Source organism: Avibacterium sp. 21-595, assembly GCF_023611905.1.
GTDB lineage: Bacteria > Pseudomonadota > Gammaproteobacteria > Enterobacterales > Pasteurellaceae > Avibacterium.
Map to the genome: position 1 here is coordinate 1,398,358 of NZ_CP091455.1, position 115,343 is coordinate 1,513,700.

General features: G+C 40.3%; 99 protein-coding genes, 2 tRNA genes, 5 pseudogenes and 2 riboswitches (2 of these 108 only partly in view). Of the genes and pseudogenes, 50 read left to right on the forward strand and 56 right to left on the reverse strand.

The annotated features are described in order from the left end of the window. The 9 genes and pseudogenes from L4F92_RS06490 to L4F92_RS06530 form a co-directional block, all read left to right on the forward strand. Positions 1–2,116, forward strand: partial view of a PqiB family protein gene (locus L4F92_RS06490; protein WP_250363113.1) — the 3' portion only. 527 nt of this gene lie to the left of the window's left edge; 2,116 of the gene's 2,643 nt are visible here — the last part of the coding sequence; its start codon lies off the left edge, out of view; the stop codon is at positions 2,114–2,116. 90 nt (positions 2,117–2,206) lie between these two features. Further along, entirely contained in the window at positions 2,207–4,108 is a 1,902-nt protein-coding gene (parE, locus tag L4F92_RS06495; RefSeq protein ID WP_250363114.1) for a DNA topoisomerase IV subunit B, read from the forward strand. A 333-nt stretch (positions 4,109–4,441) separates the two neighbouring features. Further along, the gene (gene nirK, locus L4F92_RS06500) at positions 4,442–5,470 is read left to right on the forward strand and encodes a copper-containing nitrite reductase (protein ID WP_250364568.1); all 1,029 of its coding nucleotides are present in this window, start codon (positions 4,442–4,444) and stop codon (positions 5,468–5,470) included. Positions 5,471–5,530: 60 nt separating this feature from the next. After that, complete coding sequence (gene parC / locus L4F92_RS06505) at positions 5,531–7,780, forward strand: DNA topoisomerase IV subunit A (RefSeq protein WP_250363115.1); 2,250 nt, start codon at positions 5,531–5,533, stop codon at positions 7,778–7,780. A gap of 342 nt (positions 7,781–8,122) precedes the next feature. Then, positions 8,123–9,667, forward strand: a complete 1,545-nt coding sequence (locus L4F92_RS06510) for a YjjI family glycine radical enzyme (protein ID WP_250363116.1) — start codon at positions 8,123–8,125, stop codon at positions 9,665–9,667. Beyond that, positions 9,667–10,464 carry a 4Fe-4S cluster-binding domain-containing protein gene (locus L4F92_RS06515; protein WP_250363117.1) on the forward strand — a complete coding sequence of 266 codons (798 nt, stop codon included), beginning with the start codon at positions 9,667–9,669 and terminating at the stop codon, positions 10,462–10,464. The genes L4F92_RS06510 and L4F92_RS06515 overlap by 1 nt, the downstream gene beginning before the upstream one ends. Positions 10,465–10,488: 24 nt before the next feature. After that, positions 10,489–11,739: a NupC/NupG family nucleoside CNT transporter gene (locus tag L4F92_RS06520; RefSeq protein WP_250363118.1), complete on the forward strand. Its 1,251-nt coding sequence runs from the start codon at positions 10,489–10,491 to the stop codon at positions 11,737–11,739. A 123-nt stretch (positions 11,740–11,862) separates the two neighbouring features. Continuing rightward, positions 11,863–12,435: an IS1595 family transposase gene (locus L4F92_RS06525; RefSeq protein ID WP_250363119.1), complete on the forward strand. Its 573-nt coding sequence runs from the start codon at positions 11,863–11,865 to the stop codon at positions 12,433–12,435. 12 nt (positions 12,436–12,447) lie between these two features. Next, positions 12,448–12,690: pseudogene (locus L4F92_RS06530) on the forward strand (transposase); the annotation flags it as partial. 59 nt (positions 12,691–12,749) lie between these two features. Here L4F92_RS06530 and L4F92_RS06535 read toward each other — a convergent pair. Beyond that, a complete protein-coding gene (locus L4F92_RS06535) occupies positions 12,750–14,078 on the reverse strand; it encodes a cation:proton antiporter (protein ID WP_250363120.1) in 1,329 nt (442 codons plus the stop codon). 160 nt (positions 14,079–14,238) lie between these two features. On the opposite strand from L4F92_RS06535, the gene L4F92_RS06540 reads away from it, so the two are divergent. Beyond that, positions 14,239–15,117, forward strand: a complete 879-nt coding sequence (locus L4F92_RS06540; protein ID WP_250363121.1) for an endonuclease/exonuclease/phosphatase family protein — start codon at positions 14,239–14,241, stop codon at positions 15,115–15,117. Here L4F92_RS06540 and L4F92_RS06545 read toward each other — a convergent pair. Further along, positions 15,101–15,451 (reverse strand): RidA family protein, encoded by a 351-nt coding sequence (locus L4F92_RS06545; RefSeq protein WP_250363122.1) that lies wholly within the window; start codon positions 15,449–15,451, stop codon positions 15,101–15,103. The two genes, L4F92_RS06540 and L4F92_RS06545, sit on opposite strands and share 17 nt — an antisense overlap. Positions 15,452–15,559: 108 nt before the next feature. Here L4F92_RS06545 and L4F92_RS06550 point away from each other — a divergent pair, with 108 nt between their 5' ends. Then, on the forward strand, positions 15,560–16,273 hold the full coding sequence (locus L4F92_RS06550; RefSeq protein WP_250363123.1) for a YwiC-like family protein: 714 nt from the start codon (positions 15,560–15,562) through the stop codon (positions 16,271–16,273). 42 nt (positions 16,274–16,315) lie between these two features. Here the strand turns inward: L4F92_RS06550 and L4F92_RS06555 are convergent, their stop codons facing one another. Beyond that, entirely contained in the window at positions 16,316–16,867 is a 552-nt protein-coding gene (locus tag L4F92_RS06555) for a DUF799 domain-containing protein (protein WP_250363124.1), read from the reverse strand. 117 nt (positions 16,868–16,984) lie between these two features. Next, positions 16,985–17,281, reverse strand: a pseudogene (locus L4F92_RS06560) (CsgG/HfaB family protein); the annotation flags it as partial. Between the two features lies 1 nt (position 17,282). Here L4F92_RS06560 and L4F92_RS06565 point away from each other — a divergent pair. Further along, a pseudogene (locus L4F92_RS06565) lies at positions 17,283–17,672 on the forward strand (IS1595 family transposase); the annotation flags it as partial. 2 nt (positions 17,673–17,674) lie between these two features. On the opposite strand, the pseudogene L4F92_RS06570 reads toward L4F92_RS06565, so the two are convergent. The 5 genes and pseudogenes from L4F92_RS06570 to lptF form a co-directional block, all read right to left on the reverse strand. Beyond that, positions 17,675–18,354, reverse strand: a pseudogene (locus L4F92_RS06570) (helix-turn-helix domain-containing protein); the annotation flags it as partial. Positions 18,355–18,552: 198 nt separating this feature from the next. Next, positions 18,553–18,639 (reverse strand) — tRNA-Leu (locus L4F92_RS06575). Positions 18,640–18,881: 242 nt separating this feature from the next. Then, positions 18,882–19,799: a mechanosensitive ion channel family protein gene (locus L4F92_RS06580; protein ID WP_250363125.1), complete on the reverse strand. Its 918-nt coding sequence runs from the start codon at positions 19,797–19,799 to the stop codon at positions 18,882–18,884. A 69-nt stretch (positions 19,800–19,868) separates the two neighbouring features. Next, positions 19,869–20,936, reverse strand: a complete 1,068-nt coding sequence (gene lptG / locus L4F92_RS06585) for an LPS export ABC transporter permease LptG (RefSeq protein ID WP_250363126.1) — start codon at positions 20,934–20,936, stop codon at positions 19,869–19,871. Positions 20,937–20,948: 12 nt separating this feature from the next. Then, positions 20,949–22,046, reverse strand: coding sequence for an LPS export ABC transporter permease LptF (gene lptF / locus L4F92_RS06590; RefSeq protein WP_250350061.1), 1,098 nt, complete (start codon positions 22,044–22,046; stop codon positions 20,949–20,951). A gap of 108 nt (positions 22,047–22,154) precedes the next feature. Here lptF and L4F92_RS06595 point away from each other — a divergent pair, with 108 nt between their 5' ends. Next, positions 22,155–23,639: a leucyl aminopeptidase gene (locus tag L4F92_RS06595; RefSeq protein ID WP_250363127.1), complete on the forward strand. Its 1,485-nt coding sequence runs from the start codon at positions 22,155–22,157 to the stop codon at positions 23,637–23,639. A 46-nt stretch (positions 23,640–23,685) separates the two neighbouring features. On the opposite strand, the gene selD is transcribed toward L4F92_RS06595, so the two are convergent. After that, the gene (gene selD / locus L4F92_RS06600; RefSeq protein WP_250364569.1) at positions 23,686–24,723 is read right to left on the reverse strand and encodes a selenide, water dikinase SelD; all 1,038 of its coding nucleotides are present in this window, start codon (positions 24,721–24,723) and stop codon (positions 23,686–23,688) included. A 204-nt stretch (positions 24,724–24,927) separates the two neighbouring features. Between selD and gntR the strand changes: the two genes are divergently transcribed. Beyond that, positions 24,928–25,929 carry a gluconate operon transcriptional repressor GntR gene (gntR, locus tag L4F92_RS06605; RefSeq protein ID WP_250363128.1) on the forward strand — a complete coding sequence of 334 codons (1,002 nt, stop codon included), beginning with the start codon at positions 24,928–24,930 and terminating at the stop codon, positions 25,927–25,929. Positions 25,930–25,994: 65 nt separating this feature from the next. Here the strand turns inward: gntR and mdh are convergent, their stop codons facing one another. Beyond that, on the reverse strand, positions 25,995–26,930 hold the full coding sequence (gene mdh, locus L4F92_RS06610; protein WP_250363129.1) for a malate dehydrogenase: 936 nt from the start codon (positions 26,928–26,930) through the stop codon (positions 25,995–25,997). Positions 26,931–27,163: 233 nt separating this feature from the next. On the opposite strand from mdh, the gene argR reads away from it, so the two are divergent. After that, positions 27,164–27,631 (forward strand): transcriptional regulator ArgR, encoded by a 468-nt coding sequence (argR, locus tag L4F92_RS06615; protein ID WP_250351677.1) that lies wholly within the window; start codon positions 27,164–27,166, stop codon positions 27,629–27,631. Continuing rightward, entirely contained in the window at positions 27,631–28,515 is an 885-nt protein-coding gene (locus tag L4F92_RS06620; RefSeq protein WP_250363130.1) for a TIGR01777 family oxidoreductase, read from the forward strand. The genes argR and L4F92_RS06620 overlap by 1 nt, the downstream gene beginning before the upstream one ends. On the opposite strand, the gene L4F92_RS06625 is transcribed toward L4F92_RS06620, so the two are convergent. Genes L4F92_RS06625 through L4F92_RS06635 form a run of 3 tightly spaced genes read right to left on the reverse strand, consistent with a single transcriptional unit; the run spans position 28,504 to position 28,979 of the window. Further along, on the reverse strand, positions 28,504–28,617 hold the full coding sequence (locus L4F92_RS06625; RefSeq protein ID WP_250363131.1) for a hypothetical protein: 114 nt from the start codon (positions 28,615–28,617) through the stop codon (positions 28,504–28,506). The two genes, L4F92_RS06620 and L4F92_RS06625, sit on opposite strands and share 12 nt — an antisense overlap. Before the next feature lie 4 nt (positions 28,618–28,621). Then, entirely contained in the window at positions 28,622–28,798 is a 177-nt protein-coding gene (locus L4F92_RS06630) for a hypothetical protein (protein ID WP_250363132.1), read from the reverse strand. Further along, a complete protein-coding gene (locus L4F92_RS06635; protein WP_250363133.1) occupies positions 28,788–28,979 on the reverse strand; it encodes a hypothetical protein in 192 nt (63 codons plus the stop codon). The genes L4F92_RS06630 and L4F92_RS06635 overlap by 11 nt, the downstream gene beginning before the upstream one ends. Before the next feature lie 197 nt (positions 28,980–29,176). Between L4F92_RS06635 and rsxA the strand changes: the two genes are divergently transcribed. From rsxA to L4F92_RS06675, 8 genes are all read left to right on the forward strand, one after another. Then, positions 29,177–29,758, forward strand: a complete 582-nt coding sequence (rsxA, locus tag L4F92_RS06640) for an electron transport complex subunit RsxA (protein WP_250363134.1) — start codon at positions 29,177–29,179, stop codon at positions 29,756–29,758. 1 nt (position 29,759) lies between these two features. Next, positions 29,760–30,359, forward strand: a complete 600-nt coding sequence (rsxB, locus tag L4F92_RS06645; RefSeq protein ID WP_250363135.1) for an electron transport complex subunit RsxB — start codon at positions 29,760–29,762, stop codon at positions 30,357–30,359. Beyond that, positions 30,359–33,442: an electron transport complex subunit RsxC gene (rsxC, locus tag L4F92_RS06650; RefSeq protein ID WP_326938212.1), complete on the forward strand. Its 3,084-nt coding sequence runs from the start codon at positions 30,359–30,361 to the stop codon at positions 33,440–33,442. The genes rsxB and rsxC overlap by 1 nt, the downstream gene beginning before the upstream one ends. Positions 33,443–33,508: 66 nt before the next feature. Continuing rightward, positions 33,509–34,525, forward strand: a complete 1,017-nt coding sequence (gene rsxD / locus L4F92_RS06655; protein WP_442778855.1) for an electron transport complex subunit RsxD — start codon at positions 33,509–33,511, stop codon at positions 34,523–34,525. A gap of 3 nt (positions 34,526–34,528) precedes the next feature. Continuing rightward, a complete protein-coding gene (gene rsxG / locus L4F92_RS06660) occupies positions 34,529–35,155 on the forward strand; it encodes an electron transport complex subunit RsxG (protein ID WP_250363137.1) in 627 nt (208 codons plus the stop codon). Positions 35,156–35,199: 44 nt separating this feature from the next. Next, positions 35,200–35,886 (forward strand): electron transport complex subunit E, encoded by a 687-nt coding sequence (locus L4F92_RS06665; protein ID WP_268738966.1) that lies wholly within the window; start codon positions 35,200–35,202, stop codon positions 35,884–35,886. 5 nt (positions 35,887–35,891) lie between these two features. After that, positions 35,892–36,527 (forward strand): endonuclease III, encoded by a 636-nt coding sequence (gene nth, locus L4F92_RS06670; RefSeq protein WP_250350049.1) that lies wholly within the window; start codon positions 35,892–35,894, stop codon positions 36,525–36,527. An 8-nt stretch (positions 36,528–36,535) separates the two neighbouring features. Then, complete coding sequence (locus L4F92_RS06675; protein ID WP_250350048.1) at positions 36,536–37,903, forward strand: sodium-dependent transporter; 1,368 nt, start codon at positions 36,536–36,538, stop codon at positions 37,901–37,903. A gap of 65 nt (positions 37,904–37,968) precedes the next feature. Here the strand turns inward: L4F92_RS06675 and metX are convergent, their stop codons facing one another. Next, positions 37,969–39,048, reverse strand: a complete 1,080-nt coding sequence (metX, locus tag L4F92_RS06680) for a homoserine O-acetyltransferase MetX (RefSeq protein ID WP_250363138.1) — start codon at positions 39,046–39,048, stop codon at positions 37,969–37,971. Positions 39,049–39,234: 186 nt separating this feature from the next. Here metX and L4F92_RS06685 point away from each other — a divergent pair, with 186 nt between their 5' ends. Beyond that, complete coding sequence (locus L4F92_RS06685) at positions 39,235–39,933, forward strand: SanA/YdcF family protein (RefSeq protein WP_250363139.1); 699 nt, start codon at positions 39,235–39,237, stop codon at positions 39,931–39,933. Here the strand turns inward: L4F92_RS06685 and cra are convergent. The 10 genes and pseudogenes from cra to rsmI all read right to left on the reverse strand — a co-directional run bounded on the left by cra (position 39,930) and on the right by rsmI (position 50,250). Then, positions 39,930–40,922: a catabolite repressor/activator gene (gene cra, locus L4F92_RS06690; protein ID WP_250363140.1), complete on the reverse strand. Its 993-nt coding sequence runs from the start codon at positions 40,920–40,922 to the stop codon at positions 39,930–39,932. The genes L4F92_RS06685 and cra overlap by 4 nt on opposite strands. A 182-nt stretch (positions 40,923–41,104) precedes the next feature. Then, positions 41,105–42,190 (reverse strand): 3-deoxy-7-phosphoheptulonate synthase AroG, encoded by a 1,086-nt coding sequence (aroG, locus tag L4F92_RS06695; RefSeq protein WP_268739388.1) that lies wholly within the window; start codon positions 42,188–42,190, stop codon positions 41,105–41,107. A 133-nt stretch (positions 42,191–42,323) separates the two neighbouring features. Then, positions 42,324–43,577 (reverse strand): lipoprotein-releasing ABC transporter permease subunit LolE, encoded by a 1,254-nt coding sequence (lolE, locus tag L4F92_RS06700; RefSeq protein WP_250363141.1) that lies wholly within the window; start codon positions 43,575–43,577, stop codon positions 42,324–42,326. After that, positions 43,578–44,267 carry a lipoprotein-releasing ABC transporter ATP-binding protein LolD gene (gene lolD, locus L4F92_RS06705; RefSeq protein WP_250363142.1) on the reverse strand — a complete coding sequence of 230 codons (690 nt, stop codon included), beginning with the start codon at positions 44,265–44,267 and terminating at the stop codon, positions 43,578–43,580. Between the two features lie 66 nt (positions 44,268–44,333). Next, positions 44,334–45,524, reverse strand: a complete 1,191-nt coding sequence (locus L4F92_RS06710; RefSeq protein WP_250364572.1) for a lipoprotein-releasing ABC transporter permease subunit — start codon at positions 45,522–45,524, stop codon at positions 44,334–44,336. Between the two features lie 59 nt (positions 45,525–45,583). Further along, a complete protein-coding gene (locus L4F92_RS06715) occupies positions 45,584–46,525 on the reverse strand; it encodes a 2-hydroxyacid dehydrogenase (RefSeq protein WP_250363143.1) in 942 nt (313 codons plus the stop codon). A gap of 84 nt (positions 46,526–46,609) precedes the next feature. Continuing rightward, the gene (gene cysB / locus L4F92_RS06720; RefSeq protein WP_250351673.1) at positions 46,610–47,581 is read right to left on the reverse strand and encodes an HTH-type transcriptional regulator CysB; all 972 of its coding nucleotides are present in this window, start codon (positions 47,579–47,581) and stop codon (positions 46,610–46,612) included. 42 nt (positions 47,582–47,623) lie between these two features. Next, a pseudogene (gene rluB / locus L4F92_RS06725) lies at positions 47,624–48,532 on the reverse strand (23S rRNA pseudouridine(2605) synthase RluB); the annotation flags it as partial. 158 nt (positions 48,533–48,690) lie between these two features. Further along, on the reverse strand, positions 48,691–49,314 hold the full coding sequence (locus L4F92_RS06730) for an L-threonylcarbamoyladenylate synthase (RefSeq protein WP_250350041.1): 624 nt from the start codon (positions 49,312–49,314) through the stop codon (positions 48,691–48,693). 93 nt (positions 49,315–49,407) lie between these two features. Continuing rightward, positions 49,408–50,250 carry a 16S rRNA (cytidine(1402)-2'-O)-methyltransferase gene (gene rsmI, locus L4F92_RS06735; RefSeq protein ID WP_250350040.1) on the reverse strand — a complete coding sequence of 281 codons (843 nt, stop codon included), beginning with the start codon at positions 50,248–50,250 and terminating at the stop codon, positions 49,408–49,410. 75 nt (positions 50,251–50,325) lie between these two features. On the opposite strand from rsmI, the gene L4F92_RS06740 reads away from it, so the two are divergent. Genes L4F92_RS06740 through dolP form a run of 4 tightly spaced genes read left to right on the forward strand, consistent with a single transcriptional unit; the run spans position 50,326 to position 53,644 of the window. After that, positions 50,326–52,050 carry a penicillin-binding protein activator gene (locus L4F92_RS06740; protein WP_250363145.1) on the forward strand — a complete coding sequence of 575 codons (1,725 nt, stop codon included), beginning with the start codon at positions 50,326–50,328 and terminating at the stop codon, positions 52,048–52,050. 2 nt (positions 52,051–52,052) lie between these two features. Then, positions 52,053–52,415 carry a YraN family protein gene (locus L4F92_RS06745; protein ID WP_250350038.1) on the forward strand — a complete coding sequence of 121 codons (363 nt, stop codon included), beginning with the start codon at positions 52,053–52,055 and terminating at the stop codon, positions 52,413–52,415. A gap of 15 nt (positions 52,416–52,430) precedes the next feature. Beyond that, positions 52,431–53,015 carry a D-sedoheptulose-7-phosphate isomerase gene (locus L4F92_RS06750; RefSeq protein ID WP_250350037.1) on the forward strand — a complete coding sequence of 195 codons (585 nt, stop codon included), beginning with the start codon at positions 52,431–52,433 and terminating at the stop codon, positions 53,013–53,015. A gap of 35 nt (positions 53,016–53,050) precedes the next feature. Continuing rightward, on the forward strand, positions 53,051–53,644 hold the full coding sequence (dolP, locus tag L4F92_RS06755; RefSeq protein ID WP_250363146.1) for a division/outer membrane stress-associated lipid-binding lipoprotein: 594 nt from the start codon (positions 53,051–53,053) through the stop codon (positions 53,642–53,644). Positions 53,645–53,733: 89 nt separating this feature from the next. Here dolP and oppF read toward each other — a convergent pair whose 3' ends face one another. From oppF to L4F92_RS06800, 9 genes are all read right to left on the reverse strand, one after another. Continuing rightward, positions 53,734–54,711, reverse strand: a complete 978-nt coding sequence (oppF, locus tag L4F92_RS06760; RefSeq protein ID WP_250363147.1) for a murein tripeptide/oligopeptide ABC transporter ATP binding protein OppF — start codon at positions 54,709–54,711, stop codon at positions 53,734–53,736. 1 nt (position 54,712) lies between these two features. After that, complete coding sequence (locus L4F92_RS06765; protein ID WP_250363148.1) at positions 54,713–55,702, reverse strand: ABC transporter ATP-binding protein; 990 nt, start codon at positions 55,700–55,702, stop codon at positions 54,713–54,715. Positions 55,703–55,711: 9 nt separating this feature from the next. Beyond that, positions 55,712–56,623 (reverse strand): oligopeptide ABC transporter permease OppC, encoded by a 912-nt coding sequence (gene oppC, locus L4F92_RS06770; RefSeq protein ID WP_250363149.1) that lies wholly within the window; start codon positions 56,621–56,623, stop codon positions 55,712–55,714. A 15-nt stretch (positions 56,624–56,638) separates the two neighbouring features. Next, entirely contained in the window at positions 56,639–57,559 is a 921-nt protein-coding gene (gene oppB / locus L4F92_RS06775; protein ID WP_250350032.1) for an oligopeptide ABC transporter permease OppB, read from the reverse strand. A gap of 79 nt (positions 57,560–57,638) precedes the next feature. Continuing rightward, on the reverse strand, positions 57,639–59,279 hold the full coding sequence (locus L4F92_RS06780; protein ID WP_250363150.1) for an ABC transporter substrate-binding protein: 1,641 nt from the start codon (positions 59,277–59,279) through the stop codon (positions 57,639–57,641). A 274-nt stretch (positions 59,280–59,553) separates the two neighbouring features. Beyond that, the gene (locus L4F92_RS06785; protein WP_442778839.1) at positions 59,554–61,191 is read right to left on the reverse strand and encodes an ABC transporter substrate-binding protein; all 1,638 of its coding nucleotides are present in this window, start codon (positions 61,189–61,191) and stop codon (positions 59,554–59,556) included. A gap of 472 nt (positions 61,192–61,663) precedes the next feature. After that, a complete protein-coding gene (gene uvrD / locus L4F92_RS06790) occupies positions 61,664–63,850 on the reverse strand; it encodes a DNA helicase II (protein ID WP_250363152.1) in 2,187 nt (728 codons plus the stop codon). A 102-nt stretch (positions 63,851–63,952) separates the two neighbouring features. Then, the gene (gene rlmM / locus L4F92_RS06795; RefSeq protein WP_250363153.1) at positions 63,953–65,044 is read right to left on the reverse strand and encodes a 23S rRNA (cytidine(2498)-2'-O)-methyltransferase RlmM; all 1,092 of its coding nucleotides are present in this window, start codon (positions 65,042–65,044) and stop codon (positions 63,953–63,955) included. Next, positions 65,037–65,927, reverse strand: a complete 891-nt coding sequence (locus L4F92_RS06800) for a transcriptional regulator GcvA (protein ID WP_250350475.1) — start codon at positions 65,925–65,927, stop codon at positions 65,037–65,039. Before L4F92_RS06800 ends, rlmM begins: the two co-directional genes overlap by 8 nt. Positions 65,928–66,414: 487 nt before the next feature. Here L4F92_RS06800 and L4F92_RS06805 point away from each other — a divergent pair, with 487 nt between their 5' ends. Next, positions 66,415–67,437 (forward strand): branched-chain amino acid aminotransferase, encoded by a 1,023-nt coding sequence (locus L4F92_RS06805; protein WP_250363154.1) that lies wholly within the window; start codon positions 66,415–66,417, stop codon positions 67,435–67,437. 53 nt (positions 67,438–67,490) lie between these two features. Here L4F92_RS06805 and truB read toward each other — a convergent pair whose 3' ends face one another. The 8 genes from truB to L4F92_RS06845 all read right to left on the reverse strand — a co-directional run bounded on the left by truB (position 67,491) and on the right by L4F92_RS06845 (position 75,958). Beyond that, on the reverse strand, positions 67,491–68,417 hold the full coding sequence (truB, locus tag L4F92_RS06810) for a tRNA pseudouridine(55) synthase TruB (protein ID WP_250363155.1): 927 nt from the start codon (positions 68,415–68,417) through the stop codon (positions 67,491–67,493). Continuing rightward, positions 68,410–68,826, reverse strand: coding sequence for a 30S ribosome-binding factor RbfA (gene rbfA, locus L4F92_RS06815; protein WP_250363156.1), 417 nt, complete (start codon positions 68,824–68,826; stop codon positions 68,410–68,412). Before rbfA ends, truB begins: the two co-directional genes overlap by 8 nt. A 128-nt stretch (positions 68,827–68,954) precedes the next feature. After that, a complete protein-coding gene (gene infB / locus L4F92_RS06820; protein ID WP_250363157.1) occupies positions 68,955–71,498 on the reverse strand; it encodes a translation initiation factor IF-2 in 2,544 nt (847 codons plus the stop codon). A gap of 17 nt (positions 71,499–71,515) precedes the next feature. Then, positions 71,516–73,003: a transcription termination factor NusA gene (nusA, locus tag L4F92_RS06825; RefSeq protein ID WP_250350480.1), complete on the reverse strand. Its 1,488-nt coding sequence runs from the start codon at positions 73,001–73,003 to the stop codon at positions 71,516–71,518. Between the two features lie 24 nt (positions 73,004–73,027). Beyond that, on the reverse strand, positions 73,028–73,483 hold the full coding sequence (gene rimP, locus L4F92_RS06830; protein WP_250350481.1) for a ribosome maturation factor RimP: 456 nt from the start codon (positions 73,481–73,483) through the stop codon (positions 73,028–73,030). A gap of 121 nt (positions 73,484–73,604) precedes the next feature. Continuing rightward, positions 73,605–73,681, reverse strand: a tRNA-Met gene (locus tag L4F92_RS06835). Positions 73,682–73,762: 81 nt separating this feature from the next. Beyond that, positions 73,763–74,488 carry a protein kinase family protein gene (locus L4F92_RS06840; protein WP_250363158.1) on the reverse strand — a complete coding sequence of 242 codons (726 nt, stop codon included), beginning with the start codon at positions 74,486–74,488 and terminating at the stop codon, positions 73,763–73,765. Positions 74,489–74,515: 27 nt separating this feature from the next. Further along, a complete protein-coding gene (locus L4F92_RS06845; RefSeq protein WP_250363159.1) occupies positions 74,516–75,958 on the reverse strand; it encodes an alanine/glycine:cation symporter family protein in 1,443 nt (480 codons plus the stop codon). Positions 75,959–76,372: 414 nt separating this feature from the next. Between L4F92_RS06845 and L4F92_RS06850 the strand changes: the two genes are divergently transcribed. The 3 genes from L4F92_RS06850 to L4F92_RS06860 all read left to right on the forward strand — a co-directional run bounded on the left by L4F92_RS06850 (position 76,373) and on the right by L4F92_RS06860 (position 80,523). Beyond that, a complete protein-coding gene (locus L4F92_RS06850; protein ID WP_250363160.1) occupies positions 76,373–77,176 on the forward strand; it encodes a gluconate 5-dehydrogenase in 804 nt (267 codons plus the stop codon). A gap of 288 nt (positions 77,177–77,464) precedes the next feature. Next, on the forward strand, positions 77,465–78,676 hold the full coding sequence (locus tag L4F92_RS06855) for an aromatic amino acid transport family protein (protein WP_250350485.1): 1,212 nt from the start codon (positions 77,465–77,467) through the stop codon (positions 78,674–78,676). Positions 78,677–78,864: 188 nt separating this feature from the next. After that, positions 78,865–80,523 carry a bifunctional metallophosphatase/5'-nucleotidase gene (locus L4F92_RS06860; protein ID WP_250363161.1) on the forward strand — a complete coding sequence of 553 codons (1,659 nt, stop codon included), beginning with the start codon at positions 78,865–78,867 and terminating at the stop codon, positions 80,521–80,523. Positions 80,524–80,609: 86 nt separating this feature from the next. Here L4F92_RS06860 and aqpZ read toward each other — a convergent pair whose 3' ends face one another. Next, entirely contained in the window at positions 80,610–81,299 is a 690-nt protein-coding gene (gene aqpZ / locus L4F92_RS06865; RefSeq protein WP_250363162.1) for an aquaporin Z, read from the reverse strand. Positions 81,300–81,624: 325 nt separating this feature from the next. Next, positions 81,625–81,846 (reverse strand): hypothetical protein, encoded by a 222-nt coding sequence (locus tag L4F92_RS06870; protein WP_250363163.1) that lies wholly within the window; start codon positions 81,844–81,846, stop codon positions 81,625–81,627. A 363-nt stretch (positions 81,847–82,209) separates the two neighbouring features. On the opposite strand from L4F92_RS06870, the gene L4F92_RS06875 reads away from it, so the two are divergent. Then, the gene (locus L4F92_RS06875; protein ID WP_250364573.1) at positions 82,210–84,444 is read left to right on the forward strand and encodes a nitric-oxide reductase large subunit; all 2,235 of its coding nucleotides are present in this window, start codon (positions 82,210–82,212) and stop codon (positions 84,442–84,444) included. 197 nt (positions 84,445–84,641) lie between these two features. Here L4F92_RS06875 and L4F92_RS06880 read toward each other — a convergent pair whose 3' ends face one another. Continuing rightward, positions 84,642–85,268, reverse strand: coding sequence for an NAD(P)-dependent oxidoreductase (locus L4F92_RS06880; protein WP_250363164.1), 627 nt, complete (start codon positions 85,266–85,268; stop codon positions 84,642–84,644). Between the two features lie 150 nt (positions 85,269–85,418). Between L4F92_RS06880 and L4F92_RS06885 the strand changes: the two genes are divergently transcribed. After that, entirely contained in the window at positions 85,419–85,757 is a 339-nt protein-coding gene (locus L4F92_RS06885; RefSeq protein WP_250350490.1) for a winged helix-turn-helix transcriptional regulator, read from the forward strand. 79 nt (positions 85,758–85,836) lie between these two features. On the opposite strand, the gene thrS is transcribed toward L4F92_RS06885, so the two are convergent. Both thrS and grxB read right to left on the reverse strand, forming a co-directional pair. Further along, the gene (thrS, locus tag L4F92_RS06890; RefSeq protein WP_250363165.1) at positions 85,837–87,771 is read right to left on the reverse strand and encodes a threonine--tRNA ligase; all 1,935 of its coding nucleotides are present in this window, start codon (positions 87,769–87,771) and stop codon (positions 85,837–85,839) included. A gap of 228 nt (positions 87,772–87,999) precedes the next feature. Then, positions 88,000–88,650, reverse strand: coding sequence for a glutaredoxin 2 (gene grxB, locus L4F92_RS06895; protein WP_250363166.1), 651 nt, complete (start codon positions 88,648–88,650; stop codon positions 88,000–88,002). Positions 88,651–88,801: 151 nt separating this feature from the next. On the opposite strand from grxB, the gene L4F92_RS06900 reads away from it, so the two are divergent. Continuing rightward, positions 88,802–89,671, forward strand: coding sequence for a fructosamine kinase family protein (locus L4F92_RS06900; RefSeq protein WP_250363167.1), 870 nt, complete (start codon positions 88,802–88,804; stop codon positions 89,669–89,671). Continuing rightward, the gene (gene hxpB / locus L4F92_RS06905; RefSeq protein WP_250363168.1) at positions 89,668–90,315 is read left to right on the forward strand and encodes a hexitol phosphatase HxpB; all 648 of its coding nucleotides are present in this window, start codon (positions 89,668–89,670) and stop codon (positions 90,313–90,315) included. The genes L4F92_RS06900 and hxpB overlap by 4 nt, the downstream gene beginning before the upstream one ends. Positions 90,316–90,352: 37 nt before the next feature. Here hxpB and L4F92_RS06910 read toward each other — a convergent pair whose 3' ends face one another. Genes L4F92_RS06910 through L4F92_RS06920 form a run of 3 tightly spaced genes read right to left on the reverse strand, consistent with a single transcriptional unit; the run spans position 90,353 to position 92,774 of the window. Next, entirely contained in the window at positions 90,353–91,297 is a 945-nt protein-coding gene (locus L4F92_RS06910; RefSeq protein WP_250363169.1) for an ABC transporter substrate-binding protein, read from the reverse strand. Between the two features lie 8 nt (positions 91,298–91,305). Further along, a complete protein-coding gene (locus tag L4F92_RS06915) occupies positions 91,306–92,061 on the reverse strand; it encodes an ABC transporter permease (RefSeq protein ID WP_442778840.1) in 756 nt (251 codons plus the stop codon). After that, positions 92,061–92,774 (reverse strand): ABC transporter ATP-binding protein, encoded by a 714-nt coding sequence (locus tag L4F92_RS06920; protein ID WP_250363170.1) that lies wholly within the window; start codon positions 92,772–92,774, stop codon positions 92,061–92,063. Before L4F92_RS06920 ends, L4F92_RS06915 begins: the two co-directional genes overlap by 1 nt. Positions 92,775–92,846: 72 nt before the next feature. Further along, positions 92,847–92,937, reverse strand: a riboswitch (TPP riboswitch). A gap of 167 nt (positions 92,938–93,104) precedes the next feature. On the opposite strand from L4F92_RS06920, the gene L4F92_RS06925 reads away from it, so the two are divergent. From L4F92_RS06925 to L4F92_RS06960, 8 genes are all read left to right on the forward strand, one after another. Then, positions 93,105–95,015, forward strand: a complete 1,911-nt coding sequence (locus tag L4F92_RS06925) for an FTR1 family iron permease (RefSeq protein ID WP_250363171.1) — start codon at positions 93,105–93,107, stop codon at positions 95,013–95,015. A gap of 35 nt (positions 95,016–95,050) precedes the next feature. Beyond that, the gene (locus L4F92_RS06930; protein WP_017805905.1) at positions 95,051–95,572 is read left to right on the forward strand and encodes an iron transporter; all 522 of its coding nucleotides are present in this window, start codon (positions 95,051–95,053) and stop codon (positions 95,570–95,572) included. 378 nt (positions 95,573–95,950) lie between these two features. Beyond that, entirely contained in the window at positions 95,951–96,448 is a 498-nt protein-coding gene (locus L4F92_RS06935; RefSeq protein WP_250363172.1) for an REP-associated tyrosine transposase, read from the forward strand. A 481-nt stretch (positions 96,449–96,929) separates the two neighbouring features. Beyond that, positions 96,930–98,327, forward strand: a complete 1,398-nt coding sequence (locus L4F92_RS06940) for a Fe-S-containing protein (protein ID WP_250363173.1) — start codon at positions 96,930–96,932, stop codon at positions 98,325–98,327. Beyond that, positions 98,327–99,649 carry an ABC transporter permease gene (locus L4F92_RS06945; protein WP_250363174.1) on the forward strand — a complete coding sequence of 441 codons (1,323 nt, stop codon included), beginning with the start codon at positions 98,327–98,329 and terminating at the stop codon, positions 99,647–99,649. The genes L4F92_RS06940 and L4F92_RS06945 overlap by 1 nt, the downstream gene beginning before the upstream one ends. Beyond that, entirely contained in the window at positions 99,636–100,787 is a 1,152-nt protein-coding gene (locus L4F92_RS06950) for an ABC transporter permease (protein WP_442778841.1), read from the forward strand. The genes L4F92_RS06945 and L4F92_RS06950 overlap by 14 nt, the downstream gene beginning before the upstream one ends. Before the next feature lies 1 nt (position 100,788). Next, complete coding sequence (locus L4F92_RS06955) at positions 100,789–101,457, forward strand: ABC transporter ATP-binding protein (RefSeq protein ID WP_250363175.1); 669 nt, start codon at positions 100,789–100,791, stop codon at positions 101,455–101,457. A gap of 23 nt (positions 101,458–101,480) precedes the next feature. Continuing rightward, a complete protein-coding gene (locus L4F92_RS06960; RefSeq protein WP_250363176.1) occupies positions 101,481–102,299 on the forward strand; it encodes a D-hexose-6-phosphate mutarotase in 819 nt (272 codons plus the stop codon). A gap of 82 nt (positions 102,300–102,381) precedes the next feature. On the opposite strand, the gene L4F92_RS06965 is transcribed toward L4F92_RS06960, so the two are convergent. Together L4F92_RS06965 and L4F92_RS06970 are read right to left on the reverse strand one after the other, a co-directional pair. Beyond that, positions 102,382–103,341 (reverse strand): AEC family transporter, encoded by a 960-nt coding sequence (locus L4F92_RS06965; RefSeq protein ID WP_250363177.1) that lies wholly within the window; start codon positions 103,339–103,341, stop codon positions 102,382–102,384. 114 nt (positions 103,342–103,455) lie between these two features. Then, positions 103,456–104,070, reverse strand: coding sequence for a riboflavin synthase subunit alpha (locus L4F92_RS06970; protein WP_250363178.1), 615 nt, complete (start codon positions 104,068–104,070; stop codon positions 103,456–103,458). A gap of 80 nt (positions 104,071–104,150) precedes the next feature. Between L4F92_RS06970 and L4F92_RS06975 the strand changes: the two genes are divergently transcribed. The 3 genes from L4F92_RS06975 to L4F92_RS06985 all read left to right on the forward strand — a co-directional run bounded on the left by L4F92_RS06975 (position 104,151) and on the right by L4F92_RS06985 (position 108,907). Then, positions 104,151–105,545 (forward strand): MATE family efflux transporter, encoded by a 1,395-nt coding sequence (locus tag L4F92_RS06975; RefSeq protein WP_250350505.1) that lies wholly within the window; start codon positions 104,151–104,153, stop codon positions 105,543–105,545. A gap of 9 nt (positions 105,546–105,554) precedes the next feature. Then, the gene (locus L4F92_RS06980) at positions 105,555–106,601 is read left to right on the forward strand and encodes a Gfo/Idh/MocA family oxidoreductase (RefSeq protein ID WP_250363179.1); all 1,047 of its coding nucleotides are present in this window, start codon (positions 105,555–105,557) and stop codon (positions 106,599–106,601) included. A gap of 128 nt (positions 106,602–106,729) precedes the next feature. Beyond that, positions 106,730–108,907 (forward strand): TonB-dependent receptor, encoded by a 2,178-nt coding sequence (locus tag L4F92_RS06985; RefSeq protein WP_250350507.1) that lies wholly within the window; start codon positions 106,730–106,732, stop codon positions 108,905–108,907. Between the two features lie 55 nt (positions 108,908–108,962). Here L4F92_RS06985 and rplY read toward each other — a convergent pair whose 3' ends face one another. Further along, positions 108,963–109,250, reverse strand: coding sequence for a 50S ribosomal protein L25 (gene rplY, locus L4F92_RS06990; RefSeq protein ID WP_250363180.1), 288 nt, complete (start codon positions 109,248–109,250; stop codon positions 108,963–108,965). 232 nt (positions 109,251–109,482) lie between these two features. Between rplY and L4F92_RS06995 the strand changes: the two genes are divergently transcribed. Both L4F92_RS06995 and L4F92_RS07000 read left to right on the forward strand, forming a co-directional pair. Then, complete coding sequence (locus L4F92_RS06995; protein ID WP_250350509.1) at positions 109,483–110,094, forward strand: DedA family protein; 612 nt, start codon at positions 109,483–109,485, stop codon at positions 110,092–110,094. A gap of 9 nt (positions 110,095–110,103) precedes the next feature. Then, positions 110,104–110,379 (forward strand): YcgL domain-containing protein, encoded by a 276-nt coding sequence (locus tag L4F92_RS07000; protein WP_250350510.1) that lies wholly within the window; start codon positions 110,104–110,106, stop codon positions 110,377–110,379. 302 nt (positions 110,380–110,681) lie between these two features. On the opposite strand, the gene torA is transcribed toward L4F92_RS07000, so the two are convergent. From torA to L4F92_RS07015, 3 genes are all read right to left on the reverse strand, one after another. Continuing rightward, positions 110,682–113,156, reverse strand: a complete 2,475-nt coding sequence (gene torA, locus L4F92_RS07005) for a trimethylamine-N-oxide reductase TorA (protein ID WP_250363181.1) — start codon at positions 113,154–113,156, stop codon at positions 110,682–110,684. 85 nt (positions 113,157–113,241) lie between these two features. Next, a riboswitch (molybdenum cofactor riboswitch) is annotated at positions 113,242–113,374 on the reverse strand. 105 nt (positions 113,375–113,479) lie between these two features. Then, the gene (locus tag L4F92_RS07010) at positions 113,480–114,604 is read right to left on the reverse strand and encodes a NapC/NirT family cytochrome c (protein ID WP_250363182.1); all 1,125 of its coding nucleotides are present in this window, start codon (positions 114,602–114,604) and stop codon (positions 113,480–113,482) included. A gap of 144 nt (positions 114,605–114,748) precedes the next feature. Further along, positions 114,749–115,343, reverse strand: partial view of a LuxR C-terminal-related transcriptional regulator gene (locus L4F92_RS07015; RefSeq protein WP_250363183.1) — the 3' end only. Its footprint extends 1,106 nt past the window's final position; 595 of the gene's 1,701 nt are visible here — the last part of the coding sequence; its start codon lies beyond the right edge, outside the window; its stop codon occupies positions 114,749–114,751.

Consider the following 115,343-nt stretch of genomic DNA (forward strand, 5'->3'; position numbering starts at 1 on the left):
AGGCTCGATCTCTATTGGCGCCTCTGTCTATTTCAAAAAAATGCCCGTAGGGAAAATTTATGATTACCGTTTCACAAAAGATCAAAAGAAAATTGAAATTGATGTTGTGATCGATAAGCCTTATACGCAATTTGTAAAAAAAGACAGCCATTTCTGGAACATCAGTGGGATTAACGCCAATATTGGTATGTCTGGCATTAATGTCAAGGTAGATAGTTTGAACGCGGTTGTTCAAGGTGCGGTGGCATTTGATTCCCCACAAAATAGTCCTCAAGCGGAAAATAATACCAGTTACCGATTATATGCCAACTTACAAGCAGCCAAACGTGGCATTGAAATTAATATCACTATGCCAAATATAGCGGGATTAAAAGCAGGTAAAACCGCTGTATATTCACAAGATGCACAAATCGGTTTACTTTCTGAGTTAAGTGCGGTGGAAAATAATGAGAAAATTTTACAGGGCAAATTACTTATTGATCCTAGTGCTGAAAATTTATTCAAAACTAACACCGAAATAGTATTACGCAACACAAAATTTAGCTTAAATGAACTCTCAGATCCGCAAAAATTATTACGGGGCGAATATTTTGATGTCGTCAGTGGTAGCGGTGAAAAACAGACGCAATTTAATGTCATCAAAGAGAATGAGCTTTTACTTAAACAACCTGATACGCTGGTGCTAACCTTAACCGCACCAGAAACCTATAATATTAGTGAAGGGCAACAAATTTATTATAATAATTTTGCCATCGGTGAAATTGTGAGCCAATCTATCGAACAAGATAATGTGCATTTTAACATTGCTATTGCAAGTAAATACCGCCATTTAATCCACCCAGATACGCTGTTTATTGCTGCCTCGAATTTTGAAGTGAGCCTTGGTGCTGATGGGATAAAAATGCAAGCAGCTACGCCAGAAAAATGGCTTCAAGGTGGCATTCGTATTGTTGCGGGTCATCAATCTGGAAAATTGCCTGAAAGTTTCCCTTTATACCGTGATCTCAGCAATGCAGAAGCGGGGATTGTGAGCAATGATCTCACCCCAACGATTACCTTAACCACCTCACAACTACCGAGTATTGATAAAGGCTCTCTTGTGCTTTATCGCCAATATGAAGTGGGTAAAATTCTGGCCATTCATCCGAAAAAAGATCATTTTGATGTCGATGTCTTCATTTATCCTAAAAATCGTGATCTACTGACCAATAAAAGCCTATTCTGGGTGGAAAGTGCTGCGCAGGTGGACATTACGCCAAAAGGAATCAGTATCCAAGCAACGCCTATTGCACGCACTCTAAAAGGAGCAATTAGCTTTGATAACAGCGGTTCAGGGAATAAAATTCTTTACCCAAATGAAATGCGTGCCAAATCTGCTGGACAAATCATTAAGCTCACTGCAAGTGATGCCACAAATCTAAGCAAAGGAATGCCATTACGTTATATGGGCTTAACCATTGGTGAAGTGGATCACATCGAGCTTTCCGCAGATCGCAAAATCATTGCCACCGCATTGATTAATCCCCAATATATGGCAATGATTGCGAAAGAAAACAGTAAATTCCGTCTCATTTCACCACAAATTTCCGCCGGTGGCATTGAAAATTTAGACAGTTTATTACAACCTTATATTGATGTCGAAGCGGGTAGCGGAAAAATACGCAATCAATTTCGTTTAACACAATCCGTGCCAACAACCAATAAATATGGTGATGGTTTCCCATTAATTTTAGAAACCAAAGATGCAATGAATATCACCGTGGGTTCACCTGTTATGTATCGAGGGGTTGAAGTGGGTACAATTCGCAATTTGGAATTGAATTCCATTGGTGATCGAGTATTAGTGCATATTGTCATTGCCAATAAGCATAAATCTCTCGTGCGTCAAAATTCTGAGTTTTGGATCGCCTCAGGCTATGGTATGGAATTAGGTTTCACTGGGCTATCTATTAATACAGGATCAATGCAACAATTGTTAAAAGGTGGCATTGCATTCTCTACCCCATCAGGCACGGTGGTGCAACCCCAAGCAAAAGCTAACCAACATTTCTTATTACAAGAAAAACGCCCTAAAGAGGCAATAAACTGGAATTTAGGCGTTTTAGGTAACGAATAAAAAAAGCAAAAAAACCAACCGCACTTTTGTATCAGTTGGTTTTTTTGCTAAACTTTTAGCAATTTTTATTATTAAATTACGGAAAACCCAATGACAACGAATTATTCCGCCAATGAAATTACCGTTTTAAAAGATCTCGAGCCCGTTCAACTGCGTCCCGGAATGTACACGGATACCACTCGCCCAAACCACTTAGGGCAAGAAGTCATTGATAATAGTGTTGATGAAGCACTTGCTGGCTATGCCACAAAAATCGAAGTGATTTTACATAAAGACCAATCCCTTGAAGTGATTGATAATGGACGTGGAATGCCGGTGGATATTCACCCTAGCGAAGGGGTTTCTGGTGTTGAAGTAATCCTTACTAAATTGCACGCGGGAGGAAAGTTCTCTAATAAAAACTATACCTTCTCTGGCGGTTTGCACGGCGTGGGAATTTCTGTGGTGAATGCACTTTCTGACCGTGTGGATATTCAAATTAAACGTAACGGACAGGTCTATAAAATCGCCTTTGAAAATGGTGTAAAAGTCCAAGAATTAGAGGTAATTGGCACTTGTGGACGCCGTACAACTGGCACGACTGTGCATTTCAAGCCTAACCCAAAATATTTTGATAGCAGTAACTTCTCTGTTAGCCGTTTACGCCATTTATTACGTGCCAAAGCGGTTCTCTGTTCGGGATTAGAAATTCGCTTTATTGATAAAATAAACGGCACAGAAGATGTTTGGCTGTATCAAGACGGTTTATCCGATTACTTAACAGAAAACGTAGAAGGCTATACCACACTCCCCGCCTCGCCTTTTGTTGGAAATTTTGAAACAGAAAAAGAAACCGCAAGTTGGGCATTAATCTGGTTACCTGAAGGCGGTGATTTATTAGGTGAAAGTTATGTAAACTTAATTCCCACCATTCAAGGCGGAACGCACGTTAATGGCTTACGCCAAGGGTTGCTCGATGCAATGCGTGAATTTTGCGAATTTCGCAATTTATTACCAAGAGGGCTTAAACTTACCGCCGATGATATTTGGGATCGCTGTGCTTATGTGCTTTCTATCAAAATGCAAGATCCGCAATTTGCAGGACAAACGAAAGAACGTCTATCTTCCCGTCAAAGTGCCGTTTTCGTCAGCGGTGTGGTAAAAGATGCGTTTAGTTTATGGCTCAACCAAAATGTACAAGAAGCGGAAGAACTGGCCAAAATGGCGATTAGCTCTGCTGAACGGCGGTTACGAGCAGCAAAAAAAGTGGTGCGCAAAAAACAAGTGAGCGGTCCAGCCCTTCCGGGGAAATTAGCAGATTGTAGCTCACAAGATTTAGCCTTAACTGAATTATTCTTAGTTGAAGGAGACTCTGCTGGCGGTTCAGCAAAACAAGCGCGAGATCGTGAATATCAAGCCATTCTACCGCTTAGAGGGAAAATTCTAAATACTTGGGAAGTCTCCGCCGATCAAGTTCTTGGTTCGCAAGAAGTCCACGATATTGCTGTGGCATTGGGAATTGATCCAGACAATAGCGATCTTTCTCAGTTACGTTATGGCAAGGTTTGTATTCTAGCCGATGCGGATTCTGACGGCTTGCATATTGCTACCCTACTCTGCGCCCTGTTCTTACGCCATTTCCCGAAACTGGTGGCAGAAGGCCACGTTTATGTGGCAATGCCACCGCTTTATCGCATTGACATCGGTAATGAAGTTTATTACGCCCTTGATGAAGGGGAAAAAGAAGGGATTTTAGATCGCCTCAAAAATAAGAAAGGGAAAATCAATGTACAACGTTTTAAAGGGTTAGGGGAAATGAACCCAAGCCAGTTGCGGGAAACCACAATGGATCCCAATACACGTCGCTTAGTACAGCTCACCTTTGATCAAGAGAATGAGCAAAACCAAACAGAAACCTTTGAATTAATGGATATGTTGTTAGCTAAAAAACGCGCAGAAGATCGCAAAAGCTGGCTACAATCCAAAGGTGATCAAGTTGATCTTAGCGTATAAGGAATCGCGATGAAAAAAACCATTTCTGCATTATTATGCACCGCACTTTTTACCAATATTCCCTTTGCATTTGCCGCCAATGAAATCAATACGGCAAGCACATCTTCATCAATCAAGCAAGCACAACAGGCAGAAAAAAATGCAGATGATGCCACAAGCACAGCACAAAACGCACAATTACAGCATTCCCTTACGCAGTTGCAACAGGCAATGCAAGAAGTGGCAAAAAATATGCAAAGTGCGGTAGAAAATTCAGCTGAAAATTTAACCACCACAGTACAAAATGTGGTACAAGAATCTTTGCTTGATTTTACTCAAACTTTAAAGAACAGTATTAAGCAAAATGCCCCTTTATCCGCAGAGCAAAAGCAAAATTCCACCTCATTACCTGTAATTGAAGCAGAACTCACTACCGCACCGAATGTCCCCGCCCCAATTACACGCGATTACCCAGCACGGGTGGTGGTAAAACTAGAAGCGTTAGAAAAAATTATGGAAATTATGCCTAAGGTTCAATTCAAATATTGGACCTATAATGGCTCAACCCCCGCCCCTTTTATCCGTGTGCGTGAGGGCGATACGGTGGAAGTGCATTTATCCAACCCAATCAATGCCAAACTACCACATAGCATTGATTTTCATTCTTCGGCTGCTCCTGAAGGCACCGCATTAGCAAGCAACACGGCACCGGGACATACCAGCATTTATCAGTTCAAAGTGCTATCGCCCGGGCTTTATCTTTATCACTGCGCAGCAATGCCGGGCGCGCCAACACACATTGGTAAAGGAATGTTTGGTTTAATGCTCGTTGAGCCTAAAGCTGGTTTACCCCCTGTCGATAAAGAATTTTATATTGTCCAAAACGAATTTTATACGCAAGGGGAATTTGGCGAAGCGGGCTTACAGGTTTTTAGTATGCAAAAAGCAAGCTATGAACTCCCTGATTATGTGGTCTTTAACGGACATTACGGTTCGATGCTTGGGGATAACGCCTTAAAAGCAAAAGTGGGCGAAAAACTACGTTTTTATGTAGGTAACGCCGGCCCTAATAAGGTTTCTTCCTTTCATTTGATTGGTAAACCTTTTGATACCGTGTATGTGGAAGGCGGTTCATTACAAAATCACAATGTGCAAACCACCTTGATTCCTGCTGGTGGCGCAATGATGGCGGAAACGACGATTCCCGTACCCGGCCTCTATCCTTTCGTGGATCATTCCATTTTCCGTACAGAAAAAGGGGCAAAAGGGGTATTAATAGTCAGTGGAGAGGAAAATCCACAAATTTTCAGTGGAAAATTAAAAGACGAACCTTATCACGAGCGTAACCCCGATGCGGATGTTTCCACTGGATTTAAACATTAAAAAATAACCCAAAATTACACCGCACTTTAATTTTAACGAATATAAGAGAAAAACAACGTTATGGCAGAAATTAATTACGAAGGCATTGAGCAAATGCCACTGCAAAACTTCACCGAAAGTGCCTATTTAAATTATTCAATGTATGTGATTATGGATCGTGCATTGCCCTTTATTGGTGATGGATTAAAACCTGTGCAACGCCGTATTGTGTATGCGATGTCGGAATTGGGACTCAATGCCAGCGCGAAATATAAAAAATCTGCACGTACTGTCGGGGACGTATTAGGTAAATTCCATCCGCACGGCGATACCGCTTGTTATGAAGCAATGGTGCTGATGGCACAACCTTTTTCTTATCGTTACCCGCTCGTCGATGGGCAAGGAAACTGGGGCGCGCCCGATGATCCGAAATCGTTCGCAGCGATGCGTTATACCGAATCACGTCTGTCTAAAATTTCTGAAATCCTGTTAGGTGAACTTGGACAAGGGACAGTGGAATTTCAACCCAATTTTGATGGAACATTAGAAGAACCACAGTATTTACCCGCACGTTTACCGCATATTTTGCTCAATGGCACAACAGGCATTGCGGTGGGAATGGCAACCGATATTCCACCACATAATCTGAATGAAGTTGCCGAAGCCGCAATAATGCTACTTGATAATCCCAACGCGGATTTAGATGAAATAATGACCGTATTACAAGGTCCTGATTATCCAACGGAAGCGGAAATTATTTCCAGCAAAGCAGATATCCGAAAAATTTATGAGCAAGGGCGTGGCTCAATTAAAATGCGTGCCGTGTGGAAAAAAGAAGACGGTGAGATTGTCATCACAGCGTTACCACATCAAGCCTCTCCATCGAAAATCATTAGCCAAATTGCCGAGCAAATGACCGCTAAAAAATTGCCTATGGTTGAAGATATTCGTGATGAAGCCGATCATAATAACCCAATTCGAATCGTGCTTGTTCCGCGTTCTAATCGAGTAGATTGTGATGTCTTAATGGATCACCTTTTTGCCACAACCGATTTGGAAAAAAGCTATCGTGTTAATATGAATATGATTGGCTTGGACAACAAACCTGCTGTCAAAAATCTGTTACAAATTCTTACTGAATGGCTCAGTTTCCGTCGTAGCACCGTCACAAAACGCTTACAACATCGTTTAGATAAAGTGCTAAATCGCTTACATATTTTACAAGGTTTGATGATTGCCTTTTTAAATATTGATGAGGTGATTGCCATTATCCGTAATGAAGATAAGCCGAAACAAGAACTGATGGCTCGTTTTGATTTAACTGATGAACAAGCCGAAGCCATTTTAAATTTACGCTTACGCCAATTAGCCAAATTGGAAGAACACGAACTACAAGCTGAACAGGATAAATTAGCGCAAGAGCGGTTGAATTTAGAACAGATTTTAGCTTCAGAACGTCGCTTAAATACATTAATTAAAAAAGAAATTCAACAAGATGCCAAAACCTTTGCCAGCCCTCGCCTTTCACCCATTATAGAGCGTGCTGAAGCCAAAGCCATTGCAGAAAATGAAATGATCCCAGCCGAACCTGTTACGGTAATTTTATCGCAAATGGGTTGGGTGCGTTGTGCAAAAGGACACGATATTGACGCCCAGAACCTCAGCTATAAAGCAGGTGATAGCTACCTTGCTCACGCTTATGGGAAAAGTAATCAGCCTGTTGTATTTCTTGATAGCACAGGACGTAGCTATGCGCTTGATCCGCTGTCTTTACCTTCTGCACGCTCACAAGGCGAACCGCTAACAGGTAAACTGACCTTACCCGCAGGTGCAAGCGTTTGCCAAGTATTAATGGAAAATGAGGATCAAAAACTCTTAATGGCTTCTGATGCGGGTTATGGATTTATTTGTCAATTTAGTGATTTAGTGGCTCGAAATAAAGCAGGGAAGGCATTAATTTCACTTCCTGAAAACGCGCAAGTACTACCACCTTTAACCTTACAGGCACATCAACAACTACTCGTTGCATTAACTTCAGCAGGACGAATGTTGATTTTCCCTGTGCAAGATTTACCTGAATTATCCAAAGGAAAAGGCAACAAAATTATTTCTATTCCTGCGACAAATGCGAAAGATCGTTCTGAATTATTGGTGCGATTATTACTCATTTCTGAGCAAGCTAACTTGGTCTTCCACTCAGGCAAACGTAAAATCACCCTTAAAGCGGAAGATTTACAACGTTTCCGTGCTGAACGTGGACGCAAAGGAAGCCAACTTCCAAGAGGATTGCACAGCAATGCAGAAATTGAAGTGCTTGAGCCAAATCAATAAGCTATCATTATTTATATTTGAGTAACTAACGCACAGCCTACGGCAAATCAAGCCAATGCAATGTTATTTCAACATCACGCGATCCGCTATTCAGAGCTGAACCTATTTTTTGTTCAGCTCTTTTCTAGTCGTTTAAAATGAAAATAAGACAAGGCAACAGCGACCACGCTGTACAAATGGTACATAAGGGGCTGTCCACACCGCCTTATTTTTATTTGAAATAACGCTATTTTTAACTATCTACATTATTCCTCAAGTCTGTGATCTAAATCACGGTAATGCGTCCTTTCCTTAGGTAGAATGATTGCCAACTGAGCATAAATTTTATACAAGGAGCAACCCATGCAAGCCTCACTACAAGATATTCTCGATGTGGTTAAAGCGAAAAACCTCACTTATCATCAAAAATTAATGAGCTTAGGCAATATTGCTGAGCGATTATTTAACCCCATTGATTTATTAGGTTACACCGAAGAAGAATGGGAATACATTCAAAATCATATGATTTGTGATTTATGTGAGGGTTATGCTATTTATCGTCCGCGTTATATTTTGCCTGATTATAATGTGTATATTCAAAAAGGCTGTAAATTCCTTGACTTACCTCCACCCAAAGATCTTGATGAAGTGCTAGATGGATTGCTTATTCTCTATTCCCACGTTCCTTCTATTACCACTTACCCTGTTTATATTGGCCGTTTAGATACGTTGCTCGAGCCATTCATTACTGATGAAAAACAAGATTATATTAAAATTAAACGTTTCTTAAACCATATTGATAAAACTATTGCGGATTCATTCTGCCACGCCAATATTGGTCCTTATGATACTAAAGCGGGGCGTTTAATTTTACAGGCTGTCATTGAGTTAGAAAACACCACGCCGAATATGACGATTCGCTATGACAAACAAAAAACCTCTCGTGAATTTGCAGAACTTGCAGCGAAAGCCTGTTTATTAGTCTCAAAACCGTCTTTTGCCAATGACGCTTACTACATTGAAGATCTAGGTGAACAATATGGTATCGCAAGTTGTTATAATGCACTGCCTGAATGTGGTGGTGCTTATACACTCACTCGCTTGAGATTAGGCACGATTGGGCGTGCTTGTTCAAGTGTAGATGAAATGGTGAACGAATTGTTACCTAAAGTAGCAAAACTCGCCCTTTCCACAATGGATAAACGGCATAAATTCTTGATCGAAGAAAGCAATTTCTTTGAAAGTAGCTTCTTGGCACAAGAAGAATTTATCAAACGTGAAAACTTCACGAGTATGATTGCGATTGTTGGACTAGCCGATGCAGTGAACCATCTTTTACAACAAGAAGGTATCAATGAAACCTTTGGGCAAAGCCAACGTGGTGATGAAATTGCCACATTAATTATGGATAAATTACAAGCAGTGAATAATGCTCATAAAGGGCTTTATGTGGAACGTACTCATCAGCATTATTTACTACACGCACAAGTCGGGGCAAGCAATCACGAAGAAGACAAAATGAATACCCCAGCACACCGTATTCGCGTGGGTGAAGAGCCTACTTTGCTTGCGCATTTAAAACAATCTGCCCCATTCCATAAATATTTCCCATCGGGAACAGGTGATCTTTTTGCATTCGATCAAACCTATACCGATCATTTAGATGCGGTTGTCGATATCATCGAAGGAGCATTTGCACTAGGCTATCGTTATATTACAACTTATCTGAAAAATACCGATCTCATTCGCGTAACGGGCTACTTAGTGAAGAAAAGTGAGGTTGAACGCTATCGCAAAGGCGAAGCAGTATTACGCGACACCACTTGGTATGGTGCAGGAACAGACGATTGTGCGAATGTCTTTGATCGCCAATTACGTGATGAAGAAAACGTAACATCGAATTCATAATGGTTACACATGCTACCCTATCAACTATCTATGTGCCTCTACATCGGATCATTCCCTTTTCCAATGTAGAGGGGCAAGGTAATCGCACCAGTATTTTTTTACAAGGGTGTAAATTAAATTGCCTTTATTGCCACAACCCTGAAACAATTCCAAGAAAGAACACTGAAGTGAAATTAGTTAGCTTGCAATATTTGTATGATCAAGTAATGGATGCAGTGCCTTTTATTCGTGGGGTTACCGTTTCTGGCGGGGAACCCACCATTCATCATAAAAAATTGATTCCCTTATTTCAGGCTTTACGCCAACAAGGTCTAACCTGTTATCTTGATAGTAGTGGCTTCTTTGATTATGACAGCACCCAAGCCTTAATTGCCGTAACGGATAAATTTCTCTTTGACCTAAAAGGTGATGGCTTAGGATTGCAAACACTCTGCTTTGAACGGCGAAATCAGCAAGGCAAGGTGCCAAATCAAATTATCCCCACAACGCAACATATCAAAACAGAAAATCTCACCCGAAATTGGCAAAATCTTGCCAAATTATTACCGCACTCAAAAATTGAAGAAGTGCGGTTGGTTTTTATCAAAGATTTTTTTGATGCCTATCGCTTAGTGGAAAAAGCAGCACAGCTATTGCGAGATTATCCCGATGTATTATTCAAAATCATTCGCGTGCATAGCAAAGGCGCAAGAGACGAGGCTGGTTTAACCCCTTTTATTCCTACGATAGAAGAAACCGAGGCACTGGCAGAATTTGCCAAACAATGCGGCATACAAAAAATGACTACGATTATCTAAATTCATTCATCAAGGAGCGTAACTATGGATCTCATTATCAGTATTGTCGGGATTTTCGTCCTGCTTGGCATTGGATTGCTGTTTTCCAACAATCGCAAAGCCATTAATTTTCGCACTATTTTCGGTGCATTAGCCATACAAATCGGCTTTGCTGCACTCATTTTATATGTTCCCGCTGGAAGAAATGCTCTACTTAGCACCGCTGAAGGCGTGAGCAAAGTCATTAATTACGGTAATGAAGGGATTGCATTCCTTTTTGGTAACCTTGCTGATCCAAGCAATATCGGCTTTATTTTTGCCTTCAAAGTGCTACCGATTATTGTTTTCTTCTCTGCATTAATTTCTGTATTGTACTACATCGGTGTGATGCAATGGGTGATCAAAATTATTGGCGGCGGCTTGCAAAAAGCACTCGGCACCTCCAAAGCAGAATCAATGTCTGCGGCAGCCAATATTTTTGTTGGACAAACGGAAGCCCCACTGGTTGTGAAACCATTTATTAGTCGAATGACTGAATCCGAACTCTTTACTGTGATGGTAGGCGGAACGGCTTCCATCGCTGGATCGGTATTAGCCGGCTATGCAGGAATGGGCGTACCACTTACCTACTTAATCGCCGCCTCATTTATGGCAGCCCCTGCTGGATTATTGTTTGCTAAATTGATGTATCCACAAACAGAAAAATTCAGCGATAGATTAGAAGAAAACGTCAAAACAGACAAACCCAATAATATTGTGGAAGCCCTTGCAAATGGTGCTGCATCAGGGGTAACGCTCGCTATTAATGTAGGGGGAATGTTGATTGCTTTTATTGCCTCCATTGCATTATTAAATGGCTTAATCGGCGGTATCGGTGGCTGGTTTGGCTATGGCGATCTGACCTTACAAAGCCTACTCGGTTATTTATTCCAACCTATTGCTTTTATTATTGGCGTACCTTGGCAAGATGCTGAAATCGCAGGGCAAATGATCGGAATGAAATTAGCTGTCAATGAATTTGTTGGTTATCTAGAATTTGCCCAATATCTACAACCTGATGCTGTCGTTCAGCTTAGTGATAAAACCAAAGCCATTATCACCTTTGCCTTATGTGGTTTTGCTAACTTCAGCGCAATTGCCGTGCTAATTGGTGGCATTGGCAGTATGGCACCAACCCGCCGCTCAGATATTGCACGCCTCGGCTTAAAAGCAGTAATTGCAGGCACACTAGCCAATTTAATGAGCGCAACAATTGCAGGAATATTTATTGATTTAAGTGGTGCGGTGTTGGGATAACGTTGGTACATTAACTAATAATTTAAGAGGCTGTATTAGATTAGCATATGTTAGTCTATAAAAATGAAGATAACTCATTGTAAACTCAAGAAATCTATATAGAAAAAACAGCTAGAATTTTTTGTGCTTGAAGTGACGGCTCGTTCAGCAGCAAATTTACTGGAAATTAACCCTAATTCAGCCGCCCTCTTTTATCGCAAAATCAGGGAGGTGATTAGCAACCATTTAGCCCAAGATGCCAATGAAATTTTTGCTGGTGAAATCGAGCTTGATGAAAGCGATTTTATCGGGAAAAAAAGAAAAAAGGGGCGAGGTGCTAAGGATAAAACAGCTGTTTTTGGAATGCTGAAGCGAGAAGGAAAAGTCTATACGGTTATTGTTGAAAACACTAAGGCTAACACCTTACTCCCTGTAATTAAAAGGAAAATTATGCCTGATAGCGTTGTTTATACCGATTACTATCACAGCTACGATGTGCTAGATATAAGCGAATTTAAGCACGTCAGAATTAATCATTCAACGCATTTCGCAGAAGCAAAAAATCACATTAATGGGATTGAAAATTTCTGGAATCAGGCTAAACGAGTACTAAGAAAATATAACAAAATTGACAAGAAATCTTTTCCGTTATTCTTGAAAGAATGTGAATTTCGGTTTAACTTTGGGACACCAAAAAAACAGCTAAAAACACTATGACTTTGGTGTGGAATATTGAAAAAACACGGGATTAAGCAAAGTATGTCGAGAAAAGGCAATTGTCTTGATAATGGCGCGATGGAAAGCTTTTTCGGGCGATTGAAGACGGAATGTTACTTTGGCAAACGGTTTGAGACCTTTGAACAGCTTGAAAAAGTGATTTACGAGTACATTCATTACTACAAGAATGAGCGTATTCAAGTGAAGCTAAAAGGACTAAGCCCCGTGAAATACAGAACTCAGCCCTTGAATTAAAATAGAGTCTAACTTTTTGGGGGCAGATCACTTGAGTTAGCCTTTCTTTTTTATCTTTTTTATGCCTCTTTTTCTTCTTTATGCTCAGGCTTTAACCCTACATAGCCTCTGGCTTGTAAGGTGGCTTCTTTAGATTTACGAACCATTGTTTCAATGGTTGTGCCTTGGACGAGAATGGAGAACATTACCACGGCATAGGTCATCACTAAGAGCAAATCGCGCACGTTCATACCAATTTTAGGGATATATAGGCTACCCACGGGAAGAGAAAGTGCCATTGCCAGTGAAAGCCCACCGCGTAAACCGCCCCAAGTGAGAATGCGTAAGGTATATGGATTGTATGTGGTTTTCATACTGAGAAATTTAAAGGGCGTCCATACACTGATATAACGACACAGTAAACACAATGGAATAGCAATCAAGCTAAGGATAATGCCTTGATAGGTGAAATTTACTAATAACATTGCCGCACCAATTAACAGGAATAAAAGGGAGTTGAGGAAATGATCGATCATTTCCCAAAAATGATCTAAATAGTGCTGACTTTGTTTGGAAAATCCTGTGTGTCTTGTCCAGTTACCGATAATGATGCCCGACACCACCATTGCTAATGCGCCGGAAACTTCAAGTAAATCGGCAATCATAAAGCCCGCCGTAGGAATGGTGAGCGTAAGGAGAATTTCTAAACTACCATCATCAGTAGCAGAAATAAGAAAGTGTGCGATTAATCCAAGAACTAAGCCAAATAATAATCCGCCGCCTGCTTCCATAAAAAAGAGTTCGCTGACATCGGCGATTGTTGGCTGTTTGCCCCCAAATGCGACGGCAAAAATAGTGGTAAAAATCACCAAACCCACACCGTCATTAAATAAGGATTCTCCCTCTACTTTCATCGAAAGTTTTTTTGGTGCTTTGAGATTTTTGATAATCGCCAATACGGCAATAGGGTCAGTAGGCGAAATTAATGCGCCAAACAACATACAATAGATAAAATCCACTTCCCAGCCAAGGATGTAAGTTAAAAGATAAAAACTTGAACCGATAAGGAATGTGGAGGCGAAAGTAGAAAATAAGGCGAGAATGGTGATTTCACATTTTTGGCTTTTCATTACGGGGAGTTTTATGCCTAGCGCCCCGGCAAAGAGAAGAAAACCTAAAATCCCGTTGAGCAGAAAGCTTTTAAAATCAATTTGTTCCATCACGCCCTTGGCAAGTGAATCAATGTGCAATAAATTGAAATGCCCCATTATTAACAAAATCAGAGAAGCAACCATTGAGGTGGCGGTGATGGCAATGGTATATTGAATTTTGTCATTAATTTTCTGCGTAATAAAACCAATCAAAATAGAAATGGCAGAGAGAAAGCAAATGTAGGTATAAACGTTCATTGAAGAGCCTTAATCAAAATAATAAAGAATTTTGCTAAGAAAAGTGGCTCATTTTGCTCCACTTGATAAAGGAAAGGGATGGAGAATAAGCCAAATTAATTGGCGTAGTATAAGTAAACTGCTATTATTTAGAAAGCACAAATTTTCAAAATACATCAAAATGAGTAAACTAAAATCCTTTTTTATTGCCCTATTAGGGATGATTTTGCTTGGTTTGGGCTATTTGTGGCATAGCCTAGAAATTTATCCTGTTCCGCAAATTCAATTTCATACAAAAAGCCCATTGGCTTATCAGCGTAAAGCACTGGATAGCGCAGTGACCTGTTTTTATACCGAGCAATCTGTTAAACCTATTGAGCAGCAGAATTTTCGTCTGTTAGTGTGGAATATGCACAAAGGGCAAGATAAAGGTTGGCAAAACGCACTTTCGCGCTTTGCGAAAGCATCCGATTTTCTTTTTTTGCAAGAGGTATCTAGCGAGCAACATTTAGCACAGCAATTTTCTCAGCAATTTCCTACCGCACTTTATGCCAGTAGCTTTGCTTATTTGGGGAAGCAATCTGGGGTAATGCTGATGAGCCATTTTCAGCCACAATCTTTCTGTGCGGGTTCCTCTGTCGAGCCTTGGATTCGTATTCCTAAAGTGGGGAATGCGATGAGGTTTCCGTTGGCGAATGGGCAATCTTTATTAACGATTAATTTACATTTGGTCAATTTTGAGCTTAACCCAGTTCGCTATCAACAGCAGTTAGAAGCAATGTTTAAACTGATTAAATCGCATCAAGGGCCAATTATTCTGGCAGGGGATTTCAATGCGTGGAATAGTGGGCGGATAAATTTAATTAAAAAACTCACCGCACTTTATGGTTTAGTTCCTGTCTCATTTCAGCCAGATGACAGGCTACGTTTTTTAGCGAATCCGCTAGATTGGGTATTTGTACGCGGTTTTAATGTGAAGTCTGCACGCACGATGCAAACCACCAGCTCCGATCATAATCCGTTACTGGTGGAATTAACCTTGCTTAAACCGCAGCCGTAATGACGATTTCCACTTTCCACTCAGGCAGTGCGAGTTTTGCTTCTACGGTTGCACGGCTTGGTGGATTATGACGATCCACCCACTCATCCCAAGCTCGGTTCATTTCCGTATAATCTTGCATATCAGCCAAGAAAATCTGTGCATTTAAGATGTTACTTTTATTTGAACCCGCTTCCGCCAGCAATTTATCAATCAAACCTAGCACTTCTTTGGTTTGCTCATAGGCATTGCCTTGAGTATTTTCTGGCACTTGCCCCGCCAAATAAGCTACGCCATTGTAAATGCACATTTCAGCAAGGCGTTCATTGGTGTGAAAACGTTGGATAGTTGTCATCGTTTTTTCCTTTCTATGAAATAAAAATAATTCGCAAAGATTATAGCGATTGTACGTAAAAATAGCTAAAATTCTTGGTAATTTTTCACCGCACTTAGAAAATTTATTATGAAATTGCTTATTTCCAATCAACACGGTGCTATCGTGATGGCATTAATGCCGTTTTTATACGGAATGTTGCTCTCCACGCCGATGACACGCCATTTATTTCTTTTGCTAGCGTGGTTCTCTCTTTATTTGATGACCTATCCTTTTTTAAATTTATTTAAAGGCAGAAATCTTGAATTTTATCGTAAATGGACGCTAATTTACGCGACAGCTAGCTTACTTTTTGCCTTACCTGCCTTGTTGCATAACTGGCATATATTCTATTTTTTACTCGCAATGTTACCTTTTGTGGCAGTGAATATTTATTATGTAAAACAAAAAAATGAGCGAGCATTACTTAATGATTTTGCAGGGATTATTATTTTTGCGATCGCTGGAATGGCCGCGTATTATTTCGCTAACTCGCAATTCGATCATAAAATCTACTGGGTGGCGCTATATCCAAGCCTATTTTTTGTAGGTGTAACCCTTTATGTTAAATCTGTAATGCGTGAACGCAAAAATCCTCGATATTTACAAATTTCCATTCTTTTTCATTTGCTTTGTATATTAGGTTTTGCCTTATGCCAGCAATATGGGTTAGCACTCGCCTTTTTTCCACCATTTCTCCGCGCCTTAATTCTTCCTAAATATAAACTTTCAGTAAAGCAAGTGGGAATGGTTGAAATGGGCGTATCATTATTGTTTTTTGTGATGTTGGTATGGCAGGTTTAAAATAAAGAGCAGAATAATAATTCTGCCCTTTAATATCATAAGCTATTTATTGATTTCTGTTTTATATTTGGGGGAGCGAGGGCCATATAAAATCCCATTTGGTTTTGTTGGCGATAATAACTGAGCCCCTGCTAACTGAGCGATATCATAGCCTTTATCTAGTAATGTCCCAGCAACTTGATCAACAATAGCCCCAACAAGCGCGCCGATTAATCCACCGTTATTATTTTTCTGACCCGCATCAGATGCGATAGCTGTTCCATACCATAATTCTTTACCATTTTTAGCATCAACTAACTTCGCAGTTGCTTCAACGGTTGTTACACTCTGAATTAATTGATAACGTGTTCCATAGTCTTTTACTGTTATGTATAGTACTGCATCATTATTAAAAATAGAATGTAGCTTATCTAACTTAATATTATGGATATCTGCTGCATTGGTTAGCCCATTTTGCTTAAATGTTTCATTAACGACGGCAACAGGAAAAACATAATAACCAGCCTCTGATAATGGATAGGTTGTTGCTGTTAACATTCCCCAAGTGGCGTTAGAGAGAAGTATTATTATTTTTAAGATAGTTATATACAGCATTATTATAATCTTTCCAGTAATACATCGACTTTTGATGTATTCCACAAGTGACTAAGAGCATAGCCATACTAAATAGTAAAGATGATTTAGACAATTTACGCACCATTTGCTACCTCTTTATGGATTGGGTTTCCAAGCACCATTGTCGATAGATTCGGCTAAATTATTTACTGCTTCACGAATAGCAAGATCGAGTACTTTACCATTAAGTGTTGAATCATAGCCCTAAGTACCACCAAAACCAATGATTTCTCTGTTAGATAAGCTATATTCTCCCGCACCTTGTGTCGAATAAACAATTTCGGAAGTATTCACATCAACAATATTTAACGCCACTTTGGCATAAGCAATTTGTGATTTGCCACATCCTAATATACCGAATAATTGATGATCACCGACATCTTTACGTCCGAATATATTTGGGCTTTTAAAGCGCAATGGTAAGGTTTACACCGTCGCGGTGCCAAATACCCAATCTGCGACATTGTTGCCAATCATTCGCGAGCAAGTAAAGCCTGATAGCCTTGTTTACACTGATTTCTACCGAAGTTATGATGTACTTGACGTGAGTGAATTTAACCATTTTCGCATCAATCACAGTACACACTTTGCAGAAAAACAAAATCACATTAGCGGAATTGAGAACTTTTGGAATCAGGCGAAACGCCATTTACGCAAGTTTAACGGTATTCCTAAAGCGCATTTTGAGCTTTATTTGAAGGAATGCGAATGGCGTTTTAATAACAGTAACTTAAAATCTCAAATTTCTATTTTAAAACAATTAGTTAAAGGGAGTTTAGCCTAGTTATCTAGGACAGCCATAAATATTCTTAATTCTAAGGTAATTCGACGCTCCCCATAATTTTCGTCATTTTTGCGATAAATAACCTCTATTTGCTGTGAAATCACTACATTTTTATCAACCTTTGACTTGAGATAATAAAAGAAGGCACTAACGCAAAACGCGAGCGCAAGGTATTTACAATGACAGCTTTTTCTGCATTTTTGTTGGTTGAATTCCTGCCACTTTTTTAGTATTGCATTCTCCGCTTCTCATTCCAAAATTGGGTAACGCAAGCTCTCCTCTTCTATTTTGGGCTTCGGTGGCATTTTAGTCGATGTTAGTTTCATACTTGAACAACCTTTAGGTTTGGGAAATACTCCCTCTATACCTTATTTTTTGAAGGTTTGCAGCCATTGGCTAATTATCCCGGAATTGGGGATATCAAAGTGAAAGCACGCGGCTTCAGCGCAACATTGTCCTTTTTTGATCGCTTGAATGACCTTTAATTTAAATTCAACAGAATAACAGCGTTTTTACCTAACGCAGCTAATCCATTGATTCCATTATGATTAAATGTTGCAATCCAGCATGCTAATGTGCTTTTGGTAAGCTGAAAATAGCGGCGAGTAAGCGAACGATTTTTTCCATTTTGAAGATAAAAGTCGAGTACTTGTTGTTTGAAACCTTGAGTATATTTCGTCATAAAAAATCTGCACCTTGATCAGTTGGTTGTTTAGTCCAACTCTTGAGGGGCAGATCATTTTTTGTCTACGATACCGCCTTTTAAACACGACAAAATTTGATGCTAAAAATGATATTTTGGATAATTCATCAGAAAAGAAAAAAGCCGTAAGTTATTAATTTTAAAGGCTTAACTTACGACTTAATATGAAATTCTTAATGGTGCCAGTGGTCGGACTCGAACCGACACGCTTTTAAGGGCGGCGGATTTTGAATCCGCTACGTCTACCAATTTCGTCACACTGGCTAAAGAGATATTTAGGTAAAAGCATTTGTTATGCTTTAGATGTGATGAATTATACGGAGTTGATTTTTGCTTGCAAGTAAAATTTGTCAATTTAATGATGAGTGAAGTAATTTTAGTCAATTTTAAAGAGCGGTGTAAATTTCACGCATTTTCACCGCACTTTGTAGAAAGAAATACAGTAAAATTTTTACTTGGGATAAAAAAGCCTATCGTTGAAAGATAGGCTCACATTTGGTTTTTCGTTATTGTGCTTTTGTGGTTGCGCGATTGTCATTGAGTTGAAGAGTTTTATCGAACAAGTTCACACCGCCTTTTACGCCAAAATCAAGCGTAGTTACGTTGTAGGCAATGCTGATATTTTCTTGCTCAAAGCGTTTTTTCAACGCCATAATTGCTTGGCTTTTGGATTCTAAATAATCTTCATAGGTTACAAAATTTACCCAGAAACGAATAACGAAATCAAAGGTTGAACTACCAATATCAGTAAAGTAGAAATTGATGTCATTTTTATCGATTACAAAATCCCACTCTTGCATTAATGCTAAGGTAACTTGGCGAACTTTATCCAGATCATCACCATAAGACACGCCCGTAGATAAAATCACGCGGCGTTTTTTCAATTTAGAATAATTAAAAAACTCGCCACTATAAATCATCTGATTTGGAATTAAGGCGGTTTCCCCTTCAATGGTCATTAATTCTACGGTAACTAAACCAATGTTCATTACTTTACCAATTGAATTGTTGATATTTACCCAATCTCCAATATCAAAAGGTTGTTCTGATTTAATTAATAAGCCTGAAAACGCATTAGATGCAATATCTTTAAAGGCAAATCCGGCGATAATGCCCACAATTCCTGCACCAGCCAGTAAGTGAGTTAGAAATGAGGCAAGGTGTAATACTTCTAACGCCAGAATAATGCCTAAAAACCAAATCAGTATTTTCACACCAATGGCAATGCCTTTCGCCGCACGCAAGTTTTTTGCGAATAAACGGCTATAGATGCGCAGTGCGACTTTGCTCAGAATGTTGGCTAAAAAATAGAAAAGTGTAAGTAAAATAATGGCTGAAACAATATTAGGAATAAAACCAATCAGCCAATCTTTCCATTGAGAAAGCGTATGTGTTACCAAGGTGAGTGAATTGTTTTCTGTCATAAAATTTCCTGTTATAAATAATCAAAAAGCCATTATAAAAATGGCTCTTTTTTATACCGCACTTTAGTATTAACGTTTATGCGCTAATAACCACCAAGTAATAAGAATAAATAGCCCGCTAGGCATTAATGCCCCGGCAATTGGCGGCACATTATAAACTAAACTGAGTGGGCCGAAAATCTCATTAACGACATAAAATAAAAAGCCAAAGCAAATTCCGGTGATCATTCTTGCACCCATTGTAACACTACGCAATGGACCAAAAATGAAAGAAAGGGCAAGTAACATCATTACCCCAACGGAAATTGGTTGGAAGAGTTTACGCCAATAAGTGAGTTCAAAACGTTTTGCGTCTTGTCCGGTTTCTTTCATAAACGCAATATAATCTGCCAGCCCTGAAATAGAAAGTGAGGTTGGACGTAAGGAGACAATGCCCAATTTATCAGGCGTTAAGGTGGTTTGCCACGCTTCGTTAAGATAATTCGTTGTTGTAATTTTGTCTGTAGCAATTTGTGATTTATTCACTTGCATTAATTGCCAGTTGCCCTCTTTAAATTCTGCTTGATTCGCGTGGCTGACTTGTTCTAACTGGCGTTTATCATTGAAATGATAAATATAAATATCATTGAGTTTTACGTTGTCGGTAATTCGTCTCACATAGATAAAATCATTGCCATCTTTTGCCCATACACCATTTTTAACGGAAAGCATTTCTCCGCCAGAAATCGCTTTAGCACGCATATCTCGTGCAAATTGTTCCGTTTGAGGAATCCCCCATTCACCAATGATCATTGTAATGATCACCAAGGGAATGGCGGTTTTCATTACGGCAAAACCAATTTTTAAGCGTGAAAATCCTGACGCTTGCATGACCACTAATTCACTACGACTAGCTAGATTTCCCAAGGCAATTAATGCACCAAGTAGTGCTGCCATTGGAAAGAAGGTTTCAATATCTTTTGGAATTGTTAATACCGTGAAAAGTCCCGCGTGTAATACATCGTAAGTTCCTCGCCCTACGCTACGAAATTGCTCGACAAATTTGATAATTGCTGAGAGTCCAACTAAGGTAAGCAAGGTGGCAAAAATCGCCCCTAAAATGGATTTTCCAATATAACGGTCTAATGTATTCATCATTATTTTTATTCCTTAGGCACGTTTTTTGAATAATTGATAGCGAATTTTGTACATAAAGGCACTGTTCCAGCCATTCAATAATATACCTAACGCCAAAAAGCTAAAATTTACCACTGGCATAAGTACACTTGCATCGACTTTCCCAGCTGCCCCCGCTGATTTAAAAGAACTCTGCAATAAAAAATAAATGAGATAAAGTAAAAGTGCGGGTAAAATTTTGGCAAATCGTCCTTGGCGAGGATTAACACGACTCAGTGGTACCGCGATTAATGCCATAATAGGAACTGCTAAAATAAGTGTAATGCGCCAATGAAGCTCTGTTTTACCCGCTGGCGTCGTGCTATTTAATAGTTGGCTTAAGGGCAAAGTTTCGGCATCATCAGTCTCATTTTCTGTGGCTTTATAACCTAAGTAGGCTTGATACTGCTCAAAATCGGTAATACGGAAATCAGGTAACACGGCACTCCCTTCAATGCGTTGGCTATGGGTGAGGTTTAACACCTGATCACCATTTGGTAACGCGGTGAGTTCACCACGATCAGCCATAATGACAGAGGGTTTTTCATTTTTTTTATTTTGCATTTGAAAAACATAAACCCCTTCAATGGTATTATTTTGAACTTTATCAATAAATAAAACCAAATCACTACTATTCGCTGAAATAAACTGCCCTGCTGCTAACGCCCCCATTGTTGGGTTTGCTTTTGCATCTTTGACGATTTGGCTTTGCTTTTGTAATGCCCAAGGCGAAAGAACCAACGCATTGTAAGCTGCTAATCCCGCAGTGGCTAAAGATAAAATTAATGCGACTTTTACCAATAAACGTTGCCCTACGCCGCAAGCACGCATTACCGTAATTTCACTTTCTGCATAAAGGCGACCAAAGGTAAGTAATAAAGCAATGAATAAACACAAAGGCAACATTAATTGTGCCATTGTCGGCATCCCCAATCCTAATAAGGAAAATACCAAATCTGCCGGCACTTTTCCGTTTGCAGCCGAACCAAGTACACGCACAAGTTGTTGGCAGAAAAAAATGAGAAGTAAAATGAACAGGATCGCCATTTGGCTTTTTAATACTTCTTTCGTTAAATATCTTGTTAAAATCACCGTATTGCCTATGTTATTTTGCTTGCAATTTTTATAGAAGTCGTTTCAAATTGAATGGCGTATAATAACGTATTTTTCAACAGAAGGCAGTAAATTAGTGAGGAACAAATGAAATATACTGTAAAAAAAACCGCACTTTCTGCGGTAACAGGTAATGTTATCGTTGCTGTGTTTGAAGAAGGAAAACTTTCTCCCACAGCACAAACACTTGATCAATTAAGCCAAGGCGCTATTAGCCAACTTATTCGTGTAGGTGATATGAAAGGCAAACTCGGTGAAGTGGTTACCTTGCGTTTATCTAACGCAAATCTCGAACGCATTTTTGTAGTGGGTTGTGGTAAACAAGAAGAACTTAGCGTTCGCCAATATAAACAAGTCATCAAAAGTGCTATTCAAGCAGTAAAGGCTACCAATGCGGAACAAGTGCATAACTTTTTAACGGAAGTGCAAATCAGCGAACGTGATCTTTATTGGAATGTGAGATTTGCAGTGGAAGGCATTGCTGAAAGTTTTTATCAATTTGATCAATTTAAAAGCCAGAAATCTGATAAACATTCCGTCTTGCAGGAAGTGGTGTTTGCGGTTGAATCGGTACAGCTTACAGAGGCTGAAAAAGCCATTCAGCAAGGCCAAGCCATTGCATTAGGTGTTGCCTTAGCAAAAGATGTGGCAAATTGCCCACCTAATGTGTGTAATCCAGCCTATTTAGCCGAGCAAGCCAAAAAACTCAGCGAAAAATCACCGCACATTCGCACCACCGTACTGGGTGAAAAAGAAATGGCAGAGCTTGGAATGAATGCCTATCTTGCGGTATCTCAAGGCAGTAAGAATGAAGCTCAACTTTCCATTATTGAATACCGCAATCACCCTAATCCACAAGCCAAACCAATTGTTTTAGTGGGTAAAGGTTTAACCTTTGATGCAGGTGGTATTTCCTTAAAACCTGCGGATAGTATGGACGAAATGAAATACGATATGGGAGGCGCTGCGTCTGTTTATGGCGTGATGAACGCATTAGCAGAATTAGCATTGCCATTAAATGTGATTGGTATCTTAGCTGGCTGTGAAAATTTACCCGACGGCAATGCTTATCGCCCCGGCGATATTTTAACCACAATGAGTGGTTTAACCGTTGAAGTGCTGAATACCGATGCAGAAGGACGTTTAGTGCTGTGCGATACGCTCACTTATGTAGAACGTTTTGAGCCTGAGTTAGTGATTGATGTCGCCACCCTCACAGGGGCTTGTGTGGTGGCACTTGGTCAGCACAACAGCGGTTTAATGTCGCCAAATGATCATCTCGCAGAACAGCTATTAAATGCCGCACAACAAAGTGCCGATAAAGCTTGGCGTTTACCCTTAAGCGAAGAATATCAAGAACAACTTAAATCTCCATTTGCTGATCTTGCCAACATTGGTGGGCGTTGGGGCGGTGCGATTACCGCAGGTGAATTTTTATCTAATTTCACAAAAAAATATACGTGGGCGCACTTAGATATTGCAGGCACAGCGTGGCTACAAGGCGCAAACAAAGGGGCGACAGGTCGTCCTGTAAACTTGCTGACCCAATTTTTACTGGATCAAGTAAAATAAACATAAAAAAATCCCTCAATTATTTGAGGGATTTTTCTTTTAGGCACTACACAACTTCAATCAAAAACTGCTGTTCTTGATCAGTGAGTTCTCCCACTTCAAACAATTCAATCCCCTCTTGCTGCGCCAATGCCATTACTTGCGCCACTGCATCTGGCTTCACAGCAATCAACAACCCACCTGAAGTTTGCGGATCACACAACACCGCTTTTTGTCGCTCATTCATAGGTGAAATTTTATGTCCGTAACTCTCAAAATTTCGCCCTGTTCCACCCGGCACACAACCTTTTTCAATATAACGAATCACGCCGTCTAAGGTATGAATTTTATCAAAATACACTTTAGCCTTGAGCTGTGAACCTTCACAAATCTCACTTAAATGGCCAAGCAAACCAAAACCGGTTACATCCGTCATCGCGGTGATTGCCTCCAATTCAGCAAATTGACTACCGATTTTATTCATTTGACACATCGTTGCACTGGCAAGCCCTTTATGTTCTGGCTTAAGCTTACCTTTTTTCTCTGCTGTGGTTAAAACACCAATGCCTAATGGTTTAGTCAAATAAAGTTTACAGCCTGCTTGTGCAGAAGCATTCTTTTTCACTTTGTCCGTAGAAATCACTCCCGTTACGGCTAAGCCGAAAATGGGTTCTGGTGAATCAATAGAATGCCCACCAGCCAGGGCGATACCGGCTTGTTGGCAAGCAAAGCGTCCACCTTCAACAATCCGTTTTGCCACACTCGGTGGTAACAATTTAATTGGGAAACCTAAAATAGCAATTGCCATTATCGGTTTGCCTCCCATCGCATAAATATCACTAATGGCATTAGTCGCCGCAATACGCCCAAAATCAAAAGGATCATCGACTATCGGCATAAAGAAGTCCGTTGTACTAATAATGCCTAATCCATTACCAATATCATAAACAGCAGCATCATCTTTGGTTTCATTGCCAACCAATAAATTTGGATCAACAAACTTTTCCATTTCTGAATGTAAAATGGTTTCTAAGACTTTTGGTGAAATTTTACAACCGCACCCTGCGCCGTGACTGTATTGTGTTAAACGAATGGTTTCTGCCACCGTTTGATCTAGCGCATTTTGTACATCGGTAAGATCTGTTTCTTTTTGCTTAGTTTCTTTTTGCATAGCATCCTCGCGTTACCATCAACTGATGAGTGAATGAGGTTATTATACGCTGATTTATTAAGTGCAGTGATTTTTTGTGAAATTTTTGTCTTAAATCAGTTAAAATGTGCCTTATTATTTTGCTGATAAATATCACTAATGAATAGACGAAAACGCCCTACATTACAAATGATTGCCGAGCATCTTGGTTTAACGAAAATGACGATTAGCCGTTATTTACGTCAGCCCGATTCTGTTGCACCAGAAACCCAGCAAAAAATTGCCAAGGCGATTGAGCAATTTGGCTATATCCCTAATCGTGCGCCAGATATTTTATCTAATGCGAAAAGCCTTGCCATTGGTGTATTACTCCCCTCACTAACAAACCAAGTATTTGCTGAAGTGCTAAAAGGCATTGAGCTAATTACAGACAAAGCGGGCTATCAAACAATGGTTGCACACTACGGATATAGCGAAAAAAAAGAGGAACAACGTATTGAAAGCCTACTTTCTTATAATGTGGACGGCTTGATTTTATCGGAAAATCATCATAGCCCTCGAACCCTAAAAATGTTGGAAGTCGCCAATATTCCTGTGATTGAAATTATGGATAGTAGCGAAATGGGTATTCAACAAGTGGTAGGCTTTGATAATGTGGCGGCGGCACAATCTATGGTAGAAACGATGATCCATTATGGTCATAACAAGATCGTATATTTTACTGCTCGAATGGATAAACGCACCCAATTAAAAATGCAAGGCTATGAAAATGCAATGAAAAAGCACGGTCTCACGCCACATAGTTTAATTACCTCTGAACCCTCTTCTTTCACCTTAGGCGCACATTTACTTCGCCAAGCCTTGAGTGAATATCCTGACACTAATGGAATTTTTTGTACCAATGATGATTTAGCCATAGGGGCTATCTTCGAATGCCAACGATTAGGGATTAAAATCCCACAGGAAATGGCGATTGCTGGCTTTCACGGCCACGATGTCGGACAATCAATGACCCCCCAGCTCGCAACCGTGATTACGCCAAGGTTAGAAATTGGCAAGATCGCCGCACAAGAATTACTAAACCGTTTAAAAGGCCTCCCTGTGCAAAGCCATATTATTAATTTGGGTTATGAAATTCATTTGGGGCAAAGTGTGAAATAATGCCCATCACCGCCATTAAAAAAGGGCATCACAAAAAATGCCCTTTTTTACTTTCTAGCTAAAAATTAGCCATTAACAAATTTCTCGCCTAATTCAATATCAGCACGTAATGTTGGTAGCATATCTTCTAATGCTTTTTGTTCAAAAGCACTTAATTCACCAATTGGCAGAATTTCTTCAACCCCTTCTTTACCTAAACGAACTGGCTGAGCGAAGAAACGTGCGTATTTACCATCGCCCTCTACATAACTACATTCCACCACAGTTTGACCGCTCAGACCTTTTACTAAAGAACGGGCAAAACGTGCCGCGGCTTGTGCCATAGAAAGGGTTGCAGAACCGCCGCCCGCTTTTGCTTCCACCACTTCTGTTCCGGCATTTTGGATACGTTTTGTCAGTGGCGCAATTTCTTCCTCTTTCCATTGTGCATACGGCACTTGAGATAATAGCGGTAAAATGGTTACCCCTGAATGTCCACCAATCACTGGCACAGCTGTACGAGATACATCAAGTCCTTTTAACGCTGCCACAAAAGTTTCAGAACGAAGAACATCAAGTGTCGTAACACCAAATAATTTACGTTTGTCATAAACACCTGCTTTTTTCAACACTTCTGCCGCAATAGCTACTGTTGTATTGACTGGATTTGTGATGATCCCAATACAGGCTTTCGGGCAAGCTTGCGCAACTTTTTCAACCAGATTACGCACAATTCCCGCATTAATATTAAATAAATCTGAACGATCCATACCCGGCTTGCGTGCAACCCCCGCAGAAATTAACACCACATCTGCGCCTTGTAACGCGGGTGTAGGATCTTCACCTGAGAACCCCTGCACTTTTACCGCGGTTGGGATATGGCTAACGTCCACGGCGACACCGGGCGTAACAGGGGCAATATCATAAAGCGATAATTCTGAACCAGCTGGTAGCTGTAACTTTAACAATAATGCTAAGGCTTGACCAATTCCGCCTGCGGCACCTAAAACTGCAACTTTCATCTAATACTCCTCTTTTTGGTTATAAATCAAATTAGTTGAATTTTAGACTTATCCCCTAGCAAATTCAAACAGAGAAATTCAATAGTGAGATCTAATTCAAAGTTTTAAAAAATTTATTTCAACCTTGTTGAATTTCCTTTCTATTATGGTGTTTTCAACTTGCTAAAAATTGAATTTTTATGCAAAATTCCTGCCCATATTTGCAATACAACCTTATTATGAAGCCTAAAACGATGACAACAGACAAAAATGATAATTTAATCGCTACATTTAAAACCTTGCTCGAACAAGAACGTTTCGGTTCACAAGGGGAAATTGTAAACGCCCTACAACAGCTCGGTTTTAATAATATTAATCAATCTAAAGTTTCTCGAATGCTCACCAAATTTGGTGCAGTGCGCACGCGCAACAGCCGAATGGAAATGGTGTACTGTTTACCCGCTGAATTAAGCGTGCCAACGTCAAGCAGCCCATTAAAAAACTTGGTATTAGACATCGATCATAACGATTTTTTGATCGTGGTGAAAACCAGCCCCGGCGCAGCACAGCTTATCGCTCGCTTATTAGATTCAGTGGGCAAAGCCGATGGCATTCTTGGCACGATTGCTGGAGATGATACTATTTTTATCACACCGACCTCAGGCACGGCGATTTTAGCGTTAATGCAACGAGTGCAAGAATTATTTGAAACGAGCCTATAATGAACATTCTACTCACGGGCGGCACAGGGCTGATTGGTTCAGCCTTGATCCCGCAACTTCTCGCCAAACGACATAAAATTTGCCTTTTAACACGCAACATTCAGCCCGAACGGTTTCCAAATGAAGTGCAACAAATTGCTCATCTTGCGTTATTAAAAAATCTCAATGAATTTGATGCCGTCATTAATTTAGCCGGTGAACCTATTTTCAATCACCGCTGGACAACCAAACAAAAAGCCAAACTTTTTGCAAGCCGAGTAAATTTAACACAAAATTTAACCGCACTTATCAATCAAAGCGATTGTCCGCCTCACACCTTGATTTCAGGATCGGCGACGGGGTTCTATGGTGATCACCAAGATCATTGGATTGATGAAAAAACACCTGCTGGCACACAATTTCCCGCCCTGCTATGCCAACAATGGGAAGTCGCGGCAAGGCAAGCCAACACTCGCGTTTGTTTATTACGCACGGCAATGGTATTAAGTCCAAACGGCGGTGCATTAAGCAAAATATTACCGTTATATCGCCTAGGTTTAGGCGGAAAACTGGGTAGCGGCAAACAATATTGGGCTTGGATCAGCTTACAAGATATGATCGCGGGAATTTTATTTTTATTAGAAAATAGACAATATGAAGGCGTCTTCAACTTCGCTTCCCCACAACCGATCACCAATCAGGATTTCAACCAACAGCTCGGAAATTTCCTTAACCGCCCTCATTGCGCTAACATGCCAGCATTTATATTACGTTGGCTTTTAGGTGATCGCTCACAATTATTATTAGACAGCCAACGCATTCGCCCCACTCACCTGATAGACGCGGGGTTTGAATTTAAAGTGGAGAATTTTGCGGCGTTTTTGGCAAAAAATTTAAGAAGATAAAAGGGGATATTTTCGGCGAGAATGAATAACTGTAATAATTTCGACACGATCTTCATATTCACGATAGACAATGGGGTAATGGTAGCAAAATAACTCCCTCATTTCATCACCTCTTTTCTTGCCAATTTTGGGAAAAAAATGCAATACGTTGGAAAACTTTTTGTAGCTCAGAATTTAATTTTTCTGCGCTTTTTACAGAGCCAGTATAGTCTGATACATTGGTTAGAATTCCATCAACCTGTCTGATGGCAGGTAAAGTAATCTCTAGCTTTTTAGCTGACATATCCTAACTCTAGCTCTTCTTCTCGAGTTAAAGCGTCTAATTCTAGGGCTTTTCGTTTTAATAATTCATCGGTGTGTTTTTTCCATTCTTCCAAAGACATTACTTCCCTCCGCTCCGCGGCGGCAATTCCCTCTGCAATCCTTTCCGCCAAAAACGCATCATACCCTTCTTCTTTTAGCATTTTCTTTCCTTTATTGAATAGATAAAATACAACGTAAGCCTACGTCATAATCGCTATAAATTCAACATCTACCTAAAATTTTCTATTGTTATCCCAGCAAGAAACTAGGATAATAGCGAGCGAGATTTTTTCTGACAACTTGGCTTTCAACTATATAAAAATCATAACAATGCAATGAAAGCAAGGATAATGAACCGATGACTGACTATATTTTATTAATTATTAGCACCGCACTTATTAATAACTTTGTCCTAGTGAAATTCCTAGGGCTTTGTCCTTTTATGGGGGTATCGAAAAAAATCGAAACTGCCATTGGAATGGGGCTTGCTACAATGTTTGTACTCACCGTTGCCTCCCTTTGCTCTTATTTAATTGATCGCTACTTACTGACGCCATTTAATGGCAATTTTTTACGCACCTTAGTGTTTATTTTAGTGATTGCTGTGGTGGTGCAATTTACTGAAATGGTCATTCACAAAACAAGCCCAACCCTTTATCGCCTACTCGGTGTATTTTTGCCCCTTATCACCACCAACTGTGCGGTGTTAGGCGTGGCATTACTCAATGTCAATTTAGCCCATAATTTAACCCAATCCGTGGTTTACGGTTTTGGCGCTTCACTCGGTTTTTCCCTTGTGTTGGTGCTATTTGCCGCCTTGCGTGAACGCCTTGCCGCTGCAGATGTGCCAATACCATTTCGCGGTGCATCTATCGCCTTGATTACAGCAGGGCTAATGTCCCTTGCCTTTATGGGCTTTGCTGGCATAGTGAGAATGTAAAATGACAACATTATATTATGTCCTTCTCGCTATCAGCGTGCTTGCTTTAATTTTTGGTGCTATTTTAGGTTTAGCCTCAATCAAACTGAAAGTGCAAGTGGATCCTATCGTAGAAAAAATTGATGCACTGCTCCCACAAAGCCAATGCGGGCAATGTGGCTATCCCGGCTGTAAACCTTATGCTGAAGCAATTGCACAAGGTGATGTGATTACCAAATGTATTCCAGGTGGGCAGCCATTAGTGGTTAAAATTGCCGATTTATTAGGCGTGGACGTACCTGCAACAGAATTTGATGAAGAAGATAACGCCGCAAAAGTCGCACTGATTCACGAAGCGATGTGTATTGGCTGCACCAAATGTATTCAGGCCTGCCCCGTTGATGCCATTATTGGCACCAATAAAGCGATGCACACCGTCATTCCAGATCTTTGTACAGGTTGTGAACTCTGTGTTGCGCCTTGCCCGACAGATTGCATTTCAATGATAAAAATAGAACAAGATATTGATCATTGGGATTGGAAATTCGATCCCAGCTTAACCATTCCGGTGTTAGATATTACCGCAAACCGCAACTCAAAGAATCAGGGAGCGGAAAAATAATGGCTGATGTATTAACCCATTTTAATTCTGGAAAATTATGGGATTTCGCAGGAGGAATTCATCCGCCTGAAATGAAATCACAATCTAATCACGTCCCAATTCGCCCAGCGGCGTTGGTAGAAACCTACTATGTACCAGTTAAACAGCACGCAGGCAATGCGGGAAATCTGTTGGTAAAAGAAGGGGATAAGGTACTAAAGGGTCAGCCATTAACCTTAGGTGAAGGCTTGCGTAATCTGCCCGTACACGCCCCAACTTCAGGCATTGTTACGGCCATTACCCCTTATATTGCCGCTCACCCTTCTGGCTTACCTGAGCTAACCATTCAAATTCAGGCAGACGGTAAAGACCAATGGCGTACACAACACCCGATTGAGGATTTTCTCACCCAAACGCCAGAACAGCTTATCGAAAAAATTTATCACGCCGGCATTGCGGGGTTAGGCGGTGCCGTGTTCCCTACTGCGGCTAAAATTCAATCGGCAGAAAATAAAGTAAAACTGCTGATTATCAATGGTGCAGAATGTGAACCTTATATCACCTGTGATGATCGGCTAATGCAAGATTATCCTAACGAGATCATCGAAGGAATACGGATCTTACGCTATATTTTAAGCCCCGAAAAAGTGGTCATCGCCATTGAGGACAATAAACCCAACGCCGTTAAAGCCCTTAAACACGCCTTAAAAGGGGCAAATGATATTGAAATTCGTGTTATTCCCACAAAATATCCTTCTGGTGCGGCAAAACAGCTTATTCAAGTGCTAACCGGCATTGAAGTACCAAGAGGACAGCGTTCTTCCAGCATTGGCGTACTAATGCACAATGTTGGCACCGCTTTTGCGATCAAAAGAGCGGTGATAAATGACGAACCTTTAATTGAACGGGTGGTAACGCTAACAGGTGATAAAATCCCCCACAAAGGCAATTTATGGGTACGCTTGGGAACACCTATTTCTGCACTATTGCAACAAGTCGGCTACCAATATGATGGGCGTTTTCCCGTGTTTATGGGCGGACCTATGATGGGCTTTATTTTGCCAAATCTCAGCGCGCCAGTTACAAAAATCACCAACTGCTTACTTGCGCCTGATCATTTTGAGTATGCCGAACCCGAACCTGAACAAGCTTGTATTCGCTGTTCTGCCTGCTCTGATGCTTGTCCTGTGCATTTAATGCCACAGCAACTCTATTGGTTTGCACGCAGTGAAGATCATCAAAAATCAGAACAATATGCCCTGCAAGATTGTATCGAATGTGGCTTGTGTGCCTATGTTTGCCCAAGCCACATTCCGCTTATCCAATATTTCCGTCAAGAAAAAGCAAAAATTTGGGAAATCAAAGAACAAGCACAAAAATCCCACGAAGCCAAACTACGCTTTGAAGCGCGCCAAGCACGTTTAGAGAAAGAAGAACAAGCCCGCAAAGCGCGTACCCAACGTGCTGCCGAAGCGCGTCGTGAAGAAATCGCAAAACAAAACGGCATAGATCCTGTTCAAGCGGCATTAGCGCGCCTAAAAGCCAAAAAACAAACGGACAACGAAAGTCCAAATGTAAAAACCTTTGTGGATGAAAAAGGTCAGCTTCAACCAGATAATTCCGGTATTATGGCGCAACGCAAAGCTCGTCGCTTAGCTCGCCAACAAGCAGAACAAGAACGTGCTGCATCAGAAAATCAAATGCAAGAAAATCCACAGAACACAAATTCTGCGGAAAATCTCACAGTTGATCCAAAAAAAGCCGCTATTGCTGCCGCACTCGCACGAGCCAAAGCAAGAAAACAAGCCTCAAGCCATAATGCACAACCTGAAAACGCAAAAACCAACACCACAGAAAATTCAACTCAAACAAATAGTGGAAGTGCGATAGAAAACCGCAAAAGTGCAGCGTCAGCACAAGGTGTGATTGAAAACCGCGAAAACTCAACGGCAATACAAAGTGCGGTTGAAAAAGCGCAAGAAAATCCCACCGCACTTGATCCTAAAAAAGCCGCTATTGCGGCGGCAATTGCACGAGCAAAAGCGAAGAAACAAGCACAGAATGGCACGCCACAATCTGCCCACGCAACGTCGCAACTTGTTGAAGAACAAGAGGCTGTGAAAAGTGAACACCGCGAAAGTGCGATAGAAAACCGCGAAAACGCAACGCCAGCACAAGGTGTGATTGAAAACCACGAAAACTCAACGGCAATACAAAGTGCGGTTGAAAAAACGCAAGAAAATCCTACCGCACTTGATCCGAAAAAAGCCGCTATTGCGGCGGCTATTGCACGAGCAAAAGCGAAGAAACAGGCACAGAATGGCACGGCACAATCTGCCCACGCGACGCAGCCACTTATTGAAGAACAAGGGGCTGTGGAAAGTGAACACCGCGAAAGTGCGATAGAAAACTGCGAAAGTGCAACGGCAGCACAAGGTGTGATTGAAAATCGCGAAAACGCAACGACAACACAAAGTGTAGTTGAAAAAACGCAAGAAAATCCCACCGCACTTGCTCCGAAAAAAGCCGCTATTGCGCGGGCAAAAGCGAAGAAACAGGCACAGAATGGCACGGCACAATCTGCCCACGCAACGTCGCAACTTGTTGAAGAGCAAGAGGCTGTGAAAAGTGAACACCGTGAAAGTGCGATAGAAAACAGCGAAAGCGCAACGTCAGCACAAGGTGTGATTGAAAACCGCGAAAACGCAACGGCAATACAAAGTGCGGTTGAAAAAACGCAAGAAAATCCCACCGCACTTGATCCGAAAAAAGCCGCTATTGCGGCGGCAATTGCACGGGCAAAAGCGAAGAAACAAGCACAGAATGGCACGGCACAATCTTCCCACGCGACGCAGCCACTTGTTGAAAAACAAGGGACTATGGAAAGCGAACACCGCGAAAGTGCGATAGAAAACCGCGAAGCCTCAACGGCAGCACAAGGTGTGATAGAAAATCACGAAAACGCGGCAATACAAAGTGCGGTTGAAAAAACGCAAGAAAATCCTACCGCACTTGATCCGAAAAAAGCGGCTATTGCGGCAGCAATTGCACGAGCAAAAGCGAAGAAACAGGCAAAAGAAAATCAATCCAAGGAAAAAGAATAAGGTTTATCAATGTTTAAAATGATGAGTTCGCCACATACCCACTCGGGCAAATTAACTGCTCGCATTATGCTGTGGGTTGCACTGGCTATGTTGCCCGCTTTCGCGGCACAAGTTTATTATTTTGGTTTTGGTGTGTTGATTCAAAGCCTACTCGCTATTTCCTTTGCGTTAGTGTTGGAATTTATCGTTACTCGCTTACGCAAAAAACCAACCCTGTTTTACATTAGTGATTTCAGCGTCGTGCTAACGGCATTAATGCTCGCGATGGCAATTCCGCCTTATGCGCCTTATTGGGTGATTTTAATTGGCACATTCTGCGCCGTAATACTCGGCAAACACGTTTATGGCGGCTTGGGGCAAAATTTGTTTAACCCTGCAATGGTCGGTTATGTGGTATTGCTCATTTCCTTTCCGGTGCAAATGACTGCTTGGCTTCCCCCTGTAACCCTATTAAATGAACCGCCTAGCCTGCAAGATGCTTATCAGTTGATTTTCCACGGCATCACCACAGATGGTTTCAACCTACATCAATTAACCAATTCCATTGATGGTATTACTCAAGCCACGCCGTTAGATTCCGTCAAAACGGCAAGCAAAATCAATATGGCGATAAGTGAAGTCAATCAATCACCGATTTTTGCACAAGTATTGCCGTTAAAAGGGGAACTCAACCTTGGTTTAGGTTGGGCACAAGTGAATTTTTTCTTCTTACTCGGTGGGCTCTTTTTAATTTGGAAAAAAATTATTCATTGGCAAATTCCAACGGCTTTTTTATCCACAATGTTACTAGTAAGTGGACTACATTGGCTGCTTTCTTCTTATGTGCCAAGCCCTTTATGGCAGTGGTTTAGTGGTGCAACGATGTTCGGGGCATTTTTCATTGCAACCGATCCTGTTACCTCTTCCATTACCCCAAAAGGTAAACTGGTTTTTGGTGCGATTATTGGCTTACTGGTGTGCCTGATCCGCTTCAATGGTAACTACCCTGATGGTGTGGCATTTGCTGTGTTATTGGCAAATATTTGTGTGCCACTCATTGATCACTACACGCGCCCGCGCGTGGCTGGACATAGAAGGAAATAAGCAATGCAAACGGTAAAAATTAGCCTCCGCTATGGCGTGATCTTAGGTGTTATTGCGTTAATTTGTACCGCACTTTCTGCTGCGGTGTATTTCTTAACAAAAGCCCCTATTACGCAAGCAATCGCCAACCAACAAGCAGAATTGCTCGCACAAATTATTCCACCGCAAAGCTATGATAACGATTTACTCACCAGTTGCGATGAGCCTCATTTTGCTCAAGCAAAAACCTTGCGTATTGAGAAAATCTGTGTCGTGGAGAAAAATCATCAGCCAGTGGCTTATGCCTATGAAACCATTGCGCCAGACGGCTATTCAGGCAATATTCGTTTTCTTGTTGGCATTACGCCACAAGGTGAAGTATTAGGCTTGCGTGTACTTGAACATAAAGAAACACCGGGCTTAGGCGATAAAATTGAATTACGTATTTCTGATTGGGTGCTGAGCTTTAATCACAAAAAAATTAGCACCGATAATCTCAATGATTGGGCGGTAAAAAAAGACGGTGGGCAATTTGATCAATTTACTGGGGCAACCATTACGCCACGCGCGATTGTCAATCAAATCAAGCGTTCTGCCTTACCTTTGTTACAACAAATGAAGGTGAATGCGGTGAAAGAGGAGCAAAACTGATGAATGAAAATCGTGAAAAAACCCACCGCACTTTAGGAAATGAGATGGATTTCACTGCGGAAACACCACCATCTCAACTGCCAATAAGCGAAGTAAAAAGCCAATGGGGTGAATTATTTAAGCAAGGCTTTTGGCATAATAACCCCGCACTTGTGCAACTTTTAGGGCTTTGCCCATTGCTTGCGGTATCTAGCTCGGCGACAAATGCCCTTGGTTTAGGCATTGCGACCATTGTAGTGCTAATGTGTACCAATGTAGTGGTTTCGCTATTCCGCAAGCATATTCCACACGCCATTCGTATTCCTATTTATGTGATGATTATTGCTACTACGGTAACCATTGTGCAGTTAATGATGAATGCTTACACGTACACGCTTTATCAATCTTTAGGGATTTTTATTCCTTTAATTGTCACCAACTGTATTGTCATTGGTCGTGCAGAAGCCTTTGCGTCAAAAAATGGTGTATGGCTTTCACTTTTTGATGGCTTTGCAATGGGCGTAGGAATGGCGTTTAGCTTGTTAATACTGGGGGCAATTCGTGAAGTGTTAGGCACAGGCAAACTGTTTATGGGAATGGAAAATCTGCTTGGCAACTGGGCTACCACATTACATTTAAATCTTTTTGAGCTAAACAGTAGCTTTTTACTCGCTATTTTACCTCCCGGGGCATTCCTTGGTTTGGGGTTAATTTTGGCGATGAAAAACTTGATTGATGATAAAAAACAATAAATACAATGAATAAACAAAAACGTATTGAAATTTTAACGCGATTGCGGGATCAAAATCCTCATCCAACGACGGAATTGAATTATCATTCACCTTTTGAGTTATTGATCGCGGTAATTTTGTCTGCACAGGCAACAGATAAAGGGGTGAATAAAGCCACCGCAAAACTCTTCCCTGTGGCAAATACACCACAAGCGATTTTAGATCTTGGATTAGATGGCTTAAAAAGCTATATTAAAACCATTGGTCTATTTAATAGTAAAGCTGAGAATATTATTAAAACCTGTCGTGATCTGATCGAAAAACACAATGGTGAAATTCCGCAAACGCGTGAGGAACTTGAAGCCTTAGCAGGTGTTGGGCGAAAAACCGCGAATGTGGTGTTAAATACGGCATTTGGTCAGCCTACCATTGCGGTAGATACCCATATTTTCCGTGTCTGTAATCGGACAAACTTTGCCCCCGGCAAAACCGTATTACAGGTAGAAGAAAAATTACTCAAGGTTGTTCCAGCTGAATTTAAAGTTGATGTGCATCATTGGCTTATTTTGCACGGGCGTTATACCTGCATTGCACGCAAACCTCGCTGCGGTTCTTGTATTATTGAAGATCTTTGTGAATACAAAGACAAAACTGAAAATTAAGGTAATTTATGACAACAAAAAAATCTGAACGACAAACTTGGTCAAGCCGCTTAACCTATATTATGACTGTGGCTGGTGCAACCGTAGGATTTGGCGCGACTTGGCGTTTCCCTTATTTAGTTGGTGAAAACGGCGGCGGTGCATACGTTTTATTATTCTGCGTAGCAATGATCGTGATTGGTATCCCGATGATCTTAGTGGAAAACGTCATTGGTCGCCGTTTGCGTGTCAATTCCATTGATGCCTTTGAAGATAAACTGACCGCAAAACCCCATTCAAAATATTGGAAAATTATTGGCTATATGGGCTTGCTCGGAGCATTCGGCATTATGGCTTATTATATGGTACTCGGCGGTTGGGTGATGAATTATATCATTAGCTTGATTTCTGGTAGCCTTGATATTTCTAGCACCATTAGCAAAGAGTATGCCAAAACCTTCTATGAACAGAGCATTAGCAATAGCCCGCTACAAATTGCCCTTTATACCTTTATTTTTGTCGCCATTAACTATGTTATTTTAGCGAAAGGGATTATCGGTGGGATTGAACGTTCGGTAAAATATTTAATGCCATTATTGTTTATCTTCCTTATTGGAATGGTTATCCGCAACATCACCTTACCCGGCGCAGCAGAAGGCATTATTTATTATCTCAAACCTGATTTTTCTAAAATTACACCGCAGTTATTTATTATGGTGTTAGGTCAAGTTTTCTTTGCACTTAGCTTAGGTTTTGGCGTGCTAATTACCCTTTCAAGCTATCTCAGTAAAGAAGAAAATTTAGTACAAACTGCCGTGATCACTGGCTTTACCAATACCATTATTGCGGTCTTAGCAGGATTTATGATTTTTCCATCGTTATTCAGCTTTGGTATTGAACCCAATGCTGGTCCAACGCTTGTCTTCCAAAGTTTACCTATTGTGTTCTCACATATGTGGGCTGGACGCATTTTTGCCATTATCTTCTTTAGTTTATTGCTCATTGCGGCACTAACCACTTCTATCACGATTTATGAAGTGATTATCACCGCACTACAAGAAAAACTCAGAATGCGCCGAGGCAAAGCAATTATGCTCACCCTTGGAGGAATTTTCTTACTTGGTAATATTCCATCTATTTTGAGCGATAACTTACTGAAAGACGTCACCTTCTTTGGAAAAAGTATTTTTGATGCTTTTGATTATGTGAGTGGAAATATTCTCTTTTTACTCACCGCACTTGGCTGTGCGATTTTCGTCGGCTTTGTGTTGAAAGAGGAAGCAAAAAAAGAGCTTTCTGATAAACCAAATTCTACTTTCACCAACATTTGGTTCAACTATGTAAAATATGTCGTTCCATTGATTATTTTAGTTATTTTTGTGAGTAATTTAATTTAATCTCTGTTCAGATAAAAATCAGGGCTGATATTTCTCAGCCCTTAATTTTTTCGCGATTTTAAGCATTACTCGCTTTCTAATCCCTGACGAATAAGTCCTTCAAAAGCATCGTAAGCCACTAAAAACGCATCGTGTCCATAATCAGAAGGAAACTCGTGATAAGTTAAATTTACCCCTGCGTCTTCAAGCATTGCTCTACTTTTTCTCACGTCCACCGCTTTAAAAAGCTGATCATTGCTCACCGCAATTAGGCTATAACGTGCGGTAATGCGTGATAACGCTTGATATGTGTTTTCATAACCTAAGGCGGGATCATATAAATCCAAGGCACGCAACAAATGCAAATAGCTATTCGCATCAAAACGATCGAGAAATTTCTGCCCTTGATAACTGAGATAAGATTCTACTTGGAAATAGTCTCCCCAGTACTGCCCTTCTACTTTCGTCGCACGCCCAAAGGCTTTGGCAAGCTGAATATCAGTACGATAGGTAAGCATTCCTAACATTCGCGCAATAGATAACCCTTGCATAGGTGGCTCACCCTCATAATAATCGCCATTATTAAAATTAGGATCAGTTATAATGGCTTGACGCATAACGTGATTAAAGCCGATAGCTTCTGCACTAAAATACAGGGAAGAGCAAAGGTTTACGATGTTATCCATAAAATCCGGATAATCTATTGCCCATTGAGTGGCTTGCATTCCGCCAAATGACCCTCCAACAATGCCTTTTAAATGTGGGATTTGAAGATAATCGAGCAGCGCCTTTTGTACTTTTACAATATCTTGCACAAGAATATGCGGAAACTGGCTGCCATAAGGCTTTTGTGTTTTTGGATTTACCGAAGAAGGCCCTGTTGTCCCTTTGCAACCACCTAGCACGTTAGAACAAATGAAAAAATATTTTGATGTATCTAATGCCAAACCTTCGCCCATAAAGTTCTGCCACCAACCTGTTTGGTTGGGATCAGGGTGATAGGGTTCTGCATCTCCCGTTAATGCGTGGCAAATCAACACGGCATTACTTTTATCCGCATTTAACTTGCCATAGGTTTGGTAGGCAACATCAATATGCTCAAGCTGTCCAGCTAAAGTGAGTTTGAGTGGTGTTTGAGTAAAAAGTGTTGCTGTTTGTACTGCCATTACCTAGTCCATTATTCCATTGATGCCATCTTGCAAAGGTTAGGCAACATAGACTACCGTTAGCCTTATACCTCGCCAAGATTTTTAGACGTCTAAACCTCTAGACGTATTTTAGAATAAATTTGCTTGAATTTACTAGTCTTTTTTATTATTTTGATACGCAAAAGATAAAAAAATACGAATTTTATGCTGAAATCCTTTTTCCGTTACCTTTTTTCTTTTCGATGGGTTCGCTACCTGCCTAGAAAAGTTCTACGGTATAGCCTGTTCCTCATTTTTCTTTGTAGCTTATTGCTTGTGCTTGTCGATCAAGCCATTGGCTTTTATGTTCGTCAAGGTATTTATACCGATATAGCAAAATTGCCCTATCGCCCTTATGGATTGGTGTTAGGTACATCAAAATATTTCAGTAAAAATACGCCAAATTTATTCTATTCCTATCGGTTATTAGCGGCGAATAACCTGTTTAAAGAACGGAAAGTAGATTATTTGCTACTAAGTGGGGATAACCGCACAATGGAATATAATGAGCCACGAACAATGTTTAAAGACCTCATAAAAATGGGGATACCAGAGGAATTTATGTATTTAGATTATGCGGGATTTCGTACCTTAGATTCCGTCATCCGTGCTGATCAGGTTTTTAAAGCCCATTCGATCACCATCATTACACAGCGCTTTCATTGTGAGCGGGCTTTGTTTATTGCCAAATACCATAATATTGATGCGATCTGTTTTGCGGCAGACTATCCGAGCGGCTATATGTTTGTCCGCTTCCGTGAGTTTTTTGCTCGTTTGCAAGCCGTATTAGATCTTCTTGTTGAAAAAGAACCGCACTTTTTAGGCAAGCCAGAACCGCTCCCCCCACCGCCTTTCTCTGATTAGCAATGATAAACTAAATCTCGCAAGATCTTACTCGGTGCAGGTAAGCTTTCTTGGGTTGATTTATGCTTAAGGCGTTCTAGCACTAAATCTAACAATTTATCCGCAATTTTCTTATGATCCTGCACTGCACAGAGAGTTTTATTGGCTAATAGTTCTAACATTTCGTGATCGCCAAAAGTAGCAATGGCTAATTGTTGTGGAATGCCTTTATTCTGCCTTAATAGCACTTGGAATATCCCCTGTAACAAGGTTAAAGAGGTAACAAATAAGGCATCTGGCAAGGGATTTGTGACAAGCCATTGCTCAAAGGTTTGTGCCGCAGAATCTCGGTGGAATTGCTCGCTATAAAGAAATTCTGCTGAATTTTCCGACCGCTCTTTTAATGCCTGACAAAATCCTACTTCACGTTCCTTGCTGGTTGGAAGTTCGGGCAGCGCCCCAAAAAAGAGAACATTTTTAAACGATTGCTGTTTAAATAAATCTTGCGCTAGACGATAAGCATCATTCCTATCATCAGATAGCACATTAACCACATTATCCGCGCTGACTTTTCGGTCAAAACCAAATACAGGCACCTTACTTTGCTGATAAAACCCATTCTCTGTGGGTAATGAGGTTGAAACAATTAACGCATCAATTTTGCGCTGAAAAAGGTGTTTGGCACAAGCCATTTCATTATTTGGATTATCATTAGAACAAGCGATCAAGAGTTGATAACCTTTTTCACGAAATTTTTGCTCAAGCTGATGAGCAATTCTGGCATAGCTCATATTTTCAAAATCAGGAATAATCAAGCCGATGGTATTGGTTTTCCCTGCTCGCAACCCTGCTGCCATTGCATTAGGTTTAAAATCATATTCCTTGATTAAGGATTGCACTTTTTCAATGGTTTTATCACTCACTCTATATTGCTTTGCTTTACCATTGACAACATAACTTACCGTTGTTCTGGAAACCCCAGCAAGTTTAGCTAACTCATCTAATTTCACATTAACTCCTTTTAATATGTCCTTTCAATTTCAAAGTGCGGTGAATTATAGCACCAAATTTTTAGTCATTTTTATGCGAAAATTCTCGAAATTTGATCTGCCTCGCAAAAAATAACCTTACCTGAAAAATATAAAAAAGACTGAATTTTCTCAATTCAGCCTTTCTCTCTACAAAAATCCAATTAGCGATTTACACGACGACGAGCGATTACAGCGTTTGAAAGTTGCTCCAATACCAATTCTGAATCTTCCCAGCCAATGCAAGCATCGGTGATACTTTGTCCGTAAACCAATTCTTTACCATCCACAAGATCTTGTCTGCCTTCTACCAAATGGCTTTCAATCATCACACCAAAAATTTGATTTGAACCCTGTGCAATTTGCTGACACACATCAGCACAAACCTCTAATTGTTTTTTAAATTGCTTACTGCTGTTTGCGTGACTGAAATCCACCATAACGTGTGGAATACGACCGCTCTTCTCAATACTTTCACAGACCTCATTGACATCTTTTGCACTGTAATTTGGTCCTTTATCGCCACCACGTAAAATAATATGGCAATCTGCATTTCCTTTAGTGGAAACAATGGCAGAATGACCAAATTTTGTTACCGAAAGGAAATAATGCGGGGCTTCTGCTGCACCAATCGCATCAAGAGCAATGCGTACACCACCATTGGTTGCATTTTTAAAACCCACTGCACAAGATAAGCCCGAAGCTAATTCACGGTGAACTTGCGATTCCGTCGTTCTTGCCCCGATTGCCCCCCAACTCATAAAATCAGCAACATATTGCGGTGTGATCATATCCAAAAATTCGCCTGCTGCTGGCACTTCTAAATTATTAATATCCAACAATAATTTGCGCGCAATACGTAAGCCATCATTTAACGCATAACTGTTGTTGAGATAAGGATCGTTAATCAATCCTTTCCAACCTACGGTTGTACGCGGTTTTTCAAAATAGACACGCATAATAATTTCTAAACTATCTTGATATTTCTCACGCATTGCTTTGATTCGTTGTGCATATTCCAATGCAGATTTCGGATCGTGAATAGAACAAGGCCCAATAACCACAAGCAAACGATCATCTTTGCGATGAATAATATTGTGTGCTTGTTGGCGAGCTTTTTTTACGGTGTTAATTGCCACGTCGCTTGCTGGATATTTTTCAATTAACGCAATAGGTGGTAACACCTGCTCTACGTTGCCAATTCGGGTATCGTCGTTAGCAATATAAATATCATTTTTGCTTTTTGTCATACATCACTCTCTTACATCTTGATTTGTCTTTGATCATCACTTGCTTATTCGTATTGCGAATACTGAATTGCGTGTCAATGTAACACGCATTTTTGTACTAGTAAACTAGTTTAAAGATATTATTAATAAATTTTTAATGACTGCTTAAAACTTGTGCAGGTTGTAATTTCGCTGCCCGACTTGCTGGATACAAACTGGCAATTAAACTTAACACTAATGCCACCAAAAAAACCACGGCAATATCTTGCCAATGTAGTTCGCTCGGTAAAAAATCCACGAAATACACACCATCAGAAAGTAGCTTTCTGCCAATTAAAAATTCAATGCCTTTAATTAATTGCGTGAGATTTAATGCCGTTATGCAACCTAGCACTAACCCAATTACACAGCCTTTCATTCCAGCCAGTAAACCATACCAGATAAAAATTCGTTTAATAAAGCGATCATTTGCGCCGAGCGTGCGCATAATCGCAATATCGCCCTGCTTATCTTTCACCGCCATAATCAAGGTTGAGATAATATTAAAACAAGCCACGCCAATCACTAGCACCATCGCTAAATACATTACGGTGCGAATAAGCTGAATATCGCGATACATATAGCCAAATTGGCTAATCCAATTTTGCGCGGATAAAAACTGTGGATACTGTTGCAAGGTAGGATAATTCAACTGTTGCACGGCAAAAGGGTGTTGCACCTTAAGTTCTATCCCGCTGACTTCATCCGCCGAATAATCCAAAAATTGCTGTGCGGTGGCAAGCGGAATTAACGCATAGCGGTGATCGAGCTGTCCATCAAGGCGTAAAATTCCTGTAATCTGAATACGCTCACGCATTGGCTGAGTAAAATGATCGGAGCCATCTGATTGCGAAATTAATAGGGTAACCCAATCTCCTTCTTTCACCGCTAATTCACGCGCAATGCCAGATCCTAATACCAATCCCCCTTCACGGGAGAAACGCTGCCAGCCATCACCTAATACAAATTGCCCTAAGGCGCTCACCTGATCTTGCTTGTCGGCTTCAACCCCTTTGACTTGCACCACTTTTAGCTTGGTGCCATTTTCTACCAATGCGGTAAAGCTCACAAAAGGGGAACTTGCCACCACGTTAGGATCCTGTTTTAAAAGTGCGGTTAAATTTTGCCAATTTTTTATTGCTGTGCTATCGCCCTGTTCAGAATAGGCTGAAATCTCAACATGTGGCACAACAGCTAAAATTCGCTTATTCAGCTCACGTTCAAAGCCGTTCATTGCACTTAACCCCACAATCAATACCATTACGCCCAGTGCAATACCAAGGGTAGAAAACATTGAAATCAGCGAAACCAAACGGTTTTTTTGCTTCCCTCGCTGATAACGCCAGCTAATAAAAAAAGGTGCGTTCATCTAGCTTTCTCCACGCAATACGCCGTCTTGCATCACCATTCGGCGAGACAATTTCGCCGCCAACTGCAAATCGTGAGTCACCAATAAAAAGGCAATTTTTTGCTCTTGGTTTAATTTCAAAATAAGTTCAAAAATGCTTTCCGTGGTTTTACGATCCAAATTCCCTGTGGGTTCATCGGCTAACACTAAAGCGGGCTGATTCACTAAAGCACGGGCAATGGCAACCCGCTGACGCTCACCACCAGATAAGGCAGAAGGACGATGTTTAATGCGATGAGATAAGCCAACCGCTTGTAGCATTTGTTCTGCACGATCTTGTGCCTCACTACGCGATTGTTTACCAATTAGCATTGGCATCATCACGTTTTCTAACGCACTAAAATCCGCCATTAAATGATGAAATTGATAAACAAAGCCCATATAGTGATTGCGTAATTTTGCTAATTCGTCGGCGCTGGTTTGCTGCAAAGATTGCCCTTTAATGAACACTTCCCCACTGGTTGGCTGATCTAAGCCACCTAGCGTATGTAATAACGTACTTTTGCCTGAACCTGAACTGCCCACAATCGCCACTAACTCGCCTTCTTCCATTGAAAAAGTAACCTCTTTTAGCACTGACGTTCGGTTTTCCCCTTCTTGGTAAACCTTGCTTAACTGTTGGCAGCTGAGTAAAATTTGCTTCTCTGTCATTCTTTTCTCGTTTTTTCTGTTTTATCATTAAAATCGCGTAAAAAAGCACCGCACTATAGGATCACATTATTCATAGCGCAATGCTTCTGCTGGCTCAATTCGTGCTGCGCGGTAAGCTGGATAAATGGTTGAACATAAAGAAAATAATAAGGATAGCGCAACAATAATCACAATCTGTGAATAATTGAGTTCTGTTGGCAAACGAATATTTTCTGGATTAAACCACGCCATAAGGAAATCTAAATTTAACGTGGTTAGCACACCAAGCAGCGTGCCAATCAGCGTTCCAGTAATCCCAACCAATAACCCTTGCCAAATAAACAGACTGCGTACTTGAGATTTATTTAACCCTTGCGTTTGCAAAATCGCGATTTCCCCTTGTTTATCCACTACCATTAAGCTAAGCGAAGTAACAATATTTGAGATGGCAACCACAATAATCAGGCTAATCAGCAAGCCCATCATATTTTTTTCCATTTTGACTGCTTGGAAAAATTCCCCTTTCTGGCTACGCCAATCGACTATCTGCCATTTCTCTGGGCTGAAATATTGAGAAAGTTTGGTAATATCAAAAGGATCAGCCAAAAATAAGCGATAACCTTGCATTTGCTGTGGCGGAATACGCATCAATCGACCAATATCTGAAAGATTGGCAAACACGGCGTTTGTGTCATTTTGCCCTGAAGCAAAATAAATATCGCTAATGGTAAATAAACGCTGTACTGGCACGCGCCCAAAGGGCGTGTATTGGCTATTTTCGGTGATCATTAAACGCACTTTATCACCAATCTGTAAATGCAATTTTTGTGCTAATTGCGCACCAATCAGCAATTTAAATTCACCTGCTGGCAATAATTGTTCAAAAGTCTGCGCCTGAAAATGTGCTAATAAGGGATCATCAGAAAAGTGTTGAATACCGATCACTTGTCCTGCACTCACGCCCTGTGGCGCTTGCAAAATGACATTCGTGGTATTAATAGGAATCGCTCGCTGTACGAAAGCTGGCATTGTGGGAATGGGCGCAGCAAGGGATAAATTCCCCGATTTTGGCGTCATTATGGCGTGGGGAATCGTGGAAAGCACTTGTTTTTTTTGCTGATTTTCCAAGCCATTCATTACCGAAAGCACGATGATTAATGCCATAATGCCTAGCACAATGCCCATCATCGCAAGATTGGTGACTAATCGCCCAAAGCGATCTGCACTTTTCGCACGCCAATAGCGTAGGGCAATAAATAAAGAAATCGGTAAATTCATCATAAATATTTATCAAAATTTCCCCTGCTGAACAGGGGAAATGTCGTCCTGCAATAAAATTATTTGCCTGTTGCGACAAATTCTTCCATATTTTGTGTCACTTTTTTCACCAAAATTTCCACCGCACCATCCGATGCCCAAGCAATGTGCGGGGTAATAATTAAATTTGGTAAACGCGTTGCCGCTTGAATAAGTGGGTTATCTTTCTCAGGTGGCTCTTTCACTAATACATCTAACGCTGCGGCGGCAATTGTGCCATTTTCCAATGCTTCCACTAAGGCTTTTTCATCCACTAAAGGCCCACGCCCTGTATTGATTAAATACGCCGTCGGCTTCATTAATTTTAAGGTTTCCGCATTGATCAAATTTGTGGTGTCTGGCGTTAAAGGGCAATGTAAGGTAACAATATCCGCCTCTTGTAACACTTGCTCAAAAGGTAAATATCCCTCACGCACTGTTGTAGCCCCTTTGCGTTCCGCATAAATCACTTTCATTCCTAAGGCTTCAGCTAAACGGCCGATTTCTTTCCCCAGATTGCCTTTGCCTACAACGCCTAAGGTAGAGCCTTTTACATCGGTGATGGGGTAATCAAAATAACAAAACTGTTTGCTATTTGCCCATTTTGCACTGAGTTGATCCTTATACCAATTCATTAAACTGTGTTTTAAGGCAAAAATTAAACCCAAAACGTGTTCAGGCACGGTAACAGAAGAATAACCTGTAACATTTTTCACGACAATCCCAAGTGCTTTGGCTGCCTCTAAGTCCACATTATTTGTACCCGTAGCTGTGATCGCAATTAATTTCAATTTAGGGAGCTGTTTCATTGTTTCGCGATCAAACACGACCTTACTAGTAATGACAATATCAGCCTCTTTCGCCCGTTCAATGGTTTGCTCTGGTGAAGTATGCGCATATTCCACCCATTGATGTTCAAAATTTGGGCGTGGAATGGGAATGTGTTTTGGAATGGCTGTGCTATCAAGAAAAACAATTTTCATAAAATGCTCCTTATCTCTATTTAGGGATATCCTTTACCTTCAAAATTCACCTGCATCGTATTGCTAAATAGTGGCGGTAACAAACTAGCGAACTTCTAGCATCACGTCATCAAATAATTTTTTTACCGCATTGTTATCGTGTAAACGCTCCGCTTGCTCCACCATTGGGCGGGTTAAGTGCGGTGAAAACATATTGATAAAATCGTACATATAATTACGTAAGAAAATGCTATGTTTGAACGCAATCTGCGTCATACTCGAACGGAAAATATGGCTGGCATCAATGGCAACCAGATCGTTATCTTCTGGCGTGTGTGCCATTGAAGCCATAATGCCAACCCCTAAGCCTAATCGGACATAAGTTTTAATCACATCTGCATCGGTCGCGGTAAACACAATATTCGGCAACAATCCTGCGCTGTTAAAAGCATAATCTAAATCAGAAACGCCCGTAAAACCAAAGGTATAGGTTACCAGTGGATAGTTGCCTAATTCTTCAATAGTGAGATGTTTACATTTTGCCAAAGGGTGATCCGGTTTTACAACCACCGAACGATTCCATAAATAACACGGCAATAGAACCAAATCATCAAATAAATATTGCGCTTCCGTGGTGATCGCTAAATCCACTTCTCCCGAAAGCAAGGCATCGTAAATTTGCGTGGGTGAACCTTGATGAATATGCAGGCTCACATCAGGATATTTCTTGGAAAACCGCTCTACCACAGAAGGCAACATATAACGCGCTTGCGTGTTGGTGGTGGCGATGCGTAACACGCCGTGATTAGGCTGCGTATATTCATCTGCGACGGCTTTAATGCTTTGGGTTTTCACCAATAATTCTCGCGCAATCGCGACAATTTTTTTGCCCGCTGGGGTAAGTGCTTTGATATGTTTGCCGTTACGCTCAAAAATCTCTAAGCCTAATTCATCTTCCAACAACCGCACTTGTTTGCTAATCCCCGGTTGCGAGGTAAACAAGGTATTTGCTGCTTCCGTTACATTCAAATTTTGATTTACGATTTCAACGATATAGCGTAATTGCTGAATTTTCATCATCACTCCTTGATTAAAGTGCGGTGCTTTTTTGTTACATTTTTAGGCTTTTTTATAACGTTTATTGATGTCCGCATAACGTTTCACTGCACGGCGGATTTGCCCCGTTTTGGCTCGTCTGCGTTGTTTAGTCACATCTAATTTGCTTTGCGTCTCTGGTTCAAGCCCAACTAATTCACGCAAATAATTGACATTGGTGAGATCCATTTCTTCCCATCCGCCACGCGGTAAGGTTTTCATTAATTTAATATTGCCGTAACGAATACGGATCAAACGGCTCACTTGAATGCCTTGCGATTCCCATAAACGGCGAACCTCACGATTACGCCCTTCCATTAGGGTAACATCAAACCATTGATTCATCCCCTGCCCGCCCATTGGCTTAATGGCTTTGAAATTGGCTGGCCCATCTTCTAACTGAACCCCTTTGCGTAAACGGGCGATCATTGCTTCATCGACCTGCCCAAATACGCGCACGGAATATTCACGTTCCACTTCTCGACTTGGGTGCATTAAGCGATTCGCCAATTCGCCATCCGTAGTAAATAATAATAAACCTGAGGTATTAATATCTAAACGCCCAACAGCAATCCAACGCGAACCTGTCAAACGTGGTAAGCGATCAAACACGGTGGCACGGCCTTCAGGATCGTGGCGTGTGCAGAGTTCGCCTTCGGGTTTGTAATACATCAACACGCGACACACTTCTTTTTGTGCTTGTTGTAAATTCACCAGATGTCCATCAATACGAATTTTTAAATTTGCGTTTACCACAACGCGATCACCGAGTGTTGCCATTTTGCCGTTTACGCTGACCCGATTGGCGGCGATCATCGCTTCAATTTCACGGCGAGAACCTTGTCCTGCGCGCGCCAATACTTTTTGTAATTTTTCCCCTTCGACTTTATGCGCCACAGAAAGTGCGGTCTTTTTTACCACACTTTTTTCTTTGCTTTCTACGTTTGATACGAAAGGCTTGTCTGTACGTTTTCTTTCAGTGTTATTTTTTTCAGCAAAACGCATTCCTTTGGTGGCATTGCGTTGCGAATAAGATGTTGATTTCATATTTCCTCTTGTCGCTTTCCCAAGCGTCTAACAATTTGAAAAGATTAAATAAATGGCGTAATTGAACCACTACCTTCACGCAAGATTACTGGCGTGTTGTCGGTTAAATCCACCACGGTTGTCGGCGCTTGTCCTAAATAGCCACCGTTAATAATTAAATCCACTTGATGTTCTAAACGATCGCGAATTTCTTCAGGATCAGATTGGGTAATACCTTCTTCCCCGGGCAACATTAAAGAACAAGATAAAATCGGCTCGCCCAAGGCATTCAATAAGGCTAACGCAATTTGATTATCTGGCACGCGTAAGCCAATGGTTTTACGTTTTGATGTCATTAAGCGGCGTGGCACTTCTTTCGTGGCGGTGAGAATAAAGGTATAACGCCCCGGTGTGTTATTTTTAATCAGTCGATACGCCACATTGTTCACCGTGGCATAAGTTGAAAGCTCTGATAAATCGCTACACACCAAAGTGAAATTATGATTTTCTGGCAGTTGGCGAATTTGCACAATGCGATCCATTGCGTGCTTATCACCGAGCATACAACCTAAGGCATAGCCTGAATCCGTCGGGTAAACAATCACCCCGCCTTGTTTCAACATATCCACCGCTTGATTAATTAAACGCGGCTGCGGATTTTCTGGGTGTATATAAAAAAACTGGCTCATAACCTTTATCCTGTAATAATAAACTTGGGCATTATACCGAAATTCCCCGTTGATTATAGGGTTGAGGGAAAATAAATTTGTACGAAAATCACGTTACAAATTCTCCAACCCAAACTGATACAACGCATTTTTCTTATAACCATAAAGCTCGGCGACAATAGCCGCGGCTTTTTTGAGTGGAAGTTCTTTTGCGATAAGTGCTAAGGCTTTGATGGCTTGTGGTGAAAAACTTTCCTCCTCGCACTTCACATTGCCTTCTACAATCAGCACCATTTCGCCTTTGCTGCGATTTGGATCGTCACTGACCCATTGACGTAATGCCCCTATCTCATCACCATAAATCGTTTCCCACGTTTTAGTCAGCTCTCGTGCTAGCACTACATAACGTTCTGCACCGAACACCTTTTCTATATCCGCAAGACAATCTAAAATGCGGTGGGTGGATTCATAGAAAATCAAAGTGCGGTCTTCTTTTGCAAGATTTTCTAATTTATCGCAACGTGCTTTGGATTTGGCAGGCAAAAAGCCTTCAAAGCAAAAACGATCAGACGCAATGCCTGAGGCACAAAGCCCCGCAATCGCCGCACACGCGCCGGGAATTGGGACGATTTTAATCCCCGCTTGGCGACACTTTCTGACTAAATGAAAGCCCGGATCGCTAATCAGTGGCGTACCCGCATCAGAAATTAATGCAATGCTTGTCCCTTGCAACAGTTTTTCGCATAAAATATCGGCTTTTTGTTGTTCATTATGATCGTGCAGTGCAAAAAAAGGCTTTTTAATGCCGTAATGGCTGAGCAATAAACCACTATGGCGGGTATCTTCAGCGGCAACTAAATCCACTTGTTCCAATACTTGTAAGGCACGTTGCGTAATATCCTGCAAATTGCCAATGGGTGTTGCCACGATATATAAAATTCCAGTTAAATTGTCCATTTTTACTTCTTTTATTTGATTTTAATTATTGAGATAAGTAAGATCCCCGAGATTGTTTTCAACAACGGAGTAATTATGACTATTCTATTACAACGCATTAATTTAAAAAATCAATTAATGCCTTTTTTATTTGCATTGCTCTTAGCAGGCTGTACCAATTTATTCGGAAACAGTTTCACAAATGTGCTGAAAAACGATGCAAATGCCAGTTCTGAATATTACATCAATCAAATTCAACGCACGCAAAATCTTGAAGATCAACAAACCTATAAATTACTTGCCGCACGTGTGTTAGTGCGTGAGAATAAAATCCCTCAAGCTCAAGCGATGTTAGCAGAATTAAACGATCTCAATGAAGAACAGCTACTTGATAAAGCGATCATTGAAGCGCATATTGCGGCAGTGAAAGGAAATAATAAAGCGGCGGATAGCCGTTTAAAAGCGATTGATCTTGCTTTATTAAGCCCTTCGCAAAAAGCACGTTACTATGAAGTGGTTGCACGCGTGGCAAAAAATCGTAATCAAATTATGAATGCCGTGAAAGCGCGTATTCAAATTGATTCCCTATTAACAGACAGCCAAAGAAAACAAGAAAATAATGACCGCACTTGGGCATTATTACGTAATGCAAATCGTGGCTTAATTAACAACACATCGGCAGAAGGCAGTGCCGCATTAGGTGGCTGGTTAGCATTAGCTAAAGCATATAATGATAACTTAAATCACCCAGCACAATTAAGCCAAGCCTTACAAAGCTGGAAAGCGGCTTATCCAAGACATAGCGCAAGTTATCTCTTCCCAACAGAATTGCAAGGGTTATTTAATTTCCAACAAACACAATTAAACCAAATTGCCCTACTGCTTCCATTAAGTGGCGATGCGCAGATCATTGGTAGCACCATTAAACGCGGATTTGATGATGCAAGAGGGAATTCGGATATTCAGGTTAAAGTTTTTGATACCCTTGCTACGCCAGTGGAAAATATCATTGAACAAGCCAAACTAGAGGGAATTAATACCATTGTCGGTCCGTTGTTAAAACAAAATGTAGATAAATTAACCAACCGCCCTGACTTATTGCAAGGGCTAAACGTGCTTACCTTAAATTCTACTGAAAATTCTCGAGCGATTGGTCAGCTCTGCTATTATGGCTTAGCGCCTGAAGACGAAGCTGAATCTGCCGCAAATCGCATTTGGGATCAAGGTATTCAAAACCCATTTATCATTGTGCCACAAAGCGATCTTGGTCGCCGTACGGCCTCTGCATTTAACACCCGCTGGCAACAACTTTCGGGTACAGATGCCAATATTAAATTTTATAATAATGCCGATGACATCACTTATACGCTCCAATCAGGCTTAAGCCAACCTATTCAAGCGTTATATATTGTGGCAACGAACAATCAGCTTAGTGATATTAAACTGGCAATTGATAATAGCAATATTAACCTGAAGTTATTCGCAAGTTCACGCAGTAATTCCTCAAACAATACGCCTGAATATCGCTTATTAATGGATGGGTTAGAATTTAGTGATATTCCCTTCTTTAAAGATGTAGATTCTGCACAATATAAAAAAGTAGCAAGCGTTACCAATGGTGATTACTCCTTAATGCGTTTATATGCTATGGGTGCTGATGCGTGGTTGTTAATCAATCAATTTAATGAATTACGTCAAGTTCCGGGATTCAATATCAACGGTTTAACCGGTAAATTAAGTGCGGGTCCGAACTGTAATATCGAACGAGAAATGACGTGGTATCAATACCAAAATGCCTCCGTGGTGGTATTAAGCAATTAATTATGTTTAAATCTAAACGTCATCAAGGGGCGAGCTTTGAGCAACAAGCTCGCCTTTTTTTACAATCCAAAGGGCTAAAATTTATTGCCGCCAACCAACACTTTAAATGTGGTGAACTTGATTTGATTATGCAAGATGGCGATACCATTGTGTTTGTCGAAGTGCGGCAAAGAAAAAATGATTTTTTTGGCTCTGCGGTGGAAAGCGTAGATTGGCAAAAACAGCAAAAATGGTTAGATGCCGCCAATATGTGGCTGGCTAAACAAGATTGTAGCCTCGAAGATACCGATTGTCGTTTTGATTTAGTGGCATTTGGTAATACAATACAAGACCTACAATGGATTCCCAATTTTCTTGATGAATAAGCCTGATAAATCACAATGTTAGATAAAATAAAAGATCTTTATAGCGAAAGCATACAAACCCAGATTTCAGCCTCAAGCTTATTGCCCAATGCAATTTTTCAAGCCGTGCAAAACATCGTCGCCTGCTTATTGCGTGGTAATAAAATTATTGTCTGCGGGCAAGGGCGATCTTACGCCAATGCACAATTTCTGGTGGCGAATTTACTCAATCGCTATGAATTAGAACGCCCGAGCTTTCCCTCTGTACTATTGAGTTTAGATAATGCGATTGGCTCCGCCATTATCGCCGATCGCCCTAAACAGCAATTTTATCAACGCCAATTTAATGCCGTCGCACAACAAGGGGATCTGTTGGTGGTATTTTCCCCTTTTGGTAATGAAGAAATGGTGCTAGATACCATTAATTCCGCACTAAATAAAGAAATCAGTGTCATCGCATTAACGGGCGCGAATAACGATCATATTCAAGGCTTTCTGACAGAACAGGATTTGGAAATCACCGCACCAACAGTAAAAGAAAGCCGTATTTTGGAGCATCATCTCTTTATTATTAATACGATTTGTGAGTTAATTGACCACACGCTTTTTTCTCATTCCTAGCACTCAACCGCTTACAACCCAAAAGGAGTACAACAATGAAAACAAGGAATTTAAAAAAACTAGCCCTAATTCTCGGCAGCGCATTCTTACTACAAGGCTGCGTTAGCGCCACGGTTGCCGGCATTGTTGGGGCAACAGCCGTAGCAACAAAAGTCGCCACCGATCCAAGAACAGTGGGAACACAGGTTGATGATGAAACCCTTGAAGAAAAAGTTCTACACGCCATTAATAAAGATCAACAACTTGATAGCGAAGCTCGAATCAATGTGGTTTCATATGGCGGAAGGATTCTACTTATCGGGCAAGTGCCAAATGAAAATCTAAAAGAAATTGCCACAGGGCTTGCCAAAGGTGTTGATAATGTTTCTGAAGTTTATAATGAACTGCGAGTAGGTTCCCCTATCTCTCTTGGACAAATCAGTCAAGATAGCTGGATCACCACCCAAATTAAATCCAAACTCTTTGTCAATTCAGGGGTAAAAGCCACTGATGTAAAAGTCATCACAGAAAACGGTGAAGTGTTCTTAATGGGAAACCTCACTCAACAACAAGCTGATGCCGCAACAGAGGTTGCTCGCAATGTGGCTGGGGTTGTAAAGGTTATCAAGGTATTTAAATATTTAAACTAATCCGATTATTAAGTGCGGTGCTTTTTCTTTGATTTTTACGATAAAAAATCTATTGAAAAAATACCGCACTTTAATTTCAACTGCCACAGTTATACTTTAAAGCAAGCAACCAAATGCTGATTATTCCCCGTTAAACGCGGTTTGCTTAATGTACATTCTGTATCCGCTAATGGGCATCGAGTACGAAACACGCAACCAGAAGGGGGATTGATCGGGGAAGGGAGATCACCTTCGAGTAGCTGAATTTTTTTACCTCGTTCCAAATTCGGATCTGGGATTGGCACAGCAGACATCAACGCTTTGGTGTAAGGATGCTTGGTTTCGTGATAGACCTTGTCATAAGTCCCCAACTCCACCGCATTACCTAAATACATCACCAGAACGCGATCAGAAATATGTTTTACCACAGCTAAATCGTGTGCAATAAAAATCAGTGATAACCCCATTTCTTTTTGCAACGATTTAAGTAAATTGACCACCTGTGCTTGAATGGAAACATCAAGAGCAGAAACAGGTTCATCACAGATAATCAGTTTAGGCTCAATAATCAATGCACGAGCAATGCCAATACGCTGACACTGACCGCCCGAAAATTCGTGTGGATAGCGGTTAATTAAATTTGGCAATAAGCCTACTTTTAACATCATTGCTTGCACACGCTCTTTGACTTCTTGTGCAGATAAATGCGGGAAGTAAATCTTCAGTGGCTCAGCAATAATATTTCCAATCGTCATTCTTGGATTGAGTGATGCCAAGGGATCTTGGAAAATCATTTGAATATCTTTACGCGTGCTGTGCCACTGTTTTTCGCTTTGTTGGCTGAGATCGTTACCTAGCCACAAAATATTGCCACCTGCGGATTTCACCAAACCAATAATCGAACGAGCAAGAGTGGATTTTCCACAGCCAGACTCGCCTACCACGCCTAAGGTTTCTCCTTCATATAATTTAAACGAGACGTGGTTTACCGCGTGCAAGGTTTGCTTTTTCTTAAATAAAAAGCCTTCGTTGCTTTGCACGTTGAAATGTACGCTAAGATCTTCGACTTCAAGTAATAATTTTTTCATCTTAATTTCCTCTTAGCAGCTGAGTAGGAGCAATAAAACACGCGCGTAAACGATTTTGTGCAAATTCCTCTAATAATGGGCTATCTTTACATTGTTCCGTGGCAAATTGGCAACGTGGGCTAAACGGGCAGCCCGTTGGCAAATGTAATAAATTCGGTGGATTGCCCGGAATCGTTAAGAGTTTATCTTCTTCAGAATCTAAGCGTGGCACTGCATTGATTAAACCAATGGAGTAAGGATGCGTTGGCTGATAGAAAATTTCTTTCGCTGAGCCATATTCCATTGTTCTTCCCGCATACATCACCAGCACTTGATCACAGCTCCCTGCCACCACGCCGAGATCGTGAGTAATCATAATAATTGCTGTATTAAACTCGTGTTTTAACTCATTTAATAAGGTCATAATCTGTGCTTGTACTGTTACATCTAAGGCGGTGGTTGGTTCATCAGCAATCAATAATTTTGGACGGCATAATAATGCCATTGCGATCATAACACGCTGACGCATCCCGCCAGAAAATTCGTGTGGATACATTGCCATTCGTTTACGTGCTTCTGGCATTTTCACCGCATCTAACATTTTTACAGATTCTTCAAAGGCTTGCTTATAGCTGTACCCTTTATGTAAGACCAGCACTTCGGTTAGCTGCTCGCCAATTTTCATATAAGGATTTAACGAGGTCATTGGATCTTGGAAAATCATCGCAATTTGCTCCGCTCTTAAGCGATTTAATTGTGATGAGGATAAACCTAAAATTTCTTCTCCATTAAAACGAGCAGAACCAGAGGTTTTACCGTTATCCGCCAATAATCCCATTAATGCAAAGGCAGTTTGTGATTTGCCCGAGCCTGACTCCCCAACAATACCGAGGGTTTCCCCTGCGTTGAGGGTAAAGGTTAAATTATTCACGGCGGTAACCTCACCATCTGGTGTTTTGAAGGTGACTCTTAAATCTTGTACATCAAGGAGAGGGTGTTTTTCGTTTTTCATTTTCTCACCTTATCGATCTTTTGGATCAAGCGCATCACGCAAGCCATCACCAATAAAATTAAAACAAAATAATGTAATTACTAAAAAAACCGCTGGAAAAATCAATAGCCAAGGGGTGGCTTCCATTGATTTTGCCCCATCATTTAATAATGCGCCCCAGCTACTAAGTGGTTCTTGCGTACCTAGCCCTAAGAAACTTAAAAAGGATTCAAATAAGATCATTCCCGGCACGAGTAAAGAGGCATAAACCACGACAACGCCTAACACATTTGGAACGATGTGTCGCCATACAATTTGCCGAGGCGAAACGCCACATACAATCGCTGCTTCGATAAATTCTTTACGTTTGAGACTGAGCGTTTGTCCACGCACGATACGCGCCATATCCAACCAAGAGACCATTCCTATTGCCACGAAAATAAGCAAAATATTTTGCCCAAAGAAGGTCACCAATAGGATCACAAAAAACATAAAGGGGAAAGAATATAAGATCTCTAAAATACGCATTAAAATGGCATCGGTTTTGCCGCCCACATAACCCGCTGTTGCCCCATAAAGCGTACCAACTAAAACGGCGATAAATGCACCGGCAATCCCTACTAATAAGGAAATTCGTCCACCAATGGCAAGGCGAACCAGCAGATCTCGCCCTAATCCGTCTGTGCCTAAATAATGCATTGATTCAACATCTGGCGGTGAAGCCATCATTGCCCAATCCGTGTCATCATAGCTAAAAGGCATTAACATTGGCGCAAAGGTGACAAAAAGTAAAATTAAAAATAGCACAAATAAGCTCATCACCGCCGCTTTATTACGGAAAAAACGGCGTCTTGCATCTTGCCATAAACTGCGTCCTTCAACCTGTTCTAATTGCTCGCCCAATTTTTCCATCAGTGCTTGATTTTCTTTTGTTTTTATCATTTTTTCAGCACTCCATTAATAACGAATTTTCGGATCAATCACCGCATATAAAATATCGACGATGGCATTAAAAACAATGGTTAATGTTCCCACTAAAATGGTTAAACTGAGTACTAAAGAATAATCTCGGTTTAACGCGCCATTAACAAAAAGCTGACCAATTCCGGGCAAAACAAAAATGCTTTCAATCACCATTGATCCGGTAATAATCCCAACGAATGCCGGCCCCATATAAGAGATCACAGGTAATAACGCGGGACGTAACGCGTGTTTTAAGATAATACGCGACATCGGTAATCCTTTCGCTTTTGCCGTACGGATAAAATTTGAATGCAATACTTCAATCATTGAACTACGCATAATTCGAGCAATGCTGGCAATATAGGATAAAGAAAGCGCAATCATTGGTAAGATAATATTACTTAACTGTCCCCCTTCCCAGCCGCCAGAGGGAAGCCATTTCAGCGTAATCGAAAAAATTAATATTAACAACGGCGCAACAACAAAACTCGGTACAACAACGCCTGTCATTGCAAAGGTCATTATTAAATAATCTAGCCACTTGTTTTGCTTTAATGCCGCAATCACGCCAGCAGAAATGCCACATATTAGTGCGATTAAAAAGGCAGAAAAACCTAACTTTAAGGAAACAGGGAAAGATTGTGCAACAAGCTGATTAACCGTGTAATCCTTATATTTAAAGGAAGGGCCAAAATCACCGTGTGCTAAATCTTTCAAATAAATCCCATATTGCACCATAAGTGGCTCATTTAAGTGATATTTTGCTTCGATATTTGCGATCACTTCTGGGGGGTAATTTTTTTCACTGGAAAATGGACTACCGGGGGCAAGTCGCATCATAAAAAAAGAAACCGTGATTAAAATAAATAGGGTTGGGATCGCCTCTAAGATACGGCGAAAAATTAATTTAAGCATAATGTTATCCCATAAAGATAAAAATAACGAAAAAAACACCCGCACTTAATAATGTAAACAATGTGCGGGTGCAAAAAGATTAATGTTTAATAATATAAACGTCTTTTAAATAATAATTTTGTGCAGGATGTGCATAAGCAAAACCTTTCACCCAAGGCTTAATCAGGCGAGGCTGCACATAATGATAAACGGGGATCAGTGCAGTATCATTGTCTAATATTTGCTCTGCTTGTGCATAAATTTCAGCACGTTGTTCATCATTTTGTGCGTTAAATGCGGAAGCAATCAAGGCATCATAAGCAGCGTTTTTATAGAATGCTGTATTATTTGCACTGTTAGATAAATAATAATTTAAGAACGTACTCGCTTCATTATAATCGGCACACCAACCCGCACGCGCTACATCAAAATTACCTTGATGACGCGTATCTAGATAGGTTTTCCATTCCTGATTTTCTAGGGTTACATTGACAACCCCTTGTAAATTTTTCTTCCAAATAGATTGTGCTGCACTCGCCAATTTCTTATGGTTGTCTGAGGTGTTATACAATAAGTTAAAACTTAATGGGTGTGATTTATCAAATCCCGCTTCTTTCAATAGGTTAAGCGCAGCTTGATTACGCTGATCTTGTGTCCAATTCGCCCATTCAGGATTTGCCATTTTTTCCGCGCCATTGATAAATGGTGGGGTAAAAATATAAGCAGGTTTTTGACCTTGTTGTAAGATTTTATCCGTTAAAATTTCACGCTCTAACGCTAAAGACAAAGCTTTACGCACTTTAGGGTTATCAAATGGCGCTTTGGCGGTGTTAATTTCATAAAGATAAGTACAAAGTTGCGGGGCGTGTGTTAATTCATCGCCCAACTCTTTTTTGACTTTGGCATAAAGCTCAATTGGAATTTCTTTTCCTGTCATATCTTCATCACCAGCACGGTAACGAGAGACATCTATTGAAGCGGATTCAATCGGCAATAATACGATTTTTTCTAATACGGTATGTGCATTATCCCAATAATATGGATTACGTTCTAATTCCGCTTTTTCATTAACCACCGCGGATTTTAATACAAACGCCCCATTACCAACTAAATTCCCGGGTTTTGTCCAATTATCACCAAACTGTTCTACGACGTGTTTATTCACTGGCGCTAGTACATAATGTTCAACCAATTTATCCACATAAGGAACGGATTCCGTTAAATGCAACACTAACGTATGATCGTCTTTCGCCTCCACACCTAACTCAGCGGGTGAAAGTTTGCCAGCAATCACTTGATCAGCATTTTTTAATTTAACGAACTCAAGGAAGCTTGAATAAGGTGAGGCTGTTTTAGGATCGGCTAAACGTTGCCAAGCATAGACAAAATCACCAGCCATCACCGGCTCGCCATTAGACCATTTCGCTTCAGGGCGTAAATGGAATGTCCACGTTTTAAAGTCGTCACTGTGTTCCCAAGAACTCGCCGCACCGGGTATAATATGCCCTTTCGCATCAGAAATCACTAATGTTTCATATAGTTGACGTGCATAATTCCCCTCAACATCGCCTTCCATTTTCTGAGGATCAAGGGTGGCAGGGTTTGAATTCACATTCCAGATTAATTCTTGCTTATCCGCTAATTGCGTGCCTTCTGGCACATTCGCCGCCATTGCAGTCCCTACTGATAAAGACAATCCTAATAACGCCGACAGTAATGATTTTTTAAATAAAGTGTGCATATTTACTCCTGATTTTTTATAAAATGGTCTTAATTAATAAAGGAATTTTTTAAACTTGTAAATAAGAAATTGCGAAATCATTGGGAATTGTCTTATTTGAGATTCATTGACACATTTCATTTATGAAAATAACGAAAAAAATGTGTATTATCTAAAGTGATGTAGGTTTAATGCTTCAAAAAAACGTATGCTGAAAATAATGTAAACAATACAACGAGACAATGTCTCGCTGTATTAGTTTAAAATGCTGCTGTAATAGGTTCTGGGCTACCGCTTAATGTTTAATAATATAAACATCTTTTAGATAATAATTTTGCCCCGGATGTTGTACCGCAAAACCTTTTACCCAAGGTTTGATCAGACGAGGAGACACATAATTATATACAGGAATAAGTGCGGTATCTTTTTCTAACACTTTTTCTGCCTGTGCATAAATTTCTGCTCTTTTTTCTTCCATTGGCTCATTAAATGATGAAGAAACCAATCTATCATATTCTGCACTTTTATAAGAAGAGATATTATTTGTGCTATTAGATAGATAGTAATTCAGAAACGTCGTCGCTTCATTATAATCTGCACACCATCTAACTCGCGCAACCTCAAAATCACCTTGATGTAAAGAATCGAGATAAGTTTTCCACTCCTGATTCTCTAAGGTAACATTTACGATACCTTGTAAATTTTTCTTCCAAATGGCTTGTGTTGCACTGGCTAATTTTTTGTAGTTATCTGAAGTGTTGTACAACAACTTAAAATTCAGAGGATGGTTGCTATCAAATCCAGCTTCTTTTAATAATTTTATTGCCTCTTGATTACGCTGTGTTTGTGACCAATTAGCCCATTCTGGTTTTGTAATCTTTTCCCCTCCATTAATAAACGTTGGAGTAAAGCTATAAGTAACATTCTGTCCTTGTTGTAATACTTTATCCGTTAAGAGGCTACGTTCTAACGCCAAAGATAATGCCTTACGTACCTTAACATCATTAAATGGTGATTTTTGCATATTGACTTCATACATATAGGTACAAAGTAATGGCGTATGATAAAGTTCATCAGGCAAATCATTTTTAATTTTTATATAAGATTCAATTGGCATTTCACCATGAGTCACATCTTCATCACCAGCACGATAACGAGCCACATCAGTTGAAGAAGACACAATAGGTAATAAAGTTACCCTGTCTAATCGCGTATGTTTATTATCCCAATAATATGGATTACGTTCTAATTCCGTTTTTTCATTCACCACAGCTGATTTTAAAATAAATGCCCCGTTTCCAACTAAATTACCCGGTTTAGTCCATTCACTGCCAAACTGCTCTATCACTTTTTTATTTACTGGTGCAAGTACGATATACTCAACTAATTTATCAACATAGGGAACAGGTTCTATCAAATGAAGGACTAAAGTATGCTCATCTTTTGCTTCAACGCCCAATTCGCTTACAGGTAGCTTACCTGATACAACTTGAGCTGCATTTTTTAATTGCACAAATTCTAAAAAGGTTGCATAAGGTGCAGCGGTATTTGGATCAGCTAAACGTTGCCAAGCATACACAAAATCCCCTGCAACAACAGGATCACCATTAGACCATTTTGCATTTGGACGTAAATGAAAGGTCCACGTTTTAAAATCATTGCTATGTTCCCAAGAAATTGCCGCACCGGGTTTTATCCTTCCTTTTTCATCAGAAATAACTAAAGTTTCAAATAATTGCTGAGCATAATTTGTTTCAACAACGCCCTCTATTTTTTGTGGATCTAAGGTTGCTGGATTAGCCCCCACATTCCATACTAATTCTTGTTTTTCCGCCAAAAGCGTTCCTTCTGGCACTTCGGCAGCATAAAGCTGACCAGCAGCTAAAGCCCCTAACATTACAGCAAGTACTGATTTTTTAAACATCATTGGCATATTGACCTTCCATAATTACCACTAAATAAATATTTAATCACATATAGTGAAATTTTATTCAAAAATTAAAGCATAACTTTCATTGTTATGCAAAAGAAATTTTGCCAATCAAACGTTAAATTAGATAATAAAATTAATGCTCCTCTATGGGTTATTTTGGCTAAATGCTGACAAGTCGGCAATAAATGTTAGTTATGCTTAAGATAACGATTTATTATTTAACTTGTTGATTATATTTAGTCATAAAAATTTGCACCTTGATGAGTTAGTGGCTTACTCCAGCTTTTAAGACAAATCAAAAAGCCCCTCACTTTTTTTTAATTGAGGGGAAATATTGCTCCTACTGCCTTACAAACATTCGCTCTAAGCAATTACATATTGCATAAAAAATACCGCACTTTGATGTTAGAGAATGATATAAACTCATAAAAAACAAAGTGCGGTGTCTTTTTAGTGAGTTTTTAATTTGTGTTTAGGATAACTTCTCTAGCTTCGCCAATGCCGCAATCAGCCATTTAATCCCCTCTCCTTGAAAAGCGATTTGTAGTCGGGTGTTATTGTCTTCACCTTCCACATTAATAATTGTGCCATTACCAAATTTAGCGTGTCTAACTTTTTGTCCCATTCGCCATTCGCTATCATTTTTGGCTTTATGACTATTTAACGAACCGACGGCAGCACGATTATACGCACGCGTCACCGTGCCTCGTAAACGCACTTCTTGAATACAATCTTTTGGTAATTCTTCAATAAAACGAGAAGGAATATGGCGTTCTTCTTTGCCATATAATCGGCGGCTTTCCGCATAGCTAATGGTAAGTTTTTGCTTGGCTCGGGTGATGCCAACATAAGCCAGACGGCGTTCCTCTTCTAAACGCCCCGGTTCTTCAAAAGAACGGAAGCTCGGAAATAAACCTTCTTCCACCCCAATCATAAACACACGTGCAAATTCTAACCCTTTGGCGGAATGCAATGTCATCATTTGTACGCTAGATTGATGTGGCGAAGCCTGTTCTTCCCCAGCCTCTAAAGAGGCGTGGGTGAGAAATGCCATTAAATCTGTCATTTCTTCCGCTTCATCTGGTTTAATAAATTCTCGAGTTGCACTTACCAGTTCTTCCAAATTTTCGATCCGCACTTCACCTTTTTCACCTTTCTCCTGCTTATACATTTCATACAAGCCGGAGTGTTTAATGACAAAATCAGTTTGGGCAAATAGTGGCATTTCTGCACTATCTTGTTGTAAGGAATTAATTAATTCAGTAAAACGCAATAAAGCGGTTGCTGCCCGTCCTGCTAACATATTTTCCTGAATGGCAACTTGAATGGCTTGCCATAGAGTAATTTGTCGCTCACGGGTTAATTGACGTAACACATCTAAGGTTCGATCGCCAATCCCTCGAGCTGGTGTGTTGATCACTCGCTCAAAGGCGGCATCATCAAAGCGATTGGCGATCAAACGTAAATACGCTAAGGCATCTTTAATTTCTTGCCGTTCAAAGAAACGCAATCCGCCATAAATTCGATAAGGAATTTGGGCGCGAATTAAGGCTTCTTCAATAACACGAGATTGGCTATTACTACGATATAAAATAGCACAATCATCTAATTTTCCACCATCATCGAGCCAGATTTTGATTTGGCTTGCCACAAATTGAGCTTCGTCAATTTCATTAAAGGCGGCATAAATCCCAACAGGATCGCCTTGCTCCCCCTCCGTCCATAAATCCTTACCAAGACGGTTACTATTATTCGCAATTAAATGGTTGGCACTGTTGAGAATATTGCCCGTAGAACGATAATTTTGCTCAAGACGAATGGTTTGTGCATTATGAAAATCTTCTAAGAAACGGTGAATATTTTCAACTTGTGCGCCACGCCAGCCATAAATAGACTGATCGTCATCGCCTACGATCATTATTTTACCCGTTTCTCCCACCAATAATTTGATCCACGCATATTGGATTTTGTTGGTATCTTGAAACTCGTCCACCAAAATATGCGAAAAACGCTGCTGATAACGTTGCAAAATTAGCGGTTTTTTCAGCCATAATTCATACGCTCGCAACAATAATTCAGAAAAATCTAACAAGCCCGCTCTATCACAAGCATCTTGATAAATTTGATAAATTTTAATCCAAGTGCGTTCTTGAATATCACCCTCATCATCAAGTTGATGCGGACGCAAACCTTCTTCTTTTTTGTTATTAATATACCAGCAAGCCTGTTTCGGCGGATACGCTTTTTCGTCGATATTATGTAGCTTAATCAAGCGTTTAATCAAACGTTGCTGATCATCACTATCTAAAATTTGAAAATCCTGTGGTAGCCCAGCATCCGCATAATGGGCGCGTAATAGACGGTGTGCAATACTGTGAAATGTGCCAGTCCACATTCCCATTATGCGTTGTGATGAATATTTCGCCAATGTTTGCTCAATTCGATGACGCATTTCTGCAGCGGCTTTATTGGTAAAGGTGACTGCCATTATACTGCCTTCAGAAATTTGCTCTACCGCAATCAACCAAGCAATACGATAAGTTAGCACTCGCGTTTTACCACTACCCGCGCCAGCTAACACTAAGTAATTGCCCAAGGGGGCGGCGACTGCCTCGCGTTGTTTATCATTTAATCCATCAAGTAATTCTGAAATATCCATCACATCACCACTGTTTTTTTATACAGTTTTAAATTATAGGGGGATTTTGCTAAAAGGCAAGAAGTGCGGTGAAATTTTTATGAATTTTCCACCGCACTTTAATTAAGGCAGTAAATAGAGATAAACGGTGATCTCTTCCCTATCGTGATACAGATGCTTTGCTTTAAGTTTGAATTTCATTCCTTGTTGATCTAAGGCTTGTTCAATCATTGCTAGGCATTCTTTCACTTCCGTATAACGTTTTTTCATTGGCAATTTTAAATTAAAAATGCTGGCTTGGCACCACCCATTAATGAACCATTTTGTAATTAATTGTGCAATGCGACTTGGCTGTTCGACCATATCACATACTAGCCAATCAATACGGCGACGTTTCGGTGGTTGAAATTTAAAACCGTCTTCAGCACAATGTTCAATGCGCCCCGTTTCGTGTAGGCTCGCTGCCATTTTGCCGTGATCTACCGCATAAACAAATAAACCACGTTTAACCAATTGATACGTCCATCCTCCTGGGCAAGCACCGAGATCGACCGCATACTGATTTTCATTTAAGTATTGGCTTTCTTTTTGTTTAGAAATAAAGGTTAAAATGGCTTCTTCTAATTTTAAGGTCGAGCGACTTGGTGCCTCTGCGGGGAATTTAAGCCGTTGAATGCCCATAAAATATGGCGAATGATTATGGTTGTACGAATACCCTACATAGCACGCTGTTGATTGCAAGAAAAAAACGTGCAACGTTAGGGTATGTTGATGATTGCCTTTGCCCTGTAAAAAGCCTTCTTTTTTCAACGCGTTACGCAGTGGCACAGTAAATTTGCGGCAAAATCCCGAAAGCTCTTTTGCTTCGTTAGTATCGGCGGTTTCCACAAATAATTCCGTGCTATTTTTGAGCTTTTTCGCCAATTCACTTTCGCGATATTGCAATAAAATAGGGCTGATGCGATCTTCAGGTGAGAGATCTTGTAATAAATCTGATACAACAATCATTTGGCGAGCAAAAATCAGTTGGTCAAAAGGCAGTTCTTGTGCCAATCGATCCGCCTCACCAGCCTGATAACATTCAAAAATCACATAACCTGAATTTGGCTCAACACGGGCGAAGCCAAAAATACCACGTTCGGCTGCTTTATCAGTAATTTCGGCGGCAAGTTCTTTTTCAAAGCCAATACGGCAATATAAGGCAAGTTTATTCATTATTGTTTCTTATTTCTTTAATTATCCATTGGCGAAATGCGAGAATTTGCTCATCATTCGCTTTATCTAATTGATTAACTACATAAAAAGATTTTGGATCTTTGAGTTGGATTGGTAACACCACTTGCAGTGTACCACGATCAATTTCTTGCTGAGCTAGCACACGGTTAGCGAGTACAATGCCTTGTCCGTGTACGGCAGCTTGCAAGGCCATAAAAGTATGGCTGAAAATAGGGCCGTGCTGAATGTCCAACGCTTTTAATTGTAAATGATTCGCCATATTTTGCCAGTTATCACGGGTATGAATATGAATCAGCGTATGTTTTTTAAGATCATCTGCTGAATATACCGGCTGTTTAGCCAATAATTTTGGTGAGGCAAGCAAGAGCAAATTTTCCTCTGCTAATTTTTCCACTTGCAGATTTTCCCACGCGCCACGTCCATAATAAATCGCAATATCAATTTCGCGGTTCAGCAATCCTTCATCTTGATCCACGCCTGTCAAGCGAACTTCAATATCTGGATAAAGGGCATTAAACCCACTTAAACGAGGCACAAGCCACTGAATGCCAAAGGTTTGGGGTACACTAATCGCAATATGTTTTTCATTTTTCTGCGTCATTAGTTTTTGCGTAACCTCAGACAAACGGCGTAAAATTTCTGTCACTTCTTTGAAATAAATCTGTCCTAACTCAGTTAGCACTAACGCTCTGTGCTGACGTTTAAATAATTCAATGCCTAAAAAATCTTCTAATAATTTAATTTGATGACTCACTGCTGCTTGGGTCACAAAGAGTTCATCCGCTGCTTTTGTGAAACTCAAATGGCGAGCCGCACATTCAAAAGCTTTCAGTGAATTCAAGGGAGGCAAACGTTTATACATAAATTCTTCTCAAATGAAAAATAATCAGTTATACTAACTCACTGATTTATCTATTAGTTTTTTTAATGCAAGGAATAAAAAAATATCCTTTGTTCTCGTCCGTACATCTCACTACAATACGCACATACTTAATGATTGGTAATTCCTTATTGGTTAAGAGTTTCGACTTAAGTATGATGTTGTGTTTGCATAGTTCGGGAAACCGAACAGAGTAACTGATTAGTTACTCATTTCACTTCCTGTATATTTTTTTGACCTAATTAGGTTAGACACCGCTCAATTGAGCGGTGTTTTTTTATGTGCGAGATCCTACCACAGTTTCACTTTTCCTCGAAATAGATTTCCTTGTTAGCCGTACAGAAGACATCGTATTTTTTCTAAGAAAAAATAAATTCAAAAATAACCGCACTTTTATTGTTGCAAGTTTTAAATAATGGTGTAGATTAAAACCATTCTGTTGTAACAACATCATTAATAAGGAAATAAAATGACACTAAAAAACATTGACTGGCAAAATCTTGGTTTTGGCTATATCAAAACAGATTATCGTTATATTGCTCACTGGAAAGACGGAGAATGGTCTAAAGGGGAACTCACCCAAGATAATGTGCTTCATATTAGCGAGGGATCAACCGCATTACATTATGGACAACAATGCTTTGAGGGGTTAAAAGCATATCGCTGTAAAGATGGCTCAATTAATCTTTTCCGTCCAGATCAAAATGCCTTAAGAATGCAAAAAAGTTGCCAACGTTTACTCATGCCTGAAGTCCCTGTTGAAATGTTTATTGATGCCTGTAAACAAGTTGTCAAAGCGAATCAATCTTGGCTTGCCCCTTACGGCACAGGAGCAACACTTTACTTACGTCCATTTGTGATTGGCGTGGGAGATAATGTAGGCGTAACCCCTGCAAAAGAATACATCTTTTCTATTTTCTGTTGTCCTGTCGGTGCCTATTTCAAAGGTGGAATGAAACCGACTAATTTTATTGTTTCTGGCTACGATCGTGCAGCCCCACAAGGTACTGGCGCGGCTAAAGTGGGTGGAAACTATGCAGCAAGCCTTTATCCGGGCAAATTAGCCAAACAGCGTAACTTTAGTGACTGTATTTATCTTGATCCCGCCACTCACACTAAAATTGAAGAAGTGGGTTCAGCAAATTTCTTTGGTATCACGAAAGATAATAAGTTTATTACCCCGCTTTCCCCATCAATTTTACCAAGTATCACGAAATATTCTCTGCTCTATTTGGCAAAAGAACGTCTTGGCTTAGACACCCTTGAAGGGGATATTTATATTAATGAATTAGACCAATTCAAAGAAGCTGGGGCTTGTGGAACAGCGGCAGTGATTACGCCAATTGGCGGAATTCAATATGGCGATAACTTCCACGTTTTCTATTCAGAAACAGAAGTTGGCGAAATCACCCAACGTCTTTATAACGAACTGACCGGCATTCAATTTGGTGATATTGAAGCGCCTGAAGGTTGGATTGTTAAAGTGGAATAATTTTCCAAATAAAATCAAGACAAATAAAAAAGGGGCGTTTGCCCCTTTAATCTTTATAATAAATCTAATGCGACCATTCGGCTTGGTCGGATAACGTTATTTTTATCCACTTCTGCCACACCTAAAAACTGATGTTTATCAGAAAATAACCGCACCTGTCCGTAAATCTGTTGGAGATTATCAAACTTCACACGTTGCCCAAAGCCTACGGCTCGGCTTTGCTCAGCAGTTAAAAGCAAAGCGGGTAAGGATTTCACCGCACTGTCGATAGGTAATAAATGCTGATCTAGCAAACTTAAATCCTGCTGTTCGCTTAAGGCGTCAAGATCTTCTAAGCGCATCATCGCTTGCTGCGGATAATCCGCCACCGCAAGGCGGCGAAGCATCGTTACGTGTGCGCCACAACCTAACACTTCACCTAAATCATCAACTAAAGTGCGAATATAAGTGCCTTTAGAACAATGTACTTCCAGCGTTAAATAAGGAGCTTGGTAATCAATAAATTTCAGTTCAAAAATGGTGATGGGACGTGGTTCACGTTCCACGGTAATGCCTGCTCGCGCATATTCATATAGCGGTTTCCCTTGATGTTTCAAGGCTGAAAACATTGTCGGCACTTGCATAATCTCGCCACGAAATTGATCAAGTGCGGTCAAAATTTCTGAGATTTCCACCCGCACTTCTCGATGTTGCACCACTTGTCCATCTGCATCAGAGGTATCTGTACGTTCCCCCAATTTCGCCGTGACCAAATAACGCTTATCAGAATCAAGCAAATATTGCGAAAACTTGGTCGCCTCACCTAAACAAATGGGCAACATCCCCGTAGCGAGGGGATCTAACGCCCCTGTATGCCCTGCCTTATTTGCCTGAAAAAGCCATTTCACTTGTTGCATAATTTGGTTAGAACTTGCCCCTTGTGGCTTATCTAACAAAAAAATTCCGTGAATGTGGCGACCTTTATTTTTTGCTCTACTCATTATTTTTGTCGGCATCTTCTTGGTTATGCGGTTCTGGCTGGTGGCGTTTTTGATCATCACGAATCACTTCACTCACCAAGTTAGACATTCTCATTCCTTCGACCAAAGATTGATCATAAATAAAACGTAACTCAGGAACGATCCGTAAACGCATCGCTTTCGCCAATAATGAACGGATATAAGGTGCAGCTTTTTCTAACCCTTTCATTCCACTTTCAATAATACTTTCATCTTGATCAAATAAAAAGGTTACAAAAACTTTTGCATAAGCCAAATCGCGCGATACTTCTACATCAGAAACGGTAACCATTCCAATACGAGGATCTTTGACTTCACGCTGTAAAATGACTGCAATTTCTTTTTGTAATTCCTGTGCTACGCGATCTGAGCGTTTAAATTCTCTTGTCATTTCCTTTTCCTATAAATAAAAAGAGGATAATGCTTGCCTCGCTTAAGGTGTAACCTATGACGAAAAGCCTATCCCATTTATTGTGTTAAGTAAAAGTGCGGATAAAAACACCCGCACTTTCTCATTCATTAAATTGAGCGTTTAATTTCAACCACTTCAAAGACTTCAATTTGGTCGCCAACTTTCACATCGTTGTAGTTTTTCACGCCAATACCACATTCCATTCCATTACGCACTTCTGCGACGTCATCTTTGAAACGGCGGAGAGATTCCAATTCCCCTTCAAAGATCACCACGTTATCACGTAATACACGGATTGGATTATTACGTTTCACCACACCTTCGGTAACCATACAACCTGCGATTGCACCAAATTTCGGATGGCGGAATACATCACGCACTTCTGCAAGACCGATAATTTCTTGCTTAAATTCAGGCTGTAACATACCGCTCATTGCTGCTTTGATTTCGTTAAGTAGTTCATAAATGATTGAATAATAACGCAAATCAATATTTTCATTTTCAATGATACGGCGTGCTGACGCATCGGCACGAACGTTAAAACCAACAATAATCGCATTAGATGCCGCAGCTAAAGTTGCATCGGTTTCGGTAATTCCGCCCACGCCAGAGCCAACGACATTCACTTTCACTTCTGCGGTTGAAAGCTCTTGCAAGGCTTGAACGATCGCTTCTACCGAACCTTGAACGTCTGCTTTGACAATAACGTTCAATTCTGCCACATCGCCTTCTGCCATATTGCTGAACATATTTTCCAACTTCGCTTTTTGCTGACGGGCTAATTTCACTTCGCGGAATTTACCTTGACGATATAATGCCACCTCACGGGCTTTTTTCTCATCACGTACCACAGTGGCTTCATCACCCGCAGATGGCACACCAGATAAGCCTAATACTTCTACTGGAATTGATGGGCCTGCTTCTGAAATGTCTTTACCATTTTCATCTCGCATTGCACGTACACGGCCATATTCAAAACCACAAAGCACAATATCACCACGGCGTAATGTTCCTGATTGAACTAAGATGGTTGCGACTGGACCACGACCTTTATCAAGATATGATTCAATCACCACCCCAGTTGCCATTCCATCTTTCACGGCACTGAGTTCTAACACTTCAGATTGTAATAAGATGGCTTCAAGTAATTCATCCACCCCTGTTCCTTTTTTCGCAGAAACATAAACAAACTGGGTATCGCCACCAAATTTTTCTGCAATTACTTCGTGTTGCAATAACTCTTGTTCCACGCGATCTGGGTTTGCTTCAGGCTTATCAATTTTGTTCACCGCCACAACGATTGGCACACCGGCTGCTTTTGCATGTTGGATTGCTTCAATGGTTTGTGGCATCACGCCATCATCTGCGGCAACTACAAGCACGACGATATCCGTTGCTTTTGCACCACGCGCACGCATTGAGGTAAAGGCGGCGTGTCCCGGGGTATCAAGGAAAGTGATCATTTTGCCATCATCTGTTTCAACGTGGTAAGCACCAATGTGTTGGGTAATCCCACCCGCCTCGCCAGCTGCCACTTTGGCTTTACGAATGTAGTCAAGTAAGGAAGTTTTACCGTGATCAACGTGTCCCATAATAGTTACCACTGGCGCACGATTTACTTTTTCAGCATTCACATCACGATCGCCTAATACAGATTCTTCTAGCTCATTTTCTTTGCGTAGGATCACTTTGTGTCCCATTTCTTCGGCTACAAGCTGTGCTGTTTCTTGATCGATCACTTGGTTAATGGTAACCATTTCGCCCATTTTCATCATTGTTTTGATGATTTCAGTGGCTTTCACTGCCATTTTGTTCGCAAGTTCCGCGACGGTAATGGTTTCCCCAATCACCACATCACGGTTTACTGGTGCTGCGGGCTTGGTGAAGCCTTGTTGTAAGCTACTACCTTTTTTGCCTTGCTTACCTTTCGCGCCTTTGCCACCTTTAATGTCTTTTTGATTACGACGATTTGATTCACGCTCATTTTTGTTGTTGTCGTCTTCACGTCCGCCTTTTTTCGCTTTGACAACTTTATTTTTACCACGACCACGATTTTCATTGCGGCGCTCTTCTTCGTCTTCTGCTTCGCGCGCATAGCTTGAAGTCAGATGATAATCTGAATAATCTTCAGAAATTTCATTTTTTTCATCCGCACTTGCTAAATCCGCATAGCGTTTCGCTTCTTCTGCCGCTTTACGGGCTTGCTCTTCTGCTTTTTGACGTGCTAATTCATCCGCTTTACGGCGAAGCTCTGCTTCTTCGGCTTTAAGACGTTCTTTTTCTTCATTAATTGCTTTATTCGCGCTGTCTTTTGCGGTTTTATCCGCATTTTCTTTTGCTTTTTGTTCAGCCTGACGTTTTTCCTGCTCTGCTTTTTCCGCTTCTTTTTTCGCTTTTTCAGCTTCTTTCTGTGCTTTTTCTGCGGCTGCTTTCTCTTCAGCCGCTTTCTTCTCAGCTTCTTGTTTTGCTTTTAAGCGAGCCTCTTCTTCCGCACGAATTGCAGCTTCTGTTGGAACAGTGCGTTTTTTGCGTACCTCTACTTGTACTGTTTTATTTTTACCAGTACTTGTGGTGGTATTTGCCGTGGTTTTAGTACGGCGTTGTATGCTTAATTTTTTCGGTGCATCCGATTTTTTGACTTCATCTACCATAGTTTTTACACCCTTCTTTATTCTTCACTGAACCAACAAATATTACGTGCCGCCATAATTAAATCTGCGGCCTGTTCGGCACTTAATTCTTCAATATCGGCTAAATCATCCACACCTTGTTCCGCTAATTCTTCTAAGGTCGTGATTTGTTTTTCTGCTAATTTGAACGCAAGATGGCGGTTCATTCCTTCAAGATTTAATAATTTATCTTCAATATGCGCTTGTTTTAACGCTTCTTCTTCCGCTAATGCCGCAGCAGTCAAGGCGTTTTTAGCTCGAGTTTGTAATTCCTCAACAAGATCTTCATCTTCTAACCCATCAATTGCTGTTAATTCATTAACTGGAACATAAGCAAGTTCTTCTAAGCTAGTGAACCCTTCTTCTACAAGGATTTGAGCAAATTCTTCATCAATTTCTAATGCCTCAATAAAGCGTTTAAGCACTTTATTATCTTCAGCTTGATGTTTTTCATTAAGCTCTTCTGTGGTCATTACATTTAATGTCCAACCTGTCAGTTGTTTGGCTAGACGTACATTTTGTCCATTACGTCCGATGGCTTGTGGCAAGTTTTCCGCTTCAACCGCAATATCCATAGAATGATTATCTTCATCAACAACAATAGACGTCACATCCGCCGGTGCCATTGCATTAATCACAAACTGAGCTGGATTGTCATCCCATAACACAATATCAACACGCTCTCCGCCTAATTCATTGGTAATTGCCTGCACGCGTGAACCGCGCATTCCGACACAAGCCCCAACAGGATCAATACGTTTATCATTGCTTTTTACAGCAATTTTAGCGCGCGAACCCGGATCACGTGCTGCACCTTTGATTTCAATCAGCTCTTCACCGATTTCAGGCACTTCAATGCGGAATAATTCAATAATCATTTCAGGTTTTGCACGGGTAACAAAAAGCTGTGCGCCTTTGCTTTCTGGGCTAACACGGTATAACACACCACGCACACGATCACCCGGGCGGAAATTCTCGCGCGGTAACATATCTTCACGCAAAATCACCGCTTCCGCTTGCTGACCTAAATCTAAAATAATATTTTCACGGTTTACTTTTTTCACCGTTCCCGTCACAATTTCGCCCTCATTAGAACGGAATTGCTCAACGATTTTGTTACGCTCCGCTTCACGGATTTTGCTACTAATCACTTGGCGTGCGGTTTGCATTGTAATACGGTCAAACGCCACAGATTCAATTTGATCTTCCACATAATCCCCAACCTGTACATTAGGATCATCAAATTGTGCCGCTTCAAGGGTGATTTCTTTTGTTGGATTGGTTACTTCATCCACCACTAACCAGCGACGGAATGTATCAAATTCACCCGTTTTTGGATCGATCACTACACGCACATCAATTTCTTGTTCATATTTTTTTCTCGTAGAGAGAGCAATCGCACTTTCTAAAGCTTCAAAAATTTTCTCACGAGGTAACAATTTTTCATTTGATACTGCTTCCGCAGCTAATAAAATCTCTTTACTCATTTTTTCTTTTCTTCCTATATAAACTTAAAATTTAGGTACCACATTGGCTTTTTGAATGTTACCAAATACCAATACTTGAGGCTGTCCATCAACCATTAACGTCAGCATATCATTTTCAATATGCGCTAATTTTCCTTGCCACTTACGGCGTTCTAATACAGGAATACGTAAATGCACGATAATCTCTTGATCAATAAAGCGAGCATATTGCGCTAAGGTAAATAATGGACGATCAAGCCCCGGTGAAGAGACTTCAAGGTTATATTTATCCGCAATCGGATCTTCCACATCTAAAATCGCGCTGACCTGACGGCTCACATCTGCACAATCATCAACGGTTACGCCACCTTCTTTATCAATATATAAACGCACGGTTAAAAATCTTCCCATACGCTGGCACTCAATTCCCCAAAGTTCACAGCCTAAATCCTGTACAGAATCCTTGAGTAAATCAGATAATTTTTCTTCTAATGTTGCCAATTAACGCCTCCTACACAAAATTAGGACGTAAAAAAAGGGCTATCAGCCCAGTTCTACATCTAAATTGCTCGTACAAAAAAACCCCAAAATTGGGGTTCTTTTTACTGAACTTTCTATGAATTGGTTGCGGGGGCTGGATTTGAACCAACGACCTTCGGGTTATGAGCCCGACGAGCTACCAAGCTGCTCCACCCCGCGTCCGAAATATGTGGCGTATTATACCTATAGAAAAACAAATAGCAAGGCTTTATCAAAAAAACTTGTAAAAAAGCACCGCACTTAGTTGTTTAAGGTGTTTTCAAATAAACGATAAATCGCAATAAGATCCATTCTTGCAATAGGCTTAAAAGGTAACAATAAATAATACAGCCAACGGTTTTTTCGCAAAAAAGAAACCGTTCGTTGCCAAATATCAGATTCACAGTATTGTTGATATTTCTCGATGGTTAAACGCATTTGCTCATCAGAAATGCTATCTGAACGCCCAAGACTGTGAATAAAAATAAGGCTATCTCGTACTTTTTGCCAATTTAAATTCGTCTGATTAGAACGGGATTCAAAATCAATAAACTGTACCTTACCTTCGTGCCACGCCATATCACGTAGCGCTGGGCGGCCGTGAACCAAACCTTTCTTATGCAAATCCGTTAAGGCTTTTACCCCATCTTCCAAAATAGCCAGCTTCTGCATTGAACTGAGATCGGGTTTATCCACCCAATAGCTGATGGTTTTACCCGCATCTTTTAGTACTAAAAAATCTTCGCCAAATGCCATTAATTGTGGCACGGGTGCTTTTTTTTCAGCTAAAAACTGCAAGGTGCTCAATTCGTTTTGAAAAGCTTTTTTGGGTTGCGGTTTAAGTAAACGCCAGACACCTTTAAGTTGTTCAGGTTGTTTAAGCCAATAGCGCTGATTTTCATATTCAAAGCTAATAATTCGCTCACCTTTATGCTGTTTTAGCAAGGCTTGCACCTTTTCTTGAAATTCAATGTGTTGTGCTGACATCAAACAACCTCATACTTACATCAATAATTATTTCCAAACATCCGGATTTACGCCACGTTTAAGAAGCGCGGGATGTTCTTCAATTTTAAATTCTGGCTCACGAATGCCTGCTTTAATTTGGCGTTGATAATCTTTTAATAATGTCCAAACAATCGGGGAAAGCAACACGATAGACACCAAGTTAATTAATGCCATCACGGCCATTACCGTATCGGCGAAGCTCCATACCACATTCCCTGAATTCACTGCACCAAAGTACACGAAAAATAACACCACTAAGCGGAAAAGAAACACCACTACAGGGCGATTTTTGAGGAAACGGATATTACTTTCTGCATAGGCATAGTTACCAATAATAGAAGAAAATGCAAATAGCAATAAGATAAAAGCAAGGAAATGCAAACCAAATTCACCCACGTGATATTGTAAAGCCTTTTGCGTAAGAGAAATACTTTTCAGCGTTTCACCACCGTAATTGTCTGATAGCAAAATGATGATAGCCGTACAAGAACATACAATAATGGTATCAACAAACACGCCAAGCATTTGAATTAACCCTTGGCTCACCGGGTGTTTAACATCCGCAGTGGCCGCCGCATTTGGGGCCGATCCCATACCTGCTTCGTTAGAAAATAAACCACGTTTAATTCCCATTAGCATTGCTTTAGAGAAAATCGCCCCAAACATACCGCCAGCCATTGCATCAAAAGAGAAGGCACTATGCACAATGTTAGCAATCACAGTTGGGATCATTTCAATATGCATTCCCATAATGATTACTGCCATAATTAAATAGAACAGTGCCATTATCGGTACAATACGAGCCGATACTTTACCAATACGTTTCACCCCACCAAAAATAATTAAGGCGGTTAAAATCACCAAGCCAATTCCTACGTAATTTGGATTCCATTTCCACGCATTACCTGTTGCTTCAACAATGGCATTAGATTGCACCGCATTAAAGGCAAAACCAAAGGTAAAGATTAACGCAATGGCAAAGCACGCTGCCAGCCAGCGAGATTTTAAGCCTTGCACAATATAATAAGCAGGTCCACCGCGGCTCACCCCATCTTTATCTTTTAATTTATATAATTGAGCAAGAGACGACTCTGCCACTGCACTGGACATACCAATCAACGCCGTTACCCACATCCAGAACACCGCGCCTTCACCACCAATCGCAATTGCTGTGGCAACACCGCCAATATTCCCTACACCCACACGGCTCGCTAGCCCTGTTGCAAAGGCTTGAAAGGGTGTTAAAGAATCCCCCGTAGAAGCACGCCCAAACCACATTTCACGTAAACTCTGTGGAAATAAACGTAATTGCACCAACCCTGTCGTCACGGTAAAGAAAATGCCGACACTTAAAAGGGTAATTACGGTAATATCCCAAAGAGGGCCATCAAATGTTTCGACAAACCACGTTAAGGCGTGTTCCACGTTGCTGATAATTTGCTCAATCATAATTTCTCCTCATAATGAAAGACTGCATTCTAATAGATTTTATATAAAGAGAGAACAATTAGGATAAAAAAGAGAATAAAAAATTAAAAAATCCTCTATTTTTAAAAACTTTTAAAAAAATTACCGCACTTTATTATTCAACATTTAATTCACTGACTAAAAAGAGTGAGGAGAGATTAAACAAAAAATAGAGTTCAAAAATAAAATCGCTGATTATTTACTCAAATTTTTCATCAAAAACCTCATAAGGCATAAAAATTCGGTGCAATTCACAAAAATGTGAACTACATCACATTCTATTTCTCATAATTCGCTATAATAAAATTGAAATAATGGTTTAATAATTTTAAAATTACAAAGTCTAAATAATAAATTTCAATGACAACCTCATTTTAAGGAGTTTAAGGAGCAACTATGTCAAATATTTTAGAGCAATTCTCATTAAAAGGTAAAATCGCCTTAGTTACAGGGGCATCATACGGTATCGGCTTTGCTATCGCATCAGCACTCAGTCAGGCAGGTGCAAAAATTGTATTCAATGATGTAAACGAAGAAAACCTAAAAAAAGGTCTCGCTGCCTATAAAGAAGCAGGCATTGACGCACAGGGTTATTTATTTGATGTAACAGACGAAAATGCGGTAAAAGAACACGTCGCTAAAATTGAAAATGAAGTGGGCGTGATTGATATTTTAGTAAACAATGCGGGGATTATCCAACGTATCCCAATGCTAGAAACCAGCGCAGCAGACTACCGTAAAATTATCGACATCGATTTGACTGGCCCATTCATTATGTCAAAAGCCGTATTACCTTCAATGATTAAAAAAGGACACGGTAAAATCATCAACATCTGCTCAATGATGAGTGAATTAGGCCGTGAAACTGTGGTGGGTTATGCCTCTGCCAAAGGCGGATTAAAAATGCTCACCAAAAACATCTGTTCAGAATTTGGTGAAGCAAATATTCAATGTAACGGGATCGGCCCGGGTTATATCGCCACACCACAAACAGCACCATTACGCGAAAGACAACCTGACGGCTCACGCCACCCATTCGATCAATTTATCATCGCTAAAACACCTGCTGCTCGCTGGGGAACGCCAGAAGATCTCGCAGGTGCAGCAGTATTCTTGTCTTCTGATGCCTCAAACTTCATCAATGGTCATATTTTATACGTTGATGGCGGTATCTTGGCATATATTGGTAAACAGCCGTAAGACTTGCTGCTTAGTTTTGGTTGAATGTAGAAGATCGGAAGTGATCTTCTACATTTTATAATGTAACAAAAGGAAATAACGCATTCAGTAAGCCCCCATTGTTAAATACAAAGAAAAAACAATTTGACACGGAAAGATATTTTCCTACCTCTTCTCAATATTACATTAGCAATTCCCTCACAGCTCACTTGTAAAGAAATAAAAACACTATGTAAAAATATAATTACATTTCAATAAAAATACGATAAAATCTACCGCACTTTTACTAAACTTAATCAGGAAAATATCATGAAAAATAAGACTTTTGGCAGTGCCTTACTTGTCGCTGGAACGACAATAGGTGCAGGAATGCTAGCAATGCCTCTCACCTCGGCGGAGATGGGCTTTAGTTATACCCTTGCATTATTATTCGCACTTTGGATTTTACTTTCTTACAGCGCATTATTATTTGTTGAAGTGTATCAAAAAGCGGAACGCAAAGATGCAGGGATCGCCACACTGGCTGAGCAATATTTCGGTATCGCTGGGCGTGTACTTGCCACTCTTTCCCTTGTTATTTTTATGTATGCTATTCTTTCCGCTTATGTTACAGGCGGTGGTTCATTACTTGCTGGGCTAATGCCATTTTTAGGGGATAACGCCACTTCTGTATCCATCGTTTTATTTACGCTGGTATTAGGTGTCTTTATCGTGATTAGTACAGGCGCGGTTGATGCGCTAACACGCTTACTCTTCTTAATTAAACTTGCGGCATTTTTACTTGTATTAGGTATGATGTTACCGCTAGTTACAACGGATAACTTGCTTGCAATGCCATTAAAAGATTTCTTAATCATTTCTGCAAGCCCTGTATTTTTCACCTCATTTGGTTTCCACGTGATTATTCCAAGCATAAACAAATACTTAGATGGTGATATTCGCCGTTTACGTATTGCCATTATTGGAGGGACAGCAATCCCATTAGTGGCTTATATTTTGTGGCAAATGGCAACGCACGGCGTTTTTCCACAATCTGAATTTGTGCAAATTGTAAATAATGATCCGACATTAAATGGGTTAATCAATGCCACCTTCCAAGCGACGGGGAGTTCATTAATTAGCGGTGCGGTAAGAACATTCTCAACCCTTGCATTAGTTACCTCTTTCCTTGGCGTGGCATTATCACTGTTTGACTGCTTAGACGATTTATTAAAACGTGTAAACATCAAAGCAAATCGCATCCAACTTGGTTTACTGACTTTTATTCCACCACTTGCTTTTGCTTTATTCTATCCAGATGGCTTTATTGCGGCCTTAGGTTATGCAGGACAAATGTTTACTTTCTATGGTTTAGTGTTACCCGTTGGAATGGCTTGGCAAGCACGGAAACGCTATCCTGATATGCCATACCGTGTACTAGGTGGAAATATAAGCTTATTTATTGCCTTGTTATTAGGATTATTAATTATGAATGTCCCATTTTTAATCCAAGCGGGTTATTTACCGAAAGTGATTGGTTAATTTAACCGAAAATTTTATCTAAGCCGATCATAAGATCGGCTTTTCCTTAAAAGTAGCGACTGACTTTCACACGAGCAATCCCCTCCAAACTTTGTCCTTACCAACTAATAAAATATTTAACCTATTGATAATCTTCTATGTTTTTGCCAAAATTTAGTCAGCTTTTATTCATATTACTAGGAGACACGATGAAAAAACTTCTCACCACTATTCTTACTCTTTCTTCTATAAGTATTGCTGTTGCGAAAGAGGTAAATATCAAAATTTTAGGTACTTCAGACGTACATGGTAGAGTTGTACCTTGGAGTTATGGCGCAGATATTGCCGACTATTCAGGTTCTTATGCTCAAATTTCCACTTATGTAAATGAAGTCCGCAAAAAAAATCCTAATGTTGTTCTGGTAGATATTGGTGATGCGATTCAAGATAATCAAGTAGAAGTATTCGCAAAAACACCTGAGTATTATAAAAATCATCCTATTCCTAAAATACTTAATCAAATGAAATATGATATTTTCATTCTAGGCAATCACGAATTCAATTTTGGTATGACCGCATTAGATGAAATCCTAAAAGATATAAGGGCGCAAAAGCTAACGGCAAATTTTTACTATAAAAATGGTCGCCGTTATCTTACACCAACGACGATAATTGAAAAAGATGGGGTAAAAATAGGTGTAATTGGATTGACTACGCCAATGTCTGCCACTTTTGAGCTAGACACAGGCTATCTCGATCAAATGATTTTTACTTCCCCAATTGAAGAAACCAAAAAACAAATTACCCAATTAAAACAGAAAGGGGTTGATGCGATTGTGGTTTTAGCTCATATGGGCATTGAAAATGAAAATAACATTCCAGATACGGGAGTTGCTGATCTTGTCAATGCAGTAGATGGCATTGATGTGATTATTGCAGGACATATGCATAAAAATATTCCTCACGTAACTATTAAGGATACATTGATTACAGAACCTCATCGTTATGGCACTGTCGTTTCAGAAGTAGATCTTACCTTTGACATTAAGAACGCTCACGTAAAGCTGATAAATAAAACAGCAAAAACAGTGCCAGTAAAAGATTTCCAAGCTGATGAAAATATTATTAAAATTTATCAACCTTACCACGATGAATTACGCCGTTTAAATAATGTGATTATTGGTCAAACAGAAAATACCATGGTACCTCAAGGTGAAAATTATGGCGTCTCTTTTGCTTTTTCTCAAGATACGGGGTTATCTTCTTTTATCCACGATGTAGAACAATATTATAGCCAAGCGGATGTTGTTTCCTTTGCTTTTGATCATCAGAAAGTTCGCCTAGAAAAAGGAGATATTAAGAAAAAAGACATTATTTACAATTATCGCTATGCTGGCGGCGATGTTAGCGTTTATGAGATGACAGGAAAACAACTCAAACAATATATGGAATGGTCTGCAGATTATTTTGATACCCTTGAACCGGGTGATAAAATCTATCGCTATAATACCAAACGAGCTAAATCTAAATACGTTACTTTTGATTTATTTGGTGGCGTAAATTATCAAATTGATTTGCGTAACCAGCAAGGTCATAAAATTGTAAACCTTCGTTTGGCTGATGGTCGTCCAGTGACTGATGAAATGAAACTTAAAGTGGGAATGAATTCTTATCGTTTTGGACAATTAATCAAAAAAGGCGGAATTTTTGAAGGACAACAAATTCCATTATTATGGGAATCTAAAGTGGCATTAGGACAGGAAAATGGCACAATTCAAAATATGATGATGAATTATATCCGCGAAGTGAAACAAGGAAAAATTGAAGGAAAAAGCCACAATCGTTGGAAAATTATTGGATTAGACTAAAATACAAAATATAAAGTGCGGTTAAAATTTTCCAACTTTTGAGTAAAAATAAAAGGCGGCCAATTCTAGCCGCCTAAGTTTGTGAGTTACTCTTGTTCTAATAATGTACGATAAATTACACCACCAATAATTCCACCTACGATAGGCGCAAGCCAGAATACCCATAGCTGCTCAATAGCCCAAGTGCCTTGGAATAACGCTACTGCAGTAGAACGCGCAGGATTTACCGATGTGTTGGACACAGGAATACAAACCAAGTGGATAATTGTGAGGGCTAAGCCAATTGCAATAGGTGCAAACCCCGCTGAAGCACGTTTATCTGTTGCGCCGTGAATCACAATTAAGAAAAATGCGGTTAAAACGATTTCCGCAAGAATAACTGCCGTTAAAGAATAACCACCGGGTGAATGTTCTCCAAAACCATTTGAAGCAAAGCCACTTGCTGTGACATCAAACCCAGCTTTACCTGAAGCTATCCCATAAAGTACCGCACCAGCACAAAGCCCGCCGATAACTTGAGCAATAATATAGCCAAATGCCTCTTTAGCGTGGAAACGTCCACCCGCCACTAAGCCTAATGTAACAGCTGGATTAAAATGTCCACCTGAAATATGCCCCACCGCAAATGCCATTGTTAAAACGGTGAGACCAAATGCCAATGCAACACCTGCAAAACCAATCCCAAGTTCAGGAAATGCCGCCGCCAACACAGCTGAGCCACAGCCTCCTAACACAAGCCAAAATGTTCCGAAAAATTCAGCAAACAGTTTTTTCATTTTTTGAGTCCTATAAGTTAAATTAAATAATAAAATAAGTAGGCATATCGCCTAACATTGGATTAGTCATAAAGAAAAATAAAAGGTTGCGTAAACTTATGTAAAAAAGGGCTTTACAATAAATTAAAATTTATTGACATATAATATTTTTTAAAGGGTAAAAACGAAGAGGTTAAACTTTATATAAATACAGGAAACGCAAGCCGACAATCTTCTAGGAGGCTTCCACCATAAACCAAATTAGTGGAGAGTAAATTCACGCTTCATTAGATTCTATAACAAAACTAAAAAAACCTGCTTACTTGCATAAACAGGTTTTTTATTCTTAGCTCACCACATAAGGAATGTTGGTGATGCCTGATTCTGCTAAAGCCGCGATAACATCTTGTGTCTCAACATTCTCACCGAAAACGGCAACAACTTCTGCTACATCTTCGCCTTTTTGTTTCGTTTCTTCTGCCGATACCGCACCGATATTTAATAGTTCAGAAACTAAATCGTGAGCGAAAATGCGGGTTGTTGTAAATGTAATCGTTAATGTACTCATAAACTTTTCCTTCTATAAATCAATATCAAAATAATGGTGTACTAGCCTAAAGATTGCTGTAACGCAGAAAATTTTAGCACTATTCTGAAAAAATGCGATGCAAAATCTTTCTTATCTCAATAAATGTCAAACTTGCCATAATGGAAGCCTGCTGTCAAAAAGTGGCTAATAAATTTTGATCTAAGACAAGAAAATCGCATTTAGATCACGCACACATAAAATAGTTGATAAAATTAGTCGGGTATTAATACGATATTTAAGGTTGAGTGTTATTTTTTGTAAAGAAATAACCATTTATCCTTAGCACACAATAGCAATGCGATTGCTATGGTTTATTCTATTTTTATGTATGGAGAATTGATTATGGGGCAATATAAAAAGCTCTGGTACACGTTGATCGTTGTGCTTATCGGAGCATTTTCTATTCTAGGTTATTTTGGGGTAGATATTTATCGGGAAGCGCCGCCTATTCCTGAAAAATACATCAATGCAAATGGTGAAACCCTAATTACTAAAAATGATATTTTGCAAGGTCAAACTGCTTGGCAAACGACTGGGGGAATGCAACTTGGCTCAATCTGGGGACACGGTGCATATCAAGCGCCTGATTGGACGGCTGACTGGTTACACCGTGAATTGACCAACTGGTTAGATATTACAGCACAAAAAGAATTTGGTAAAAATTTTGATCAATTAAATGACGATCAAAAAGCCATTTTACAAGCGCGTCTTACTCGTGAATATCGAGGCAGCAAAGTCGAAAATGGTGTTGTACAATTATCTGATACACGTCAGCAATCCATTGAAAAAACAGCACAATATTATATTTCGCTATATGGTGATGATCCGCAGTTCAAACTCACTCGCGATCATTTTGCGATGAAAGATAACACCTTGCCCGCATTAGTAGATCGTCAAGATTTAACAAAATTTTTCTTCTGGACAGCTTGGACTGCCTCGGCAAATCGTCCAAATACAGAGGCAACTTATACCAATAACTGGCCACACGAACCACTCATTAATAATGTGCCAACCGCAGAAAATATTATGTGGTCTATTGCCAGTGTTGTCTTCCTGATTTTAGGCATTGGTATGATGGTTTGGGTGTGGGCATTTAAGAAAAAAGAAGATGAGAAAGATCCAATTCCTGATGCCGTTGATCCGCTAACTAAAATTCAACTCACCCCTTCACAAAAAGCGCTTGGTAAATATTTATTTACGGTTGTGGCGTTATTTATTGCACAGGTTACGTTTGGGACTATCGTCGCACACTATACGGTTGAAGGTCAGGATTTTTATGGTATCCCATTATCAGATTACCTTCCTTATTCCCTCATTCGTACTTGGCACGTACAAAGTGCGTTGTTCTGGATTGCTATGGCATTTTTAGCGGGCGGATTATTCCTAGCTCCAATTATCAATGGCGGTAAAGATCCAAAATATCAAAAATTAGGCGTAGATATCCTCTTTTGGGCATTAGTGGTGTTGGTTGTCGGTTCCTTTACCGGAAGTTATTTAGCCATTGCACATCAAATTCCAAAAGAATTAAGCTTTATGTTCGGTCATCAAGGGTATGAATTTATTGACCTAGGACGTTTCTGGCAAGCGGTAAAATATGCCGGTATTTTGTTCTGGCTAGTGCTAATGCTACGTGGCACAATCAATGCGTTTAAACAGCCGGGAGATAAAAATTTACTCGCCTTGTTCTTTGCTTCTGTCATTGCAATCGGGCTATTCTATGGACCAGCCCTCTTTTACGGAGAACATACTCACTTATCTGTAATGGAATATTGGCGTTGGTGGGTTGTGCATCTTTGGGTGGAAGGCTTCTTTGAAGTATTCTCGGTTGCCGCACTATCCTTTATTTTTGTCAGTTTAGGGCTTGTTTCACGCCGCACAGCAACCGTTTCCACGATTGCTTCTGCCTCGATTTTCCTTATTGGTGGTATCCCCGGCACCTTCCATCATCTTTACTTTGCTGGAGCAACCACCCCTATTATTGCGGTAGGCGCTTCATTCTCTGCATTAGAAGTTGTTCCTTTAGTTTTACTCGGTTATGAGGCTTGGGAACATTGGTCTATGCAACAAAAAGCCCCTTGGATGGAACGTTTAAAATGGCCAATCTATTGCTTCGTAGCTGTTGCATTCTGGAATATGTTAGGGGCAGGTGTGTTTGGCTTCTTAATCAACCCACCTATCTCGCTTTACTATGTTCAAGGGTTAAACACCACCGCAGTACACGCACACGCCGCCTTATTTGGTGTTTATGGTTTCCTTGCCTTAGGATTTGTATTCTTAATCGTACGTTACTTACGCCCAACCCACCAATTTGATGATAAATTGATGAAATTTGGTTTCTGGAGTTTAAATCTGGGGTTAGTTGTAATGATTATCTCAAGCCTACTACCAATTGGTGTTATTCAAGCTCACGCTAATATGGTACACGGGTTATGGTATGCGCGTGGCGAAGCCTTTATGCAACAAGAACTTTTTGTTACCTTACGCTGGGTACGTATCGTAGGCGATGTTATCTTCGGCTTAGGGGCATTAGCTTTCTTCTGGCAAATGGTGAAAATGGTGTTTGCAAAACAAAAATAAGCCGCTAACCTCTTGCTGTTCCTCTGCTCATAAAGAGGAATGATGAGACTTCATCAAAAATCAAGTGCGGTCAAAAATTTTCATTTTTTTGACCGCACTTTCATTATATGCCATTGTTTGATATTAAAAGCACCGCTTTTTATAACGGCGCTGTTATCTTATTCTAAACTCAAATGACAAGATGATTGACTTATAAATTATGAAAAAACAGAAATACGCTGACGGATATGCTCCCCTTTTACTGCTTCATCAAGCATCGCAATGGCATAATCGGCATAGCTCACATAGCTTTCACCTTGTTCATTTAGCGTAAAAATTTCACCCGCTAAACGATAATGACCTGTTTTCTTGCCTTCAGGATCAAAAACCGCAGCTGGGCTAATGTATGTCCATTTCACATCATCACGTTTACGCAATTCCATTAACGCTTTTGCCATTGCTTGGGCTAACGATTTATATTCAACGGGGAAATCTGGCGTATCTACAAGTTGCACCGTTAAGCTATCATCAATATAAAGGCTACCAGCGCCACCCACAACGAGCAAACGAACATTTGTTCCTGCCAAAATATCACATAAATGGGCTAAAGAGCTGCTATGCTGTGGCAATGTTTCAGGTGTCCACGCGGCAAAGGCATCAATAACCACATCAAATCCTGCAAGATCTGCGTTGGTTAAATCAAACAAATCTTTTTTCAGTATATTTTGTGCGCTGCTGTGATTTTCATTGCGAACCACCGCAGTTACATCAAAACCGCGTGCTACCGCTTCTGCGACAATCAAACGCCCTGCTTTACCATTTGCGCCAATTACTGCTAGTTTCATTTTTCTTTCTCCTTGTTTAATGATAACTAAAAATAGTTCTGTTACGTTTTTATTGAGCGTGATAATATCTCTTTAGCAAATAAAAAGAAAGTAAGCACCCAAAAGTGCAGTAGTTACTTAAAGGAAACTTATATTGAAAAATAAGGAAAAATGTTGAAAGAAACAGATAAAAAATTACCCGATTGTGAAGTGGAAATCACATTAATGATGATGAGTGAACGTTGGCGTGTATTGATTATTCGTGAATTATTATCTGGCACAAAGCGTTTTGGTGAATTGAAAAAAACCTTAAACGGCATCTCACAAAAAGTGCTAACGGCTAATTTAAGGGCAATGGAAAGCCAAGGGTTATTAACGCGAAAAGTCTATGCGGAAGTGCCACCACGGGTGGAATATACTCTTACAGAAGACGGAATAAGCCTAAAAAGCGTGCTTGATGCAATGGCTATATGGGGAGAGAGTTATCGGCAAAAATATAAAAATAGATAAAATCTCAAAAAAAAACCACCGCACTAAGTAAAATGCTTAAAGGTGCGGTGATTTTTGCTGTAATATTTAGTGCGGTTTTCTACTCTTGCTCACCAAGCAATTTCAATTCTCGGTTTTTCACTTGATGTTTCAGCATTTCAGTAAATTCTGCGATGGTGAACGTACCTAAATCAGCCCCTTTACGAGTACGCACAGCGATTTTGCCTTCGGCAATTTCTTTATCGCCACAAACTAACATATAAGGTACGCGTTTTAAGGTATGTTCACGGATTTTAAAGCCAATTTTCTCGTTGCGTAAATCCGCTTTAGCACGCAAGCCCGCATCAGAAAGGGCTTTCACCACCTCTTTTACATAATCCGCTTGGCTATCGGTAATATTCATCACCACAGCCTGAGTTGGAGCAAGCCAAGGTGGGAAGAAACCCGCGTAATCTTCGGTGATAATGCCGATAAAACGCTCTAATGAACCTAAAATCGCACGGTGAATCATTACTGGAGTTCGGCGATCATTGTCTTCCGCAACATAAGACGCATTTAAACGACCCGGTAAAGCAAAATCAAGCTGGATTGTGCCACATTGCCATTCACGATCAAGGCTATCACGCAGAGCAAATTCAATTTTAGGCCCGTAAAATGCGCCCTCACCTTCTTGAATTTCGTATTCTAATCCATTGTGTTTTAAGGCATTTGCTAGACCTTGCTCTGCTTGATCCCACATTTCATCAGAACCAATGCGTTTCTCTGGACGCGTAGAAAGTTTCACTTGGATATTATTGAAACCAAACGTACTGTAAATATCATAAACCATACGGATACAACTGGTTACTTCGCTTTCAATTTGATCTTCCGTACAGAAAATATGTGCATCATCTTGGGTAAAACCACGCACACGCATTAATCCGTGCAATGAACCTGACGGTTCGTTACGATGACAAGAACCAAATTCCGCCATACGAATTGGCAGATCACGGTAAGATTTTAAGCCTTGATTGAAGATTTGCACGTGTCCGGGGCAGTTCATTGGTTTAATGGCATATTCACGGTTTTCTGATGAGGTGGTGAACATTAAATCACCATAGTTTTGCCAATGCCCTGTTTTTTCCCATAAAACACGATCCATCATAAATGGCCCTTTCACTTCTTGATAATCGTACTCTTTTAATTTAGTACGCACGAAAGTTTCAAGCTCACGGAAAATCGTCCAACCGTCATTATGCCAGAACACCATACCCGGTGCTTCTTCTTGCATATGATAAAGATCAAGCGCTTTACCAATTTTACGATGATCGCGTTTTGCTGCTTCTTCTAAACGTTGCAAATAGGCGGCAAGTTGTTTTTTATCCGCCCACGCCGTGCCGTAAATACGCTGTAACATCTTGTTTTTGCTATCACCACGCCAATATGCACCAGCCACTTTTTGTAATTTGAAATGATGACAGAAACGCATATTTGGTACGTGTGGGCCACGACACATATCAATATATTCTTCGTGGTGATACAGCGCTGGGGTGGCTGTTTTTTCGATATTTTCATCTAAAATCGCCATTTTATATGGCTCACCACGTTGTTCAAAAGTATCTCTTGCCTCTTGCCAAGTTACGCGTTTTTTCACCACATCATAATTGGTTTTTGCTAGTTCAAGCATTCTTTTTTCAATGGCGTCAAGATCTTCTTGCGTTAAAGAGCGGTCTAAATCCACATCATAATAAAAACCGTTTTCAATGGTTGGCCCGATAGCCATTTTTACACCAGGGAAAAGCTGTTTAATCGCGTGTCCTAATAAATGCGCGCAAGAGTGGCGAATAATTTCCAGTCCATCTTCATCTTTGGCGGTAATAATTTCTAGCTTGGCATCTTGATCAATCAGATCACACGCATCACGGCGTTCACCGTTCACACGCCCTGCGATAGTCGCTTTGGCTAAACCTGCACCAATATCTTGTGCAACGTCAAGCACTGTAACGGGTTTATCAAATTGGCGTTGTGAGCCATCGGGTAAAGTAATAATTGGCATATCAAATCCTTATACAGTGGTTACCCATACGAGAGGTAACTTGTTGATTAAATTAAAAATAAACTAAAAAAGCACCGCACTTTGTTATACCTACAATGTATTTTCCGCACCGTGCTTTCTCTATTATCGAATCGCTTTTGGTATGGCTTTCGATTTAAGCGCGTGATCATACGCTATTTTGCGTTGAAAACCAACTTTCTCGCCGATTTTCCTCGGCGTTTTACAACACTAAACGGCTTTATCGAAATATAATTCAACTTGCGATAAGCTCGCCATCGTTTCCACATAGGCTTTCACTTTTGGCGGGAAAACAAGCCCTTTCACACAAGTGAGGTTGCGTAACATTGGGAAAAGCAAAATATCTTCCATCGAAAGCTGATTATTTACCCCATTTTCTGACAAAATCAATGGTTCAAGAGCGGTAAAATCTTGTTGCAGTTTTTCAATATATTGCGCAGAATTCGCAAGATTTTCAGCAAAATCACCAATACTTTCTGTTTTCTTTTTCACGAAATAATCCACCGCACTTTGGGTAGTAAATTCAGGCAAGCCTAACTGCACAAAACGTGGCAATAACAGATGATTATAATAACTGCCGACTGCTTTCATCCACGCTTGCAGATCGCTACGCACCTCATCATCTGGTAACAAGCGATTGCCATAATTTTGATCCACATAATGCACAATATCTAAACTTTCTGGCATTGCTGTGCCATCTTCTTTAATCAAGATTGGCGCCATTTTCTTTCCAATCAAGGAAACTGGCGTTGCTTCATCATCACTTAATAGCATTAGCTCTATCACGGGCAAATTCTTTAAGCCAAAAATCATTCTAGCACGCACGCAGAATGGACAATGATCATAAACGTATAACTTCATTTTTGCTCCTTAATAAATTATTTATGTAAATCTGGGCTACCTTACCGCAAATTTTTTGATCCGCAAATAAAAAACTTGATGTTCATCACAGATTATTTTGCCAATTTTCTTTACGATCAAGACGTGGTACAAGTTGAATATAGGGGGACTTATGTGGAAATCAATTTCTCAAGTTTTAGCCGAACATCTTGGTGCGTATTATTTTATCAAGCAAAAACGTAAAGTGCATACGGGCGAAATGCACGAAGCTTGGATTATTGATGATGGCATCCAGCCTGTTTTTGTCAAAATCAATACAAAATCCTACCGCTCTATGTTTCGCGCCGAAGCGGATCAATTGGCGTTGCTAGCCAAAACGGGCTGTGTTCAAGTACCGCAAGTTTACGGTGTAGGCTGTTCGCCAAACCACAGTTTTTTACTGTTAGAAGCCCTTCCTTTCACCTCCCCTACTGAACAAAGTATGGCACAATTCGCGCCCCAATTAGCTCAACTTCATCAATGGGGAAACGTTGAGCATTACGGATTTGATTTCGATACTTGGCTTGGGCCAGTGTATCAACCAAATGGGTGGTCAGATAATTGGGCAACCTTTTTTAGCGAACAGCGCATTGGCTGGCAATTACAGATCTGTAAAGAAAAAGGCTTAGACTTTGCGGATATTGATAAGTTGGTTGCCCTTGTTGCCAAACGTTTAGCCAAACATCAACCAAAGCCTGCGCTATTACACGGTAATCTTTGGATTGAAAATTGTGCAACAGTAACTGGCAAGCCTTTTACTTACGATCCAGCTTGCTACTGGGGCGATCACGAATGCGATCTCGCATTTAGCGAATTGTTTCAACCATTCCCAGAAAAATTTTACCAAAATTATCACCGCACTTTACCTATTGATGAGGGCTATGTACAACGTAAACCGCTTTATCAGCTTTATTATTTATTAAATTTTAGCCATCGTTTTTCAGCCCACTATGTGGCACTCACGAATGCTGTTATTGACAAATTATTCAAGGAGAATCTATGAAATTTCAAGCAGTTATCTTCGATATGGATGGCGTATTAATTGATTCAGAACCCTTTTGGAAACAAGCTGGCATAGACGTATTTGATCAAATTGGCATTGCTGTCAGCCAACAAGAAATGCAAGCGCTAACAGGAATGCCTGCGGCGGGCATTATCAAAACTGTTTATCAACGCTATCAACAAATGCCTGTTCCTGTTGAAGAGATGGTAAAGCGAATGAATGACTGCGCCATTTCAATGATTTTGGAAAATAAACCGTTAATGCCCAATGTGCCAGAAACCCTTGAAAAACTCACCGCACTTGGTTGTAAACTGGCGGTTGCCTCTGCTTCACCCCGTTATTTATTAGAACAAATCACCGAACGCTGTGGGATTGCGCGCTATTTCCAATATCTTTCCTCTGCCACGGAATTAGATTACAACAAACCGCACCCACAGGTGTATTTACACGCTGCACATCAATTAGAGATCGACCCTCAAGCCTGTTTAGGCATTGAAGATTCCGTGCTAGGAATGACGGCGGTGAAAGCTGCCTCAATGCACTGTGCCGTTATCCCTGCCCGAATGGAACGCAATGATCCTCGTTGGTCATTAGCCGATTATAAACTCGAACAGCTAACCCAAATTCCTAAACTTTTTGCATAAAAAACGGGCGGAAAATCACCGCCCTTTCTATTCGATGTTATTCAACTTGAATAGCATAATCAGACAATTTAGGCACCTGCTTAATCAACCCTTGTTGCTGCATAAATTTTGCCATTTTTTCGTAACGCGCATTATCTAATGCACTCGGGCGTAAGCTCAAGCGTGGTAAAGTATCGCGCCAAGCCAAACGATTAAGTTCATTGTCTAAATCTTGCGGCTTATAACTGACAAATGACTGCCAACTTTGTTGTGGGTGATTTAAGATATAAACACTTGCTTGTTCAAGTGCGGTCAAAAATGCACGGATTTTTTGCCTAGAAAGCTGATTTCTATTGGCGACTAAAATCAATTCATCGTACATGGGTACGCCTTGTTCTTCTGGATAAAACGCCTTACCGGGTTTCTTTTCTATATCCATCTGATTTAGCTCAAAATTGCGAAATGCGCCAATAACGGCATCTACTTGTCCACTGAATAACGCAGGGGAAAGCGACCAATTCACGTTCACCAATTCCACATCATTTAAAGAAAGACTTGCAGATTTTAGCATTTCACCAAGCAAGGCATCTTCAAAACCACTGACTGAATAGCCGATCTTTTTCCCTTTTAAATCGGCAATTTGTTCAATACCACTGTCTTTTAATACCACGAGGCTATTCAAGGGGGTTGAAATTAATGTGCCGACACGCACCAGAGGCAAGCCTTCCGCCACTTGCATTTGCAACTGAGGTTGGTAATCCACGGCCAAATCCGCCTGCCCAGCTGCCACTAATTTAGGGGGCATCGAGGGGTCGGCTGGCTCAACAATTTCAACCTGCAAGCCATTTTCTGCAAAAAAGCCTTTTTGTTGCGCCACAATAATGGCGGCATGATCAGGGTTCACAAACCAATCTAATAATAAGGTTAATTTTTCTTTGGCTTGCACGCTAACGCTCACCCCTAAAGTTAAAATTAAACTGCATAAATACCATTGTTTTTTCATTTTTTCTCCTAACGTAAATGACAGACCCAAGGAATCATGCGGTGAAGCAATTTATCTATCACGAAATACAACAAGAGTGCGATAACAACCAAAATAAACAACGCCGCAAACATTAAACTAATTTGGATTCGTGCATTGGCTTGCAACATCAAATAACCAAGTCCTTGCGATGAACCCACCCATTCGCCCACAATCGCGCCAATGGGGGCAACCGATACGGCAATTCGCAACCCTGAAGCTAACGCGGGTAAGGCTGCTGGCAAACGGACTTTAAATAATAATTGCTGTGATGAGATCCCCATTGTTCGAGCCAGCTCCAACCATTGCTTTGGGGTGTTACGCAAGCCGTCATAACAGCTAGCAGTAACAGGAAAATAAATAATCAAAATCGTCATTGCGATTTTTGATGCAATGCCGTAACCAAACCAAAGAACCAATAAAGGGGCAATCGCAAAAACAGGAATCGCCTGCGAAGCAATTAAAATGGGTAACAAAAAAGCAGAAAGTGTTTGTGAAGAAGCAAGCAATAAGGCAGAAAGCAAACCAAATAAAAAACCTAGCACCAATCCTAACAAAATTTCCCATAAGGTAATTTTGCCGTGCATAAACAATAATCCCCATTGTGAAGAGATTTCATTAAGTACGGAAATGGGTTCAGGCAATAAATAATGAGGGATCGAAAAGACGAAAATTGCCCCTTGCCAACATAAGGCAAAAAATAACGTCATCATTAATGCTCGGAATAAACTTTGCCACGCCAACATTATTGTTCCTCCATTAATTGCGCAAACAAATATTGCTGCAATTGCCATAATTTTTCTTGTGAAAAATCTCGTGGTGCATTACCTTGCGGGCAAATAGGTTCAGAAAGCTGAACAGGTTGCTGGCGTAAAATATAAATTTTATCTGCTAACAATAAGGCTTCTTGCGGATCGTGGGTGATTAGCAGTACGGTTTTATCCTTTAATAAACGATGTGAAAGTTGCTGTAATTGCAAACGGGTTACCGCATCTAAAGCAGAAAATGGCTCATCCATTAAAATAATCTCCGCCTCCTGCATTAATGTGCGAGCCAGTGCAACGCGCTGACGTTGTCCACCGGAAAGTTGATAGCAAGGTTTGTGCAAATGTTGTTCCATTTTCACCGCACTTAATAATGCCCGTGCTTTTTCTTCCGTTTTTTTCGTTTTGCTATGAGTAAGATGTTGATAAAGCTGAACATTATCTAAAATCGAAAGCCAAGGATACAAACTATCCTGTTGTGCAAGCCAAGCAATTTTCCCTGAACATTTAATGTTACCCTGTGTAATCGCCTGATGTTCTAACCCTGCAATAGCACGCAATAAAGTGGATTTTCCCACGCCTGATGCACCAAGCAATGCCACCCATTCCCCTTGCGATACCGTAAAATGAAAATGCGAAAATAAAGGTTGCTCAGCAAAGTTAAGTTGAAGATCGGAAATGTCGATCGCTTTCATCGTTCACTCACAAATCAACGTGATTGAAAAAAGCAATAATAGAAGTGCGGTAAGAATTTAATAAAAAAAGAAGATCGTTCATAATTAGTTTCCTACGTCAGTGTTAGCTGTATCAGGTTCACGGGTATCATCTCAGCTTAAATAAGCACCCCGACTAATGGAAAACAGTCTAACGGAAGTTCAATTAAAAATCAAAGGATTAATCCGCAAGAATTACTTGATCTTTATCAAGAAAGACAAAATGCTCTTTTTTTCTACTTGATAAATATTTCAATAGAGGCATAATATTATGGAAATAAGAATAACTTTTATTTAGATTAGAGAATAAAAATGGGGCTTTTGCGTTACTATCGTTATCTATTATGTTTAGCTTTGATCTTTTTCACTTCTTTCTCCTCGGCATCTGAAAACTATCAACAATGGATTCAAGACATCGAAAATCGTCTTGATAAAACCGCTCAGCTTTACCAAGAAAAGCAAGTTGATGACGCGCGCAGCGAAGTGCAAATGGCTTATTTTGAAGTGTTTGAAAATTTAGAAGGGCCAATTCGCATTAACTTTTCTGCGCAAAAAAGTTACCAAATGGAAGCCGCTTTTGGTGAAATCCGTAAAATGATCGGTGAAGATAAACCCTTATCTGAAGTGCAGAATAAAATCAGCCAACTAAAACAAGATCTGCAATTCGTCTTGCCTGTTTTAGAACAAGGTCATCAGCTCAACGCCTCTAATCAGCACGATGTTTATCAGCATAATGAGATTGATCCTTATTGGCAGGAAAGTTTTAGAACCATTGATGATCTACTCGCACAAGCCATCAGCACGTACCAAAAAGGTGATCTTGCCCAAGCAAAAAAACTTATTCAGCAAGCCCAATACGATGGCTATAAAAACAGCGAAATGGAAATGTCCATTCGTAAAAACCGTTCTGCCGCTATTTCTGCGAGTATCAATCAGCAATTTTACGATCTCATCAAATTAAGTGAACAGCCTGAACAAATTAATGCCTTGGGTTACCAAATCACCGCCTTATTACAAGATATCGAAGAACAACTTCCTCAACTTCCAACCACGAAAACAGCGCAAGCTACAAATCAAAGTGCGGTGCAAAATTCGCAAGCTCTTTCTGATAATCAAAATTGGGCGGACGTGGCAAGCCAAGTTAATCAAGGTATTACTAATGCCATTGCCTTATTTGAAAAGGGAGAAAGTAAAAAAGCCATTCTTGCTGTGCAAGACACTTATTTTGATATTTTTGAAAACAGTGGAATGGAAAATAAAATAGGCTCTCGTGATAGCCATTTCAAAACCGAAATTGAGGGCTATTTTACCCGTTTAGTCAGCTTGATGAAAGCCAACCAGCCTGCACAACAGCTTCATCAACAAGCAGAAGGTTTAGCGCAAAACTTAACTAAAGCTGTGGAAATGTTGCAAGGTAATCAGCAAAGCGATTGGACAATGTTTCTTTACAGTTTCTTGATTATGCTGCGCGAGGGCTTAGAAGCCTTATTGATTGTCGCGGCCATTGTGGCTTATTTAGTGAAAAATAATCATCAAGATAAATTGCCTGTGATTAAACAATCCGTTTATGTTGCCTTAACTGCAAGTGTCATCACCGCTGCGATTTTCCAATTGGTCTTTTCTAATTCGGGTGCAAGTCGAGAATTACTCGAAGGCTTTACGATGATGATTGCAGTAATAATGCTATTTATGATGAGTTATTGGCTACTTTCCAAAGTTGAAGCGCAAAATTGGAAACGCTATTTAGAAGGGAAACTCTCCGCCGCTCTCACCACAGGATCACTTATCGGTTTATGGATCACCAGTTTTCTTGCGGTTTATCGCGAAGGTGCGGAGACCGTATTGTTTTATTATGCGTTGGCGGGAGATGCCACTAACGCAATGAGCTATGTCTATTTATTTGCGGGCATTGTCGCAGGCATTGTGGTGCTTGCTATTTGCTATGTCATTATGCGTTATTCTGTCGTTAAATTACCGCTTAAACCGTTCTTTATGTTTACGGGATCTTTTATGTATTTAATGGCATTTATTTTCGCAGGAAAATCGGTACTAGAACTGATTGAAGGAAAACTGTTTGAGCCAACGCTGGTTGCCAATGTGCCAGAAATTTCGTGGCTCGGCATTTATCCTTATGTTGAAACCCTAACGCCTCAGGCTATTTTACTTATCGCCGCCGTTTTTGCTTTATTCTATATGAAATATCAAAGCAAAAAACAGGCTTAATGTTGATTTTAACCCCTTAACAGATAGGAGTCCCTATGAAAAAAACATTTGTTGCAGCCACTTTATTAGCGGGAATTTTAACCGCACCTTCCGCCCTTGCCTTCAAAGAATACCCAATTGGTGAAGCGGTAACAATGAACGGTATGGAAATTGCTGCCGTTTATTTACAACCTATTGATATGGAACCACGTGGAATGGGATTATCTGCTAAAGATTCAGATATTCACCTTGAAGCGGATATTCACGCCACTAAAGGCAACGACAATGGCTTTGGTGAAGGTGAATGGATGCCATATTTAACCATTGCATATACCCTTGTAAACACCGATACGGGTGAAAAACAAGAAGGTACATTTATGCCAATGGTAGCCGGCGATGGCCCGCATTATGGCGCAAACGTAAAAATGATGGGCGTGGGTAACTACAAAGTAACCTATCATATCGATCCGCCATCAAAAGCAGGTATGCACCGCCATACTGACAGCGAAACAGGAGTAGGTCGCTGGTGGAAACCTTTTGATGTAAGCTATGAGTTTAAATTTACTGGATTGAAGTAGTTTATATCATAGCACTCGGATAAATTAGAAAATAATATATCTAGTCTTTGGGCGGACACATCGGTCCGCCCCTACAATGCTAGAAATATCTTATTAACATTCCCTAGAATATTTGAATATTACATAACGCGTAGAGGCGGATCTATGTGTCCGCCAAAACAACGGAATAATATTAATAAAGTTCCATAACCGTAGGGACTGACCTATACGTCCACCCAAAAACAACAAAACAATATTAATAGAGTTCCATAACCGTAAGGGCGATCCTATATGTCCTCCCGGAAAACAGAATGATACAAATGAAAACAGAATGATACAAATTGAGTTACATAACCCGTAGGGGCGGACCGATGTGTCCGCCCATATCTCAAAATAAAAATGACTAATGTAACGGAAAAAACAAAACGAAAAGTAATTCGGCTACAACATTATGACTATTCACAAATAGGACTCTACTTTATTACGGTCTGTACTCACAATAAAGAATGCCTATTTGGTAATATCGAAAATCATAAAATGCTAATGAATGATGTTGGAAAAATGATCCAATATTGGTACTTAGAACTTGGAAAGAAATTTCCTAATGTAGAATGTTTAGAATATATCGTGATGCCAAATCATATTCACTTTATTTTATACATTAAAGAACAACAAAAATACAGTATTCCAACCATTGTGCAATGGTTTAAAACAATGACAACAAACAATTATATAAAAAATGTCAAAAACAATCATTGGAAACCATTTGAGGGAAAACTTTGGCAAAGAAGCTATTATGAGCATATTATAAGGAATGAAAAATCCTATCTCGAAATTGCTGAATATATAGAATGTAATCCATATAATTGGAATAATGATAGCTTATTTCAGAATTGATGGTAAGGTAATGGGTGGACACATAGGTCCACCCCTACAATAATTTACAAAATAATATAGTAAATACAAAATATCACACAATATTTCTAACGAAGCTCCCAAAACCGTAGGGGCAGACCTATGCGTCCGCCCAAAACAACGGAATAATATTAATAGAGTTCCATAACCGTAGTGGCGAACCAATGTGTCCGCCCAAAAACAACAGAATGATATTAATAGAGAGCCATAACCGTAGTGGCGGACCTATGTGTCCGCCCCAAAACAACGGAATAATATTAATAGAGAGCCATAATCGTAGTGGCGAACCTATGTGTCCGCCCAAAACAACGGAATAATATTAATAGAGTTCCATAACCGTAAGGGCGGACTTGTATGTCCGTCCAAAAACAATGCAACGATATAAATAAACATCCAAAAAAAGTAGAGGTGAACCTATGTATTCACCTAAAATAACTAAAATACAATATAAATCTAAAAAGCTATGAACTATTACATTGTCTTTCTACTACAAGCCATTTTACCAATTTCATTATTATTAGGGATAAACTGGCTTAACTATCAAAATATTAAACTCAAATCCATCATAGGACTTTCTCTTTTAGGATTAATTTGTGGTGTAATGGGATATTTACAATTACCAACTAACCAACAAATTAAGCTAGGACTAAACCTTTTCTTAATGACCCTCTTTGTGCTGTTCTATCTTGTCCATTTTTTCCATTCAAGTAAATTCGCTTATTTTTGCCAATTTATGCTTTGTCTTGCCGCTGGAATGCTGTGGGCAAGAGATCCCAATATTTCGGCGATTACCAATACAGACGTGATTAATACGGATTTTATCCTACATCTAAGTGCGGTGATTTTTGCCCTTATTTTTTGCTTTTTATTTGCATTTTGGCTCTACCTTTTATTAAAACAAACGAAAACAGCAAAAAAATGTACCGCACTTCCCTTTTTGCTGATTTCTCTCACTACCCTCTTTTTACTCTTGCCTTTAACAGGCGAAGTGTTACTTGGCTTAATGAAATTGCAAGTGATTGATCTGACCAAAGCGCGGTTAAGTTTTGTAGCAAAATCCAGCAATTTAATCAGCTATACCAATTATTTTATCGCGGTACTTACCGCATTAAGCCTGATTTTCTTTACCATTAAAATACATTTTGCCAATAAAGCCGTAGTAAAACAGACGCATCAGCCTATTGAAAAACGTAAAAAATTGGCGATATTGCAAACGAGCCAACGCACTTTGTTATGGGGAGGCATTGCCTTATGTACGATGTTATCTGCGCAACTTTATTGGGATCAAATTGCCTCTCGCCCACCGCAACTTTCTGAAGCTAAAGTGGTAACACTGGATAAACAAAACAGGATTCATATTCCTATCGAACAGGTGAAAGACGGAAAACTGCACCGTTTCGTGTGGATTGCAAGCGATGGTAAAGCGGTACGTTTTTTCATTATCAATCGCTCAACGAAAACACTCAGCTTGGCGGCAGTGTTTGATGCTTGTATTTTGTGTGGCGATCAAGGCTATGTAATGGAAGGCGATCAAGTGGTTTGTGTTGGTTGTGGCGTACGAATGTTTATTCCTTCCATCGGTAAGCCCGGTGGGTGTAATCCTGTGCCAATTGAAGATTGGCAACAAACGGATACGGACGTCATCATCAGCAAAAAAAGTCTTGAAGATGGCTTGAACTATTTTTCTACCATTGTGGAATTAGACGTAAAAGATCCTGTGGATGGCACAACATTGAAAAATACCACGGCGGAACATAAGTATAATTACGCAGGCAAAACTTACTTCTTTGCTAACGAGCAAAATCTCAATGCGTTCCGTGATCACCCTGAAAATTATGTGGCAAAAGAGGAAAATCCATAATGCTCAGTCGAATGTTATTACAATCTTGGCGACACGGGTTAAAACGTAAACTGCTCGCTATTATGACTATTTTTCTCGCCGCAGGTCTTGTTTCTGCATTGCTTGCGGTATCTATTGATATTGGCGATAAGATGGCGCGTGAGCTGAAATCTTATGGAGCAAATATTTTGATTGAACCTGCCAGCAGTGCGGTGCTTTCGGCTGAAATTAATGGGGGCAATAGCCTTTCCACACAGGATTTTTTAGATGAGAAAGAATTGCCCAATGTGAAAGATATTTTCTGGCGTAATAATATTGTGGGCTTTGCTCCTCTGCTCAGTGCAGACGTCGAGGGGCATAATCTAACGCAAAACAATACCCATAATATAGACATTTTAGGCACTTTTTTTGACCATCAAATCGCCATTCCTGATGAAGAAGATTACCACACAGGGCAACGCATTATTAGCCCTTATTGGAAAGTTGAAGGACAATGGGTGGACGATAGTCAGAATAATTTTGCTGAAAATATTCCCGCACTTTTGGGAAATCAATTATCGCACAGCACAAAATGGAAAATCGGTGATCAAATTCAGCTAAGTTATCACGAAGGTGAAACCCAACGTACCCTTAGCATTCATATTGTCGGCATTTTAACCACAGGTGGTGCGGAAGAACAGCAAATCGTGTTACCCCTAAGTGCGGTGCAAAATTTATTAAATTTATCTGGCAAGGTACAAGGCATTAAGGTTTCCGCCCTGACCGTACCTGAAAATAAACTTTCACGTAAAGCACGCGATAACCCTGATGCGTTAGCGGCGGAAGAATATGATCGCTGGTATTGCACCGCTTATGTTTCTTCTATTTCGCATCAATTAGAAGAAGCCATTTCTGGCGCAGTGGTTCGCCCAATCTGGCAAGTTGCCGCCTCAGAAGGCGTGGTCATTGAAAAAATCCAGCTCTTACTTGCAGTGGTTACGGTCGCCGCACTCGTTGCTGCTGCAATGGGGATAGCTTCACTGATGACCACCACCATTATCGAACGTAGTAAAGAAATTGGTTTAATGAAAGCACTTGGAGCTTACCAATGGCAAATTGTCTTACTGTTTTACTGTGAAGCCATTATCAGCGCCCTGCTTGGTGGTGCATTAGGTTGCGTGGCAGGTTGGGGGTTAGCCAAATTTATCGGTATTACCCTATTTGGCGCACCATTAGACTTTGCTTGGATTGTAGTGCCTTGCGTGTTAGTCCTGTCCGTTATTATTGCCCTAATTGGTACGTGGTTCCCTGCACATCGTATTGCGCAACTCTATCCTGTGGAGGTGCTATATGGTCGCCAATAATGCCCATTTAATCCATAAACGTACAATGTTTTGGCGTTTAATTATCAATGCACTGCGGTTACGTTTACAACGGGTGATGATCATTTTTGCGGCACTCACCGTAGGTGCAAGTATTGTTACGGCAATGGCTGCGGTGTATTTTGACATCAACACCAAAATGAGCCAAGAATTACGCACCTTTGGGGCGAATTTTTACATTGGTTCAAACAGCAGTGGCTTAATGAACGAAAAAGACCTTGATCAAATTCTTCGTCAAGCTCCACAAGGATTAATTACCGCAGCCAGCCCGTATCTTTATGGCGTGGCACGGGCTGATTTAGAAAAAGTGGTAATAATGGGCGTATGGTTTGATGCAATGCACACGCTTTCGCCTTATTGGCAAATCACAGGATCAGCCATTGGCGTCAATTTTGATGATCGCAATGCGATGATCGGTAAATCGCTTGCACAACGGTTAAACCTTAATCTTGGCGATAAAATTACCTTAAATAAAGGGGCGGAAAAGCATCAGTTCACCATTAAAGCCATTGTAGAAAGTGGTGATGCCACAGATAATATGTTGATTGTAAACTTGGAATTTGCACAACAATGGCTGGATAAAACAGGCTTGATCACCAATGCCTTGCTAAATGTGAAAAACGATCAAGGACAAGTCAGTCAATTTGCTCACCAATTACAACAACGCTATCCTGATCTTGCCATTCGCCCTATTCTTAAAGTATCCGCTTCAGAAGGACAGATTTTAGATAAAATCAAAGGATTAATGGGCTTGATTTCTGTGGTCATTCTCATTCTCGCCACCCTTTGCGTGAACACTACCTTAATTGCCATTGTAGGTGAACGAGCAAAAGAATTTGCACTACAAAAAGCCTTAGGCGCAAGACAGCAAGATATTATTAAACAAATTGGCACAGAAATTTTGCTTATCGCATTTTGTGCCATCGTGGTAGGGCTAATCTTAGGTTATTTGCTTGCCCAAATTCTTGGTATCACCGTATTTAAAGCTTATATTGATTTACGCTTGCCTGTGATTCCGATCACGATTTTGCTCTCGCTCACGGTGGCGTTTATTGCCGTGATTGTGCCAACACGCCGAGCTTTAGAAATTCAAACAGCCAACGTTTTAAAAGGCGAATAAAATGAAAAAATATGTGATAGAAACCCAACATTTATATAAACGCTTTGGGCAAGTTACCGCCCTTGAAGACATTAATATTCATATTGCTCAAGGGGAATTTGTCGCCATAATGGGCGCATCAGGCTCAGGTAAAACAACGTTAATGAACATTCTCACTGGGCTAGATACGGCAACAGAAGGCAAGGTAATTCTTGATGGAGTAGACGCCGCAGAACTAGACGAAATAGGACGTCAACGCTTCCGTGCGGAAAAGATAGGTTTAGTATTCCAACAATTTCACCTTATTCCCTATCTCACCGCCTTAGAAAATGTGATGCTCGCACAACATTATCACAGTGTGATTGATGAAGAGGCAGCAAAAGCGGTTTTAACACAAGTGGGCTTAGCACACCGTATGAATCACCGCCCAAGCCAACTTTCTGGCGGTGAACAACAACGGGTGTGTATTGCCAGAGCATTGGTGAATCAACCCCCCGTTATTTTTGCCGATGAACCCACTGGAAACCTTGATGAGAAAAATGAAAAACTGGTGCTGAATTTGCTCACAGAACTCAATCAGCAAGGTAGAACTATCGTTATGGTTACGCATAATCCTGAACTGGGTAAACTCACCCACCGCACCCTTTTCCTACAACACGGAAAATTTTTGCGGGAAGAAGTAAACCATTAAACTAATTAAAGGAGAAGCATTGAATGACAACAATAACCACTATTAAACAACTGACCCCAGAATTACGTTTACAACAATATAATGAAATCCCTGTGATCGCTTTAGAACACCGCGTAGGAAAAGCGTTAATTGCCTTGCAAGGCGCACATTTATTTAGCTGGCAGCCGAAAGGAACGTCAAAAGAGGTGCTTTGGCTCAGTGAAATTGAACCCTTTACCTTAGGCAATGCCATTCGCGGTGGCGTGCCAATTTGCTACCCTTGGTTTGGTGGAGCAAAATCCCCTGCACACGGTTACGCCCGTATCAGTTTGTGGCAACTCAGCGATTATAAAATTGAGGAAAATAGAGTGCGGTTGGAATTTTGCTTATTTTCATCTGATCATTTGATCGAAGCAAAAACCACAATGATCTTCAGCCAAGATTGTGAAATTATTTTCCAACATTATGCTCAACAGCCTGCTCAATTAGCCTTACACAGTTATTTTAATTTGAGCGATGTGGCTAATGTGGAAGTGCAAAACTTGCCTACCGAATGTTTCAATACCTTAACCCAACAACAAGAAAATGTGCCTTCTCCACGTTTAATTAATCAGCACATTGATTGCATTTATAAAGTGCAATCCCCTGTTTCTCATCAAATTATAGATAAAGGGGACGCACGCACCATTAATGTTGCACATCATAATGCAAGTAATGTCGTGCTATGGAATCCTTGGCATACATCCACCAGTGGCATTAGTGAAATTGGTTATAAAACAATGGTTTGTTTGGAAACTGCAAGAATTACTCAACCGCTCCAACAAGGGGAATGTTGTTCAGTGAAGATTTCGCTTAATCCATAAAGTGCGGTGATTTTTTAATAAATTTTAGGGCGAAGATTTTCGCCCTTTTTGCTTTCATTTTGCTTTTCATCTCGCTTTATTCTTACACCCAGCCCATTTGATGCAAAATGGTTAAACCCAAGGCGGAAATAAACATTGATGCAAAGGTTGTAATGCCAATAATATTGGCTGCCGTGTTAGCATTGCCGCCCATTCCACGCACCATTGCATAAGCCGCAGCCGCCATTGGTGTCGCATTCATCAAAAAAATCACCCCTAAATTTACCCCGCTAAAACCAAATAATTTGCCCAGTAACACCATAAAGATCGGTGCAATAATCACACGCCCAACGCTTGCCCATAAAGAAATCCCAGAAATTTTATACAAGGCCTTTAATTCAATATTGCCCCCCGCACAAATTAACGCGAGCGGTAACGTCATCGTGGCGAGGTATTGAATTGTGGTGAGCATAAATTTAGGAATAGTCAATTTTAAATAACTGGCTAAAAAGCCTAATAATATGCTGATAATTAAGGGATTTTTTACCACGTTTAAGATCATTCGTGGAATATGCACTTTCCCATCTGAAAGGGAGCGGCTTAAAGTAATCACACCTAACACATTGTAAATAATCGCGGTAGTCGCTGCATAAATGGTGGCTGGCACTAATGCTGCATCACCATAAGCATTTAGGCAAAACGCCAGCCCTAAAATGCTACAATTTCCACGATAGACCCCTTGCACAAAGGTGCCACGTTCGCGTTTTTCTGGCACATATTTGGCTGCAAAAATCTCCGCGCAAAGGAATAGCAATAAGGTTCCGAACACACACGCCAAAATCATAACGAGTTGTTCATTCAACTGCGCAATGGGATTTTTAAATACATTAAGAAAAAGTAAGGCGGGCAAGGTGATTTTGAATACCACGCTAGTGGCTTGCTGGCTAAATTTATCGTCAATGATTTTGCGTTTTCGTAATCCGATACCAAGTATTAACAATAATAACGTCGGTAAAGTCACGCTTATGGAAAAAAGCGCGGAATGCCAAAAATCGTTTTGCATATTGCCCCCATCTATTGCCGCTGCAAACCGCTCATATCCTAGCATATAATGCCGCCGATCAAAGTGCGGTGAAAAATTTCACGATTTTCCACCGCACTTTAGGTTTGTTATGTTTTATTCACCTCGGCTGGCTAAATAGCGTTCCACGGTATCTACAATGGCTTGGGTTTGCGGATCAATTTCAATATTCACGAAATCCCCCACTTCACGTTTGCCAATCAAGGTGCGATGAAGTGTTTCAGGGATAAGATTCACACAAAATTCATCGCCTTTTACTTCACCAATCGTCAGGCTTATCCCGTCTATGGCGATAAATCCTTTGGTGAGAATATATTTCATCAAGCTAGGATCAGGCAACGCAAACCAAATTTGTAAATTATTTTCTGACACAATGCGTTGCGATACCTTTGCAGTGGTGTAAACGTGGCCAGATAAAATATGACCGCCAATTTCGTCCCCCATTTTCATCGCACGCTCAATATTCACCCAATCCCCTTGTTGCAATTCGCCTAAATTGGTAATGCGTAGGGTTTCGGTCATCAAATCAAAGCTGACTAAATCACCTTCGATTTTGGTGACCGTTAAGCATACGCCATTATTTGCCACAGACGCACCAATTTCCAGATTTTCCGTTAATTCCTGTGGCATTTTCACCACCTGTGTTCTAAAATGTGTTTTTTCATCAATAGAATGAATTTGGGCAACACCCTGCACGATTCCTGTAAACATAATTAACTCTCTTATCTTAATAATCATCACCGCTAATTCGGTAAAACTTGCAATAGTATATAACAAATTCGGATATTTTTATGTTATTTAAGTTCATTCAACGTCATCGCCAAGAAATGGAAAAGTTAATCGCCATCGCTTTTCCTATTTTACTGGCGCAATTTGCCCAAAACTCAATGGGCATTGTCGATACCATTATGGCTGGGCGAGTAAGTGCCACAGATATGGCAGCAATTTCTGTCGCCGGTTCAATTTGGTTTCCACTTGTCTTGCTCGGACACGGTTTACTGCTCGCTTTACCGCCAATTATTTCTTATCTTAATGGTTCAGGGCAACGTCATCGCATTGCGCATTATGTGCATCAAGGCTTATGGGTGGTGGTATTAAGCTGCATTCCTATTGGTCTTATCATTTATTTTAGCGATTATGTTGTCAGCCATATGGGAATGGATCCTAAACTTGCCCATATCACGATTGATTACTTGCATATTATGCTATGGGGCTTACCCGGCTATTTACTGATGATAAATTTCCGCTGCCTGAATGATGGCATTGCAAAAACAAAACCAGCAATGGTGATTACTTTTGCTGGGTTATTGCTCAATATTCCGCTCAATTACCTATTTATTTATGGTAAATTTGGCGTGCCTGCTTTCGGTGCGGTAGGTTGTGGGATCGCGACAACAATAGTCAATTGGGCAATGTGTATAATGATGATTGCTTATTCTCGCCACGCAAGAAGCCAGCGTGATTTGAACGTGTTTAACGGATTGATCGAAAAACCCAATCTGACAACATTAAAAAAAGTGCTAGGCTTAGGCTTCCCTATTGGTATTGCGTTATTCTGTGAAGTGGCATTATTTGCCCTTTCTTCCCTTTTGCTCTCCCCCCTTGGAACAGATGTGGTGGCTAGCCATCAAATTGCCCTGACAACCAGTTCCTTTATTTTTATGTTGCCAATGTCCTTAGGTATGGCAACCACCATTTTAGTGGGGCAACGTTTGGGCGAAGGATTATTGCAACAAGCAAAAGCAGTATTCTATTCAGCGCTTGCTGTGGGACTGAGCCTCGCCTGTTTTACTGCACTCATTATGGTTTTATTTAATCAACAAATTCCTAAAATTTACGTTTCAGATCAAGACGTGATTTTAATCGCTAGCCATTTATTGTTGATTTCTGCGTTATACCAGTTTTCCGACAGCATTCAGGTAATCACCGCAGGGGCATTGCGTGGCTACAAAGACACCAAATCTATTTTATACATCACAATGTTTTGTTATTGGGGCATCGGAATGCCGCTGGGCTATCTGTTATCGCGAACCGATTGGCTAATGCCAAGCATCGGTGCAGCAGGATTTTGGGTAGGTTTTGTGGTAAGCCTAACCGTGGCAGCATTCTTACTTATTCAACGTATTCGTAAAATTCAAGCCTTACCCGAACAGGCGATTTTGCAAAAATTAAAAGCAATTCAATAGGAAAATCAAATGGAAAAAATCATTAATGTAGCCATTGCAGGCTTTGGAATGTCTGCCAAAACCTTTCATATGCCTTTTTTAGATCTCGATCCACGTTTTCAAGTGCGTAAAGTGTTTGAGCGTAACAGTGAAAATGCAAAACACGCGTATCCTTATATTCAAGTGGTACATCAATTTGAACAATTACTCAGCCCTGAAATTGACTTGGTGATAATCACCACGCCTAATCTCACCCATTACGAAATGGCAAAACAAGCTATTTTGGCAGGCAAAAATGTCATCGTAGAAAAACCCCTTGCGGTTTACCCTGCGCAAGCAGAAGAGCTAGATAAGCTTGCCAAACAGCATAATGTGATGCTTTCAGTTTACCAAAATCGCCGTTGGGATAATGGTGCTTTAACAGTGAAAAAACTGCTTGAAAATCAAATGTTAGGCGAAATTGTGCATTATGAAATGCGTTACGAACGGTTCAGCCAAAAACCTAATAGCAAAGCGTGGAAAGAAACCGGTGAATTTGGCTCTGGGCTAGTTTATGATTTAGGCGTACATTTGATCGATCATTGCGTAGATTTATTCGGTATTCCCACCGCACTTTATGCAGATATGAAAGCACAACGCGCAGGTGCAAAATCGGAAGATAACTTTGAAATTATTTTCTATTATGCGGACAAAAAAGTGGTGCTATCTTCCACCAAATGCGCCCGCGAACCTGCCCCTTACATTATGTTGCAAGGCACGAAAGGGAGCTACATCAAAGCCACAATGGATAACCAAGAAGCCCTATTGCTCAAAGGCATAAAACCGCAAGGCGATTGGAATGCTGAACCAGAAACAAACTGGGGATTACTCCATACCGAAATCAACGGCATTGTTATTCGTAGCCCAATAGAGAGCGAACGTGGCAACTACCAAGCCTATTACGACAACATTTACGCCGTTCTCACCGAACAAGCCCCATTGCAGGTTACGGCGCAACAAGCCATTGACGTACTGAAATTGATTGCATTGGTCTATGAAAGTGCGGATAAAGGAATGCGAATGGCTATCCACCTATAAACAAGAATAATTCTCATTGATAAGAGCAATATAGTTACTCTATAATCCCCCCTGTTTTTATAGGCAAATGCAAAGAAATAACTTTTTTCTTTCATTTACAAGTCCAACATATTATCAATGAGAAATTTATGCAATATTCCATTCCTGTAAAATTAAGCACAATTTACACCGCACTTTTCTTTGGGGTTTCTTTTTCCGCTTCAGCTGAAACGAGCCAATCGTTAGATGAAATCAATGTGGTTACTGAATTAGAAAAATTCAAAGCCACCAATAAGCTCAAATCAGAAGTCAATTTAAGCCTTTTAGGCGAACAACTTGCCTTTACCTCGCCTATCACCGTAGCAAATTATGATGAACAGGCACTAGCTGATAGCCAGCCTCGCAATATTGTTGATGCAATCGCAAAAACCGATGCTTCTGTAATGAATTTTGGTGGTGAAACTAACACCTTGCAAGGCGTTTATGTGCGTGGTTTACAATTAGATGCCCGTCAATTTAGTTTAAACGGCTTAGCAGGATTATATTCCACTTACAATTCCCCAACCGCTGCTGTCAGCTCAGCCCAGCTAATTAAAGGTGCCTCTACTGCCACTGTGGGAATGGATCCTGAAGGTTCATCAGGCGCGTCAATTAATATTGAAACCAAACACGCTACTGATAAAAACATCAATCGTCTTGGCTTTACTTGGTTTAGCAATTCCCGTTTACAAGAATCTTTTGATTTTGGTCGCCGTTTTGGGGCAAATAAAGAATGGGGCATTCGCATTAATGGACTCTATCGTGATGGCGATACAGCGCGCGATCATTATTATGAACGCAATAAAGAATTCGCCATTTCCGCCGATTATCGTGGTGAAAAATTACGCGTTGATTTGGATTATCTCTATGCCAAACGTGCCACACAGGGTGGGCGCGCAAGGGTGCAAGATATTCAAAATCTCACTTATGCCTTACCAACCGCACCAAATGGTCAGATCAATTTAATCCCTACTTGGTCAGGACAAACCACGCGGGATCAAACCATTATGCTTACTGCTTCTTATGACTTACCTTATGAGATGACTTTATCTGGCGGCATTGGACATATGACATCAAATTATTACGGCAATTTTGGACAAATTCTTGCCACCCATATTCAACCTAACGGTGATTATAAAATCAGCCAAATGCGTGCGATGGATTTTATCACTCGCACTACCAGCGGAAATTTAAAATTACAAGGGAATCATTTTACTGGCACATTAAGCCATAATTGGAATGTAGCTTTTGATGCGGTACTACGCGAACGAGATTTTGATCAAAGCCCTGTGCTTAAAGCATTTTCTGGTGGCAATCTCTACGCCCCTCACTTTGCTCAAGTGGATAACTTCAAACCTCTAGCCCAAGGCAATACGGATCAAAAATTAAAATCTTACAGTCTTGCTTTAGCGGATACGCTCGGGCTATTTGACGATCAAATTCGTTTAACCTTAGGCGGTCGCTTACAATGGATTAAACAAACCAACTATCAAACCAACACAATAACAGGAGAAAAATCCATAAAAACAGACGGCAAATCGCACCGCTTTAGCCCAATGCTTACCCTTGCTTGGGTGCCTAATTCCAATTTTGTCCTTTATGGAAATTATTTAGAAGATCTTGAACCTGGTTATGTAGATGAAGATGGCACAATGACTAATCCACGCGTAAGCCGTCAAATTGAGCTGGGAGCAAGAAAAAACTGGGGGGACACCTTCACCACCACCCTTAGCCTTTACCAAATCACACGCCCTGGTATCATCAGTGCAAAATCTGCCACAAAATATCACCGCACTTCCGGAGAGGAGCAGGGCAAAGAACGTAATCGTGGAATTGAATTTAACCTTTACGCAAATTTACTTAAAGGTCGCTTACGACCAAGTTTCGGCATCACTTACAACAAAGGCGATCTCATTGACTTCTCAAGCTATGCGGGGGAAATCATCAGCGGCGTTCAAGTGGCAAGCCCACGCATTATTGCCAAATCAGCCATAGAATGGGAACCAAGTTTCGCACCAAATCTGTTATTAAGTAGTGCAGTGCAATATTATGGAAAATCTTACCAAGATTACGCAAAAACCTATAAATTTCCGTCTTATGCCACCATAGATCTTGGGGCAAAATATCGTTTCAAAATGTCCCAAAACCAAGAGGTTATCCTTCGAGCTGGAGTAGAAAATCTGTTCAATAAGCATTATTGGCAAGTACAGCGCGGAAAATATGACCGCAGTTTTGCCGTGCTTGGAATGCCTCGTACTTATTGGGCAAAAATTGAATATACATTCTAAAACGGGGATAACAAAAAAGCACCTTAAAAAAGGTGCTTTTTCATTCAATACGGAATTAAACGCGTTTAAAGTCGATATGAACTAATTTCGGTTTGAATGGGTGGCGTTGCATTGCTTGCACTTTTACTGCCACTTCTTTACCATCAATCACTAAGGTGATCACGTCTGAATAGAAAGTATCGTGTACTTGAGCATTGTTTAATTCATCGTGGCTTAAAATGATTGAAACAGGTTCTGCATTCCCACCATAAACGATTGCAGGAATTTGACCATTATGACGCAGGCGGCGGCTCGCACCCTTACCTTGCGCTGTACGCACTTCAGCGTTAAATTTGAATGACATAATTGTATTCTCTTTAATAAAAAGTTAATCGAAAAAATCGCAGGCGACCCAGCGATTTCATAAAATCAAGCTCAAAGGAATCTTTGAGGTCGCAAATTATAATCAATGCCCGCCCTTAAGGCAAATAGAAATCCACTTATTTCCACATTTTTAATGGCTATTTTCACAAAAAAAGTTACAATAATCAGCATCTTGAATTTCACCATTGTGGCAAATTAAATGCGGGTTTGATATGGAATTTTTAATCAACTTCTTTACTGACTATGGCTATTTCGCGGTGCTGTTTGTTTTAATTATCTGTGGTTTTGGTGTGCCAATTCCTGAAGACATCACCCTTGTTTCAGGCGGGGTGATTTCTGGCTTAGGCTATACCAATCCACATATTATGCTGGTAGTCAGTATATTGGGTGTGCTACTTGGCGACAGCACAATGTATTGGCTAGGACGCCTTTATGGCGTAAAAATCCTACGTTTCCGCCCAATTCGCAAAATACTCACCTTAAAACGCTTACAAATGGTGCGCGCCCAATTTGATAAATACGGCAACCGTGTTCTCTTTACCGCCCGTTTTCTGCCCGGATTAAGAGCGCCAATTTATATGGTTTCAGGTATTACCCGCCGCGTTAGTTTTATCCGCTTTGTCCTGATTGATTTTTTTGCTGCGATTATTTCTGTGCCAATTTGGGTCTATTTAGGTCATTTTGGGGCAAGTAATTTAGATTGGCTCAATGAGCAAATCAAGAAAGGACAATTTGTTATTTATGTGATTATTGCCGTCGTTGCGCTGATTGTCTTTTGGAAATGGAAACAATCCCGCCAAAACAAACAACAAGCCGAAGACTAGGAAACGCTTATGATTTGTGCGATTTACAAAAGTAAGAAAAAAGCAGGAATGTATTTATACATCGCGAAACGCGATGAGTTTTCCGCCATTCCCGAAACGCTACGCAATAATTTCGGCACACCTATTTTTGTGATGTTATTTAATCTTAAAGGAGACAAGTCTTTAATCAACGCAGATAATCAAGAAGTTCTCGAAAAAATCCAACAACAAGGCTTTTATCTACAAATGCCTAAGCAAGAAGAAAATTTGTTGGAAATTCATAAAAAAAGTACCGCACTTCATTAATCACCATAAAACTCAGCCTATCGCTGGGTTTTGTTTTGCGAAACTTTGGGGTAGAAAAAGCAATAATACGCTTTTAGCTTATAACCACGAGAAATTTTCTCCCATAACTTAAAACCTATTTATGTAAAACTCGCAAAAAAACAACCGCACTTGATAGCTACTTACTTCCAATAATATAGGCTGGCTTGACACAGAGAATACAGTAAGCCAAACCAATGTGGGCTTATTTCAACGCTAAACAGCAATTAATTATGACGAAAAAAATCAGCCCCTAGAGGCTGATTTTCATTTTTACTCAGTGATTAAGCTGATTGTTTTGGTTGTTTAAAGACTGTAACCGCAGGGGCTTCACCAGTGAATTTTTCCACTTGTACAATACAGGTATTTGGTGAATTACCCTGTGCCAGTTTTGATGTGCCTTCATCTCGGGTCAGTACATTTGGACAACCATTTTTACATAATGGTTTATCCGATTGTCCAAGATCCGCTGGATCGTACCAAGCCCCTTCGTGTAAGGCGACTGTTCCTTTGATGATACCATCAGTAACAACAGCACCAGCAAGCACTTGTCCGCGTTGATTATAAATACGAACGATATCGCCATCAACAATACCGCGCACTGCCGCATCATCTTTATGAATTAGCACGGGTTCGCGATCATTTACCGCATATTTTTGGCGTAATGATGTGTGAGCAAGCTGGCTATGCAAACGGTAGTATGGATGTGGTGTAACCAAAGCAAGGGGCGCTTCTGGTGTTGTGTTGCCCGCAAATTCGGCTGGCTCCATCCAACTTGGGTAGCCTTTACAATCATCATAATTCATTTTGGCGATCACATCAGAATAAATTTCAATTTTACCTGATGGTGTGCCAAGTGGATTAAGTAAGGGATCATTGCGGAAATTTTCATAACGAACCCATTTTTTCGCTTTTTCACTTGCTTTAAAGGTAATCGGTTTATTTTCTTCCCAGAATTTTTCAAATTTAGGCATTAATACACGATTTTTGCGTGCCGCATCAAATGCGGTTTGGTAGAAGCCTTTTAACCAATCCATTTCCGATTTATTTTCGGTAAATTGTGCTTCTACACCGGCACGTTTCGCTAATTCCGTAAAAATATCATAATCATTTTTCGCTTCAAATTGCGGAGAGACAACTTGTTTCATCGGATAAATATTCATCATTGAATAGTCGCCTGACATTGTTAAGTCGTTACGCTCATAGCTTGTGGTAACAGGCAATACAATATCCGCCATACGTGCTGTTGGTGTCCAATTGACTTCATTAACAATGAAGGTTTCCGGTTTATAAAACGCCTTAACCAATGTGTTAGTATCTTGGTGGTGTACGAATGGGTTTCCGCCCGCCCAATAAACCAATTTAATATCAGGATAGGTAATTTCTGTACCATTGTATTGGATTGTTTTTCCGGGATTTAATAAGGCATCAGCGACACGCGCTACTGGGAAAGACATTTTTGATGTTTCATCTAACCACGTTTTTTCTCCAGCTTGTGCAGATGGATTTGCGGTAATCGAACCGATAATACCGCCTGTTGCCGTTGGTGCGCCACCATTTGCATAATGGTAACTGAAACCAAATCCACCACCCGGTAAGCCAATTTGTCCGAGCATAGAGGCAAGGGTAACCATCATCCAATGGCTCTGTTCACCATGACGTTGGCGTTGCATTCCCCATCCCCCCATCAGCATTGTTCTCTTAGTGGAGAAATCAGTGGCTAATTGCTTAATGACGTCAACAGGAACACCCGTTAATTTGCTTGCCCAAGCGGCATCTTTTGGCTGTCCATCGGCTTTGCCTAACAAATATTCCTCAAATTTATCATAGCCTGCCGTATATTTTTGTAAAAAGGCTTTATCGTGTTTATTTTCGCTAACCAATGTATGGGCGATACCTAACATTAATGGCACATCTGTTGCGGTATTAATTGGGATCCATTCCGCACCTAAGAATTCACAACTTTCACTTCTTACAGGATCAATACAAATAATACGTTTCCCGCTTTCTTTTAATTTCTTAAAGTATTCAATACCTTGCTGATCGGTGGAGGTCCAAGCAATACGCAATGTGGTGAGTGGGTTTGCCGACCATAATACGACAATTTCAGAACTTTCTAAAATGACATCCCAACTTGTTTGCTGTTCATAAACTTCTATCGTGCCTAAAACGTGTGGCATAATCACTTGTGCTGCCCCAGTAGAATAATCCCCTTTTGAACCAACAAAGCCACCCGTTACATTTAAATAACGGTGTAATAATGTTCTTGCTGCATGCAACGCACCAGAGCTATACCACCCATAAGACCCCGCATAAATGCCAGTTGGGCCATAACTATCTCGCACGCGTTTCATTTCATTTGCGACAAGTTCAAATGCCTTATCCCAAGAAATTCGTACCCATTCATCTCTACCACGTAATGTCGTATCTTTATTTCCTTCTAGGTATCCTTTGCGCACCATAGGATATTTTACGCGTGTTTCACTATACAGTTGATCCGCAACAACAGTTTGTAATTCATTAACAAGTGGAGAAGGAATGGCTGGCCCAGATTTAACCACTTTACCGTCTTCTAACACAACGCCTAATGGCCCCCAGTGAGCGGCTGTAACAACCGTTGTTTGTTCGGCTGCAAGGGCTGGCTGAGAGGTAACTAAAGAGCCAACAACACCGCCCGTTAAAGATGTTCCTGCAAGGCCAAGTGAAGAATGTTTAATGAAATCGCGACGACTTGCATTAATATTGTCTTGTTTTTTCATTTTTTAACCCTAGTAATGACGATCCACAAATCTATTTACTCAGAAAAATTACTTCAATTTCTACCGCACTTGTAATTAGATAGTGGGTATTAAAATTACGACACCTTTCTAAAACGAGTGGCATAATCATTTCTAACTATACCATTGTGCAAACAGGTTGCAGGCATTGCTTCCATATCTTTCGACTTAGGTTCACAAGCTCGGAGTCAGCCTAATACTAACAAAAGTGGTTAGTATTTATTCCTATTAGGAAACTATTTATGGTGGATTAAAACGACAATAATGGGTATTTGCTTGCCTGATTTTAATCCACTATTACGATACTAATGCGATAAGTTAGCCATATCTTTACCATTACGCTGCAAATAAATTGTTAATGTGCGTACATCCTCATCAGATAACGAGGTGCGATCTTTCATTGAATTGACCACACCAATCCATTGATTTGCTGTGTAATGATCGGCAGAAATAGGCGCATGACAACCACTACAATAGGTTTCATTTAAGTTTTTACCAAACTGATTCAGTGCGGTTAAATCTGCGGTTAAATTTGATTTTGGTACAACAATAGGTAAACGAATTTCTTTCCAATTCGCTGCGGTGACTTCATCATAAACAGAACGAATCACTTGAATCTTCTCTTGGGCAACATTTTCTAATAATGCCACCATAATACGTTTGCCTAAATCCATATATACGACACTTTCTGCCCCTTCTTGTTGCCAACCGCTTAATGTGGCTTTAACTTGTTCATCAGCCGTATTCCAATCAGTTAATTCAGCATAAGGCATTAAACGAATCGTTCCCCCCTCTTGCAACGTTGCATTTGCCATCGCTAAGCTATATAGGGTTTTATCTTCAGTCGAAAATTGCCCACTGTGTTTTGCTAATTCACTGTTTGCTTCATTGTTATCCACTTCCATTTCAGGCATAAAATGAACGATTCCTTTATGGCAATCAATACAGGTTTGGTTGGTTTCTTGTGCAATTTTATGCATTTTCTGAGCTGCCTCAGATTGTTCGGATAACACCATTGCCTCTTGATTATGGCAGCTTTTACACGTAACCGAATCGCTTGCTTTCATCTCTGCCCAAACTGATTTTGCCATTGCTAAACGATGGGTTTCATAAGCGTCTTGATCTGGTAATTTATCCACCACAAAGGTATTCCACACATCTTTTAATGCCATCACTTTCGTTTTTACATAATGGAATGCGGAATCCTGTGGAATATGACAATTCGCACATTCCGCTCTTACGCCTTTGCGGTTTGAAAAATGCACACTTCCTTCCCATTCTTGTTTGGGAATTTCCATTGAATGGCAGCTCACACAAAATTCTGTGCTACTGGTTGCTTTCATTGCGTATTGCGATCCAGCAAACACGCCAACACCAAGCAATATGCCAAATAAACTGCCTAATACAAATTTTTTATTTAATTTTGCCATAGCCCCCCCACATAAAATTGATACATCAAAATAGGTAGAATAATGAAAGAAATTATAAGGTGGGCATCGAAGTACTCAATACGTAAAGTTACGTATTTACCTCTTAAGGATTAGTAAAATTTGATATAACGCAAAAAAGAACCGTTAAATACGGAACCAATGAGGCAATCTAAATACCGATTCAGCAAAAACATCGGGCGCAATTACGGTACTTTTTCCTTGCTGAATTTGGAATAATAAATGAGGCTGGCTAATTGAAAGATCTTTTGTATTATCAGGATAAGTAAGCCCAGCTTGAACTTCACCACCAAAATAATAAGTACCGTTTACCCCAGTATACGCTAAGGATCGAATGCCATTAATGACTTCTCTAAAGGCTCTTGGGGAAGGGCTATGCCGCCAAACATTCGCGAGAATTTGAATTTGATCATAAGCCACGCTGGCTTGTGAATAACTCGGTTGGTGGTGAAATAATTGCTGATAGTGTTGGCGGAATTTTTGTCCCGCATAATTCATACTTAATCCCGTTGTACTTGCCCATAACACATCTTCACATTGCTTTTCTTGTGGTAAAAATACAGAGGGGGCATAAATACTATAAATAATTGCATTAATTGGATTCTGTATAAAACATTGATAAAAAGCGAGAATATCTTCAGCAAAATAAGAGGCAAACACAATTAAAGTGGGATCAATATGATGAACCTGTTTCATTAACACATTGAAAACATCAGATGAT

Coding starts and splice junctions, on each gene's coding strand:
- lolE (WP_250363141.1), bottom strand. CDS start 43,577: ATGAACGCACCTTTTTTTATTAGCTGGCGTTATCAGCGAGGGAAGCAA.
- L4F92_RS06730 (WP_250350041.1), bottom strand. CDS start 49,314: ATGAGCCAGTTTTTTTATATACACCCAGAAAATCCGCAGCCGCGTTTA.
- L4F92_RS06545 (WP_250363122.1), bottom strand. CDS start 15,451: ATGACAACTATCCAACGTTTTCACACCAATGAACGCCTTGCTGAAATG.
- L4F92_RS06975 (WP_250350505.1), top strand. CDS start 104,151: ATGTTATTTAAGTTCATTCAACGTCATCGCCAAGAAATGGAAAAGTTA.
- L4F92_RS06625 (WP_250363131.1), bottom strand. CDS start 28,617: ATGAGGGAGTTATTTTGCTACCATTACCCCATTGTCTATCGTGAATAT.
- L4F92_RS06745 (WP_250350038.1), top strand. CDS start 52,053: ATGTTTAAATCTAAACGTCATCAAGGGGCGAGCTTTGAGCAACAAGCT.
- L4F92_RS06665 (WP_268738966.1), top strand. CDS start 35,200: ATGGATTTCACTGCGGAAACACCACCATCTCAACTGCCAATAAGCGAA.
- L4F92_RS06855 (WP_250350485.1), top strand. CDS start 77,465: ATGAAAAATAAGACTTTTGGCAGTGCCTTACTTGTCGCTGGAACGACA.
- rsxD (WP_442778855.1), top strand. CDS start 33,509: ATGCTGTGGGTTGCACTGGCTATGTTGCCCGCTTTCGCGGCACAAGTT.
- L4F92_RS06550 (WP_250363123.1), top strand. CDS start 15,560: ATGAAATTGCTTATTTCCAATCAACACGGTGCTATCGTGATGGCATTA.
- L4F92_RS06685 (WP_250363139.1), top strand. CDS start 39,235: ATGCTGAAATCCTTTTTCCGTTACCTTTTTTCTTTTCGATGGGTTCGC.
- L4F92_RS06930 (WP_017805905.1), top strand. CDS start 95,051: ATGAAAAAAACATTTGTTGCAGCCACTTTATTAGCGGGAATTTTAACC.
- L4F92_RS06555 (WP_250363124.1), bottom strand. CDS start 16,867: ATGCTGTATATAACTATCTTAAAAATAATAATACTTCTCTCTAACGCC.
- L4F92_RS06580 (WP_250363125.1), bottom strand. CDS start 19,799: ATGACAGAAAACAATTCACTCACCTTGGTAACACATACGCTTTCTCAA.
- aroG (WP_268739388.1), bottom strand. CDS start 42,190: ATGACAAAAAGCAAAAATGATATTTATATTGCTAACGACGATACCCGA.
- infB (WP_250363157.1), bottom strand. CDS start 71,498: ATGGTAGATGAAGTCAAAAAATCGGATGCACCGAAAAAATTAAGCATA.
- L4F92_RS06935 (WP_250363172.1), top strand. CDS start 95,951: ATGACTAATGTAACGGAAAAAACAAAACGAAAAGTAATTCGGCTACAA.
- rplY (WP_250363180.1), bottom strand. CDS start 109,250: ATGTCATTCAAATTTAACGCTGAAGTGCGTACAGCGCAAGGTAAGGGT.
- hxpB (WP_250363168.1), top strand. CDS start 89,668: ATGAAATTTCAAGCAGTTATCTTCGATATGGATGGCGTATTAATTGAT.
- L4F92_RS06880 (WP_250363164.1), bottom strand. CDS start 85,268: ATGAAACTAGCAGTAATTGGCGCAAATGGTAAAGCAGGGCGTTTGATT.
- rsxC (WP_326938212.1), top strand. CDS start 30,359: ATGGCTGATGTATTAACCCATTTTAATTCTGGAAAATTATGGGATTTC.
- L4F92_RS06870 (WP_250363163.1), bottom strand. CDS start 81,846: ATGAGTACATTAACGATTACATTTACAACAACCCGCATTTTCGCTCAC.
- gntR (WP_250363128.1), top strand. CDS start 24,928: ATGAATAGACGAAAACGCCCTACATTACAAATGATTGCCGAGCATCTT.
- rsxG (WP_250363137.1), top strand. CDS start 34,529: ATGCAAACGGTAAAAATTAGCCTCCGCTATGGCGTGATCTTAGGTGTT.
- rsxB (WP_250363135.1), top strand. CDS start 29,760: ATGACAACATTATATTATGTCCTTCTCGCTATCAGCGTGCTTGCTTTA.
- parC (WP_250363115.1), top strand. CDS start 5,531: ATGGCAGAAATTAATTACGAAGGCATTGAGCAAATGCCACTGCAAAAC.
- L4F92_RS06750 (WP_250350037.1), top strand. CDS start 52,431: ATGTTAGATAAAATAAAAGATCTTTATAGCGAAAGCATACAAACCCAG.
- L4F92_RS06985 (WP_250350507.1), top strand. CDS start 106,730: ATGCAATATTCCATTCCTGTAAAATTAAGCACAATTTACACCGCACTT.
- L4F92_RS06510 (WP_250363116.1), top strand. CDS start 8,123: ATGCAAGCCTCACTACAAGATATTCTCGATGTGGTTAAAGCGAAAAAC.
- L4F92_RS06980 (WP_250363179.1), top strand. CDS start 105,555: ATGGAAAAAATCATTAATGTAGCCATTGCAGGCTTTGGAATGTCTGCC.
- L4F92_RS06915 (WP_442778840.1), bottom strand. CDS start 92,061: ATGTTGGCGTGGCAAAGTTTATTCCGAGCATTAATGATGACGTTATTT.
- L4F92_RS06965 (WP_250363177.1), bottom strand. CDS start 103,341: ATGCAAAACGATTTTTGGCATTCCGCGCTTTTTTCCATAAGCGTGACT.
- nth (WP_250350049.1), top strand. CDS start 35,892: ATGAATAAACAAAAACGTATTGAAATTTTAACGCGATTGCGGGATCAA.
- parE (WP_250363114.1), top strand. CDS start 2,207: ATGACAACGAATTATTCCGCCAATGAAATTACCGTTTTAAAAGATCTC.
- lolD (WP_250363142.1), bottom strand. CDS start 44,267: ATGACAGAGAAGCAAATTTTACTCAGCTGCCAACAGTTAAGCAAGGTT.
- L4F92_RS06540 (WP_250363121.1), top strand. CDS start 14,239: ATGAGTAAACTAAAATCCTTTTTTATTGCCCTATTAGGGATGATTTTG.
- lptG (WP_250363126.1), bottom strand. CDS start 20,936: ATGATGAATACATTAGACCGTTATATTGGAAAATCCATTTTAGGGGCG.
- L4F92_RS06515 (WP_250363117.1), top strand. CDS start 9,667: ATGGTTACACATGCTACCCTATCAACTATCTATGTGCCTCTACATCGG.
- torA (WP_250363181.1), bottom strand. CDS start 113,156: ATGAAAAAACAAGACAATATTAATGCAAGTCGTCGCGATTTCATTAAA.
- L4F92_RS06850 (WP_250363160.1), top strand. CDS start 76,373: ATGTCAAATATTTTAGAGCAATTCTCATTAAAAGGTAAAATCGCCTTA.
- L4F92_RS06900 (WP_250363167.1), top strand. CDS start 88,802: ATGTGGAAATCAATTTCTCAAGTTTTAGCCGAACATCTTGGTGCGTAT.
- L4F92_RS06715 (WP_250363143.1), bottom strand. CDS start 46,525: ATGAAAATTGTTTTTCTTGATAGCACAGCCATTCCAAAACACATTCCC.
- L4F92_RS06710 (WP_250364572.1), bottom strand. CDS start 45,524: ATGAATTTACCGATTTCTTTATTTATTGCCCTACGCTATTGGCGTGCG.
- L4F92_RS06845 (WP_250363159.1), bottom strand. CDS start 75,958: ATGATTGAGCAAATTATCAGCAACGTGGAACACGCCTTAACGTGGTTT.
- L4F92_RS06945 (WP_250363174.1), top strand. CDS start 98,327: ATGCTCAGTCGAATGTTATTACAATCTTGGCGACACGGGTTAAAACGT.
- rbfA (WP_250363156.1), bottom strand. CDS start 68,826: ATGACAAGAGAATTTAAACGCTCAGATCGCGTAGCACAGGAATTACAA.
- cysB (WP_250351673.1), bottom strand. CDS start 47,581: ATGAAAATTCAGCAATTACGCTATATCGTTGAAATCGTAAATCAAAAT.
- L4F92_RS06920 (WP_250363170.1), bottom strand. CDS start 92,774: ATGAAAGCGATCGACATTTCCGATCTTCAACTTAACTTTGCTGAGCAA.
- L4F92_RS06805 (WP_250363154.1), top strand. CDS start 66,415: ATGACACTAAAAAACATTGACTGGCAAAATCTTGGTTTTGGCTATATC.
- L4F92_RS06940 (WP_250363173.1), top strand. CDS start 96,930: ATGAACTATTACATTGTCTTTCTACTACAAGCCATTTTACCAATTTCA.
- uvrD (WP_250363152.1), bottom strand. CDS start 63,850: ATGGATATTTCAGAATTACTTGATGGATTAAATGATAAACAACGCGAG.
- L4F92_RS06840 (WP_250363158.1), bottom strand. CDS start 74,488: ATGTCAGCACAACACATTGAATTTCAAGAAAAGGTGCAAGCCTTGCTA.
- argR (WP_250351677.1), top strand. CDS start 27,164: ATGACAACAGACAAAAATGATAATTTAATCGCTACATTTAAAACCTTG.
- thrS (WP_250363165.1), bottom strand. CDS start 87,771: ATGCCAATTATTACTTTACCCGATGGCTCACAACGCCAATTTGATAAA.
- L4F92_RS07010 (WP_250363182.1), bottom strand. CDS start 114,604: ATGGCAAAATTAAATAAAAAATTTGTATTAGGCAGTTTATTTGGCATA.
- aqpZ (WP_250363162.1), bottom strand. CDS start 81,299: ATGAAAAAACTGTTTGCTGAATTTTTCGGAACATTTTGGCTTGTGTTA.
- L4F92_RS06800 (WP_250350475.1), bottom strand. CDS start 65,927: ATGTATAAACGTTTGCCTCCCTTGAATTCACTGAAAGCTTTTGAATGT.
- L4F92_RS06860 (WP_250363161.1), top strand. CDS start 78,865: ATGAAAAAACTTCTCACCACTATTCTTACTCTTTCTTCTATAAGTATT.
- L4F92_RS06780 (WP_250363150.1), bottom strand. CDS start 59,279: ATGCACACTTTATTTAAAAAATCATTACTGTCGGCGTTATTAGGATTG.
- truB (WP_250363155.1), bottom strand. CDS start 68,417: ATGAGTAGAGCAAAAAATAAAGGTCGCCACATTCACGGAATTTTTTTG.
- rsmI (WP_250350040.1), bottom strand. CDS start 50,250: ATGGACAATTTAACTGGAATTTTATATATCGTGGCAACACCCATTGGC.
- L4F92_RS06875 (WP_250364573.1), top strand. CDS start 82,210: ATGGGGCAATATAAAAAGCTCTGGTACACGTTGATCGTTGTGCTTATC.
- L4F92_RS06995 (WP_250350509.1), top strand. CDS start 109,483: ATGGAATTTTTAATCAACTTCTTTACTGACTATGGCTATTTCGCGGTG.
- nusA (WP_250350480.1), bottom strand. CDS start 73,003: ATGAGTAAAGAGATTTTATTAGCTGCGGAAGCAGTATCAAATGAAAAA.
- L4F92_RS06955 (WP_250363175.1), top strand. CDS start 100,789: ATGAAAAAATATGTGATAGAAACCCAACATTTATATAAACGCTTTGGG.
- L4F92_RS06970 (WP_250363178.1), bottom strand. CDS start 104,070: ATGTTTACAGGAATCGTGCAGGGTGTTGCCCAAATTCATTCTATTGAT.
- L4F92_RS06950 (WP_442778841.1), top strand. CDS start 99,636: ATGGTCGCCAATAATGCCCATTTAATCCATAAACGTACAATGTTTTGG.
- oppF (WP_250363147.1), bottom strand. CDS start 54,711: ATGAAAAAATTATTACTTGAAGTCGAAGATCTTAGCGTACATTTCAAC.
- L4F92_RS06620 (WP_250363130.1), top strand. CDS start 27,631: ATGAACATTCTACTCACGGGCGGCACAGGGCTGATTGGTTCAGCCTTG.
- oppC (WP_250363149.1), bottom strand. CDS start 56,623: ATGATAAAAACAAAAGAAAATCAAGCACTGATGGAAAAATTGGGCGAG.
- L4F92_RS06630 (WP_250363132.1), bottom strand. CDS start 28,798: ATGTCAGCTAAAAAGCTAGAGATTACTTTACCTGCCATCAGACAGGTT.
- L4F92_RS06785 (WP_442778839.1), bottom strand. CDS start 61,191: ATGCCAATGATGTTTAAAAAATCAGTACTTGCTGTAATGTTAGGGGCT.
- mdh (WP_250363129.1), bottom strand. CDS start 26,930: ATGAAAGTTGCAGTTTTAGGTGCCGCAGGCGGAATTGGTCAAGCCTTA.
- L4F92_RS06910 (WP_250363169.1), bottom strand. CDS start 91,297: ATGAAAAAACAATGGTATTTATGCAGTTTAATTTTAACTTTAGGGGTG.
- L4F92_RS06520 (WP_250363118.1), top strand. CDS start 10,489: ATGGATCTCATTATCAGTATTGTCGGGATTTTCGTCCTGCTTGGCATT.
- L4F92_RS06925 (WP_250363171.1), top strand. CDS start 93,105: ATGGGGCTTTTGCGTTACTATCGTTATCTATTATGTTTAGCTTTGATC.
- L4F92_RS06740 (WP_250363145.1), top strand. CDS start 50,326: ATGACTATTCTATTACAACGCATTAATTTAAAAAATCAATTAATGCCT.
- dolP (WP_250363146.1), top strand. CDS start 53,051: ATGAAAACAAGGAATTTAAAAAAACTAGCCCTAATTCTCGGCAGCGCA.
- L4F92_RS06960 (WP_250363176.1), top strand. CDS start 101,481: ATGACAACAATAACCACTATTAAACAACTGACCCCAGAATTACGTTTA.
- oppB (WP_250350032.1), bottom strand. CDS start 57,559: ATGCTTAAATTAATTTTTCGCCGTATCTTAGAGGCGATCCCAACCCTA.
- L4F92_RS06635 (WP_250363133.1), bottom strand. CDS start 28,979: ATGCTAAAAGAAGAAGGGTATGATGCGTTTTTGGCGGAAAGGATTGCA.
- L4F92_RS07000 (WP_250350510.1), top strand. CDS start 110,104: ATGATTTGTGCGATTTACAAAAGTAAGAAAAAAGCAGGAATGTATTTA.
- L4F92_RS06765 (WP_250363148.1), bottom strand. CDS start 55,702: ATGAAAAACGAAAAACACCCTCTCCTTGATGTACAAGATTTAAGAGTC.
- rlmM (WP_250363153.1), bottom strand. CDS start 65,044: ATGAATAAACTTGCCTTATATTGCCGTATTGGCTTTGAAAAAGAACTT.
- metX (WP_250363138.1), bottom strand. CDS start 39,048: ATGGCAGTACAAACAGCAACACTTTTTACTCAAACACCACTCAAACTC.
- rsxA (WP_250363134.1), top strand. CDS start 29,177: ATGACTGACTATATTTTATTAATTATTAGCACCGCACTTATTAATAAC.
- L4F92_RS06675 (WP_250350048.1), top strand. CDS start 36,536: ATGACAACAAAAAAATCTGAACGACAAACTTGGTCAAGCCGCTTAACC.
- L4F92_RS06885 (WP_250350490.1), top strand. CDS start 85,419: ATGTTGAAAGAAACAGATAAAAAATTACCCGATTGTGAAGTGGAAATC.
- L4F92_RS06535 (WP_250363120.1), bottom strand. CDS start 14,078: ATGAACGTTTATACCTACATTTGCTTTCTCTCTGCCATTTCTATTTTG.
- grxB (WP_250363166.1), bottom strand. CDS start 88,650: ATGAAGTTATACGTTTATGATCATTGTCCATTCTGCGTGCGTGCTAGA.
- L4F92_RS06595 (WP_250363127.1), top strand. CDS start 22,155: ATGAAATATACTGTAAAAAAAACCGCACTTTCTGCGGTAACAGGTAAT.